The sequence below is a fragment of the Phycisphaeraceae bacterium genome (genome assembly GCA_020851465.1).
Taxonomy (GTDB): domain Bacteria; phylum Planctomycetota; class Phycisphaerae; order Phycisphaerales; family Phycisphaeraceae; genus JADZCR01.
Genome location: JADZCR010000006.1, coordinates 1 through 115,343, shown reverse-complemented (window position 1 = coordinate 115,343; position 115,343 = coordinate 1). Strand labels below are relative to the sequence as shown.

General features: G+C 57.2%; 95 protein-coding genes and 4 tRNA genes (1 of these 99 running past the window's edge). 49 read left to right on the top strand and 50 right to left on the bottom strand.

All coding sequences use genetic code 11. The features are described 5' to 3' along the window. Positions 1 to 2,015 carry the 5' portion of a hypothetical protein gene (locus IT444_06965; GenBank protein MCC7192508.1) on the bottom strand. It extends 670 nt beyond the left edge of the window, so the window shows 2,015 of its 2,685 coding nt (coding positions 1–2,015); its start codon is at positions 2,013 to 2,015; its stop codon lies beyond the left edge, outside the window. Between the two features lie 469 nt (positions 2,016 to 2,484). Here IT444_06965 and IT444_06960 point away from each other — a divergent pair. From IT444_06960 to IT444_06950, 3 genes are all read left to right on the top strand, one after another. Continuing rightward, a tRNA-Cys gene (locus IT444_06960) sits at positions 2,485 to 2,565 on the top strand. Positions 2,566 to 2,711: 146 nt separating this feature from the next. Next, entirely contained in the window at positions 2,712 to 3,650 is a 939-nt protein-coding gene (locus tag IT444_06955; protein MCC7192507.1) for an MBL fold metallo-hydrolase, read from the top strand. Between the two features lie 38 nt (positions 3,651 to 3,688). Next, positions 3,689 to 4,573, top strand: coding sequence for a class I SAM-dependent methyltransferase (locus tag IT444_06950; GenBank protein ID MCC7192506.1), 885 nt, complete (start codon positions 3,689 to 3,691; stop codon positions 4,571 to 4,573). 92 nt (positions 4,574 to 4,665) lie between these two features. Here IT444_06950 and secD read toward each other — a convergent pair whose 3' ends face one another. The 11 genes from secD to IT444_06895 all read right to left on the bottom strand — a co-directional run bounded on the left by secD (position 4,666) and on the right by IT444_06895 (position 19,635). Further along, complete coding sequence (secD, locus tag IT444_06945; protein MCC7192505.1) at positions 4,666 to 8,217, bottom strand: protein translocase subunit SecD; 3,552 nt, start codon at positions 8,215 to 8,217, stop codon at positions 4,666 to 4,668. A 59-nt stretch (positions 8,218 to 8,276) separates the two neighbouring features. Continuing rightward, on the bottom strand, positions 8,277 to 8,738 hold the full coding sequence (gene yajC, locus IT444_06940) for a preprotein translocase subunit YajC (GenBank protein MCC7192504.1): 462 nt from the start codon (positions 8,736 to 8,738) through the stop codon (positions 8,277 to 8,279). 104 nt (positions 8,739 to 8,842) lie between these two features. After that, positions 8,843 to 10,003 carry a tRNA guanosine(34) transglycosylase Tgt gene (gene tgt, locus IT444_06935; GenBank protein ID MCC7192503.1) on the bottom strand — a complete coding sequence of 387 codons (1,161 nt, stop codon included), beginning with the start codon at positions 10,001 to 10,003 and terminating at the stop codon, positions 8,843 to 8,845. Between the two features lie 123 nt (positions 10,004 to 10,126). Further along, positions 10,127 to 11,050, bottom strand: coding sequence for a rhomboid family intramembrane serine protease (locus tag IT444_06930; protein MCC7192502.1), 924 nt, complete (start codon positions 11,048 to 11,050; stop codon positions 10,127 to 10,129). After that, a complete protein-coding gene (locus IT444_06925; protein ID MCC7192501.1) occupies positions 11,047 to 11,568 on the bottom strand; it encodes an NUDIX hydrolase in 522 nt (173 codons plus the stop codon). Before IT444_06925 ends, IT444_06930 begins: the two co-directional genes overlap by 4 nt. 132 nt (positions 11,569 to 11,700) lie before the next feature. Then, positions 11,701 to 14,631 (bottom strand): hypothetical protein, encoded by a 2,931-nt coding sequence (locus tag IT444_06920; GenBank protein ID MCC7192500.1) that lies wholly within the window; start codon positions 14,629 to 14,631, stop codon positions 11,701 to 11,703. Positions 14,632 to 14,691: 60 nt separating this feature from the next. After that, positions 14,692 to 15,255 (bottom strand): biopolymer transporter ExbD, encoded by a 564-nt coding sequence (locus IT444_06915; protein ID MCC7192499.1) that lies wholly within the window; start codon positions 15,253 to 15,255, stop codon positions 14,692 to 14,694. Positions 15,256 to 15,306: 51 nt separating this feature from the next. Continuing rightward, a complete protein-coding gene (locus tag IT444_06910) occupies positions 15,307 to 15,801 on the bottom strand; it encodes a biopolymer transporter ExbD (protein ID MCC7192498.1) in 495 nt (164 codons plus the stop codon). A gap of 104 nt (positions 15,802 to 15,905) precedes the next feature. Next, entirely contained in the window at positions 15,906 to 16,739 is an 834-nt protein-coding gene (locus IT444_06905) for a MotA/TolQ/ExbB proton channel family protein (protein MCC7192497.1), read from the bottom strand. Between the two features lie 155 nt (positions 16,740 to 16,894). Further along, positions 16,895 to 18,055: a hypothetical protein gene (locus IT444_06900; protein ID MCC7192496.1), complete on the bottom strand. Its 1,161-nt coding sequence runs from the start codon at positions 18,053 to 18,055 to the stop codon at positions 16,895 to 16,897. 419 nt (positions 18,056 to 18,474) lie between these two features. Further along, entirely contained in the window at positions 18,475 to 19,635 is a 1,161-nt protein-coding gene (locus IT444_06895) for a hypothetical protein (protein MCC7192495.1), read from the bottom strand. 332 nt (positions 19,636 to 19,967) lie between these two features. Between IT444_06895 and IT444_06890 the strand changes: the two genes are divergently transcribed. Then, complete coding sequence (locus tag IT444_06890; protein ID MCC7192494.1) at positions 19,968 to 21,032, top strand: Gfo/Idh/MocA family oxidoreductase; 1,065 nt, start codon at positions 19,968 to 19,970, stop codon at positions 21,030 to 21,032. A gap of 112 nt (positions 21,033 to 21,144) precedes the next feature. Next, on the top strand, positions 21,145 to 23,085 hold the full coding sequence (locus tag IT444_06885) for a hypothetical protein (GenBank protein MCC7192493.1): 1,941 nt from the start codon (positions 21,145 to 21,147) through the stop codon (positions 23,083 to 23,085). A gap of 72 nt (positions 23,086 to 23,157) precedes the next feature. Here the strand turns inward: IT444_06885 and IT444_06880 are convergent, their stop codons facing one another. Continuing rightward, the gene (locus tag IT444_06880; GenBank protein ID MCC7192492.1) at positions 23,158 to 27,240 is read right to left on the bottom strand and encodes a hypothetical protein; all 4,083 of its coding nucleotides are present in this window, start codon (positions 27,238 to 27,240) and stop codon (positions 23,158 to 23,160) included. A 253-nt stretch (positions 27,241 to 27,493) separates the two neighbouring features. Here IT444_06880 and IT444_06875 point away from each other — a divergent pair, with 253 nt between their 5' ends. Next, positions 27,494 to 28,786: a PD40 domain-containing protein gene (locus IT444_06875; protein MCC7192491.1), complete on the top strand. Its 1,293-nt coding sequence runs from the start codon at positions 27,494 to 27,496 to the stop codon at positions 28,784 to 28,786. Positions 28,787 to 28,843: 57 nt separating this feature from the next. Here IT444_06875 and modB read toward each other — a convergent pair whose 3' ends face one another. Genes modB through IT444_06860 form a run of 3 tightly spaced genes read right to left on the bottom strand, consistent with a single transcriptional unit; the run spans position 28,844 to position 31,450 of the window. Continuing rightward, positions 28,844 to 29,515 (bottom strand): molybdate ABC transporter permease subunit, encoded by a 672-nt coding sequence (modB, locus tag IT444_06870; protein MCC7192490.1) that lies wholly within the window; start codon positions 29,513 to 29,515, stop codon positions 28,844 to 28,846. Then, positions 29,512 to 30,408, bottom strand: a complete 897-nt coding sequence (gene modA / locus IT444_06865) for a molybdate ABC transporter substrate-binding protein (GenBank protein ID MCC7192489.1) — start codon at positions 30,406 to 30,408, stop codon at positions 29,512 to 29,514. The genes modB and modA overlap by 4 nt, the downstream gene beginning before the upstream one ends. A gap of 34 nt (positions 30,409 to 30,442) precedes the next feature. Further along, entirely contained in the window at positions 30,443 to 31,450 is a 1,008-nt protein-coding gene (locus tag IT444_06860; GenBank protein ID MCC7192488.1) for a zinc-binding alcohol dehydrogenase, read from the bottom strand. Between the two features lie 126 nt (positions 31,451 to 31,576). Here IT444_06860 and IT444_06855 point away from each other — a divergent pair, with 126 nt between their 5' ends. Together IT444_06855 and IT444_06850 are read left to right on the top strand one after the other, a co-directional pair. Next, entirely contained in the window at positions 31,577 to 33,475 is a 1,899-nt protein-coding gene (locus tag IT444_06855; GenBank protein MCC7192487.1) for a hypothetical protein, read from the top strand. 415 nt (positions 33,476 to 33,890) lie between these two features. After that, on the top strand, positions 33,891 to 34,028 hold the full coding sequence (locus IT444_06850) for a PEP-CTERM sorting domain-containing protein (GenBank protein ID MCC7192486.1): 138 nt from the start codon (positions 33,891 to 33,893) through the stop codon (positions 34,026 to 34,028). A gap of 358 nt (positions 34,029 to 34,386) precedes the next feature. Here the strand turns inward: IT444_06850 and IT444_06845 are convergent. The 3 genes from IT444_06845 to IT444_06835 form a co-directional block, all read right to left on the bottom strand. Beyond that, a tRNA-Val gene (locus tag IT444_06845) sits at positions 34,387 to 34,460 on the bottom strand. A 169-nt stretch (positions 34,461 to 34,629) separates the two neighbouring features. Continuing rightward, positions 34,630 to 35,910: a right-handed parallel beta-helix repeat-containing protein gene (locus IT444_06840; protein MCC7192485.1), complete on the bottom strand. Its 1,281-nt coding sequence runs from the start codon at positions 35,908 to 35,910 to the stop codon at positions 34,630 to 34,632. Further along, the gene (locus IT444_06835; GenBank protein ID MCC7192484.1) at positions 35,907 to 37,427 is read right to left on the bottom strand and encodes an MBL fold metallo-hydrolase; all 1,521 of its coding nucleotides are present in this window, start codon (positions 37,425 to 37,427) and stop codon (positions 35,907 to 35,909) included. The genes IT444_06840 and IT444_06835 overlap by 4 nt, the downstream gene beginning before the upstream one ends. Before the next feature lie 119 nt (positions 37,428 to 37,546). Here IT444_06835 and IT444_06830 point away from each other — a divergent pair, with 119 nt between their 5' ends. Beyond that, the gene (locus IT444_06830; protein ID MCC7192483.1) at positions 37,547 to 38,854 is read left to right on the top strand and encodes a hypothetical protein; all 1,308 of its coding nucleotides are present in this window, start codon (positions 37,547 to 37,549) and stop codon (positions 38,852 to 38,854) included. A 36-nt stretch (positions 38,855 to 38,890) separates the two neighbouring features. On the opposite strand, the gene IT444_06825 is transcribed toward IT444_06830, so the two are convergent. Next, the gene (locus tag IT444_06825; GenBank protein MCC7192482.1) at positions 38,891 to 40,231 is read right to left on the bottom strand and encodes an efflux RND transporter periplasmic adaptor subunit; all 1,341 of its coding nucleotides are present in this window, start codon (positions 40,229 to 40,231) and stop codon (positions 38,891 to 38,893) included. A 236-nt stretch (positions 40,232 to 40,467) separates the two neighbouring features. Here IT444_06825 and IT444_06820 point away from each other — a divergent pair, with 236 nt between their 5' ends. Beyond that, positions 40,468 to 41,835: a TolC family protein gene (locus IT444_06820; GenBank protein MCC7192481.1), complete on the top strand. Its 1,368-nt coding sequence runs from the start codon at positions 40,468 to 40,470 to the stop codon at positions 41,833 to 41,835. A gap of 51 nt (positions 41,836 to 41,886) precedes the next feature. Beyond that, positions 41,887 to 43,881, top strand: a complete 1,995-nt coding sequence (locus IT444_06815; protein MCC7192480.1) for a hypothetical protein — start codon at positions 41,887 to 41,889, stop codon at positions 43,879 to 43,881. A 51-nt stretch (positions 43,882 to 43,932) separates the two neighbouring features. Here the strand turns inward: IT444_06815 and IT444_06810 are convergent, their stop codons facing one another. Both IT444_06810 and IT444_06805 read right to left on the bottom strand, forming a co-directional pair. After that, positions 43,933 to 46,089, bottom strand: a complete 2,157-nt coding sequence (locus IT444_06810) for a hypothetical protein (protein ID MCC7192479.1) — start codon at positions 46,087 to 46,089, stop codon at positions 43,933 to 43,935. Positions 46,090 to 46,379: 290 nt separating this feature from the next. Continuing rightward, positions 46,380 to 46,772, bottom strand: a complete 393-nt coding sequence (locus IT444_06805) for a hypothetical protein (GenBank protein MCC7192478.1) — start codon at positions 46,770 to 46,772, stop codon at positions 46,380 to 46,382. A gap of 327 nt (positions 46,773 to 47,099) precedes the next feature. Here IT444_06805 and IT444_06800 point away from each other — a divergent pair, with 327 nt between their 5' ends. Further along, on the top strand, positions 47,100 to 47,924 hold the full coding sequence (locus IT444_06800; GenBank protein MCC7192477.1) for a hypothetical protein: 825 nt from the start codon (positions 47,100 to 47,102) through the stop codon (positions 47,922 to 47,924). 83 nt (positions 47,925 to 48,007) lie between these two features. On the opposite strand, the gene queC is transcribed toward IT444_06800, so the two are convergent. Then, positions 48,008 to 48,742, bottom strand: a complete 735-nt coding sequence (gene queC / locus IT444_06795; GenBank protein ID MCC7192476.1) for a 7-cyano-7-deazaguanine synthase QueC — start codon at positions 48,740 to 48,742, stop codon at positions 48,008 to 48,010. Between the two features lie 150 nt (positions 48,743 to 48,892). Further along, positions 48,893 to 48,964 (bottom strand) — tRNA-Gly (locus tag IT444_06790). Positions 48,965 to 49,336: 372 nt separating this feature from the next. On the opposite strand from IT444_06790, the gene IT444_06785 reads away from it, so the two are divergent. After that, positions 49,337 to 49,984, top strand: coding sequence for a response regulator transcription factor (locus tag IT444_06785; protein ID MCC7192475.1), 648 nt, complete (start codon positions 49,337 to 49,339; stop codon positions 49,982 to 49,984). A 32-nt stretch (positions 49,985 to 50,016) separates the two neighbouring features. Here the strand turns inward: IT444_06785 and IT444_06780 are convergent, their stop codons facing one another. Further along, entirely contained in the window at positions 50,017 to 51,234 is a 1,218-nt protein-coding gene (locus IT444_06780; protein ID MCC7192474.1) for a TlpA family protein disulfide reductase, read from the bottom strand. 181 nt (positions 51,235 to 51,415) lie between these two features. Between IT444_06780 and sat the strand changes: the two genes are divergently transcribed. The 3 genes from sat to IT444_06765 all read left to right on the top strand — a co-directional run bounded on the left by sat (position 51,416) and on the right by IT444_06765 (position 54,576). After that, a complete protein-coding gene (gene sat / locus IT444_06775; GenBank protein ID MCC7192473.1) occupies positions 51,416 to 52,624 on the top strand; it encodes a sulfate adenylyltransferase in 1,209 nt (402 codons plus the stop codon). 212 nt (positions 52,625 to 52,836) lie between these two features. Then, positions 52,837 to 53,643 (top strand): alpha/beta fold hydrolase, encoded by an 807-nt coding sequence (locus tag IT444_06770; GenBank protein MCC7192472.1) that lies wholly within the window; start codon positions 52,837 to 52,839, stop codon positions 53,641 to 53,643. Between the two features lie 108 nt (positions 53,644 to 53,751). Next, entirely contained in the window at positions 53,752 to 54,576 is an 825-nt protein-coding gene (locus IT444_06765) for a sulfotransferase (protein MCC7192471.1), read from the top strand. Positions 54,577 to 54,609: 33 nt separating this feature from the next. Here IT444_06765 and IT444_06760 read toward each other — a convergent pair whose 3' ends face one another. Together IT444_06760 and IT444_06755 are read right to left on the bottom strand one after the other, a co-directional pair. Then, positions 54,610 to 55,581, bottom strand: coding sequence for a class I SAM-dependent methyltransferase (locus IT444_06760; GenBank protein MCC7192470.1), 972 nt, complete (start codon positions 55,579 to 55,581; stop codon positions 54,610 to 54,612). Between the two features lie 217 nt (positions 55,582 to 55,798). Beyond that, positions 55,799 to 56,827, bottom strand: coding sequence for a PEP-CTERM sorting domain-containing protein (locus IT444_06755; GenBank protein ID MCC7192469.1), 1,029 nt, complete (start codon positions 56,825 to 56,827; stop codon positions 55,799 to 55,801). An 833-nt stretch (positions 56,828 to 57,660) separates the two neighbouring features. Between IT444_06755 and IT444_06750 the strand changes: the two genes are divergently transcribed. From IT444_06750 to galE, 11 genes are all read left to right on the top strand, one after another. Next, positions 57,661 to 58,500, top strand: a complete 840-nt coding sequence (locus tag IT444_06750) for a helix-turn-helix domain-containing protein (GenBank protein MCC7192468.1) — start codon at positions 57,661 to 57,663, stop codon at positions 58,498 to 58,500. 94 nt (positions 58,501 to 58,594) lie between these two features. Next, positions 58,595 to 58,969 carry a glycine cleavage system protein GcvH gene (gene gcvH / locus IT444_06745; protein ID MCC7192467.1) on the top strand — a complete coding sequence of 125 codons (375 nt, stop codon included), beginning with the start codon at positions 58,595 to 58,597 and terminating at the stop codon, positions 58,967 to 58,969. 32 nt (positions 58,970 to 59,001) lie between these two features. Continuing rightward, a complete protein-coding gene (locus tag IT444_06740) occupies positions 59,002 to 59,973 on the top strand; it encodes an amidohydrolase family protein (protein ID MCC7192466.1) in 972 nt (323 codons plus the stop codon). Further along, positions 59,970 to 60,587: a hypothetical protein gene (locus IT444_06735; protein ID MCC7192465.1), complete on the top strand. Its 618-nt coding sequence runs from the start codon at positions 59,970 to 59,972 to the stop codon at positions 60,585 to 60,587. The genes IT444_06740 and IT444_06735 overlap by 4 nt, the downstream gene beginning before the upstream one ends. Before the next feature lie 158 nt (positions 60,588 to 60,745). Next, positions 60,746 to 61,927 (top strand): ABC transporter substrate-binding protein, encoded by a 1,182-nt coding sequence (locus tag IT444_06730; protein MCC7192464.1) that lies wholly within the window; start codon positions 60,746 to 60,748, stop codon positions 61,925 to 61,927. 37 nt (positions 61,928 to 61,964) lie between these two features. Beyond that, positions 61,965 to 62,891: a branched-chain amino acid ABC transporter permease gene (locus IT444_06725; GenBank protein ID MCC7192463.1), complete on the top strand. Its 927-nt coding sequence runs from the start codon at positions 61,965 to 61,967 to the stop codon at positions 62,889 to 62,891. Continuing rightward, complete coding sequence (locus IT444_06720) at positions 62,892 to 64,085, top strand: branched-chain amino acid ABC transporter permease (GenBank protein MCC7192462.1); 1,194 nt, start codon at positions 62,892 to 62,894, stop codon at positions 64,083 to 64,085. 5 nt (positions 64,086 to 64,090) lie between these two features. Then, on the top strand, positions 64,091 to 64,873 hold the full coding sequence (locus tag IT444_06715) for an ABC transporter ATP-binding protein (protein ID MCC7192461.1): 783 nt from the start codon (positions 64,091 to 64,093) through the stop codon (positions 64,871 to 64,873). Positions 64,874 to 64,959: 86 nt separating this feature from the next. Beyond that, complete coding sequence (locus IT444_06710) at positions 64,960 to 65,685, top strand: ABC transporter ATP-binding protein (GenBank protein ID MCC7192460.1); 726 nt, start codon at positions 64,960 to 64,962, stop codon at positions 65,683 to 65,685. 84 nt (positions 65,686 to 65,769) lie between these two features. Beyond that, complete coding sequence (locus IT444_06705) at positions 65,770 to 66,444, top strand: DedA family protein (protein ID MCC7192459.1); 675 nt, start codon at positions 65,770 to 65,772, stop codon at positions 66,442 to 66,444. After that, positions 66,441 to 67,430, top strand: coding sequence for a UDP-glucose 4-epimerase GalE (gene galE / locus IT444_06700; GenBank protein MCC7192458.1), 990 nt, complete (start codon positions 66,441 to 66,443; stop codon positions 67,428 to 67,430). The genes IT444_06705 and galE overlap by 4 nt, the downstream gene beginning before the upstream one ends. A 58-nt stretch (positions 67,431 to 67,488) precedes the next feature. Here galE and IT444_06695 read toward each other — a convergent pair whose 3' ends face one another. The 7 genes from IT444_06695 to IT444_06665 form a co-directional block, all read right to left on the bottom strand. Further along, positions 67,489 to 68,067 (bottom strand): hypothetical protein, encoded by a 579-nt coding sequence (locus IT444_06695; protein MCC7192457.1) that lies wholly within the window; start codon positions 68,065 to 68,067, stop codon positions 67,489 to 67,491. Beyond that, positions 68,067 to 68,993: a hypothetical protein gene (locus IT444_06690; protein ID MCC7192456.1), complete on the bottom strand. Its 927-nt coding sequence runs from the start codon at positions 68,991 to 68,993 to the stop codon at positions 68,067 to 68,069. Before IT444_06690 ends, IT444_06695 begins: the two co-directional genes overlap by 1 nt. Positions 68,994 to 69,081: 88 nt before the next feature. Continuing rightward, entirely contained in the window at positions 69,082 to 70,143 is a 1,062-nt protein-coding gene (locus IT444_06685; protein ID MCC7192455.1) for a rod shape-determining protein, read from the bottom strand. Positions 70,144 to 70,372: 229 nt separating this feature from the next. After that, a complete protein-coding gene (locus tag IT444_06680; protein ID MCC7192454.1) occupies positions 70,373 to 70,570 on the bottom strand; it encodes a hypothetical protein in 198 nt (65 codons plus the stop codon). A 106-nt stretch (positions 70,571 to 70,676) separates the two neighbouring features. Further along, a complete protein-coding gene (locus IT444_06675; GenBank protein MCC7192453.1) occupies positions 70,677 to 71,549 on the bottom strand; it encodes a hypothetical protein in 873 nt (290 codons plus the stop codon). Positions 71,550 to 71,838: 289 nt separating this feature from the next. Further along, complete coding sequence (locus IT444_06670) at positions 71,839 to 73,161, bottom strand: SGNH/GDSL hydrolase family protein (protein MCC7192452.1); 1,323 nt, start codon at positions 73,159 to 73,161, stop codon at positions 71,839 to 71,841. 82 nt (positions 73,162 to 73,243) lie between these two features. Then, the gene (locus IT444_06665; protein MCC7192451.1) at positions 73,244 to 73,789 is read right to left on the bottom strand and encodes an NADH-quinone oxidoreductase subunit B; all 546 of its coding nucleotides are present in this window, start codon (positions 73,787 to 73,789) and stop codon (positions 73,244 to 73,246) included. A 155-nt stretch (positions 73,790 to 73,944) separates the two neighbouring features. Here IT444_06665 and IT444_06660 point away from each other — a divergent pair, with 155 nt between their 5' ends. The 11 genes from IT444_06660 to IT444_06610 all read left to right on the top strand — a co-directional run bounded on the left by IT444_06660 (position 73,945) and on the right by IT444_06610 (position 84,649). Beyond that, positions 73,945 to 75,252, top strand: a complete 1,308-nt coding sequence (locus IT444_06660) for a hypothetical protein (GenBank protein MCC7192450.1) — start codon at positions 73,945 to 73,947, stop codon at positions 75,250 to 75,252. An 87-nt stretch (positions 75,253 to 75,339) separates the two neighbouring features. After that, positions 75,340 to 76,443, top strand: a complete 1,104-nt coding sequence (locus IT444_06655) for an alanine racemase (GenBank protein MCC7192449.1) — start codon at positions 75,340 to 75,342, stop codon at positions 76,441 to 76,443. Between the two features lie 20 nt (positions 76,444 to 76,463). Then, on the top strand, positions 76,464 to 77,378 hold the full coding sequence (locus tag IT444_06650) for a dihydrodipicolinate synthase family protein (protein ID MCC7192448.1): 915 nt from the start codon (positions 76,464 to 76,466) through the stop codon (positions 77,376 to 77,378). 50 nt (positions 77,379 to 77,428) lie between these two features. Next, positions 77,429 to 78,280 carry an amidohydrolase family protein gene (locus tag IT444_06645; GenBank protein MCC7192447.1) on the top strand — a complete coding sequence of 284 codons (852 nt, stop codon included), beginning with the start codon at positions 77,429 to 77,431 and terminating at the stop codon, positions 78,278 to 78,280. Between the two features lie 21 nt (positions 78,281 to 78,301). Continuing rightward, positions 78,302 to 79,252 (top strand): dihydrodipicolinate synthase family protein, encoded by a 951-nt coding sequence (locus tag IT444_06640; protein ID MCC7192446.1) that lies wholly within the window; start codon positions 78,302 to 78,304, stop codon positions 79,250 to 79,252. 2 nt (positions 79,253 to 79,254) lie between these two features. Further along, positions 79,255 to 80,448 carry an amidohydrolase family protein gene (locus tag IT444_06635; GenBank protein ID MCC7192445.1) on the top strand — a complete coding sequence of 398 codons (1,194 nt, stop codon included), beginning with the start codon at positions 79,255 to 79,257 and terminating at the stop codon, positions 80,446 to 80,448. A 127-nt stretch (positions 80,449 to 80,575) separates the two neighbouring features. Continuing rightward, on the top strand, positions 80,576 to 81,442 hold the full coding sequence (locus tag IT444_06630; GenBank protein ID MCC7192444.1) for an SDR family oxidoreductase: 867 nt from the start codon (positions 80,576 to 80,578) through the stop codon (positions 81,440 to 81,442). Between the two features lie 23 nt (positions 81,443 to 81,465). Next, a complete protein-coding gene (locus IT444_06625; protein MCC7192443.1) occupies positions 81,466 to 81,933 on the top strand; it encodes a RidA family protein in 468 nt (155 codons plus the stop codon). Between the two features lie 48 nt (positions 81,934 to 81,981). Then, complete coding sequence (locus IT444_06620; protein ID MCC7192442.1) at positions 81,982 to 82,803, top strand: hypothetical protein; 822 nt, start codon at positions 81,982 to 81,984, stop codon at positions 82,801 to 82,803. Between the two features lies 1 nt (position 82,804). Continuing rightward, positions 82,805 to 83,797, top strand: coding sequence for a Gfo/Idh/MocA family oxidoreductase (locus IT444_06615; protein ID MCC7192441.1), 993 nt, complete (start codon positions 82,805 to 82,807; stop codon positions 83,795 to 83,797). A 57-nt stretch (positions 83,798 to 83,854) separates the two neighbouring features. Then, complete coding sequence (locus IT444_06610; GenBank protein ID MCC7192440.1) at positions 83,855 to 84,649, top strand: SDR family oxidoreductase; 795 nt, start codon at positions 83,855 to 83,857, stop codon at positions 84,647 to 84,649. Between the two features lie 62 nt (positions 84,650 to 84,711). On the opposite strand, the gene mutT is transcribed toward IT444_06610, so the two are convergent. Then, positions 84,712 to 85,146 carry an 8-oxo-dGTP diphosphatase MutT gene (mutT, locus tag IT444_06605; protein ID MCC7192439.1) on the bottom strand — a complete coding sequence of 145 codons (435 nt, stop codon included), beginning with the start codon at positions 85,144 to 85,146 and terminating at the stop codon, positions 84,712 to 84,714. Between the two features lie 498 nt (positions 85,147 to 85,644). Between mutT and IT444_06600 the strand changes: the two genes are divergently transcribed. Beyond that, the gene (locus IT444_06600; GenBank protein ID MCC7192438.1) at positions 85,645 to 86,283 is read left to right on the top strand and encodes a hypothetical protein; all 639 of its coding nucleotides are present in this window, start codon (positions 85,645 to 85,647) and stop codon (positions 86,281 to 86,283) included. Positions 86,284 to 86,428: 145 nt separating this feature from the next. After that, complete coding sequence (locus IT444_06595; GenBank protein ID MCC7192437.1) at positions 86,429 to 87,553, top strand: lipid A deacylase LpxR family protein; 1,125 nt, start codon at positions 86,429 to 86,431, stop codon at positions 87,551 to 87,553. On the opposite strand, the gene IT444_06590 is transcribed toward IT444_06595, so the two are convergent. Both IT444_06590 and IT444_06585 read right to left on the bottom strand, forming a co-directional pair. After that, the gene (locus IT444_06590) at positions 87,554 to 88,144 is read right to left on the bottom strand and encodes an SGNH/GDSL hydrolase family protein (GenBank protein ID MCC7192436.1); all 591 of its coding nucleotides are present in this window, start codon (positions 88,142 to 88,144) and stop codon (positions 87,554 to 87,556) included. A 33-nt stretch (positions 88,145 to 88,177) separates the two neighbouring features. Then, on the bottom strand, positions 88,178 to 89,263 hold the full coding sequence (locus IT444_06585; GenBank protein MCC7192435.1) for a sugar kinase: 1,086 nt from the start codon (positions 89,261 to 89,263) through the stop codon (positions 88,178 to 88,180). A 167-nt stretch (positions 89,264 to 89,430) separates the two neighbouring features. On the opposite strand from IT444_06585, the gene IT444_06580 reads away from it, so the two are divergent. The 3 genes from IT444_06580 to IT444_06570 all read left to right on the top strand — a co-directional run bounded on the left by IT444_06580 (position 89,431) and on the right by IT444_06570 (position 91,630). Further along, entirely contained in the window at positions 89,431 to 90,201 is a 771-nt protein-coding gene (locus IT444_06580) for a phytanoyl-CoA dioxygenase family protein (GenBank protein ID MCC7192434.1), read from the top strand. An 86-nt stretch (positions 90,202 to 90,287) separates the two neighbouring features. After that, entirely contained in the window at positions 90,288 to 91,016 is a 729-nt protein-coding gene (locus IT444_06575) for a phytanoyl-CoA dioxygenase family protein (GenBank protein MCC7192433.1), read from the top strand. Between the two features lie 83 nt (positions 91,017 to 91,099). Beyond that, a complete protein-coding gene (locus IT444_06570; GenBank protein ID MCC7192432.1) occupies positions 91,100 to 91,630 on the top strand; it encodes a hypothetical protein in 531 nt (176 codons plus the stop codon). 25 nt (positions 91,631 to 91,655) lie between these two features. On the opposite strand, the gene ubiE is transcribed toward IT444_06570, so the two are convergent. Together ubiE and IT444_06560 are read right to left on the bottom strand one after the other, a co-directional pair. Continuing rightward, a complete protein-coding gene (gene ubiE / locus IT444_06565; GenBank protein MCC7192431.1) occupies positions 91,656 to 92,456 on the bottom strand; it encodes a bifunctional demethylmenaquinone methyltransferase/2-methoxy-6-polyprenyl-1,4-benzoquinol methylase UbiE in 801 nt (266 codons plus the stop codon). A gap of 145 nt (positions 92,457 to 92,601) precedes the next feature. After that, positions 92,602 to 93,456 (bottom strand): M48 family metalloprotease, encoded by an 855-nt coding sequence (locus IT444_06560; protein ID MCC7192430.1) that lies wholly within the window; start codon positions 93,454 to 93,456, stop codon positions 92,602 to 92,604. Between the two features lie 587 nt (positions 93,457 to 94,043). Here IT444_06560 and IT444_06555 point away from each other — a divergent pair. After that, positions 94,044 to 94,757: a cobalamin-dependent protein gene (locus tag IT444_06555; GenBank protein MCC7192429.1), complete on the top strand. Its 714-nt coding sequence runs from the start codon at positions 94,044 to 94,046 to the stop codon at positions 94,755 to 94,757. Between the two features lie 174 nt (positions 94,758 to 94,931). Here IT444_06555 and IT444_06550 read toward each other — a convergent pair whose 3' ends face one another. Further along, positions 94,932 to 95,810, bottom strand: coding sequence for a sugar phosphate isomerase/epimerase (locus IT444_06550; GenBank protein MCC7192428.1), 879 nt, complete (start codon positions 95,808 to 95,810; stop codon positions 94,932 to 94,934). A gap of 476 nt (positions 95,811 to 96,286) precedes the next feature. Here IT444_06550 and IT444_06545 point away from each other — a divergent pair, with 476 nt between their 5' ends. Continuing rightward, positions 96,287 to 97,660, top strand: coding sequence for a PEP-CTERM sorting domain-containing protein (locus IT444_06545; GenBank protein ID MCC7192427.1), 1,374 nt, complete (start codon positions 96,287 to 96,289; stop codon positions 97,658 to 97,660). A gap of 128 nt (positions 97,661 to 97,788) precedes the next feature. Here IT444_06545 and hpnH read toward each other — a convergent pair whose 3' ends face one another. Next, positions 97,789 to 98,907, bottom strand: coding sequence for an adenosyl-hopene transferase HpnH (gene hpnH, locus IT444_06540; protein MCC7192426.1), 1,119 nt, complete (start codon positions 98,905 to 98,907; stop codon positions 97,789 to 97,791). A gap of 289 nt (positions 98,908 to 99,196) precedes the next feature. Further along, positions 99,197 to 100,777: a DUF11 domain-containing protein gene (locus IT444_06535; protein MCC7192425.1), complete on the bottom strand. Its 1,581-nt coding sequence runs from the start codon at positions 100,775 to 100,777 to the stop codon at positions 99,197 to 99,199. Positions 100,778 to 100,922: 145 nt separating this feature from the next. On the opposite strand from IT444_06535, the gene IT444_06530 reads away from it, so the two are divergent. Genes IT444_06530 through IT444_06520 form a run of 3 tightly spaced genes read left to right on the top strand, consistent with a single transcriptional unit; the run spans position 100,923 to position 103,761 of the window. Then, on the top strand, positions 100,923 to 101,837 hold the full coding sequence (locus IT444_06530; GenBank protein ID MCC7192424.1) for a succinylglutamate desuccinylase/aspartoacylase family protein: 915 nt from the start codon (positions 100,923 to 100,925) through the stop codon (positions 101,835 to 101,837). Continuing rightward, positions 101,834 to 102,679, top strand: a complete 846-nt coding sequence (locus tag IT444_06525) for an SDR family oxidoreductase (GenBank protein ID MCC7192423.1) — start codon at positions 101,834 to 101,836, stop codon at positions 102,677 to 102,679. Before IT444_06530 ends, IT444_06525 begins: the two co-directional genes overlap by 4 nt. Next, entirely contained in the window at positions 102,679 to 103,761 is a 1,083-nt protein-coding gene (locus tag IT444_06520; GenBank protein ID MCC7192422.1) for a pyridoxal-phosphate dependent enzyme, read from the top strand. Before IT444_06525 ends, IT444_06520 begins: the two co-directional genes overlap by 1 nt. Positions 103,762 to 103,827: 66 nt before the next feature. Here IT444_06520 and IT444_06515 read toward each other — a convergent pair whose 3' ends face one another. From IT444_06515 to groL (IT444_06480), 8 genes are all read right to left on the bottom strand, one after another. Next, positions 103,828 to 107,058: an efflux RND transporter permease subunit gene (locus IT444_06515; GenBank protein MCC7192421.1), complete on the bottom strand. Its 3,231-nt coding sequence runs from the start codon at positions 107,056 to 107,058 to the stop codon at positions 103,828 to 103,830. After that, positions 107,055 to 108,260, bottom strand: coding sequence for an efflux RND transporter periplasmic adaptor subunit (locus IT444_06510; protein MCC7192420.1), 1,206 nt, complete (start codon positions 108,258 to 108,260; stop codon positions 107,055 to 107,057). The genes IT444_06515 and IT444_06510 overlap by 4 nt, the downstream gene beginning before the upstream one ends. Positions 108,261 to 108,665: 405 nt before the next feature. Beyond that, entirely contained in the window at positions 108,666 to 109,037 is a 372-nt protein-coding gene (locus IT444_06505; GenBank protein MCC7192419.1) for a hypothetical protein, read from the bottom strand. A 24-nt stretch (positions 109,038 to 109,061) separates the two neighbouring features. Then, complete coding sequence (locus IT444_06500; GenBank protein MCC7192418.1) at positions 109,062 to 109,628, bottom strand: nucleotide exchange factor GrpE; 567 nt, start codon at positions 109,626 to 109,628, stop codon at positions 109,062 to 109,064. Positions 109,629 to 109,686: 58 nt separating this feature from the next. Then, the gene (dnaJ, locus tag IT444_06495; protein MCC7192417.1) at positions 109,687 to 110,832 is read right to left on the bottom strand and encodes a molecular chaperone DnaJ; all 1,146 of its coding nucleotides are present in this window, start codon (positions 110,830 to 110,832) and stop codon (positions 109,687 to 109,689) included. A gap of 65 nt (positions 110,833 to 110,897) precedes the next feature. Next, positions 110,898 to 112,511: a chaperonin GroEL gene (gene groL, locus IT444_06490; protein ID MCC7192416.1), complete on the bottom strand. Its 1,614-nt coding sequence runs from the start codon at positions 112,509 to 112,511 to the stop codon at positions 110,898 to 110,900. A gap of 30 nt (positions 112,512 to 112,541) precedes the next feature. Further along, entirely contained in the window at positions 112,542 to 112,832 is a 291-nt protein-coding gene (locus IT444_06485) for a co-chaperone GroES (protein MCC7192415.1), read from the bottom strand. Between the two features lie 136 nt (positions 112,833 to 112,968). Beyond that, complete coding sequence (groL, locus tag IT444_06480; GenBank protein ID MCC7192414.1) at positions 112,969 to 114,666, bottom strand: chaperonin GroEL; 1,698 nt, start codon at positions 114,664 to 114,666, stop codon at positions 112,969 to 112,971. 598 nt (positions 114,667 to 115,264) lie between these two features. On the opposite strand from groL (IT444_06480), the gene IT444_06475 reads away from it, so the two are divergent. Further along, a tRNA-Met gene (locus IT444_06475) sits at positions 115,265 to 115,338 on the top strand. The last annotated feature ends 5 nt before the right edge of the window (positions 115,339 to 115,343 follow it).

Here is a 115,343-nt window from a genome sequence, read left to right as displayed (position 1 = left end):
CAACCCATCTGACCGCGAAAGCTGTCACCCTCCCACTTAGGCGTGATACGCCCGTGATATGAAACGATGTAGTAGTTTTTGCGACGGGCGGCAAAAAACTCGTTGGCGTTATTCACCGATGCCGTCAGATCAGGCCCACCGAGACACTTAAGCGTGTAGGGGCCTTCCGTCGGCGCAGGGTAATCAGGATTATGTGACGTGCGGGCACTCCACGGACACGCCGCGACTTCATTGTTCCGAACATAGCTGTAAAAATTGAGCAAATTATCGCGCATCTCGATGAACTTAGGATCTTGAAAATCCCTTGCTACAGCATCGAGTGTTTTCGTCGGATATGAACCGTAGTGATTGTCATATGCGAACTCTTCCTGGATCGCGCCTGATGCGCCCAATCCCACCCGCTGACCAAAACCGCCATGCGTGAACCGATCGTAGAACGTGTTAAACAACTGTTCGTTAAGTTTGTCCCCCGTTCCCGCGTACACATACCGCAGACCGCAGAGAACGGTAACGAATGCGTTGCCGTTGACACGTTCCCAGTTATCGCAAAACGCAAGTCGATCACCAGCGTTGAGTACCGCATCACGAAGGATTTCTTTCACTTCTTCAGGAGTATCTTTTTCGTGAAGCAGCTTTGATGCTGGTCTCCACCAGTGAAAACGATAGGTGCCGAATTCATAGGCGAGATTCGCCATGCCGCGCCATGTTGTGTCCATGACGTGATCACCCGGACCAATAAGGCGCAATCCTGCTGCTACATCGCGGATCGCCACATTGAGTGCCTGGCGTTGATGATGCAGGTCGTAGCTGAACATGATCGTATCCGAGAGTGGCGGCTGCTCATGCACGCCATTGAGCGGATAAAACTCAGCGTTGCGATTGGGCTTGATGTCATAGGTGAAGAAAGTTCGCCTCTCGTTGGTGTGTGAAACCGGCTGGATTGCCTTGCCATCCTCACCTTTGACCTCAAAATCAGCAGGCGTAAGTTTTTTTAGCCAGTCGTGAAGACGAACCTGTGACGGCTGCCAGAATGTTTGACCATCGTGATATATCGCCCCTCCCTGCAATGCTCTGGCTGTCGCGACATCCGATGCGAAATAAGCCTGAGCCGCAATGTTCGGCCAGGGTCTGGAGATGCCCTCGTGCTTGGGTACAGCAAAGGCCATCTGCACCATGCATTGATTGGAGGCATCGGGAATTTCCAGGCTGAATACCTTGTCATCCCATTCGCCGGGCTTGTCCGGTTTGATCTCAACGTAAGTCACCGTCGTTGCCGAGGTGTTACCGTCAATTAAAACCTTATTCTCCTGATCGCGGAGAATGAACCTCGTAGTACGTGGTCGATCATGTTCGACCACCGACATCATGAGGCTGGTGGCCCCGCGCGGAACGTAAACAAAACGATGGCGAAGAAAGTCCCCCACTGGATGAATAAAAAACGGATTTCCCCCTGCTGCCCACGGAAGCTTTTGGTCAATCTTCACCGTCACCACGTGGTCGCGCACACCAACTAGCACCACCCGGTACATTCCTTTACCCGAAGCTGGGATCTTCGTTTCAAAAGTGCGTACCGGTGTTGCCGCCAGACGATCCAGCGAAGTCATCGCTGACCAACGCAGCATCGGAGTGCCGCCGCGGTTGTAGTCATGTATGTAATACCAGGCCTCGTGATCCCAACCGCCTGTCGGCGAAAGGCTCGCTGGCGAGGTCACGCCATCGTCCGGGATCACTTCACGTACGACCGCTTTGCCTTGTGGGTCATACACCTTGAAAAGAATTTCGCGTGGTCCTGTTTCAAATAAATTCAAATCACGGACATCAAGATTCAGGTTGAACGCCTTGTTGTCCTGATTATTAATCAATAAGGTCAGCCCTTCATAAAGCTGAAAGGTTGTACCCTCTGGATCAAGTAGCGCAAGACGCTGCTTGGGTTGCGGCTGGCGAACGCCCTCCGCTAACGCCGCACACGCAGGCCCGATCACTGTCATAGCCGCGATCACGAGAATTAAAAACAAGGACGAATTCACCCGGTTAGTCCAATGCATACAACTCTTTCTCTATTGGGGGGATAATGACTTTATCAATACCGTTCAATGGTCTATTTTAGACCTAAGCATCATAACCGATCGATTTGCCTCGCGTTAAGGAGCGGAAAAACGTACATCGACCCCGCAAATATCGCCGCGAAAGCGACTATCTTCCACGTTTATCGAACCCATGCAGGCTCGTTTACCGTATCACAACCTGTGATTGAGTAACCGGGCTGTATGCACACGTCACGGCTGCACTCTAGCCAAGGGATCAACTGAGCTGAGTGTTAGTCATTCTGGTAAATGTGAAGTCGTTCATCATCTAAACTCTCTCTGATAGGTTTTGGCAAGCTCTCTAATTCTAAATTGGGTGTGCCAAATGCTGCCTCTCACGCGGTCTAGGATGTCGTAACTTGACTGTCTCGCTGCGTCTTACAACAATCTCAATTCTCGCGGCCGCGTGCCAGAGTGGACTAATGGGGCGGATTGCAAATCCGTTGCGAAAGCTTCGTGGGTTCGAATCCCACCGCGGCCTGTTGGAAGTTCAGGGTGCAATGTTCAACATGCAAAGTCACGACCTAAGAGTCAATACTTCACCTGTTCTTCCACGCCTGGCCTGCTGACCGGATGCACGCGCATCCACGCACTTTGCCTGTTGAACCTTGCACTTTGATCTAACTCATGATCCCTCGCGAACCCTCCCGACGACCACAACTGGGATTCCTCTATGTCCCCCCCTTCCGTGTGCAGGGCTTGTCGATTGCCGGGGAGGAATCAGTCGTACAAATCCCCGAACTCGATATATGTTTTGACATCGGCCGATGCCCGCGAGCCGCACTATCCAGCAATCACGTTGCGCTGACGCATGGTCACATGGACCACTCCGCAGGTCTGGCGTATTACTTTTCGCAGCGCGTCTTTCAAGGCATGGGGGCAGGTAAGGTCATCGTCCATCCCGCACTGGAACAGCCGATTCACAACCTTATGCGTGCATGGGTGGACATCGAAGCGCAGCGCACGCCATACCATGTGATCGCACTTGCCCCCGAAGGTGAAATCGAAATCAAAAACAATATCTTCCTACGCGCCTTCGCCACTAATCACGGGGTGCCCTCGCTGGGTTTCGTGATCGTAGAGCGCCGCAGCAAGCTCAAGCCTGAGCTGGCGAGCCTTTCACAGGAACAGCTCATCGGCCTCAAAAAGAAAGGTCACGAAATCACGCATGCTCTGGAAATTCCGCTGGTTTGCTACACCGGCGACACGATGTGGGGGCCTCATTTCGAGCGATCTGACGTGCTTGAGGCAAAAATTCTGATTACCGAATGTACTTTCACCGAGCCCGATCACGTCAGCCGCGCCACGGTGGGCAGGCATCTGCATCTCAATGATGTGGTCGAATTGCTTAAGCGTTCGAAAGCAGAAGCCGTCATCCTAACGCACCTGTCACGGCGGACACATATGGGGCATGCTCGTAAACAGATCGAAACAGCGCTGGGGGTATCGGATCGTGGACGATTACACATGCTGATGGACGGCAGAACCAACCGCCTGCGTTATGAGCAGCAAGTCGCGGCTGGAGGCGGCGTGGAACCGGCAACCTCAGAGGAAAGCGACGGGTAAAACCGCGTCCTTTTCCCTGGCTGGCTTATCATGTACGTATGACCGATTCACGACGTATCGAGACCGATACCCCGCCGCTCATCGGTGTGTGTGCCGATCCGCCAAAAGACATCAATCTCCTCAAGGCTGCGGCTCGATTGGCTGTCGATCTGAGTCTGCCCTTCCTGGAAAAACCGACCCGGACTCATTTTGAAATGTTGCTGGTGGTCAGTTCGGATCGACTTGCGCTGCGAGTCCTCAAGGGTGATCCAACGATCAAAGGCGGCAACCCGGTATCTGTGGATCTCCTGAAGGTGGACACCACCTCCGGTGCCGGCCGTAGTCTCTCGCAACCCATTGCCAAAGCTGTCGGCTTGAAGAAGCGATCCGACTTGCCACTGACTGTGATCGATACCACTGCGGGTTGGGGTGAAGACGCCTGGTTGCTTGCATCACTCGGATGCAGCGTATTGACCTGCGAACGAAATAAAATCATGGCGACCCTCTTGCGTGATGGTCTTTTCCGAGCCGGCGCAGAACATCCCGATGTTCTTTCACGGTTACATCTGGTGCAGACGGACGCCCGACACATGCTCCGTCGAATCGCTCGCGGCGGCGCTGACCCGGAGACTCCAGGAAGTGATCTGCCCCCTGCTATGCAGGATTTCCTTCAGCCGGATGTTGTGTTTCTGGACCCGATGTTTCCCGACTCTGCCACGCGAAAAACTGCTGAGCGAAAACCGATGAAGGTTGCGCGTCGGCTGGTGGGTGATGATCTTGACGCCGGGGAGCTTTTTGACTGGGCAATCCTCGTCGCCCGAAAGCGTGTCGTGGTAAAGCGACCCCTCAAGGCTGGTCCTCTGCGAGACAAACCCACAACCAGCCACAAAGGCAAAAGCCTTCGCTACGACATCTATGTACCCAAGATCATGTCCACCCGATGATGCTGGCGAACGGGGTAGCCCTCATCAAAGCAATCGCACACGACAGCCATCAACAACCTAAACGTCGGTACTGTGAACGGAGGTTGCTTAAGTCAGGTCGTTGGGCTTGGCAGGTTTGTCTCGGCTGCCTTGGTGGAATGAGGTTTTTCTTTCCTGCGGACGAATAGCAGGATCGGAGATGCCACCGCGATCGAGGAGTAACACCCGACCAGCGCGCCCACGAGCATCACGAATGAAAATCCGTGGATGCCTGGCCCGCCCACGACATACATGGCAAGCACCGCGATCAACACCGTCGCCACCGTCAGAACACTGCGGCTGATGGTCTGATTGATCGAGTCATTGATGACCTTGGGTGAGGCATAAGCAAGGCGACCGCGATTTTCCCTGATGCGATCAAAAACCACGATTGTGTCATTGACCGAATATCCGATGAGCGTCAACGCCGCAGCCACCATCGCCAGATCCACGCGCAAAGGCGTAATCAGCAGTGCGCGTCCCACTGCGGTATCCCAGAAATAGACGGTCAAGGCTGCTAGACCGATAGCGGTAATCACGTCGTGGATCAGAGCCAGAACTGCACCGGCACCATACGCAAGGCTGCCGAAGCGGAACCAAATGTAGGCCATAATCATGAGCCAGCTCAGGATGACCGCGACGATGGCCTGATTTTTCATCGTGGTCGAAATCTGCGAGTCAAACTTGGTGACACCAGCAAGACTCGTATCCTGCTGAGTCGCATCATGCACGAGTTTCCACTCCGTTGCCGCCAAACCTTGCGGGTTCGTAAAGTCGGTCGTGATTGATCCGCTGCCGGTTTCATCCGCATAATTGGTGCGCTCGTCCCGAGCAACCACAGCCACGGAGCGATAGAGCGGCTTTTCCGGCGAGCCGCCGGGAGCCAGATCCAAGCCAATCACAGTAAAGGGTCGATATCCGCCCGACTCATAGCCCGGCTGTGACTGCATTCGACCGATGCGGTCAGATATCTGCTGTGTTGTTGTTGCCGGCTCAAGCTGGTCAAGCACAATCACCACACCGCCCAGGAACGCCGAGACATCCGTCTCGATTTCTGGCCGTCCGATGTTCACTCCGAGCGATGTTACCTTGATCGGGCGGACAATTCCTTCGGGTAGTACCTCTTTTGACTCACTACCCACGAACTTCAACGGGCGCGTCTCCTCCAACAGATCCGAAAAGGCGGTCTTGACCGCACGACTCACCGCCCGCTCATCGGTCAAGAGTGTTTGGATCGTGAAGGTACTGGCTTTGCCGTCTTCAACGGCTCCAACCGTCACCGGGGTGGCGTCGGCGAGAGGCTTAAGTTTGGGATCGGTCGCGGCAACCTCCTCAAGTCTTTTACGAACCTCATGCGCGGTGAGAGTTCGGGGTTTACCTGTCGCCGGATCATTAGCAAACTCGAAAGTCACCTGCGTACCGCTGCGGAATTCGATATCCAGGAAATCCGCGCCACGCACCCAGATGCCAACGAGCCCGCCGAGCGTCAGAACCGCACTGATACCGACGTAAAAATAACGCTTCCCAACCCAGTCGATATTAGGCTCGAAAATCCGGTGAATCGCGGGAAATTCTGTCGTGAGCGTTTTGATGCTGTGCGGTTTGAAAATCTGGATATAGAGATCAACGATGACACGGCTGCAAAAGACCGAAGTGAACAGGTTGGCAACCAGGCCGATACCGAGCGCCACCGCAAAACCCTTAACATCGGCGGTCGCTGTGTAGAAAAGAATCACACAGGTAATCAGCGTAGTAATGTGGGAGTCGATGATGGTTGCAAATGCTTTCTCAAACCCCAGCTTGACCGCACGTTGGACCGAGGCTTTGCGTAACTGCTCCTCACGGATGCGCTCGTAAATCAGCACGTTGGAATCGACCGCCAAACCGATGGTCAGAATGATTCCCGCGATACCTGAAAGCGTGAAGGTCGCGTGGGTCATCGCCATCACCGCCAAAGTCAGCACGATATTGACGACAAGCGCAAATACCGCCACGAAACCCAGCATCCAGTAGTAAATCAGCATGAAGGCGCAGATCAGGCCCGTAGCCCACCAGGCCGCGCGTAGACCCGCATCGAGGTTTTCCTTGCCGAATGTCGGCCCGGTCGTTTCAATGCTGATGGGATCGTCACTGAGCCTCGCTTTGAGCGAACCAGCCTTGAGCGTGCGGACCAGATAGGAAATTTCTTTATCGTCAAAACGCCCGGTGATGATCCCGCTGCCGTGGATCGGTTCATTGATATTCGGCGCGGAAATCACGCGACCGTCGAGCACGATCGCCATCGGCTTATTGGTATGGTCCGTGGTAAGCTGCCCCATGAGCCGTCCACCCACGGCGTTGAGACGGAAAGAGACCGCGGGGTATCCGCGCTGATCCTGATCCTTGAATGCGTCAGTCAATGCCCACGCTTCTCGCCCGTGCATCATTGCGGCATCAGGCGTGTTATGCAGAAGCATGTAAATCGTCTCGCCGTCACGATCGCGCTGGGCAATGAGGCCGCGGCTGGCGAAGTAGCCCTCCGGATTGGCCATCATTGCTTCCTGAAATTTCTTCCCGTCGGCAAATGTCAGCGGATCATCAATGGCGAGCCAGCGGTAGGCTGTCCCCGTAACGCCACGAATCCCTTTTTCCCGAAGCTGATCCCGATAGGTTTGCAGGTCGGCCACCTCACCCGGCGCCGGGGCAATGCGGAACTCTAAAACACCTGAACCTTTGAGGAGCTGCTGGAGGTCACTGGGATCTTCGAGTGCTCCCTTGACCGCTTCGTAGGCTTCGTAGTTCGTCGCCAGATGACGGAGCGCAGCCTCACGGGTCGGATGCTTGGCAATCAGTTCATGCAATCCTTTTTCGCGGAATGTCTCCGCATTAGGGTCACTTGAGACTGGTTTTTTCGGCATCGCGAACAAGCGATCCAGCTCGCTCGAATCCACGTTACCCACCAAGGCCGCTTCAATCGCTGCGTTATAGCGATCACGAGCAGCAATGAATGCCCTCGTCCGCCGTGTCAATTCGTGCTGGGAAGAGATCAACTCCGGGTTGGTGATCTTGCTGTCAAATGGGGAGGTTGTCGGTTGCGTCGAAACCGATGCTTCCAGTGCTTTATGTCGCCGCTGTGCTTCGTTGTAAGGGACGCGAGCGGCTTCGAGATCGGCGTAGGCTTTGCTTACATCCTCAAATACCTTCAGATGATCCGGATGACCGCCAGCCCATGTACGAAAGAGCGCTGACCGCTCCGCCTCAGGAGAACGGAGTGCCGCTTCCAACTGTGTCCGGGAGAGGTTGCCGCTCAGCAGTGCATCACGAGCCTCGGTGTAGTGACGACGCAGGTCTCGCGTCTCAGTCGAAGCATGAGGCATGAGGATTTCGATTCGCGAGCCGGCGGTCGGACGCCAAATCAGATTGCGCTGACCAAGCGGATCCACGCGGTTTCGCAAAACGGCGATCGTATCTTCGATGTCCTGTTTGGCATCGCCGCCTGAAGCGGTATCGACTTGATAGACCAGTGTCGTGCCGCCAGCCAGGTCGGGGCCAGGCTTGAGTGTGCGCTCAATCGGATGAAGAACATACGCGCAAAACGCGATGATCGCGATGATCAGCAGCGGCTTCCAGAGGGGTACTTTTTCCATATTTTTTCAGGATGATTGCGCCGCCCCGGCAGGCCGCAGGCGGATCGTGATGAAGTTGGTTATTGCGCTTTATCGGGAACTTCGGTCTTTTCACCGTTGGCACGTGGTTCGATGACTTGCTGAACCGCCATGCGTGTGAAGCGGCCGCGGGCATTGGTGTTATCATCCAATCGGAGGATCACTTCATTCTCATTGAGTTCAATGATGGTGCCGATCATCCCGCCAACGGTTAAAACCTTATCTCCCTTCTTGAGTGCGGACAGGAGTGCCTCGCGACGTTTCTTTTCCTTCTGCGGGCCTCGGAACATCAGGAAATACATCAGCACCAGCATGATGATCAGGAAGATGGGCATCCCGAACGGACTGCCGCTGCTTTGTGTCTGACCGCTGCCCTGTGTAGTTGGATGCAACTGCTGCTGCGAAGTATTGGTGTTCTGAACCGAAGCGGGATTGGACGGAGCGGTAGGCTGCGGGTCGGCGGTTCCGGTTAGCACCAAAGTCAGTGACGAATAGTCAAACATAGTGGCTCCAGAGATAATTGCGATTACCGTAAGTACCCCAGCGATATTTGCCGGGAGCTTAATGCGTCTGTTTCCAACCGGAAAAACGCTCACAAAAAGACGTTTTACAGTGATCCGGCAACCGGCCAGTGCCGGTTGATTAAAGACCAGTTATTGTCGGTGATAGCTCGCCGGATGTCCAGAAGGTACCGCTGGAAATGCCGGAGATTATGGGCACTGACCAGGATTGGTCCGAGCATTTCGCCGGCCATAAACAGGTGGCGCAAATAAGACCGCGAAAATCCTCCCCCACAAGCTGGACAATCGCACGACGGATCGATGGGCAACGGATCGTGTGCATACGCTGCGTTGCGCAGCCGCATCCGCCCGGTCGGGGTAAAGGCGTTGGCATTTCGTCCATTGCGTGTCGGCAACACGCAATCAAACATATCCACGCCTGCGCGAACCGCGGCCAGAATATCACGTTCGTAGCCAACCCCCATGAGATAACGCGGCCGGTCGGCTGGTAACAACGATACAGTGTGTTCAACAACGATTTTGAGATCTTCAAACGTCTCCCCCACCGCCACACCGCCGATCGCATAGCCGGGAAGGTCGTGTTCGAGCGTCAGCTCAACAGATCGCGTACGCAAGGCCAGGTCTGTTCCACCCTGCACAATCCCAAAGAGCGCCTGATCCGTCTTCCGACCATGCGCAGCCACACATTGACTGAGCCACCGAGCCGATCTCTCAACGGCAGCGGCGATACGGAGTGATGTCTGTTTTTCTTCGTCAGCCTTTTCCTGGTTCGCAGCATCCACCCTGCTTGGCGGGCAGTCATCAAAAGCCATGATGATGTCGGCACCGAGTTGATTCTGCACCGCGATGCTGCGAGCAGGAGTCAGCTCGATCGTCGCACCGTCGAGATGACTTTTGAAGGTAACGCCTGCCTCTCCGATGCGATTGATATCTGCCAGACTGAATACCTGAAATCCACCGGAGTCCGTGAGAATCGGCCGATCCCATTTCATCCACGAGTGTAAGCCGCCCATCCCTGCGATCAGTTCTGATCCAGGCCGCAGCAACAGATGGTACGTATTGGACAAAATGATCTGAGCCCCGATATCTCGCACCATTGCGGGCAGGATCCCTTTGACGGTCGCCTGTGTGCCGACGGGCATAAATGCCGGAGTATCAAACGAACCGTGCGGCGTCGTGACCCGTCCCAACCGAGCGCGGCAGTCGGAGGCAGCAGCGAGTTTTTCATAACGTAGCGGTGCGGACATGCGCAGATCATAAGACATCGGCGAGGATACTTTTGGAGTAACGATCCGCGGGACCTGATGTCAGCAGCAGAATCACCTCTACCACGGAAAGAGATACGCGATCAATCCCAATCCATCGATCAGTCATCCGGTCTGGCGCTGTCGCTGAGTCGCCCGCTGGAGGGCCTTTTTTTCACTGCGTGACAAGCTGTGCAAGCCGTGCTGGCGGACCTTATCGAGAATCCGATCCACCTCAGCTTGCTCACTCTCCTCGCTTGTTCGCATTGCTTTGAGCTTACGTTGCCAGCGACTCTGCTTTCTGCGTTGCGGGAGAAACCGTTTGGGATACTCAGCGAAAGCAAGCCACCCTGGCCGTCGAATCAGTAACGCACCGACTAACGCACCGCCTAGATGCGCCGCTTCACCGCCTTGGTTGTCCACCATCACGAAAAAAGCTGCCAGCGCAACAAGGATGTAAACCAATGTGCGAAGGCGCAGAGTAATGGGCGGGATAATCAGTGAAACCGTCTGGTGCGGAGCGAGCGCAGCCGCAGCCAGCATGACACCAAAAATACCAGCAGACGCCCCCACGAGCGGTGTGTTTGGATTTCCAAAAAGGAGAAACGGCACATGCGTCGCCTGAGTCGCATCACCCAACGCCAAGAGTCCCATGTAAAGTGCAGCTCCGCCTATTCCACAGAGCAGATAAAACGCAAGGTAGCGAAGCGGGGTCAGCGCGCTTTCTACGATTCGACCGAAGAAATACAAAAAGTACATATTGAACGCGATGTGCAGAATATCGGCGTGCAGAAATTGAAAGGTGATGATCCGCCAGAGCTGAAACCGCTGAAGTGTACCTGCGGAAAAGTATCCCCATTCCGTGAGCAGGCCGTTACCGATGGCATGCGACCGTCCAGCCATGCGCCCCGTCAATGCGTCGATCACAAACACTGCGATACATATTGCTATCAGCCATGTCGTGACGGAACGTCCACCCAAACCGCTCATCGAGAACGATCGATCACCTTCGCGATCTTCGCGGTTGTAGGCCCGGTCCTGCCAACTCATCGTTCACCCTCGAGGTACGAGCGATAAAAGAGCAACGTCGCGATACTTTTGCCGTCACGGATTTTTCCTCGCCTTACCATGTCGTACGTTTTCGACAGGCCCATCGGTTCAACTGTGATCTTTTCCCCTTCATCCAGATGTTGACCGACCTGAACCAATCCCTCAGCCACGAATGCGAACATCTTTTCCGTGCAAATTCCAGGGCTGGTGAAGAACATCGTCAGCTGACGGACGCGCTTGGCGCGATAGCCGGTCTCCTCGATCAACTCACGCCTGGCGCAGGATAGAGGCGGCTCACCCGGTTCGAGTGTACCGGCAGGCAATTCCCACAATTTTTCGCCGACAGCCACGCGCTCGTTACGTATCAATGCCACGGTCTCGCGGTCCAGAAACGGCAGGATCACCACGGCACCAGGATGCACGATGATTTCTCGCGGATGTCTGCCCTTCGTACGGGCAATGTCAAAACGCTTGCCTTTGAAAACGATCTTCGCTGACCGGAGATATTTTGGAAGCATGCGGGGAATTGTAGGTAACCCAGCGTGGATGGGAGCAGCGAGTCGTATTTTCCACCAACGAGTCGGGAACGGCATACCTTTCCCAACACACTTTATTGCGTGGATGAGAGCAGCTTCAGATAGTGACGATTCTCACTTCTTCCCGGGATGAGCTGAGATCCAACGCTTTGCATTGGCGTCGAGTGTTTCGTAGTCGTTCTTAAAGAGGTCACCGCCCAGATTCGGGTCCCGAAGACGCAGTGCCTGGATGCGCACCGGAACATCCTCGACGTTTTCCTCCAGTTTCAGATTGATCTGGAGGCGGCGAAGCATCGCTCCCCACCAGATCGGCGGATAGACGCCACCTTTGTCGGGCTTGATGTCCTTGACAATCATCGAGTAGCCACGGGCAGCCTCAACCAGCCGCGACTTGTCACCCGAATCGAAAATGGCGTCGGACTTGTAAAGAATCGCTCGTGCTTCTTTGGGAAATTGTTTTTCCAACGGTGTGACGATCGTCAGGGCTTCTCCAGGGCGACCAGCCATCAGAAGAGACTTCACATAAGTCAACTGGGCCGGCAGGATTTGCTCAGGCGTCAAACCCTTCTTGGGATCCTTCGCCCAAGTCAGGAGCAATTCCGACATCTTCACCGCTGCATCAGCGCGGGCCTTGCGTTGAGCGGTCTTTTCTTCACGGATGCGGTCCACATTAGTCGCAGCGGCTTCGCGGCGGAGCGTATCCATCTGCGTATCGAGCTTGGCGACAACCTGCTCGACGACAGGCGCAGCGGCATCAGGAAAGTTATCAAACATATATGACGCTTCCGATACCGCGTCATCAATACGATCGATGTTCAGGTAAGCGGTGATCCGCCGCTGAAGCATCTGACTGATCAATTCCTTGTCCGTGGCGAAAATACGATCGAAATCCCGGAAGTATTCGAGTCCCTTCGGAATGTCCTTGTCCGCTTCGACGGAGACATCAAAAAGAACCAGCCGTGACCAACCGGCAGCCTGGAGGATGCGCTTGCGAGTTTCCTGATCCTGTGCTCCGGCAAGTGCTGCGTCGGCTTCCTGCATGAGCTGCAATGCGGCTTCCGTCGTTGCCTTGGCAAGCTCCTCCGGCTTGGGCGGAGCAACGGCTGTCTGCCCTTCGACAGGCGCAGGCGGCTGGGTGCTCTCCGGCTGAGGTTTGACCGCTTCGCGCCAAACCTGGAGCATCGAGAAAACACGCAGCCGTTGCGAGGGGAAATAATCCGGATGCGTACGAGGCACTCCCTTGAGTACATCCGCAACTTCTACATAGCGTCCCTGCGGCAGGAGGATCAATTCCGCATAGGGCAGGCGTTGATCATCCGCGGCCTTGCTGACTCCGTAATTCTTGAGCAGAACTTTCATCGCCTTGTCATAGACTTCACCTGTGGCGGAAGGATGATTTTCCTGCTCGAACATGTAACGCGCCAACGGAACAGCATCACTTCCGATCGCCGATTCCGACAACGGCTGTCGCGGAAATCGCTCAGCCATGTCGGTGATGATGCCGATGACTTCCAGCTTTTTGAGATCGTTGCTCTGATTAAGAACATAGGTCGCGTAGGCTTTGCTGTAGAGCGCGTTAGCTTCGACGGCTGGATCGAGCTGCTTTCGCTCTAGAAGTTTATTGGCGACCTCAACGCTGCGCTCAAATTTCTTCTGCGCTTCTTCCGGCTTACCTTCGGCAAGCAGGTCCGCGCCGGCTAGTCTCGCCATTTCCGCCACTGAACCGACGACCACGGGAGGAAGACTCGTCAGGTCTGCACCGGCGGGAATGTTCGCCTCCCAACGGCGATAGATGTACATCCGCAGCGGCTCTTTGTTTTCACCAATCGCGGGATCGTCGAGAAATCTCAAATAGACACGATATGCCCTGTCCATCTCGGCCATTCGCTTATCGGGCGGGGCGGCCTCGGCGGCACGACGAAGTATGCGGTGCTCCGCATCAACGAGCAGCAAACGAAACAGCAATCCTGTCGGCGAATTACCCGCTGGCGGACGCAACGCCCGGTCGTGCAACAACTGGATCGCAGCATCGGATTGCTTTGTCGCATCGAGAAGCTGCGACTTCTTTGCTGTCAACACCAGATTGATCAGATCATTCTGTTCGGTTGACGGGGCAAGCAATTCATCAAGCATGGCGGTGGCTTCGGCGGTTTTTCCCGCCTGCACCAATGCCCGTGCGACAATCGACATCGACTCACGACGAATCTCGAACTTATCACTCTTATCGTCAATGAAGGGCTGACTGCGTTCGACAACCAGTGCCAGCAGACGCGCCCGCTCCTCCGCGGGTGTCTTTTTCTGCACAGCGCCGATCAGCGGATCCTTGCCCAGATTCTGGTAGTACGGATGGCTGTCGGGAAGCAAAGCTGTGTAATAGGCCGCCTGCGCCAGGAAAAGCTGAGTGCGCAGTTTGTAGTAATCGTTAATCATCCGATCCCACAAACCGGTGTTGACCCGCTTATCGACGTGATCTTTTTCTTTTGGCAGTTGCCCCTGAAGGTAAAAAAATCGAAGGTCTGCATCCGTGAGGGAGACCAGAGCTTCCGCCACCAGTTTTTCAAATCGATCACGCTGGGCCTGCGTGGGGACACCTACGTCATAAAACTCCGCGGCAAATTGTTCGTTTTGCAGACCGTCGAACAGAATCTGCTCAGCAAGCTGGGTCTGGAAAATCGGCCGCTGATCGTTATCCCTGAAATCCGCGATGAGTTTACGTCGCGCATCAAGAGCCTGGGTAAATGCATCGAGTGCTTCCTGACGCAGTTCGGCGGCCTTGACCGGGTCGGGTTCCTGTCCTGCAGCTGTTCCCTTGATCGTGTAATCGAGCATGAGCTGCGCGATCAACACGTTGCTTGCGAACATCTTGTCGGTCTTAAACTGCGGATCCGTCTCGGCCAGATGCTTTAACAACTCGCCCATCTTTTCCCGGCGAAGTCCATCGACCAGTGTGTTTTTATCGAGACGGGAGAGTTGTGCGAAAGCAGGCTGCACCATCAAAGCGGTGAACAAAGTAACGGCGACGACTAAGCGGGCAATATGCTTCATGGATGGCTCGAACAGCTATTCGGATCCTTCCGGTTTCCCTCGCGGAGTGACAGGTGCGCGTTACGACGCTGGCAACAGGCCGACACTCGTGTATTTAGCGCGAATGGCGGCATTGAATGCGTTCACCACGTCATTCCACGAACAGTTTCGGTCAGGTTGAATGTTGATCGGCTGGTCCGGCTCATACGCGCCGTTGGGGTTGCTCGGATCCCGTCGCCATTGCTTGAGCATCTGGTAAAACTGCTCATAATCCTGACCCGGACTCGTGGGTACGCCTTCGATGCGGATGAATGCGGACTGACCGGCACCGGGCACCGCCTGGAGGAAAATGCGAACGGGCGGACGATCATCAGGCGGGGTCTCGTCAGGGGTATCGAGTATCGCTTCGCCGCCGCCCCCGCTGCCTTTGGGTAGCGTGGCCAACAGCACACCTTCGGCAGAGGCGAAATTGGCGGTGAGCACGAAGAACAGCAGCAGGTTAAACGTCAAATCCATGAAGGACGTAATGTTGAGTGCTGCCACACGAATATTGGGATTATGTTTTTTGACTCGCTTGGGCGCCTCCTCGTGTGCGGCGGCCTGCGACTCATGCGGCTGATTCGACTTGGGAGGAGTGACTGACATCGTTTCTCCAGGACTACCGGTTACTGTGCGGCAACGGCGCGAATACCGGGTTCAGTTTTTCACTGCGGCCACCAGATTGATCTGTCGTATACCCGCCCGCTGGATCGCAGCCATCACCGGCTGCACCTGATCGTAACGGAGAGCTTGATCAGCACGGAGATCCACGGTGACACCGCGTGCGGCGGAACGATCTTTTTCTTTTACATCACGCAGTGATTTTTCGCGTTCGTAAGCAAGCAGTTGCGTCAGTCGGGCGGTTTCCTGTGGAGCCAGCTCCTGATTGGAGCCAAACTTGATCGCCCGTGCCGCCCCGGTTGGTTGGCCGCTTGCGTCAAGCTCCGGGATGATGTTTACAGTGACCTTGTCAGGTTCAACGCTGGGGCGCGCTTCTGACGAAAGTGGATTGGGCGGAGTCATCGGCGGAAGCTCCGCCATCGAAAAATTCGCCAGCAGCACGAAAAACATTAGCAGATTCAACACCAGATCCATCATGGACGTGATGTTGAGTTCCGCCTTGGGCAGCTCGGTTTTCTTGCGCTTCGCCATGGTGAAAATCAGGGTGAAACCAAGGAATCAAGTCAAGGAAACTTATTAATTAAGACGACGCCAGCGTGAGGCAAGTTCACGCCGTGGTGGTTGCCAAACCTGACTCAGGTCGCAGTGACGGGCTTAGGTGTCGCCGGCGCAGCACTGGGAGCGGGAGTCGAGGGCTTCGACGACTTACCCGCACCGGGCCGGAACGGCGCGATGAGCTGCTTGGCAGCCGCGATCGCCTCAGCGGTACGGCCTTCGGTCATGACGCGGAAGAGTGACGCGGTGATAACGCCCGGAATACCGACGATCAGCCCCCAGAAGGTACACACCAGCGCGGTCGCGATACCGCCCGCCAGAGCCGAAGCCTTGGGCGTACCGCCTGCTTCGACCAGCTTATTAAACGAAACGATCATGCCGTACACCGTTCCGAAGAGACCGATCATCGGGCCGGCGGCACCGGCAAGCTCAAGCCACACAAAACTGCGGACGCGACGGTTGTTGATGTTGTCAGCAGTCTCCTCGATCGCCGCCTCCATCGCCGGATATCCGCGAGGAGCTTCGGCGAGTGCATGTCGCATGATGTGACCGAACGGGCTTGGATCGCTGTTGGCAACTTCGATCGCTTCCTTGAAGTTCTTCTCCGCAATCAGGCGGTCGAGCGTATCGACCAGCGTGCCCGGTGTGTACACCGCTTTTCGAGTTTTTAAGGCTGCCTGGATAATCAACGAGATAATGACGATCGAGATCAGAAAGCAGGCCCAGATAACCGCGGTACCGATGAACTCAATCCCTTGCTCGTCGGCGACCATCATGAACTTCTGGAAGAAGCCTTTGGGCTTGTGCTCCGCCGCTTCTTCCTGCGCAAGGACCGGCGCGACCTGCATCAGGCAAAAGGCAATCGCCAACGCCGCCGCCCAGAGTGAGAGAACGAAGTTCTTACGTTTCGACATGCGTGCTCCTTTTTTGATCAGACAATCACGACTGTATCGTCGATCGTGATTCATCGAGAACCGAGATTCTACAAACGCTTACGAACAGGGTCCAACGGCGGGAGACGTACAAGCGGTTAATGGGGACGACCACCCAACCTTCTCCAGCAACGCTACTACTCCGTCGGCGGGGTCGCGGGCGGTTCCTCATGCGCATCGCCAGCAATCAACTTTTCTAACCGTGCCATTAATGCCGGATCATCATCGGGATTAATCATGTTTCGCGCCCGATCCCATAGCCCCATCGCGATATCGCGGCGGCCAATCTTATCGTGGACCGCCCCCGCCTCAATCAATGCGGGGCCAACCCAAGTCGTATTACGCGGAAAATGAATGACAACCCGCATGAAGCTCAAGCCGGCATCCAGATAGAGATTTTCCTGCGCGGAGCCGCTTGCTTTTTCCGCCAGATTGAATTGCGCGATCCCTCGCTCATAAAGCTGCCGCGAGGTCTGCGGTGCCTGTCCAACGGGTACAGGCTCATCGAGTTTCTTATTAACCTCAGCCAAGGCTTCCTCAAACTTTCCCGCACGGAGCAGTTCCGCGACGGGATCATTTTCAGGCAGTGCTTTGGGCAGAGGAATAACCGAGGCTGGTGCGGGTCCGGATGCCCCTGGTGGGGTCTCATTACTACTGGTGCTATTCGTTGGTGAAGGCGTGGAAGCCGATGCCGCCTGTGCCCCTACCGCTTCGATCATTTTCGCCAAACCGTCTGATGCTTCTTTGCCTGTGACGGCCTCTTTCGCCTCGGTGAGCCGTTTGCGAATTTCCGCCTTTTGTTCCGCACTTGCAGCGGCCAACGATTTCACGGGCGGCTTGGCAAAGAAAAATGATTCGGCCTTCTCATCCTTCGCCAGAGCAAGGTACGCATCCACAGCCTCCACCGGCTGGTGGTTTGCTTCGTTGAATGCCATCAACTGGCTAGAAATCCAACGCTTGAGCCACGGATGCCGCGCAACCGTCAGAGCTTTCTGATACGACGAGTTGGCGCCCTTCACATCACCGACATCGGCGGCTTTTTGTGCGGCTTCAAGATCAGCTTGTCCCGTTAACTTGATTCCTTCTATTTCGGCGAGCGATTTCTCGACTTCCGCACCGGTAGGCGAGACATAAATGAGTTGGCCGTCCTTAACGCTCTGGATCGTCACATCATTCAACCAGCTGCCCGCGATTTTGAGGGAGTCTGCCTCAGCAGTGCATGTCAGACTGAAAGCGACCGCTAACGCGACCCAGATGGACGCAGCACGCCGATACCGTTGCTGAATAGTTTTGCTCATGATGGATTGCCCAGTGTTACCGTCGTTACCTCATGCAGCCTGTTGAACAGCCGGTAGATTACCCTTTCGCACCCTGCTCCTCTTTTAACGGCAGTTTATCAGGGTTCCAAGTTGCGTTGGAGCCAATCCGAACCAACCAATAATACGACGAAACCTTATCTGGAGATTCCACCAAATAAGGTGAGACACGCAAATCGCGGGCAGTCTGGTTGAATACTCTGGCGGATCATCAATCAATCGACGCGGAGACTACGCGGAGGTAATGCAAACGCGTGGTGAAAATACGCTCGTCGCTGAATACTTTTAGAGAGCTTTTTCTGCGATCCACTCTCGATCCGACGCTGCGATCACCTGCCGATGACGCGTCAGATCGTGAATCGTCCCCTCTGCACGGCACGTTCGGCTTCGTTAACCTTAAATTACTGAATACCCAGTTCCTTCGCATCGAGGAACTTATAGATTCCGCCACTCCGCTCGCTGATGAGTTCCAGCGTTCCCTTCATGCCGTAAGATGTAAGCCGGTCGGGATAGAGGAACTGGATGGTGTTGATCTTTGTGCCGCTACGGTTGGCTGCCTGGATGTCGGCAAGCAATCGCTTCTGATCTACTTCATAAACACCCTGTCCCGTGATGTTGTCAGAAAGAATAAACAGCAAGTCGGGCTTGTAGGAGAGGGCTCGCTTGAGAGCGTCGATCGGCTCCGCCAGACCCATTGGCACAATGTTGCCGGCTTTGGGGTCGATCCACTGAATAACCGCCTGTCGCTTGTCGGTGGTTGCTTTGCGCATTCCGGCAGGTGGAGGTTCGATGACCTGAGTCCCCTGGAAAAAGATCACAGTGAACGACTGCGCATCGCTGAGTTCGCCGATGGATCGCTTCAGTTCGGCGATAACAAACGGTAGTGTGTCGATGAGCGAGCCGGATGCGTCGATGAGATAAACGACCTTTCGCGCGTTACCGCCGGAACCGAAGAATTTCGCCTTAGGCCCGCCACCGCCGCCGCCAACGCCTGAACCAAAGGGGCTGCCCTTTCCACCGCCACCGCCGCCGCCACCTGAGCCGAGTGCCCCGCCACCCCAGCCCGCGCCGCCGACACCGGAGCCGGTACCGCCACCGCTACCCCCACCGCTGCCGCCGCCTGACCCTGGCCCTGTGCCCATACCCGCGCCACCGACTCCCGCCGACGAACGCGAAAAAATTGATGTCGAACTGGAAGATGAGGTGGACCGCGAGGGTGCTGCCGAGGTGCTCAGCCCTGAGCTGACTGAGTTCGCATCACTACCCATGGTTAACGACCCGCCGGGCGTGTCACCCAGCCTCGCGATGGGGATAATAACTTCTTCGTTATCGCCTTCCTGATTAATTTCAGTCACGGTGTAAACTGCGAAAACCGCAATGAGAATGATGCCTGCGTGCAGCAGAATCGAAATGCCCCACGGCAGGAGCGCAGTAATAACATCATTGACCTCTTCGCCGACGTTGACACGCTCTTCCGACCGTGTGGGCAATCCCGACTCCGCGGGCGCAGCATCGGGCTTTTCAGGCGTATTCGACGTATCAGCAAATCCAAACCAGAACATGCGCAGCTCCTGATTTCCGGTTACTTAAGTTTAGTACGTTACCTCATAATCGCCAAGGGCAATTCCGCCCATCCTCACTATCGGTCTCTACTCTGATTAGTCGGCCAGGTCCCCTGAAGGTTCTTTCTTAAGAAGGAAAAATTTGTATTGGAACCACCAAACCTTCTCTGATTGGGCTGTGGCCTCATGGCAATGGCTGGAGCCGCGTTGCGGGAAATCGTCCCCTTAATCCATTGCGCCAACACTTTTCACATGTGATTTGCTCCAAAGGGGGCTTGTCTCCATAATTCTCCGCTTCATTCCCACCCCCACCACTAACTCGGAGCATTCCCTTGGCCACTAAAAATTCCAAAAAACTTCGCATCGGAATCATCGGTGCCGGCGGTATCGCAGGCGCGCATATGACCTACCTTCAGCAGATGGACGATGTCGAAATCGTCGCGTTGGCGGATGTCAACGAAGCCGCCATGGCCCGTCACGCAAAAACCTACAACGTCTCGCAAACCTACACCGACTATCACGAGATGCTGGCCAAGGCCAATCTTGATGCCGTCAGTGTTTGCACGCCCAACGGTCTGCATGCCCCCTGCACCATTGCCGCACTCGCTGCCGGTGCGCATGTCCTGGTTGAAAAGCCGCTGGCCATGAACGCTCGCGAGGGTCAGCAGATGCTCGACGCCGCGGCCAAGCATAAAAAGAAACTCGTTATCGGTTTCCAGTGGCGTTTCGGAGCCAACACGGAATACCTCCGCAAGTCGGTAGAAGAAGGCACCTTCGGCAAAATCATGTACGCCCGCTGTCAGGCTCTGCGCCGCCGAGGTATTCCTAACTGGGGTGTCTTTGGTCGCAAAGAGCTTCAAGGCGGCGGACCGATGATCGACATCGGCGTGCATATCCTCGAAGTCACACATTTTGTCATGGGATCGCCTCGCCCAATCGCGGCTACCGGGCAGACATGGACCTATCTCGGAAATAAAAAATCAAACACCATCTCGATGTGGCCGAACTGGGACCACAAAACCTACAACGTCGAGGATCTCGCCGTCGGTCAAATTCGATTTGAAAATGGCGCAGTGCTCTCGCTGGAAAGCAGCTTTGTGTCACATATTGATAAAGACGTATTCGGCTTCTCGATTATGGGTGAAAAAGGCGGGGCGAACTGGGATCCGCCGGTGATTTTCAAGGACGAGGCCGGCTACATGGTGAATCAGACACCCAGCTATCTCTCCCCCAACGGCTACGGCGATCACTTCCAGCTCAAAATGCGCAACTTCGTTGATCATGTGCTGTACAACAAGCCGACCCTCGCACCGGCGGAACACGGCCAGATGGTCCAGAAAATGCTTGACGGGATCTATGAATCGGCGGCAAAGGGTAAAGAGGTCACCATCAACTAAGTCCGTACTGGCGTAAAAGCTCCTTTGCTCCAATAGCGTTCTGTGAAATCGCCTTCCGGCAGGAGGATGCGATCTGCACCGTTGCCGCGTATGACGATCTTATAATTCGGCTATGCGCCATCTCCTGTGCGTGATGATGAGCCTTGTGCTCTATCATGTGATCACCGCCGCTACCCGTGCGGAATCGCTCCCTGTAGTTCGTCAACGCATCGATCAGATCCTCGACGCGGCTGAGTCATCCAAAGATCTCGCTTTGGCTGCGCGCCAACTGGGCAGGCTGTTCGATCAGGTCATCGCGCATGTACCCATCACTGAAACCAATACGTTTGTTGAGGTCGCCAGCGCGAGACGATTAGCTGCACAACTGTCACAAGTCGGCTCCGGTCCTGACTTCGACCGCGTGGAGATGCTCCGCTATCTGCGAGCTAATCCCGACCTGGCGCGAGCCGTGGTATTTGCGGTACGCCCCGAAGATCACCTCGATGCTGTTTACCAGCTCCTGAATAAACTCCGCAAAACGCACGAAAAGCAGCTCGATCCGTTCCACACACTGACTGCCGCGATATGCGTCGTTCACGATCAGGAGCTTTCCCGGCAAATCAACGAAAATGAAGTCAAGGCTCCCGATCCCGTCGCCCTCTTTGACTTTTTTACCGATCACGAGGGGCAGATGCTTTTTGGCCTCAAGTATGTGCCGACTGAAATGCTTGTCTTTGTCGTGGACTCAACCGCGTCGATCCGTGAAATGCAGTGGGCACTCAATAAATACAAGGGTAATTCCGCAGTAGGTCAACTTTTCTACTCCATCAAATACGACTACAGCCATTACTTCCAAAACACACCTAAGGAAGTGACGAGACGCGGCTTCAATCTGCCCAACATTCTTCAATACGGCGGAGTCTGCGCCGATCAGGCCTATTTCGCCTCATCCGTCGGTAAAGCGATCGGTGTGCCGACTGCCTACACCGTCGGCCAAAGCTCGGAGATCGGTCATGCCTGGGTCGGATATCTTCAGGCAAAAGGCACCCGCGGTGCGTGGAATTTCAGAACCGGTCGCTACAGTAATTTCACGACGATCCGCGGCGTCGTCCTCGACCCGCAAACAGGCAAAATGATTCCCGATGCATTGGTGGGGTTGACCGCTGAACTCATCGGCACGAAGGAACCGCAACGACAAGCGGCAGTCGCATTCACCGACGCCGCTGCACGGCTTATGTCACTCGAAAATAATAAAGCGGAATTCTCTCCCCCGCCGCTGTTGGTATCAACCTCTCAACCGCAAACCTCCGCAAGTAAACCGACGGGGAATCAAGCAGCCAATAAAGCGACAAACGGCAAGGATGAAGTTCCCCCGCTTGCCGACACTCTGCCGCGCCGTCCTGGACTCGAAAGTGAGCTTACCTTGCTCGAAGCAGGCCTACGGCAATCACCCGGTTACGCATACGGCTGGTTCGGAATCCGTGAGCTTGCGAAATCCGGCCGAATGTCGCTCGAGCAAAAGCGACGCTGGGCGGACACGCTCAACAAACTCTGCGGCAAGGATTATCCCGATTTCACTCTTGAAATTCTCAAGCCGATGGTCGAGACCGTACCCGATATCGAGGAACAGAACGCTCTCTGGGAGACCGTCTTCAAGATGATGGGTAGCCGTGCGGACCTTTGCGCAGAAACCCGCATGGCGCAGGCGGCGATGTGGGAAAAAGCCGGCGATATCAAGAAAGCGGGAAAGTGTTACGAAGACATCATCAACCGTTACGTCAATGCCGGTCCGTTCATCCTCGTCGCGCTGGAAAAAACCGAGACTTTGTTACGCGACAGCAACCAGGAAAAGAAAATCCCGCTCCTTTACGATCAGACGTGGGCCAAGTGTGAAGAACCCGGTCCTATGTCGCCGGAATTCCGCAAGCAAAGCAACTGGTATCAAGTCGGCCGGCGATATCGAGACTTATTGAAGGATCTCGATATGGACAAGCAGGCCGGTATCGTCGCGGCGCGGATCAACAAGGTGATGAACAGCAGCAACGCGGAACGGGCCGCGGTGCAGGGACGTTGAATCTACGACCGTCGTTACTGAACATCCATTATCCGTGCCCGTGCGGAGCGGTGCCAACTAAAGCCTGCCTCATCATTTGTAACCAAACCGGTCTTTGAGTACGAAACGCAGCGGAGTTGATGGTTTCGATACTTTGCCCTGGGCATCCGTGTAGGTCACAAAGGCGAAGAACGTAATTTCCGGGCGCAGTCCCTGAATCAGCTTGCCCGGCTCAGTCCATGCAGCACCCAATTTCAGTGCGCCACGACCATCCTCATATGGGCTGACCCATACATCGTAGGTCTTCGCACCGGCAACTGGATCAAAATCCACATGGCAACGTGTGCCGTCGTAGAAGTGTTCCGGATCGCGCACTCCTTTGATCGTCGTTGGGGTACCTGTGCCGGTAGCTGCCAGCTCGGCGATCGGATTCGTCAAATCAGGCGCAGAGGCAGGTGGCGGCATCCGCAGACGGGAAAGACGGATGACTTCTTTGCCCTTATCGTCTTCACTGGCGTATTCCGCCCGGAGGTCACCCAGCAACACATCGTCTTTGCTGACTTCAACCAGATCGTTGCCATAGATCGCTTTGGGACGACGCTCAACGATCAACTTTTCAATCGACAACGGCAAATCCACGATGCCATCACCGCCATAATGTCCCCACCAACTTGAACCTCTTTCACGGTACGAGTCATAGGGCAAGTTGGAGGGTAACTGGAAGGTCAGATACCGCCAGCCGTCGAAACAGAAATTACTCCATCCGTGGATGTCATCGTTGTTCCAGTCGTCTTTTGTACCAACGCTGAGCCACTTCTCACCCTTGGCGTCACGCACAACATAAACAACTCGACCCCAATCGCTCGAAGCGTGGACCCACAATCCCAACTGGCTTGCTTTACCGAGAATCGCTATCGGCTTCGTCGGCTCAATCGTGGTGTAGAACGGCATCACGCCGCGATCTTTATCCTGCGGTTCCAGATGTACCGCCAGTGCGCGTCTTCCCTGGGCTTTGGGCGCTTCAACTGAAGTACCCGTCATGTCCGCGAGGAAACGCTCTACCTGAAGCGGCTTATTTCCGGTGTATTCCGCGTCACTTTTTTTCACAATCGTCCACGATCCATCACCGAGGTTGGCGAGTTTTTCGCTTTCCTTGCCGGGCTTCGAATCGGAATGATCGCTCTTACCCAGAGTGATCTTGGCGTCACCTGTCAAACCCTCCACATAGACGGGAAGCTGATCGATATTGAAAGTTACGACGCCATTCTTTTCCCTGAGCGTCGTGACATTGTCGTTGGGGTCATAAACGTCGATGGTCGTTCCGGATGGAACGTGGATGCTGACAGGCCGCGTACCACGGATGGTCCAGAGCACGTGAATAACCTTGCCGGTCTTGTAGTGGTCGTAGCGTTGGCAGTAGGTTGAAGTAGAACCGGTGGGAACATATTTGACGAAATTTGCCCGATTGAGATGGCGGGTCATCGTCGCATATTGGACGTATCCGGGTTTGGGCATCGCCAGCGGCAGCCGGGTGAGCCAGCCGGCCCCGTAGTGGTTCTCACCCCAGTAGTTGGCGCAATCGAAAGGCGCGTTACCGCTCTCCAGGTTGTTGATGCCGTAACCCATGAGCACCAGGAAGTCACGGATACCGATTTCCGCCTGACCGCGTTCACCAGTGTCAAAGTCCTTCGATGAGATGCAGGTTCCTTCAATAAGAGTGAAGTACGGTTCCTTCACGTATTGGCGGATGTCCTTGAGGATCGGATATAGGCGATTGAGCACTACTTGATTAATCTGCTGTTCGGGTAATCGCTCAAAGCCCGGCAGATCAAGTGCGCAGCCATCGATGTATTCACGTGTCTCCGGCGCGAGACGGAGGAAGACCGCAGCCACCATCGGATCGCCATAGGGCAGGAGCAGTTTCAGGTCGGGCCACTCCTTGCGGATAGCTTTGGCACCGGCCAAAAACTTGACCTTCATATCATCGAAAATCTTCTGCTCAGCCTCGGTGAGCGTGTATGGTTCGCCGTAGTACGACGGCCAGATTCCCGTGGTGATATTGCCAAAATGAGGTTCGGCGAAGAAGGGAACATAAGTCGGCCGGCTGATTTTGCTAGGCTGCGCCTTGCCTCCCTTTTTCATCGCCTCGACCAGAGCCTTACCCGAACCTTCAGGATCAGCGGGGTTGAACTTCGGCGCGCCGGAGTACCAATCGTAAAAGCCGTTGTAGTACATCACGCCACCAAAAAATGCCGCTTCGGAAACGAAGTTGTGTTTCTCCGCCATCGCCTGAACTTCGGGTGTGCCGAGTTCATAATTGGCTGTCGAGGTTTCCGCGCCGGCAGCAGCCATCACGGATATTTCCTTGTCAGCCTTGGGTGTGTCGTGTGCGCCTCCCCAACCCCAGTAACCCAGAATGGGACCGTGACCGTGCTGCCAAGGTTCCTTGTCCCGCGTGTCCTCGTGAAAGAACGCCAGGTTCCGTTCGTAGCTCGCGTTTTCATCACCAGCCTTAACCGTCACCGTCAGTTGGTGCAGACCGTAGCGGGTTGGATTGAGTGTGATGGGTGTCTTGACCAGTGTTCCATCCGCAGGCAGCGTGACATTTACTTCTTTCCGACTGGTGTCCTTTCCGTCTTCGCTTGTCGTGGCGATGACAAGTTTTGCCTTAGTCATCTTGCCCGTGTCATTGCGCAGGTCGATTGAGTACTTCGGCATTGAGGGCGCGGTCCACACATGCCCGAAATTTTCAGGCACGATGTCAATGTCCACGCCTGCCCGCTCAAGAGTCATGGCGTAGATCTGCACCGAGCTGGGCAGGCCGCCGCCGTGCCAACTGTATTCAAGCGGGTCGGGGTAACCACGGTAGTAATGAATCTGCTTGGTGATCTCCAGGCCGATGAGGTCCAGATCGCTCAGCCAGGAAAACGCATCGGGATCAAGTGGAATTGTGACATGATAGAGCTTGGCACTCTTGCCATTGGCGAGTTTGATCGGAACTGCTTTGCCCTCGCCTCCCTTGCCTTTATTGTTGGGCACCGTACCGGAAAAATTCATCGGATGGCCGGCATTGGGGCGGTAAAACTGGACACCCACAACCGGGACCCCGTCCTGGCGATCATCTGCAACCGCGATCAAATGCAGTGCCTTATAACGACCTTGTGGAACATAAAAACAAAGCCGCGACGGATCGATGCGGTCAGCCGATATCCAACGCCCGCCGAATGAACCAAAGTTGCCCGCGATGTACCCCGGAATCGAACCGAATCGCGTCCAACTCTGACCTACGTCAAGATGGTCGCCTCTCGAATTGGCCGGCGGGACAAACTGAAATGGCACGCCATCAACCTGATGATCACCGGTCAATGACGACAAATCAACCTTTGATCCGTTGAGCGTATCGCTATTGGTATGGCCTTCGATGGGAATCGGCTCAAACAACGTCGGCTGCGCTGCTAGCGGTCTGACCTGAACCGAAACCAGCTCACATCCTGACGCAGCCAGGATCCGTACTTTGCCCGTGGCGTTGTAGTCAGAGGCGAGTTTCGTTTCGCTCACAAAGCGGCCATTGACCCACGACCGCACTCGTCCGTTGGTGATGGACAGCTTAGCGGTGAGGAGCGACTCCTCGATCTTTGGTGAAGCGGCAATCTGGGCATCAATCGCCCGCCGCATTTCTTCCGTCCACCCCAGACTGCGCTCGCTCACAGCCGCAAAGTGCAGATATCCCGACGCTGCGGGACCAACCGTACCGCCCTTCACCGTTGTTGTGTATCGAAGATAGTTTGTTGCGTCTGTTGAGCTGACGGATAAGTCAATCGACTGTGGTTTCTTGTCCTGGTGCTCGCCGACCGCCAGTTGAAGCTGGACATAGGTTGATAAGCCTTTCGGCGCGATCAGGCGATACTTGACTTCCAACTCTACCGGGGCTGCGACGACGTCCGAGCTTTCAACCGTCAGAACCGTCGAAGCCGGCCCCGTCAAGGTAGGGACACCGGCTTTCGTTCCCAAGACGTATCCTGTTGCCGGAGTCAGCTTCCACTTGTCGGACGCCCCAAGTATCTGCGTGAGCTTCGCGGCGCCATCCGTGGGCATATCAGCGGCACGACTTGGCGTAAGCTGCAACAGTGACAGAACAATCAACAGAAGCAACGCTGAGGAGATTCGATGACGCATAAGGATGCTCCGATATGAGGCCCGTGTTCTCATTGCTTGAAGCGGATGATATTGATTTTTCGTACCTCGATCCGCAGCAAGTTGATGCACAACATAATCGAAACGCTCACAAGTGAGTGAGGGAATTCTTATGAATAATCCGCAGATATAAAAGATAATGAATGATCCGTTCCCTATCGACGCGGGACATCAAGCAGGCGTTTGTAGTAATAGTCGCTAACTTTATTGGTTCCCAAATCCAGGTGAATAACCCATGATCTCACGCCCTGACCTGCTGGACCGTCGCTCCCCTGCCGGCCTTGAAGTTTTCCAACTGACTCACGAGGCGATTCCCTCGTGCCATATTTACATGGAAGCGCAGATTTTCACGCCTGATTCAAAGCGGTTTGTCATGCACCGATCTGCGCATCCGCATGGATCGAACAGGCATGACCCCGCTCATCGCTACCTGCTTTACAATGCTGAATCGCCAGGAGATCAACCCGTACCGTTGACTGATGAGCTGGGGCCGACCGCGCCGTCGATTTCCCCTGACGGCAAGTGGTTTTATTACTTTCAGGATCAAACCGAGCTTAACGCCGGACGACTTTCACTGAAACGAGTCCGTCTTGACGGCACCGACCGAGAAACCATTCTTGTACTCGACACGCCGCTTCCCGGCGCCAAAGCAAAAATCAGCATGATATATCCGCTCTCGACCATTTCGTCGGATAGCAAGCGGATTGCCACGTCGGGGTTTTTTGGAGATGGAAAAACCAACCTCGCCCCTTGGGGCATGATCGTGTGTGATATTGAAAAGGCGACAGCAGACCTCGTACTTGCGGGGCCGTCCTGGTGCAATGTGCACCCGCAATATTGCCGCTCGCTTGATCCGATCGCTTCTCACGACATCATGGTGCAGCAGAATCATGACAACGTCTGTGATCCCGACGGCAATATCCGCATCCTCTGCGGCGGAAGGAGTAAAGGAGCTGCCGGCGCGGACATCCATGTGATCCGCGATGACGGCAGCAACTTCCGAAACTTACCGTGGGGACGTGATGGATTGGAGTATTGCCAGGGACATCAGTGCTGGCGTGGGCGCGGTACCAGTGCAATCAGCACCTGCGGCCTGCCCGATCAGATCGTGACCACAACCGCAGCAGATGGCTCGACAGAAAAAACTTCCACGGAGCAAATCGTCGAAGGAGTAGCGGCACCGTTCGATGGACATGTCGGCCTGCGCACAACCGGCGCGAGACGAAACGTGCTGTCACGAACATTTGAGCAACCTCGCTTTTTTCACTTTGCCACTGATATTGCCGGCAAACGATTCGTCACCGATTGTCACCCGCACAGAGATCGCGGCTGCTCACTCTATATCGCTGAGTTTGGACGGGAGATGCAGGATCCGCTGGATCACTGGGTCTATCTTCTCGACACGCGCACCGCTTTCTGGAAAAGCATGCATTCGCATCCGTTTCTTTCTCCGGACGGAAAATGTGCATTCTTCAACTCTGATGAATCGGGCGTGCTTCAGGGTTACATGATTCGCGGGCTGGCGTAAGGAAATTCTGCTTCATTCAACCGATGGCGGGTTCCCGCACAGCCGGGCGATGTGTTCTCATGTCGTTCGCGTCTGCATCCCCAGCCCCGAACGGTTGTACACGCTGACAAACACCAGCGAAGCTGCTGACAGTGCTATCACCGCGAGAGTCGCTTTCTGCATCTGCCCCTGCTCGTAGTCGAGATAGATCACGATGGGCAGCGTAGTGCGGTCTGCCTGAAGCCCAAACACCATCATTGTCGCACCGAATTCTCCCAACGCCCGCGCGAACGCCAGCACAACACCGCTACCGATGCCACGACCAGCCAGCGGGAGACTGACGCGCCAGAACAGTTGCCAACGAGTCGAACCAAGCAGGCGTGCGATGTCTTCGAGGTCGCGGTTAACACCTGCGAAACCAGCCTTGGCGGGCAGATAGAGCATCGGCAGCGCCACCAGTGCCGCCGCCAGCACCGCCCCCTCGAACCGGAACAAAATCGAATATCCCAGCGCATCGTGCAGCCATCTGCCGATCCAGCCACGCGATCCAAGCGTCATGATGATCAGGTAGCCGACGACCGTTGGCGGCAGTACCAGCGGCACCGTCACAATCGCTTCCACCACGCTGCGCCCCGGAAAACGACGACGACTCAGCACATACGCCAGCGGTACTGCGAAGATCGCTGCCAGCACTGTCGCCGAAAGCGCGATCTCCAGTGAGAGAAAGAGTGGGTGGAGCAGTTCAGTCATGAATACAAGGATTCGACCCGGGTAACCAGACCCGACGCATCACACAGGACGCCCGCTCCCGACTGATGGCTTACATTCGGCAACCGACTCTCTCTTTCACTCGGTCGAGTCTCTGGTTGTTTGTCTGGTTGAGTGGCAGCTGGTTTCTCCGTCGGTGCAGAAAACCCGAATCTCTTCAACACTTCCTGCGAAGACGGTCCAGCCAGATAATCGAGAAACCGTCCGGATGCGACGCCCTGTGAACTGCCCTTGATCAGCGCTGCTGGATAGTGAATCGGCTCGTGAGCACCAGCCGGTGCAATCGCGATGACCTTCACTTTGTCGCCCGCTTCCCTGGCGTCGGTGGCGTACACCAGTCCAGCTGATACCTCTCCACGGATCACATAGTCGAGTACTTGTCTTACGTTTGTGCCATACACGATCCGCTTTTGGAGCGTATCTTCGAGCTTGAAATATCTGAGCGTCTGTTCTGCGTACATGCCGGCCGGAACCGTGCGCGGTTCACCCATAGCCAGTCGAGTCACTTTGTCCGTTACCAATTCTGTGAAGTCCCTGGGAGGGTCTTTCGCGTCTGCGGAAACGATCAACACCAGTTCGTTTCCCGCAACCACACGAACACTTTGGGCATCAACCTGCCCCGCTTCCACTAACTCGTTCACCTGACGATCAGCGGCGGAGATGAATACATCCACCGGCGCACCGCCTTTGATCTGCGTCATGATCTGGCCGGATGAACCGAAGCGCAACTCGATGCGCTCGCCCGTTTCCTTTTCATAATTTTTTGCGATGGTTTCGAGCACGCCGCGCAGACTGATCGCAGCCGACACCCGGATCGTCTCAGCCGAGGCGACGACCGATATCAACAGGCTCAAGATGACTGCTCGCAACATCACGCGAACCCTCCATCCGAACATCACTCCTCGCCCTTCACCACTGGATCACCGCGCCCAGGATTTCGCTGGTATCACCGCCTGCGTTGATCCGAGTGTAAAGCGCGGGGGCCTCCGCAGCTTTGACCCGATGGGTGATGACCTCGTGCCACTTGAGCGTTCCTGTCGCCAGATGCGCCATTACAGCCTGACGGCAAGGCTGGTAACCGTCATCACACGGGAAGTATGCTGTCACCCGTTTGGAGTGTGGGACCAGAAAGTTAAACGACAGTGGTTTGGCTCCGTAATTACCCTGAAAAACGAATTTTCCGGTTGTCTTGCACAGTCCCATCGCCATGTCCACGCACATGGGCACGCCGGTGGACTCGAATACCACGTCTGCGCCGCCGGGAGCGATTTTGCTCACTTCCACGGATGCATTTTCCTTTGAGGAGTCAATCAGGTGTCTCGCGCCGAGCTTACCGGCAATCTCAAGCTTTCTCGCGTCTAGATCAATGACGGTCACGACCGCGCCTCTCAGCGCAGCAGCCGCCACGACTCCCAGACCAATCAACCCGGAGCCGAATACAACGACACGGTCGCCCGTTTGCACTTGAGCCATATTCACGCCGTTGTAGCCGACTGCTGCGACGACGAACAACGACGCCACGGCCTCATCCACACCCGGCGGCAGAATCGCGGCCGTATGCGTACCTTCCGTCGAATCAACCACGGAATGTGAAGCATGTCCGCCCGAGGCGCACGAGACGTTTTGATTACCCATCTTGAGTGGACCGCGGCCTCCGCGATGGTAAACCTTGTCCCCCACCTTGAATCGTGTCACACCCTCACCGATGCGCTCGACGGTACTCACCGACTGATAGCCCGTGCAGAGCGGAAACGCTCCCCAGTTAAGCTTTCCTCGGATCACTGCGAATTCGGTGCCGATACTGACACCCGACCAGTGATTGCGAACCAGAATGTCCTGTGGTCGCAACTGAGGCAGTTCGACCGGTGCGATCTGAAACTTTTGATCCTGTGAGCAGACGAGAGCGGTTGCGTTCATTGGAAATCAATACTCCTGAGTATGAGTCGAACATGATATCGAGACAGGGGATATAAGTTACCGTGTCTTCACTACGGTACGGGCCATAATGCTTGCTGGCCAACTGACGACATACATAATGCATTGATGAATCAAACTCTAACTAATCCCGTACTCGTTCTCCCCGACTGGTCCGGCCAGCCAGCTCATCAAATGCTTGCCCCTCGGTTCACCGGGCATACCTTGCCATCCGTATCCGCCAGCGCAGAACTAATCGTCGGTGATGCGATAATCGCCCTGTCCGCCGACGATGCCCTGTCACGCGAACTGGCACAGCGTCTGACGGTGTCGCTGGACGGACTGGGCGATGGGGCGTTTGCGATCGTTCCGCAAGATCGGCGGCTTTACGTGCTCGGCGGCAACAAGCGTGGACTCCTGCACGGACTGGCGGAGCTTCTCAACCGCGCGCAGGTTCATAAGGGTGTGCTTACCTGGTCCGCTGGTGAGATGCGCGAGACACCCGCCCTGCCCTTGAACTATTACTGGACATGGGATCACTCAACCAACTGGTGGCTCATGGCCGACGGTCAGCAGGAAACCGGCTGCAACAACCACTACACCAAAACAGCCGACGATTTTATCCGTGATTACAAGTTGCTGATCGATCATTGTGTCCGTACGCGGGTCGGCGGAATCGTGATCTGGGGCTTCATCCGGGATGCACACGGCGGCATCGCGGCCAGCCAGGAGATCTGCCGGTACGCTGCTGATCGCGGCATCAGAATTCTTCCGGGCGTCGGCACCAGCGTTTACGGCGGCGTGTACTACGGCTCTGATGATTCAACCGACACCACCGCCCACCCGCTGAATGCCAAATGCTTTGTGCGCACGCACCCGAAAGCTGGTTTGGTTGAAGAGAGCGGATCGCTATCGACGCTCTATCCATGCCCGACACATCCGTCCACGATTAACTGGCTCAAGCAATGCGCCGACTGGCTTTTCAGTACCTTTGAAATCGGGGGAGTTAACGTAGAACACGGGGACTTCATCGTCTGCTACTGCGACCGTTGCACTGCGGCGCGCAAGGACCAGCGACAGGCCGGCTACTTCTCCACGATGCAACTCGCCAACACGCCGTTTATCGACCAGGCATTGCGGATTAAACCCGATGCGTGGATCACCTACGCCACTTATACCGGCTTTGCACCCGATCCAAGCCCGGAGCGCGGCTACCTGCCCCCAAGGACTTGGCACACAGCGGAACCATGGCGGATTCACGGAGCGGACCCGGAGTTCGCACACGATCTCGACCCGCGCAGCATCTGCCAATGGACACTTACGCGCATGGTCAACCAGCAGCAACGACCGCTGGCTGAATGGCTCGATAATGGGCAGCCCGCGTCGATGCTGCATAACGATCACTGGCCTGCTGACCATCAGCCGCCCACCCGGCGCAATGTCGGATTTATTCACCAGGGCAGCCAGTGGTCCAGCCAGGGCGTGTATCTGAAGGGCTTGCCCTGCGACCGTTACAGCCTGCAGATCTCATGCATCAAAGAGGCGTGCCTGCGCGCGTCACGCGCCAACATCACGGGAGTGTCGATCCACGGCGAGGTGTCCAACCGCTGCATCCCCTACTCCTTGAACTACCTGGCACACACCTACTTCAGTTACCACCCGGAGGCATCACTGCGACAGTTTGGTCGCGATGTGCTGAGCCCGATTCTCACCGATGGCCTTTCGGACAATGCTCACGGGAGTGCCTCCGAGGGTAATGCCAGGAGTGATGCCAAAGACAATTCAGGAAAAAATGTTGAAGACGGCAAATCCGTCGGCGAGCAATTTGTCGAATGGCTTGCCCGTGCCGAACCCGGCAACTGCACTGCGGATGAGTTGAAGAAAATTGAAGAGTTCTTCCTAGCCGCCATCCGCCGAACGGCAACACGTAGCGCATCGGTGACACCCGCACGCTATTGGCGTTGGCTCCGCTTCGCCGCTGAGCCTGGCCAGTGGGTAGCAGCACAGGTGTTCCAAATCTCCGCGTGAGCGCGGGGTGAGTATCCCAACAATAATAGGTAGTGCAAACGCTTCGGCCTGCGTCTTTGTCAATCAACCGCTGTCACAATTACCGCCCAAAAGTTTCGTGTTCCATTCCCTGATCCGCTGGGAATCAGGGGTATGTTCAGTATTTAAACTATTAAAATACACTAGGTTATCACTCTCCCTCGTCACTTCTTTAACGATCCTCACCACTGACCCAGCCTCTGGGACCTCACCGAACGGTTACTTTCAATATCAAGCCCTCGGATCACCAGTCACCCTGACGGGGGGAACTACATACCGCATCGCCGCGGTCACATTCGGTTTTGATCCCTGGCCATACAACGGATTCTCCAGCCTGTCGAGCGACCCGCTTATTACCTTGGGTAATGGCTACTACGTAACCGGTAGTTCCTTGGTTATGCCAACGAACAGTGCCCCGCCGGAGTTTTACGCGACCTCCAACTTTCTCTTCACTGAAGTGCCCGAGCCTGCTTCGCTTGTTCTCCTGATCGCGGGCGGCACGATGATGCTCCAGAGGCAGAGAAAGTCCGCGTAAACAGTGCTTTCTCTATAACGCGGCAAGCATGGTCCAAAATATTTCCACATAAGCAGCGGCACAGCCATTTCGTAAGCAACTTGCACAGGTATGTTGTAACTCCGTGCACATCCGCCGCGAGACTTCGCGTGGAACTGCAATCGCGTCTCTAAATGGTTTCATGTGCAAACCAAGATCGTCTATCGCCGTCTTTTTCAGATACGCAACGAGTTGATTCTAAAATAGCACTGCCAGATCTGCGGCAGCAATGGTCGGCTTTGACCAGAGATGAGAAACAAGCCACCAACGAACGATTATCAAAACGGGCTATATTTTCCGAAAATTACAACAAATTTCCGTTTACTTCCGGCAAAGTAAGTGGGCCATACTGGACTCGAACCAGTGACCTCTTCCATGTCAAGGAAGCGCGCTAGCCAACTGCGCTAATGGCCCGGTGATGGCAGCAGTATAGCGGCGTACCGTTGTGTCGCCAACCGTAGATCCCATCCGTATCAATCGCATCAGTTGTCGCCGAAAATGCTGCGATCTCTGTTTCTACGTCCGACGCCCTTATTCAAAGCAAAAAACATTTTTCATCACGCAAGATTTTCGCGACGTTCAATCATCGCTCCCATGGCTGCAAAGCATCGACACGTAAATGACGCGCTCCGTCGAGAGCGAGTGCTGCGGGACCGACACTGGGTAATCGAGTCGGTGCTGATGTCTCCACCAGACCCGCCGGGAAATCGCGGGATTGCTGCGGATGTCCCGCGATCTGATTATTCACCGCGCTGATCTCGCGTACGCCGGACTCAACTGAAACGGCACTGGCGACGCCGCCGGCTGGCTCAATGATGTTCTCCGCCAGATGAATATTGGCAAGACCTCGCGGTATGACGATCTCCGCCGCTCCGAAACGAGTGCAATTGTTTCGCAGCGTGTTGTTGAGTACCAAGGTTCGGTCGCCACTCTGTCGATTCGGCACGCGAAAGTCGATACCGGGTCCTGCGTTGTTGCTGATCGAGTTGGAACGAATGAGGTGATCTGTGTCACGCTCACCGATGCTGATACCCGCGAGGTGGTTGTGATGGATCAGATTTTCCTCGCAAATCGAATGGGTCGTGCGCAGACAGTAAAAGACGCCGTACCCACCGTTGTTATGCAGGTGATTTTTGCGCATCACGTAGCGTACGCTGCCGCTGCCGGGGTGCAAGCCTGACGCCGTGTTGTGATGGATTTCGCACGACTCGACTCTGATGTCGCTGCACTGCTGGAAACTGAGTGCATCCCCCCGATAGTGATGAATCTCGACATTCCGGATGCTCACACGGTGGGACATAATCAAGAAGATTCCACCGCCCCGGCAGCCATTGAGTTGGAAAGGCTCCTTCTCGTTGTTGCCGTCAAGCGATAATCCCGTCACTGACACATCCTGAACTCCGTCACCTTCGATGAGGGAGTAAACGGAAACGGCTCTGCCGTTGAATAGAAACCCATAGTCATGTGAGAACGGACGGTTGATGAAAAACGTATCGCCGATCTTGTCGGTGATCGTTGCCACCGTCGTGTAAAACCCGCCTGCATTGTCATCGAGCAGGTGAACACCCATCCCGACACGAAACCTATCCGGCTCAGCGACACGAAATTCATAATGTCCAAAGCCGAGGCAATCGATCAGGCTGGAGCTCACGCTTGGCACTTTTTTCAGCACTGCGCCAGGCTCGCCGACCAGGTGCACCCCGCTGCGCAGGTGCAGTGCATCGTGCATGTGATAGATGCCTGCTCGGATTTTGACCGTTCCTCCGCCGCGTCGGGCTGCCGCATCAACCAGATTCTGAATGGTCAGGTTCGTCAGTTTTGCAGATGATTTTTGTGTGCGATGCCCGGATTTCCGACGCGTCATGGTCGCTTCCTTATCCGTGTTGGTGAATGCAGATAATAATCACGATTCAGGTCGCCCCTGGGACACAACATCCGCGTTGCCCGCTCCGCTTGGTATGACCATGCGACGATTTTCTCAAACTGACTTCGGTGATACGTCACATAGGTATCGTGGCCATTGGCAATGAGATCCGGTTTCCAAGACATGACAAGCCGTGCACTTTGACGGAAGCCCGCGAATGATGAACCGTTCAGGGCGCAGAACCCGCCCGTGCCGTTCCATCGTGAAGCGGGCTGAAAGCTGTCTCCGCCAAAGAACACCCGCTGTCCGTCAATGTCAGCCATCAGGCACGCGTGCCAGCGAGTCTGACCGGGGTACGGTGCGACTCGAAACGTGAACTCATTCCAGCGAAAGGGGCCGTTCTCCGGCAGCAGACGGTCGGCGATGATCGGCTTAGCAGGAAGAAACGGCACGTCGTGCTGACTCGGCTGCCGCAACGGCGCAGCGACCCAGGGATGAAGGACGATCTGCGTTCCGTATCTGTGTTGAAGATACGGCAGACCGTCCGCATGATCGAAATGACAGTGCGTAGCCGTTGCTGCGGTGATGCTCGCACCACTCAAATCTGCAAGTAGTCTTTCAATCGTTGGCCCGTCGCTGTGCATCGCGTCGATTGCCATCGCTTCGCCTGTGGACGAAAGGATGAGATAACCATTAACTGAAAATTGATAGAGCGAAGGCAATAATTTTTTGGCTCCGCCAGGCTGTGGTTCGGCTGTGATGTAGTGATCCGGTTCACCCGCAACGATCGAACCCTTGGCGTGATAGAAATCCAGCAATCGCTTTGCGAGCTTTCTGAGCATCGTTCGAGGATGACGTTTGATCACTGGCCCATGAGCCGGGCAGAGCAGATCGATCGCCAGGCTGGAGATTCGCACGATACCTTCCCATGCGGCCAGTGCCCCGCTGCCTGTCCAATGGTCCCACTCCAGTTGAAAAGGTTCATGGATCGTTGCGTTGGCGTGGGCTGCATCACCGCAGAAGACGATCTGCTTTCCGTGATGATCGAGAAGGATGGAAATCGCGTTTTGACTATGGCCGGGAGTTGAGATGAAACGCACCCGCTTATCGTTCCATAGCGTGTCGGTGAAACCCTCCATGCTGAACCTGACCATGCCGTTCGGCAAGCCGCGAGGTAACACTGCATAGCTCGAGGGCACACCATTCGCGTAGCGGTGTTTCCAATACTTCGTAACTCCCTGTCGAGTAAGAAATACCTGATCGTTGGCAGGTGCGTCAATGATGAACGGCCACTTCCTGCGTCGGAGCAGGCCCGCACACTGATCGGGGTGGTGATGGGTGAGCATGACCCGCTCAATGGGCAGCAGTCCGAGAGCCTTTGCTGCGCTGAGCCATCTTCCTGAACCAAAGTCGATGGCCAGACTCCCCTGCTTACCGCGCACGACATAGACGTTGCAGGTGTCATGAAAACGGTACAACCCTTCGTCGAGACGCTCAGCTTTAATCGGTGCGGGCATGAAACCTCTCGACTAGACTGCGGTACAAAGACGATACTTCATTCTAATTTGATGGTGTCCGGCCATCTCTATCTCAGGCAGTACCGTAGAAATGTGTCCCCCCAGAAGGATTTTGCAGAATGTCTCCACTCACCGCAAGGACTTTTCTTGTCGATGTCACGCCTCCCGTGGGAGGGTATCTCTGCGGCGGTCTGCACACATTACCGTCACTTGGTATCGAGCAGACACTGTCATTACGCGGCATGATTCTGGACACCGGCGGATCGCGGGTCGTTATCGCGGCTGTCGAGTTTTGTTATCTCTGCGGGCGATCACACCAGCGTCTGATCGAGACACTCGCTGAAGCAGCGGATGTACCGACGAGCCACGTGACCGTCCATAGCGTTCACACTCATGATGCGCCGCTGATCTATGAGGAAGTCCACCATCTCTACCAGCCGGCCGTCCATGATGAAGAATACTTTTGGTCGATCCTTGGAAAAGCTCGTCTGGCTGTTCGCGCTGCGATGGCGTCGCCTGGTACGACGGTTGGGAGTATTTCTTTCGCCAGCGAAAGCGTGATTCAGTTTGCCAGCAGCCGTAGAATTATTGACGAGAACAATCGCTGCCATATCCGCTTCAGCAAATGTCAGGATCCGAAGATCAAGACTGCGCCTGAAGGCAGGATCGATCCGATGCTGGATCAGATTGCCTTTCATAACCCGGCGGGCAAGGCCTTCGCGTGTTGGAGTTTTTACGCGAGTCACCCGCAAGTCTCAGACGGGCGCAGGCTGGTATCAGGTGATACGGTGGGTGTGTGTCTTGAGCTATTCGAAAAATCCAATCCCGGAGTGTTCCCGATCTATTTCACCGGTTGTGCGGGCGACGTCACCGCGGGGAAATATACGACGACACATCCAAGCCGTGACCGACTCGCCTTTGGCGTGCGTTTGTTCGACGCGATGCAGGCTGCTTTTCAAAGACAGGTTTCACATTCCGTACCCATCAAGATGGCGTGGCGTGACGCAACATTCCCCATGCCGCTGCGCAGCGAGTCAAACGATCTCACCCACTATGAACGTGTGCTGAACGATCCCGCAGCTCTTACGAATTTCAAGTACCTCGCGGGACTCAAAGCGCACAAGCTCCGCAATCGAATCACCAGCTATCCCTTCCGCCTGTCACGGCTCACACTCGGCCCGTACGACGTGCTTTTTCTCCCCTCGGAGTTGGTCATCGACTATCAGTTTTTCGCCAAATCCCTTACTCCCGATCCCGGAGTCAGAAAGATTGCAGTGAGTGCTTACGGTGACAGCTTCCTCAACTATGTCGGGACCGACAAAATGTTTGACCAAGGCGGCTACGAGGTTGACCCCGCATGGACAGAAGTCGATCGCGGTTGCGAGGGTCTGATTAAAGATGCGATCCGCAAAATACTCACCAATTAAAACAACACGCATGACGCTGCGTTTGCCGTCCGTTTCTCATGTGCCGTTTTTCCGGGTGACTGCGCGTGCGCTGCCCTCACTGGCAGCATCCGGCAAGGAGGGAGCCACGGGACGCTGAGTAGCTTCCATCTTCACTTCAACCGGCACACCCGTAGCCAGCTTGTTTGTGCCTTCTACGACCACGGACTCCCCCGCTTTCAACCCCTTGACGATCTCGACCCAATCGCCCTCAATACCACCCAAATCCACACGGACTTCCCTGGCTTTGCCGTCGGCGACAAGGAAAACTTTACTCACACCCGCAAAGCTGAGGACCGCCTCTCTGGGTACAAAGACCACGTCTTTGTCGATGTGGGTCTGGATAAACGCTCGTACAAACGCGCCGGGCTTAAAGACACGATCCGAATTGGGCACAACAACTTCGATCTCGAAAGTCCGACTAGCAGGATCAATCTGCGAATTGATGCGGGCAATCTGACCAACGCCTTGCCTGGAGGCTGACTCAACCTGGATTGTTACCTTCTGGCTGACTTTGATCTGATCTGCGAAGCGTTCGGGGACGGCGGCGCGGAGTTTGACGATACTGTCATCCACCAGACGATAGAGACGGTCCCCTTCCTTGACATACTCGCCGACCGAAAACATACGGGCAGCAACGGTGTAGGATCGCTGCGTTTCGTTGCTGACGGATGAAGGCGCGGTAATGGACGCATCACGGAGACGTTGCTGCGCGACAAGCAGATCACCCTGCCGCGCCCGAGCCTCTTCCACCACGGCCCTGGCGGTAAGTACCGCCACGTCATAATCACGTTGGGCGACTTCCAGCGCGGTGCGCAGATCGTCGAACTCCTGTTGGCTGATGCGTGGCGACGACTGCTCGAACAGCATCTTGCCACGGTTGAACTTCGCCTCCGCGTTTTCTGCCTGTACCTTGGCGCGCAGAACAGTCGGGACAGAGGCTGGATCGAATGAATCCGCAGGCAGTTGGGTTAAACCAACCTTGGCCAGCGATTCGCGCACTGCGAGTTGTCGCTGCGTGACCGCCAGCTCGTAATCGGTCGTTTCAATCTGCGCCAGCTTTTCCCCTGACTTGACGCGATCACCCATATCGCAGGTCAACTCGACAATCTTACCGGGAACTTTGGCGGATACGGTGGTGTCCTCATCGCCATAGAGAGTGCCTACCACCTCGATTTGACGTTGCACTCCCTGCACACGCACCTGTCGCAGCACGACGGGCACCGGGGCACGGGAATCGATACCCGGCCGGCTGGCGCTGTCCTTCTTCTCACATCCTCCCGTCACGATGGACAGCAAAGCCGCCGCGATAAACCACAGCGCACAGGTCAATACGGATAATTTCATATCGGGGAGCATGGGTTGCTGATCTTAGCTTCGTCTCACGATACAAACACAGTAGAGGCCCTAGAATAACGGGTTCAACCATAGGACATTGCAGCAATGCAAAACCAATGGCTCCGTTGAACTTAAATTCAGTACCCTACCCCGGACGAATCATCCATTTACTACGATACTCCACCCTCCCATGGGGTAGGCCAATCGCGATGAACCTTCTCCATCTGTTGAAAGTTTCTGTGTTCGTGATTGGCTTCATGTTCGTGACAAGCGTGATGCACGGCTGCAAGGTGGATCAAGAGAAAGAAATCGCAACCTATCGCCGTGTGCTTGAAGCCGATGTCAAGGGAAACGTGATTCGTCTCGCACAGGGCGAACCTGTTTCGCTTACACGTGTGATGCTGCTGGCTAATCAGGACAACGAGCGGCTGAACATCGAAGGTGAAAATTATCTTCAAGCGATCATCGCCAAGAAACGTCTGCTCGCAGACTTCATGCCGACGGTGAGTTTCGGCCCGACGACCGTGATGCGTGATCCCGTCTCCGGCGGGACAAGCAGTTCAAAACGCACAACGACGGATGCGGTAGTCGGGAGCGGCTATGTGAACTTCAATCCTGTGCAGAATCTTCAGGACGTTCGCGCCGCAGATTTTACGATTGAGCAACGTCGTGCCATTCTGCTCGATGCCAAGGCAACTCTTTTGATCGACGTAGCGCAGGCGTTTTATCAGGTTCTTCGTTCAGAACGACAGGTTGAGGTTCTGGCAAACTCGCTGGCTGTGCAGGAAGAACGAGTAGCCGATGTTCGGGCACTGCTCGAAGTGGGTACTGGCCGGCCGCTCGAACTCTCTCAAGCTCAGGCTCAAGCTGCCGACACGCGCGTACAGGTTGCCCAGGCGCGAGGCGACGTCACCAACGCCAGATCGGTACTCGCGTTTCTCGTTGGAACGCCTCAGGTGACTGGCCCGCTCGTAGATGACTTCGACGTTTCTGCTGATCTGCCGACGGAGGCGGAGTTCCTGCAAGCCGCCTACCGCTTGCGGCAGGACCTTGCCGCGGTTAACGCTAAAGTGAGGGCGCAGCGATATGGGGTCGACTCCGCCATGGCGCAGCATTACCCGTCCGTTTCTCTGAATCTCGACTACTTTGTTTATCGCGAGAGCGTGCCATCTGCGAGCCTCTATACCGCACTCATCGAAGCCAACGTTCCCGTCTTCACCGCAGGACGGATTCATCAGGAAGTTCGTGCTGCGTGGTCCGCTTTTCGACAAGCGAAATTCGAAGAATCACTGACCCGGCGGCAGGTGAAGCAGGACATCGAAATCGCCTACCAAAACCTGATCACCAGTGAGCATCGCTTAAAAGAGCTGCGCGTCCAGGTGGATACCGCGCAGGAGGCTTTTGACCAGGCTGCGGATCTGGTTCGAGTCGGTCGTGCGACAAACCTCGAACGACTCGTTGCACAGGATCAGTTGCTCAATGCCCAACTTCTATTGACCAGTGAGTTATTCACACGCAAGGTTGATTTCCTTGAGCTTCAACGTGCGGCTGGATTGCTGGGTGTCGATCCCATCACACCCGCGACTCAGCCGACAACAACCCCCGCGACCGCTCCATCACCCTAGTCATAAATAATTTCCACTCTGCTAGCCACGAAATTCCTTCAGGAGTACGCCATGTCAACCCGTAACGCGCCGCGTTCCCGTACCATCCGCTCCAAAGTCCTCCGGGCATCGATCCCAGCTTCTCCTGACCCTTTCATCAACACCCCATTGATCTCGCTGGGGCCTGATGAAAAAGGCAAAGATCGCTTCTGGATCTCTACGTGGAACGCCAACGTCGGCCCACTTGCTGTGCTGGTCAATGAAGACGGCGACACGAGGGTGTACCGGTTTCCTTCCAATGGAAACTGGACGCGAGGTGGTTTCTACAGTGCGGCTCAGGAAGATGCTGACACTCTCTGGCTGTGCGGTAACCTTTCTCGCGTCGAACGACTTTCACTCAAGAGCGGCAAAACGGAGATTTACGAAACCGGTGCGCCGGCTGCGCTCAACTTTCAAGGCATGATTATTGACCGCGATCACGGCAAGCTCTTTGCGGTCGCCTTCCCGCCGCCTCATACGGTCGGCTTCTCCTTCGACATACGCAAACGTAAACCGATCAAGGTCCATCAGCTCGATACGCTCGACCACTACGCCCGAACCAGCTTTCCCAATGGAGACGGGACGTGGACGCTGCTGCTCGCCTGTCCCGGCGAGACCATGGCGCGGTGGGATCCGGTCAGCGAAAAAGTGACGCTTCGGAAATACGCCGAATCGATCGATGTCCACGACTTGTCCGGCGGAACCATCTATCGTGTCATCACCGACGAGCAGGGACGAGCTTACATCCCCAGAGATGGCTGCGGTTGGTACGACGGCCGTACCGATACGTTCGACCAGACAGGCCCAAAGCCCATGCGTGAGATGTCCTGGTTCGCACGTCAGGGAAAAATCGCATGGGGTGTGGTGATTGAATCGGGAGAAACATCCGTTGGTCGCTGGGATATGACCACCGGTGAGGTGAAAAATCTTTGCCGTCCCGGCGCCGCACAGGCTTTCAATATCAACCTGACGCGGTCAGGGAAGATCGTTTTTGTCGGCTTATACGGTGAGTTCAAGAGATTCGATGCTCACACCGGCGCACTCGAACTATGCAAGCAGCTCCCCACCTGTTCCTGGGGTACCACGGACTGCATTCAACGCATCGACCGCGACCGCGTACTGGGAACGCCTTTCATCACGCAGCGATTCTGGGAAGTCAATCTCAAAACGAAAAAAGGAGTGGATTGCGGCCGGGCTGCGCCCGGATTCGGCGAGATCTTGCAGACGTGGAAAATAGGCAAGAAGGTTTACATGAGTGCCTACACCGGCGGCGAGCTGATGGAATATGACCCCGCCAAGCCGGCCCGCTTCCCGGAAAATCCTCGCGTGGTCGCTGATCCCCCCGAAGGTATGCGACCCGTCGGCAAGACGGACGACGGCCGACGAATCTTTTACTCGTGCAGCGTCACCTACGGCTCTCTCGGCTCCGTGCTTACTCGGTATGACACCCGCACAGGCATCGCCACCTATTCACAAAATCCTCTACCCGATCAGCAGATCGTGTCGCTGTTCTACGACCGTTCATCGAAATCGATCATTGCCGGCACTACGCGCCACGCGGATTGCCAGAGCTGCCCGCCCACCATGGAACGATGCATGATCGCGCAGATCGATCCGGAGACATTGAAGGTCATGCGCCATGTCGAAGCGCCGGCCGGAACCGAATATGTCCATGTGCGCGGTCCCATGGGAAGCGGAAAGTTCCTTTGCCAGCTGAATGGGTCTTTCGGAGGTGGGCAAAGATGGTTTGTCCTGGATCTCAAGACGTGGGAAGTACCCAAGCCTTCGGAGCTGCGACAAGTGCCGGAGGGGTTCGGTTACATGCACTGGGCAGGTGTGCCGGGTTATTTCGTCCTCAACCGTACAAAAGCCATCGAGCTTTGGGATATGCGAAAACCGGAAGTGGTGGCCTTGCTTCTTCAGAGTCACGATCACCTCATCGCGGTGGAAGATGAAACCGTCTATGCCGTGTCACCAAAAGAAGTCATCGTCCTCGAAGGCTGTCTGAAGGGCTTGATGAAAAAATGACGCTGCATCCCTTCGGATGCGAGCAATCATCCAGCAGCAGTACCCCTGCTTCTATTTGAGGAGATATCCATCCTTCCCACCGATCGCGACATCAATCAGCCGGCCGGTGCGCCGTGACTTTCGTACCACGATCCATTGTCCGCGAGCTTTGACATCGCCGGCTTCCAGCAGGCCGTGTTCATACGCCCAGATCAGGGTGTCCTGAACATCGTTGAAGGTGATGCGTACCGCCAGCGCGTTGTCTAATGTCGGAAGTTGCTCCACTTTTGCAGGCTTTTCTCTCTTCCGTCGTGGAATCATGATCGAGAGGAAACGGCCGTTGTAACCGTGAACCTTACCGATGAGTCGCGGCCGTGCGAACACGGGGCCATATTGCAGGTTACCGATGGTCTTCGAATATTTCCGGGCAAGATCGAGCGCATCAGGTCCGAGATAATTCTGAGAACCGGCGAGCTTGACATCCTGCTCCAATGAAAGCTTGTGAGGTGTCGGGTAATTACCGCTACACGGCAGCGAGAAGTGGACATCGAGCATGTTGCCATGGTCATTACCCACGACCGTGGCAGAATCGCCGTTGATCTTGATTTTGTGGTTCGGGTTGACGTTCATCGTCCACCAGAACTCACGAGGCCCCTTCATGCAGTGGTCCGCATTGACGTCGTCCGCGATCCAGACGTAAGGATGCGTGCCCTTGACCAGCCCCAGCGTGCGATAGGACCAGTAGCAGTTGCTCTGGTGCGAGTTGTCCACCGAGGCGGTGTCCACAAACTTGCCGGGGTGATATCCGGTGAGCACCGCGTGGTAGTAGCTCATCCGCCAATCCCCGCCGGTGGATTGGCCGCTCTTGCCCTCCATGAGCACCAGATTGTGTTGATCCTGTTCGATGTTGTACCGACCGGTGTCGATCGCAAAATACTCACCGAGTGCGGAGATGCTGAAATGTCCGCCGCTGTCGTGTTCGTGTCCTGCTGAGGATGGGCTGCGCTGTGAGCCGTCGAACACGACGAAGGTTGCATCATTCTTCCAACTGCTGCGGAAAGTAACGATCCCTCGCTGCGGGTCCATGAACTGCGTCGGAATCGACTTGCGAGCTTTCGATGGATGGACCGGCTTTTTGAGGTCATCAAGCGTCAGTAGTGCATACGTATCTACACACGCGCGATTACCCGGAGACAACTCCACTTCAGGAAAAGTTCCGCGATATCGCTTCATGTTGCCGGCCCACGCGCTGGCAATGGGATACGTCAATGTGCTCGACAGCCATAAAATCGTCGGGTCATTCGTCTCCGTCGCCAGTCGTGGCAGCACCATGCTGCGCGGGCCAAAGTCCGCACCGTAATCGCCAGTGTTCGATGTATAAGTACCCCACGGCTGGATGAAGTGCAGCAAAGCCTGGCCAAAGCGCGTGTAGCGAGGACACTGCGTGTAAACATCAAAAAGCCCCGCGCGACGCACTGCCTCGGCGACGCGAGCCATGTAACAGACCATCGCAGTGCCATAGCCGATGTCCTCATTGGGATACCCGCCCGGCCCAAGCGATGCGTAAACCGACGCCTCGAAATACTGAAGCAACGCAGCCTTTTCCGTACTGAGATCGGGAACTCCCGGATCACCTTCGATCGCCAGCAGTGTCGGCAGTGAACTGAAAAGACCGACCATGCATTGGTTGTGCGCAGAGGAACGGAGAAAGTTATTTTTTGTGATTCTTTCGAGACTGCCTCTGACCGACTGATCCACCGCCCAACGACAGAAAATCGCCCGCTCGTCGGGAGTCATCGCGTTGTACGCCAGATCGTAAGCCGGGGCGATCGTGCCGAAGTTAGCAAAGGACAGGCTATAGCTGTCGTTTGGTCCCTCCGCATCCGCATCAGGAATACCTACGAGTACCCGTCGGATAGCTCGCATCGCGCGTTGATCGTTTTCAAGAATGCCAACCAGTGCTATATCTGGAAGTGATCCCACGACCTGAACGCCACGGGGATCTTTACGGATCTGCAGATGACCGATCAGCGGTGCCAACTTATCGGGATGATCTTCAATCGCTTCGACCATCACCCGAACTTTGCGGCGAAACTCTGAATAAATCTTCTTGCCCTGACCGGTGCGGACCTGTTTTTTGATCCGTTCAAGGTCAGCTTCATCGCAGAGCAACCGTGGATGACGATGTGCCTTATAGAGACTTCTGGCGATTCCGAATTGAAATGTCATGAATGAGCTTCCAATGCGCAGTAACAATAATCATGTCGTAGCGGACATGATACGACCGATTATACCACTTGTCGTGACATAATTGAACGACGAGACTTTGTGGCTGGGTCGTTCACCAGACTTTGAGAGCATCCATTGAATCGAGTTACTCGTCGCTGCGCCAACGGATGCCGCCATCACCACCCACCGTTGATTCACGCCATTCTGACGTAACAACGTGTGCAGCGAAAAAGCGTCGTATCACGACATCCAGACATAAGTCAGAGTCAACGCGCAGAGAGGCATCAACCTCAGAGTTGAGCCTGGGCGGAACGAATGCGCAGGATCAATGCTCCGCGCGCCCAGGGATAGGCAGCCTTGGCTCGTTTGGCAAACTCGCCCTCAAGCTCAACGTCTCCCTCGCCTTCGAGCAGGTAACCTTGGCCGGGGGTGCCGCGGCTGCCGTTGACTTGCCGCGATGCGAGGATCACCTGCACGCGCTTGTCACGTCGTAGATTGGACTCCGTCTGATGGTATCGGCCGGCAGGCATCACCAGCGTGTCGGAGCCGGCATCGCTCAGTTTTCGGACGTAGTCTCCCCAGTTGGCGACGGTGTGTGCCTGCTGGCCATCCCATGTCACGATTGCAACCCATTCGGTCTTTTCCAAAACCTCATGCCAATTTCCTGTAGCTGCTGTTGTCATGACGAACTGACTCCTGTAGTGGTTAACTGATACTTCTGAATCCACTTACTTCACTGCGGCGGAAAACGTGACCATTCTCGATTAGTCTTTCCTTTCGCCCCCCGGTGTCGCGGTTCGCGCGGCGAGCTACTCGCGTTCCTGATTCGGTCCCAAGGGGTCTATCCATATTACATATTTTTTGATCCAGATATTCTTTTATTGAGAACCATTGACTATCCGCATCAACCGTTACGATTCCGCTTCACACGCTGCATAACCAGCAATTTTGACCATTCACACAGATTTCGTGGTTTCGATACCATTGCGCGATTTAATAGGCTGATGACCATGGATAAAAATCACCTTCGCATACGGGCTGGTTACTACCAGCAATTCGACGCGGACCTGACACTCGACGTGTCCGGAGAAGGCTACGGCGGATGGAAGGAAGCGGAATTGACCTTTGATCGCCGCCGCACCGCGATGGTGGTTATGCACGCGTGGGACTGTGGCACGCCGGAGCAGTTCCCCGGCTGGTATCGCTGTGTCGAATACATCCCCCGCGCAACGAAAATCGCCAGGACCGTTTTCCCGCCGCTCCTTCGTGCTGTCCGCGAGTCGGGGATGACCCTCTACCACGTGGTCGGCGGTGGAAATACCTATCAGAATTTACCCGGCTACCAGCGTGCCACCTCTCTGGCAAATCATCAACCTAAACCACAGCGAATTCGTTTTGATGATCCACTGATGGCTGCGGTACAACAGTTCCGCAACGAACATTCGTTCGTCGGTGCTCACAACGTCAACGACGTGAACCGTGGATTCAAGGATATTGATTTCATGGAAGAGGCCCGGCCTCAGGGTAGCGAAGGCATCGCGGAAAACGCAGACCAACTCGCAGGCCTCTGTGCCGCCGACGGCATCAATCACCTGGTTTATATCGGCTTTGCCATCAACTGGTGCCTGCTGCTCTCGCCCGGCGGCATGGCAGACATGTCTTCTCGCTCCATCATGTGCTCAACAATCCGCCAAGCGGTCACCGCTGTCGAAAACAAAGAGACCGCTCGACGTGAAGTTTGCAAAGAGATCGCCCTGTGGCGCGTAGCACTGGCATTCGGCTTTGTTTTCGATGATCACGAGTTCATCCGTGCGGTGAAAGCCAACGGCAACTAATTCCCATCAACCGTGGATTGGTAAGCCCGCGAAATCGGCAACACAACCCCGCCTTCAAGTATTATCGCTCGTGAGATGAGAGATCATGCGCGAACCTTTCCCGTAATCGTCCGACTCCAATCCACATCACCGCGAGGTGACATCGCAGGCGCATTTTCGCTGTAGTCCGTCGGATCGGGCACACCTGCCAGCAAAAATGCCTCACGCCGCTCGATACAAGTCCCGCACGCGCCGCAATGCAACGATTCGCCTTGATAACAGCTCCATGTCCTGGCGAACGGGACTCCGAGGCTGTGGCCAAGGGTGACGATTTGCGTTTTGCTCATGTTCACAAACGGCCGGATGAGTTCCACGCTGCGCCAATCGCAGAGGCTGATGGCAAGCGCAAGTGCGTCAGCAAACTGCGGTCGACAATCCGGGTATATGGCGTGATCGCCGGAATGCGCTCCGTAAGCGACTGCCGATGCCTGCTGCGTAATCGCCCAGCCTGCCGCAACCGCGAGCATGATCATGTTGCGGTTGGGAACGACGGTGGCCTTCATCGACTCATCGGTGTAGTGTCCCAGCGGAACCTGAACCGCAGGATCGGTCTGACTTGATCCCGCGAGCAGACGGGTGATCGCGCGGAGGTCGGCGGTCTCAAGCGGGATCGACCATGCCTCAGCGATCCGAGCAGCTCGTGACAGCTCCGTGCGATGACGTTGGCCGTAGTCCACACACAAGGCAAGCACTTCGTGGCCGGCCTGTCGCAGGTGAAAGAGCATCGTGGTCGAGTCGATGCCGCCGGAAAACAGCACCACGGTTTTAGGTTGATGCAAAACGGTTCTCCACAGCCGTCATGAGGCGGTTTGCGAAATCTCGATGCGCCGCCCGCCGGTGAAATGCGAAGGACGCAACCTGTGATCCAGAACTGCTTCAAAGTACCAAAATAAAAGACCCGGCACCGTCAGGCACCGGGTCTTTATCAAAGCGGGTGAAGGGACTTGAACCCTCGACATTCACGTTGGCAACGTGACGCTCTACCACTGAGCTACACCCGCACAAGCGTACTTTCTCAACGCTGTACGTCGGCAATTATACGGGTAGGGTTGAGCCCGGCAAGTCACCAGCCCGCTGATGATAAATGACAATCGCACCCGCTCACGGTTTGCATATCGCGTTTTCCGAGATTGCCCTCCTACAATAGTGGTGAGGTCGTTACGTCGATCCCCGCATGTCGGGCGGTCTCAAACCGGAACGAGCGGGCAAGTTCGACCTCAGGAAGTTCCATTCGTAAGCATGAGCGGCTCAGCAGTTCGCAGCCTCACCGTGAGGCTGTGGATGGCGGAGCGATCACAGCCGCGGTTCGGCCGCGAGCAGTGCAGCGCCTAATCAGCGCATGAAAAGTCCGACGATCGGGGAATTGAAAACACATGAGCATCAAAGTCCTACTGGCAGACGATCATCGAATGATGCTTCAAGGCCTGCGGTCTCTTTTCGACAGAGAACCCGACATGCGGGTTGTCGGCGAGGCATCGGGCGGCAGGGCTGCGCTTGAAATGGTGCGTGAGCGATCGCCGGACGTTGTGGTGATGGAAATCGGGATGGCGGATCTGAACGGCATCGACGCTACGCGGCAGATCCGCAAGCAGTTTCCTGATGTGAAGGTGATCGCTCTTTCCGCATTTTCCGACAAGCGATTCATCATGGAAACCCTGGAAGCCGGCGCTTCGGGTTACGTGCTCAAAACCGCGACCAGCGATGAACTGCTCAGTGCCATCCGCGCAGCCAATGTCAACCAGCGCTACCTTAGTCCTGAAATCGCCAGCTCCGTAGTGGACAGTTACCTGTCGCGGCGTTTGCCGTTCGACACTTCGAGTAAATCCGTTCTGGGTGCCCGTGAACGCGAGGTGTTGCAACTGCTCGCCGAAGGGAAGACCTCCAAAGAAATGGCGGCGGTACTGCACATTTCCGCCAGCACTGTCGAAGCGCACCGGCGCAACATCATGAAGAAACTCAACATCCACAGCGTCGCGGGGCTGACCAAGTACGCCATTCGGCACGGATTGACGACGTTGTAGGCTGCCGAGACCGCTTCGCGGCGCGTCGATGCTTACTTGGCAAGTAAATCTGTGATTTCGCGTTTGAGTCGTTCCTCGGCATCGCGTCCCAACCCCGGAATGACGCGCACCACTGTGCCCTTGTGGATGACCACCGTCGCTGGCGCGCCGTCGATGTGAAACGCCCGTGCGACCTTGCCGCTCTTGTCGAGCAGCACCGGCAGCTTCAATTCCTTTTGCTCCCAAAATTCCTTCACGACGTCTGCTTCTTCCTCGCAATTGATTGCATAGATTGCGACGGATGATTTTTCCTGAGCTGCCCACGCGCTGACCTTCTGCAAAGCAGGGAGCAGGTAGGAATCCGCACGGCACCAGGTCGCCCAGAACTCCAGCACGACCACGTCTGCCTTCTCCTCCGCCAGCGACGCAGGACGCCCATCGAGAGTGACCGCATCGAGCGGCGGCGCAGGCTGTCCCTCCAGAGATGGCCCCATGTCCGCAGCCTCGTGCATCAATTCCGCCAACGAACCGACCGCTACCGATCCGCTCGTGTCTATCGTGAACACCTTCTCTTCAATCGGCTGGTCACGCACGACATGATCGAATCGGTAATACAGCGAAGCCTTCGTCTGCTCGTCGGCTGTATCCGCGGGCAGATCGATGGTGACCTCGGCGATCAGGTGCGTCGTCGAGTCAGCGACGATCCTCACGCGGCCGACTTTGGAATCAAAGGTAATCGTCGGCCGCTTGTCCGCGTCATCTTCCTTTGCTGGCGGTACGACGATATCGGGCGATTCACCGTCGTTGATGGATTCGAGCGGCTTGTCGCCGATCAAAAACAACAGATCCCACAACGGGGGCTTGGCGACGAAAGGCATTTTTTTTGCCAGTGCTTCATACTCCAGCAGAACTGAAGCGTTGGCGTCAGCGGTGCTCAGCGTCGTTTCAACGTGTCGGCCTTCAAACCCTTCCTCTGAACTTTTGATGAACAGCTTGCTGTGATTGATGGCGATGATGACGTCCGGTTTGTCGATCAGCAGCCGGCCGGCCTTGCGGTCAAACGCGACCTTGATCTCCGTCTCCTGCGTCGTGCGCCAGCGGCCCTGCGTCTGACGTAACTCGAAGTGGACCGTGGCGGAATACGTTTTTATCCCCGCGTAGGCCTGAGCGATGGTGTCTTTGATCGCTTCACCTGCTGCATCCGCGTTCGCTGGTGAAATAAACGTCATCAGGCTCAATGCAGCGATGAAAAATGAGGATGGGTATTTCATGGAGGCTCCGGGGCGGATCGCTGTGGGCGGCTGTGGAATCAGGCTGTCTGACGCGCATAAGCTGCCGACAGGCACTACCGATCATATCGCGGCTGATGGTCATAGTTGCGACGCAAAATACATCGCCCTACCATGCCCCCCTACTCAATTTTGATCTCATCACCCTTTGCAGGAGTTTGACATGGCTGGTTCCCTCATCGCGCCGCATGGCGGCACTCTCGTCAATCGCATCCTTCCCGCTGACCGTGCCGCAAAGGTCAGACAGGAGGCTGCTTCTCTCCCCGTCATCACGCTCTCCGCCAAGCAGGCCTGCGACCTGGAAATGATCGCCATCGGAGCGTTCAGCCCGCTTCAGGGCTTTGTCGGTCAGGCGGACTTCGAGTCGATTTGTAAAAACCTTCGGTTCAGCAATACCCGCAAGGCGCGTGGTCTTGACGGCGACAGCCTGCCGTGGTCGATCCCGATCACCCTCGCAGTCAACGATCAGGTCAAGGGCACGCTGAAGGTCGGCTCCAAGGCTGCACTCAAGCACGCAGACGGCACGTTGATGGGCACCATTGATGTCAAGGAAATTTACGCCCATGACAAAAAGCTCGAAATTCCCAATGTCTTCGGCACCGAAGACGCGGCTCACCCCGGTGCCAAAGCGGTCATGGAGGAAGGTAACTGGCTCGTCGCCGGCCCGATCGATGTCATCACCGTGACACCCGACAAGGACAAGGGCGAGCAGTTCACCGAGTACCGACTCACACCCGCGCAGACTCGTGCGGAGTTTGAGAAACGCGGCTGGAAAACAATCATCGCTTTCCAGACCCGTAATCCCATCCACCGCGCTCACGAGTACCTCACCAAGGTCGCGCAGGAAATCGTGGACGGCCTGCTCATTCACCCGCTCGTCGGCGAGACCAAGCCCGGCGATATTCCTGCGGACGTCCGCATGGAATGCTACAAGGCTCTGGTGAGCAAGTACTACGTCCCTGCGCGAACGATGCTGACGGTCATGCCCTCGGCGATGCGCTACGCCGGCCCGCGCGAAGCCATCCAGCACGCGCTGGTACGCAAGAACTACGGCTGCTCACACTTCATCGTCGGCCGCGACCACGCGGGCGTCGGGAACTACTACGGCACCTATGACGCACAAAAGATTTTCGATCGCTTCGACCCCAAAGACATCGGCATCGAAATCTACAAGTTTGAGCACACCGCCTGGTGCAAGGCGTGCGAAGCGGTCGTCAGCAGCAAGACCTGCCCGCATGGGCCGGAGCTGAAAGTAAGCGTCGCGGGCACGAAGGTGCGCGAGATGCTCAAGGCTGGTCAGCGACCTCCGCAGGAGTTCAGCCGTCCAGAAGTGGCGGACATCCTCATGCACTCGGCGTGGGCTAAAGCCTGAGACTCTCTCCGCGAGTCTGACGACAAAATCGCTCTGAACCGCAGGAGTTATTGTGCGCCCGGCAAGCTCGCCTTGCGCGCTTTTTGCGGCTTGTGCGGTGAACCGCTCACTTGCGGAGATGAAGCCGAAATTGAAGATAACGGCAGCGGCTGCACGTTTTCCGCTCTGCATAGTGTGCCCGGGAAGACGTGTTGGACAGCCCAAGCTCAATCATGCGTGAAGGGCAAAACGCCATCGAAGTCTCCCACCACGGCCAAACCATCCGTGGCATGGTCTATCTGCCCGAATCAACCCGGCGCGTGCCGACTGTGCTGTTACTCCACGGCTTCACCGGCAGCCGTACCGAGGCGGGGTTTGTGTGGATTCGGCTCGCCCGTGAGCTGACAAAGCACGGGATCGCGGCTGTCACGTTCGACTTCCTCAACTCCGGCGAATCCGACGGCTCTTTTGACCGGGCACTGGTCTCAGGTGAGGTTGCCGACGCTGTTCACATGACCCAGTGGACGAGCGGCCAACCATTCGCGGACCGCTCGCGCATCGGGGTGATCGGGTTTTCGCTGGGCGGACTGGTTGCTGCATGTGCCGATGCGAGGATGGCCGGCTTTGCCGCGATGGCGTTGATCGCGCCGACCACTGTGAAAAATCTCTGCCGCTACGAAACTCCGCCAGCCGCAGGCAGTCGTTCTGAGCCATTGACGGTCGGCACCCAGGTGCTCCACTCCCGCTTCTTCGATGATTTGCGACAGCTTGATCCGATCGCGGACATCACCCGCCACTCCGCCCGCCCGACTCTGCTTGTGCAGGGCACGGCTGACAGCGCGGTGGCACCGAATATCTCCGATGAATATGTGCAGGCCATGCGCCGAGTCGGCGTGCCGTTGACAGTGAAGATGGTCCCCGGAGCCGATCACAGCTTCACCAAACCAACCCTGCGTCAGCAGATGATCGACCACGTTTCCGGTTGGCTGGCTCAGACGCTGAGGCCTGATGGCGTCGGTCAGCCGTCTTCGCTGCGATAGAGCCAGAATCGTTGCAGTCAATATCGGATGACATAGCCGACGCGCTGTGCCATAATTGTCATGACCGGTGGCGTATGCGCTGCCCTCACATCTCAATCTGGAGGCCACATGACTGAAAAGTTCGTGTTCAACAGCTCGATGCCGCGTTCCGGCTCGACCTTGATGCAAAATATTCTTTTTCAGAATCCGAGATTTTATTGCAGCCCTACCAGCGGCTTGTTTGAGTTACTCCTGCTGGCGCGAACCGGTTACTCAACCGTCCCGGAGTTCAAGGCCCAGGACCCGCAACTCATGCGCAAAGCCTTCATGGGGCTGTGTCGTGAATCCGTTTATGGCTGGTATCGACCGATCACGGACAAACCGGTGGTCTGCGACAAGTGTCGAGGATGGTTCCACTATTACGAGTGGGTCGAGCAATTCATGCCCAACCCCAAAATCATCGTCTGCATCCGCGATCTGCGCGCAGTGCTCTCGTCGATGGAGAAACTCTGGCGCAAGAATCGCCATCAACAGGACGGGTTCGACCAGCAGGCGAAGATGAACATGATCACCATCGACAACCGCGTCCGGCAATGGCTCAACACCCCGCCGGTCGGTCTCCAGATGATGAGGCTCCGCGATGCTTTCCAAACCGGCCTGAACAAGCACCTGCATTTTGTCCGCTATGAAGACCTGACCACCAAGCCCAAAGAAACCATGGATAAGGTCTATGACTTCCTGGAAGAAGAACACTTTGGACATGACTTCGATAACGTAGAACAAAAGACACAGGAAGATGACGCGGTATTCGCCTTTTACGGCGACCATCAGATCCGACAGCAGGTCAAGCCCTTAAAGGCCGACTGGAACGAAGTGCTGGGCCGCGATATCAGCAACCACATTCGTGAAGCCAACGCCTGGTTTTATCAGGTGTTTTACCCCGAGGTGAAGTGAATCAAAGTCAATGCGCGTACAAGTGTTGGAAGGTTATTTAGATCGCTGATCTGTTTTCCGCAAAATCACTTTCCAGCCGAGCAGACCCTCACCGGAAGTGAGGTGTTCGCAGGTTTCCATTTTGAACCCCTGCGATTCAAACTCCGCCCGCATCGCCTGTTGTTGCTCGTCACCCCAGCGGGAGGCTTCTTGAGCCAGCAGGGACCATTGCCGCAACGGGATCGGCAACCGTCCGCACTGGGCGTCATAAAACGCCAATACCTCCTGCAAATCCTGTTGGGGCGCCATCTCCAGAGTTTTCTGGAGCAAGGCATGGGCCCCACTGAAGGCGATGCTGATGGCTTTCCGCGCACCACAGCGTGTGTATTCCGCCACAAACCCGGCATACACCGCTTTCCACGCCTCATCCGTCGCCGGCTCCGGAGAAACCAGTAAGGCTCGGAAGGTTTCAAGCAACCGATGCTCGCGCATCCAGCGGGCCTGTTCGATGCAACTGCGGGCGTGCTCAGCCAGTATCGAGTCGGGGTGGTGCATCAATAATCCAAAAACTCCCTTCGGCCTGACGATGCGAGCCGCCTCTCGAACAGCACGGGAAAAGTCCTCCGCATATTCCACCGCGTACATTGATGTCACCACATCAAAGAACCCGTCCGGGAAGCCGGTATCGTCAAATGAAGCGCGACGGAACCGTACTCCTTCCGCGCCGGGGATTGTTGCGGGGTTGATCTGTGCGTAGTCAACGGCGTGAATTTCCGCTGCTGCGCCGAGTTTCCGCGCCATGGACGACGCCAGGACTGGCACGAACAATCGGCCGGTGCCCAGATCAACCATCCGCACGCTGACGCCAGCGGCAAAATGACCGGCGAACAACGCCTCCCAGAACTTCACTGCGGGACCACGCAAATGATCCGAAAGCGTGGTTGAAAATCCTTCCGTCCAATAGGCGGTCCAGACCTCCTGCGAGCTGTGCGGCGATGAGGCGGCGTCGGATGAAGTGGTGTTCACTGATGCGGTCCTAAATCACGCCGCGAAATGGCTGACCTGTATCCTGATTGAGCAGCCTGCATTTTCGGTGAATCGGCCCGACGTCATGCCTGCTCAAAACCATCAACCAACACTGACTCCCGGCGAAACATCACATCAAAATGCGAGCTTCACAAATAAAGACTCCCCAGCCGGTTTCCCGGCTGAGGAGTGTAGGGTACAAGCAGACAGACGAAACTCAGGCCTTCTTATTCTTACGGCGGAGCATCAACGCACTGCCTGCGGCAAAGAGTGCAGCCGAGGCAGGCTCCGGGATGAACAACGGGGTCACGCCGCTGACAAGGTTGTCAATGGCGATACCGGTCGGGTTGGTCATCGCTTCATTGTTGCTGTAGTTGCCGTTAAAGAACCAGCCCGCGGTGCGCGGCCCACCAATCGTGGTGCCGTACGCACCGTTAGCGTAATCCGGGGCGGTGAAGCTGGCGAGCAGATTGTTGCTCACCCCGTCGATGACGTTGTAGTGGATCCAGACCTTGCTGGCGTCCATCGTCGAGTCGAACACCATCTCCAGGATGTACCACTGGTCAACGTTCGCCGTGTCGTAGATACCGGGGCCGGTGGCGCCGGCAACGTGGAAGCGATAGCCCTTGGCCACGCCGTTGTAGTTGCCGCCACCATCGACGGAATAGAGCGGTTCGAATTCCCAGCGGCCTTCGGTCATGTATCCGCCACCCAGAGCGTTGACGGATGAGTCCCACTGGCCGTTGTAGATTCCGTCGTTGGTGAATTTCTGATTGCTGTCAGCGTAGATCGCCACACGAGCAGCGAGCATCCCGCCTGACACACCGCCGCCGGTGTTATTACGACCTGCCCGTGAGAGAGGGCCACCGTAGTAACCGTTGACGTTCGGATACTCCCAGTAAATGATGCCGTGGTTGCTGCCTGCATAAGAGGTGACGCCGTTGAATCCGCTGGGAACTTCTTCGATCAGGCCGGCACCGGTGCCAAAAGTACCGCCGCGGATGTCCGTCCAGTCATCAGCTCCCGGAGTCAAGTCCCCGGGACGCACGCCCGGATAGCCGTTCGTACCGCCTGTACCAAAGGTGGTGTCGACAAACGAGGGGTCATCAGGAGTGAAACCATCAGCATCGCTCTCAAACCCTTCAGTGACGCCGGGAGCCGTATATGCGTGGGCCTGGCTCCCCATCACCAGCGCTGCGCCGGCGGCAAAACTCGCGATCGTCTTTAAGTGCTTCTTTTTCTGCATGAGTGCATCTCCCTTTGATTGGGGGTCCGGCCCCATTACCGTTCACGAGAATGTGAATTATCGAAGATGATGAAACAGGATCGCCATCCCATTTCCGTGAAAACAACGCTTTATTGATTGGCCACTTCACTCAAGAATCAATGTGCCGTACCTCATTTCGGTGTCTCGGCTCCACCTCCTCCCGTTTCGAGAAATCTGCTCTCGCTCCTCTGGCCATTGATGTTTGCTAACTACCCGGACTGTGTCAAAATAACCCCGTCCTGTCCCGGATGCAATAAAAATATTCTAAAAAAAATTAGTTTTTTTACATGACCAACTTCGAGAGACGAAACGAGTTAAACCATTTATCTCAAGCAAAGTTACCGTATTGATCCATCCTACCCCCGATAAAATATCCAAATACATTTTCAATTCTATTAAATTCAGGGATCAAAAATTAGTGCTAAAACGATGCTATTTTCTATTTTTCAGGTACTTACCTCGATATTCTCGTCGTTTCCCAGTTACCGTTCGATCGGCCCATTTCCCGTGCATCACGCCGCGGCTGCCGGATTACTCGACTGCGTTGGCATCACCCGGATGGACAGGCATCACCGTTTAGAGTTGGCTCAGAATCAGTCTCACAGACGAATGCAGTTTGCACCTTCGACATCCGACAACAACACCGGCTACACCACGTCTGACACTTCTCGAAATTTTGCACGACTTGTGACGGTCCATTAAAAGTATTTGACCGATACGACAACAATCCGTGGACCTGCGCGGGATGCTTACGACCCGTTATCGTTAGAGCATTGTCACGGAGTTGTATGATGATTTAGCCGGATTTTTCTATGACCACCGCCGAATCACCGCATCGAGCAGTCGAACTTAGTCCGGTCATGGCTGCGGTCGGCATCGCGCACAATGGCTTCAAGGTCATCCTGAAAAACGGCTCCGATCAGTGGCTCCTGGCGCTGATGCTCAACGGATACCTTCGCTTTCATCACCCGCAGGGATTTCTGCTCGCGGCTCCGGGTGATGTCGTCGCCATCGAACCCGGTACGCCGCATCGCTACGGCGTCGAGGACGGCGGGCCGACGCTTGCGATGTTCGCATCCTTCCACGCTCGACCGCACTGGCTTGAATGGCTGAACTGGCCGGAGGTTTCTCCCGGTCTGCTCCATTTGCGCATCGAGGATGCTGCAATTCTGCGCCGCGTCAGAAGCAGCTTTCGTCGTGCGACGAAACTTATTGATATCCAGAATCCTCTGCGCGAGGACTTGACGCTCAACGCTCTCGAACAAGTTCTGATGTGGTGTTACATGGCCCACCCGAAAAACCCGGGGACGCGGCTCGACCCACGCATCCGGCTGGCGGTCGAATATCTCTCGACGAACCTTGAAAAACCTATCTCGGTCTCTGATCTTGCCGAGGTATGTCAGGTCTCATCGTCCCATCTTTATCCGATGTTCCGCAGTCAGTTGGGCATGACGCCGCAGAAGTTTCTTGAGCAGCAGCGCATGAACCGGGCGATGAAGCTGCTGCGCATGACGAATGATTCGATCCAGGCGGTTTCCGTCGCCGTCGGCTTTGTTGATCCCTTCCACTTTTCGACACGCTTCAAAAAGTACGTCGGCCAGAGTCCGCGTGAATATCGACGCGGCGCGGATCGAGAGCCGACCGAATCGTGATAATCCTGTACCTCTCATGCGGCGGCAGGACGGCCCTTTTGTAGGCGTCGCCCTGTGCCTTTATCATGGGCTGTGATTCACACGGAGTATCCGCATGGCATCGCCTTCCGACCGACGTTTTCTCGACACGCACGAATGGCATCTGAATCAGGCTGGCATCGTCACGCTCGGCATCAGCCAGTTTGCTGTCGAGGAGCTGACTGACATTACCTACCTGGATATCAAGAAAAAATCCGGGCCGATCAAAGCCGGCGAGTCGTTTGGCGAGATCGAGTCGGTCAAAGCCACCAGCGAACTTTACAGCGGGATCGACGGAACCATCGTCGAAGTCAATCAGGCGGCGATCTCCAACCCGGCCATCATCAATCAGGATGCGTACGGCCAGGGCTGGCTGATCAAAATCAAGGCAAGCAATCCGTCGCAGCTCGACGCTCTTCTCAGCGCGGCGGATTACGACAAGAAACACTGATCCACCCGGCGGAAAACGAGCCGGCCATCGTCATGGTTTCGGCTTCCGCCTTTCATCCGGCTGCTTCCATGATGATTGATGCGCACACTCACGTCTGGGAGTCGCCTGAGCAACTCGGCCGCGGCGCGGCGGCGGGCATACGGCGACTGGTCGATCAGCCATGGGACCAAATCGACGGCTCGATCGCAGCGTTTGAACGCGCCATGCAGCCCGTGCGCTGTGCCTTCGTACTCGGTTCCGTCAGCTCTTCGCGCGGCGCGTCGATCACCTCCGAGCAGGTCGCACGGATCGTGACACATCGGCCGGGGAAGTATGTCGGATTTGCCTCCATCGATCCGACACAGAAAGACGCCCTCGCCCAGCTCGACCGGGCGCAAGAGTTGGGACTCGTCGGCGTGACAGTCAGCCCGTCAGGGCAGACCTTCCACCCGATGCAGGATGAGGCGATGCGGATTTTCGAGACCTGCCGGGATCGCGGCCTGCCGGTCATCGTGCAAAATGACGCGCTCCTCGATGGGGCTGCTTCCCTGACCCTGGCGCAGCCGCACCTGTTTGATGAATTGGCGCAGAAGCTGCCCGATCTGCGTCTGGTCATCAGTCACCTGGGTGATCCGTGGATTTCCCAGACGCTGGTGATGCTCAGCCGTCATACTCATGTATTCGCGGATATTTCCGGGCTGGTCAACCATCCGCAGCGACTTTATGTCGCATTGCTCGAAGCGAGCCAGCGTCGTGTGATGGACAAGATTCTCTTTGCCAGCGGATTTCCCTTTTTGTCGCCGTCTGAGGCAGTCATGAATGTTTATTCTTGTCATACGATGGGACGGGGCAGCGGAATGCCTGCCGTGCCTCGTGAGGCATTGAGGGGAATTGTCGAGCGTGACACGATGAGCATGCTTGGCCTTGCGCTGCCAAGACTCGAAGATAATGCGCGGCTCACCGAGGAGCAGCCGACCCATGAACCACCGGCTCCACCAACGAAGATTCACGGAGGCATCGGTTGAAGCGACTTGATTCAGGAAAAATCGGCTGGCTCACGGCACTGGCTCTGGCGGCCCTCCTCTCAGGCGGATGCGGCATCCAGAACATCGTGAGAAATTCCCAGGCTGGCGGATCGCTGGCGATCCGCAGTCAGGCGGAGGTTAACACCGTTCTCAAGGGCGGATTCAAAACCGGCCTGTACAGTTACGACGATAAAAATAATCTCACCATCGTGCTGCTCGACGGTTCCATCGACAACCCGACGCAGGCGGTGACGATCCGGCTGTTCTGGGCACCGCGTGCCGGCCGGACACCCATCGATTCCTCGGCGACCAACGCCACCGTGCATTACATCGTCTTCACCGGCGATACCAAACAGGCAGGGGTTTACAGCGGTGCTGGATTTATGTTTCCCGATACGGAGATCGGCGGCAGTCGAATCCAGGCGGGAGTCTGGGACGCCAACCTCGTGCTCTCCGATCGCAGCGAAAGGTTTAACGATCTGCTCGGCCAGGCAAAGCTCGAAGGAAGCTTCAGCGCCCGTCGCAATGATGCGGAGACGCTTCATCTGGTGCGGCAGCTGAATATTCTGGTCCGCGAGCGGCTTGGATATCCCCGGCTGGTGATGGCGCGGTAGCGTGGGGTCACCTGTTAAAGTCGCCACCCTCTGCTGGAGGGATTGATGGAGATGCCATGCGGACGACGCACGATCATTCAGCGGTCGAAATCTTGATGCAAATCGTTTCCGTCTCTGACCGCTCTGCCGATAATCAAGTCAACTACTGGAGAGTCTTCATGTCAAAGTTTCGCGGGATCATCGGGATGATGCTGGCGCTAGCTGCGTCAGTGATGACAGGTTGCGGAGACAACCAGAACGGCGGCACGCAGTCCGGTTCGTCGCCAGCGACAGGCCCCATTCTGATCGGCCAATACGCCTCCATGACCGGCTCTGAGGCAACCTTCGGCCAAACAACAAACGAAGGCATCATGATCGCTCTCGAGGAGCAGAACGCCAAAGGCGGTATCCACGGCAGAAAAATCGAGATCATCACCTACGACGATCAAAGCAAGGCACAGGAAGCAGGATCGGCTGTCACCCGGCTCATCACGCAGGACAAAGTCGTCGCGGTGCTTGGTGAGGTCGCTTCAACGCGATCGCTCGTCGGCGGAAAAATCGCCCAGCAATTCGGTGTCCCGATGATCAGTCCCTCTTCCACCAATCCGGCGGTGACGGAAATCGGCGACATGGTTTTCCGTGTCTGCTTCATCGACCCGTTTCAGGGAACGGTGATGGCAAAATTCGCCCATGAAAATCTGAAGCTCTCCAAGGTCGCCATCCTCTACGACAAGGGGCAGGCTTACTCCACCGGCCTGCGCGACTTCTTTGAGGAGTCTTTCAAAGCGATGGGCGGAACGATCACCACCGTCCAGACGTACAAGGGCGGCGATCCCGACTTCAACGCTCAACTGACATCCATCCGCGAAAGCGGCGCGGAAGCGATCTACATTCCCGGCTACTACAACGAAGTGGCGAGCATCGCACTGCAGGCACGCAAGCTGGGGATCACCGTCCCGTTGATGGGTGGTGACGGCTGGGAGTCTCCCAAGCTGGCGGAGATCGCCGGCGATGCGGTGGAGGGTTGCTACTTCTCCAACCATTACGCCCCGGAAGCGGACACGCCGGAAGTCAAGGAGTTCGTGAAGAAGTACGAGGCGAAATACAAGAGCGTGCCCGGTGCCCTGGCTGCGTGCGGCTACGATGCGGCGATGATCCTGTTTTCCGCGATGGAAAAAGCCAAATCACTTGACGGTAAAGACCTCGCCGCCGCCATCGCGCAGACCAAAGACTACAAAGGCGTCACCGGCGTCATCACGCTCGATAAGCATCGCAATGCAAATAAGTCGGCCGTCGTGCTCAAAATGAAGGGCGGCGTGCCGGTCTATGAAACCACCGTCGCGCCGGACAGCACGCCATGATCTTTCGCGGTCGTCATACCGCGATTTGCGCTCAGCAATGACTCGATTACTTCAAACGCTCATGGATGGGCTTTCCGTCGGCAGCCTCTACGCGCTGATCGCGCTGGGCTACACGATGGTGTATGGCGTGCTTCAGTTCATCAATTTCTCGCATGGTGATGTGTTCATGCTCGGCGCGTGGTTTTCCTTCTGGCTCGCCACCCGTGCGGGATGGGCCGGTCAAAACGCGCACCCCTCACTCTTTCGCGCTGCGGTCGTGCTTTCGACGGCGATGCTCCTCTGCGGCATCCTCGGCTTTCTCATCGAGCGGCTTGCCTATCGTCCGCTGCGCAATGCGCCGCGACTCAATGTGCTGATCACTGCGATCGGCGTCTCGCTGTTTCTGGAAAATGCCGGCCAGCTCAAATTTATTTTCGGCACCCAGAATCAGCTCATGCCCGCCCTGCTGCCCTCGACGACGCTCGCCACTGTCGCCGATGTTCACATCACGCTCATCAACGTCATCATCATCGTTTTTTCGCTTGCCTTGATGGCAGCTCTGGATTGGGTCGTGCATCGCACACGGGCGGGGATGGCGATGCGGGCGGTCGCGTTCGACACGCGCACCGCTTCGCTCATGGGAGTCAATGTCAACCGCGTGGTCAGCACGACGTTTGTCGTCGGATCGATGCTCGCCGCCGCCGCCGGCTTTCTCTATGCGATCAAATACGAAAACATCAACCAGCCCGCTTTTCCCACATGGATCCTGCTGGGGCTTAAGGCCTTCGTTGCGGCAGTCGTCGGCGGGATCGGCAACATCCGCGGGGCCATGCTCGGCGGCCTGCTCATCGGGCTGATCGAAATGTTCGGAGCAGCCTACATCAGCAGCGAGTACCGCGATGTCTATGTCTTCTCCCTGCTGATTCTCGTCCTGCTCGTCCGACCCACCGGCCTGCTCGGTCGCTCAACCGTGGAGAAAGTCTGAATGGGTGACGGCTCCGCTAAACTCGCACCGCCCTCGCTGGCATCCAACCTGTCGAAGCGGGCACGCGAGCTTGCGCCGTCTCGTGTCGAAGCCTTCATCCGCAGCGTCCTGCCGCTGGTGATTGGCCTGACAGTGGCTCTCGTTCTCCATTGCTACGCCGAGCGATGGTTCGGTGCGTACCCTCAGAAAATCCTCATCGATATCGGCATCAACATCGTCCTGGCGGTGTCGCTCAACATCGTCAACGGGTACACAGGACAGTTCTCCATCGGTCACGCGGGCTTCATGGCACTGGGCGGTTATGCCGCTGGTTACGTCATGTATTACGGCTCGTTTTATTTCTGGGGCGATCCCAATACCTTTCACGGCGGATTTCTCAGTCTGACGCTCGATCCGAGCCGATATGTCGGTCCCTACTTCGGCTGGGGTGATCTACTCTTTGTCGGCGCAATGATTGCAGGCGGTCTGGTCGCAGCCTTTTTCGGGCTGCTCGTGGGGTTGCCGTCATTGCGGCTGCGCGGCGATTATCTTGCTATCGTCACGCTCGGCTTCGGCGAAATCGTGCGAGTGATCATCGAATCGACCCGTCCCGTCATTGACCGGCCGCAAAAGTTAACCGCACTTCGCTGGTACGAATTATTCAACCATGTCGGCGGGCCGCTGGGGTTCACGCTCCCGTTTTATTCCAGCCTGTTCTGGGTGGGAACGGCCGTGACCGTCATGCTCCTGGTCGCCTATCGGATCAAAAACTCAACCTTTGGCCGCGCTTTCCTGGCGATCCGTGAAAACGAGATCGCCGCCGCCGCAATCGGCGTACCGACGACACGGTACAAGGTCCGCGCCTTCGTCATCGCGGCATTCTTCGCGGGAGTGGCGGGTGCTCTGTTTGCCCATCAGGTCGGCAACCTGCTCAACCCCGGCGAGCTTGGATTCCAGAAATCATTCGACATCGTCATCATGGTCGTCCTCGGCGGGATGGGTTCGATTTCCGGCGCAGTCCTTGCCGCCGCAGTGCTGACGATCCTGCCCGAAGCTCTGCGGCAATTCGCCGACTACCGCATGGTGATTTATGCGGCCATGCTCATCGTCATCATGATCGTTCGACCGCAGGGACTCTTTGGCGTGCGTGAAATCTGGGATCTGCCGATCTGGTCTCGCTGGCGGGCACGTCGTCATCCGGGGGGACAGCCGTGACCCCAATCCTGCGACTGAATCAGGTATCGCTTTCCTTCGGCGGCCTCAAAGCTGTTCAGGATGTCTGTCTCGATCTCTTTCCGGGTGATTTGCACGGCCTCATCGGACCCAACGGTGCGGGAAAAACGACGATCTTCAACCTCGTGACCGGCGTCTATCACCCACAGGCGGGCCGGATCGAGCTTCACGGTCGGACGATTAACGGATTAAGGCCGCATCGTGTCGCACATGCCGGAATCGCCCGGACATTTCAGAACATCCGGCTGTTTCCCGATCTATCGGTCCTCGATAACGTCCGGGTCGCCTGTCATCTCCGCGCCCGACATGGCATCGCGGCTGCGCTGCTCCGCACGGCAAGACATCGCGGAGAGGAACGCGCGGTCACCGATCATTCCCTCGACCTGCTGCATAAGTTCAACCTCGACTCGCGCCGACATGAGACCGCGAGAAACCTGCCCTATGGCGACCAGCGCCGCCTGGAAATCGCGCGGGCATTGGCGACTGGTCCTGCGGTCCTGCTGCTGGACGAACCGGCAGCGGGCATGAATACCGGTGAAAAACGCGCGCTGGCGGAGCTTATCCGCCAGATCCGTCAGGAGTTCAACCTGACAATCCTGCTGATCGATCACGACATGGGGTTGATTATGAATATCTGCGATCGCATCACCGTGCTCGACCATGGAGAAGTGATCTGCTGCGGCACCGCCAGTCAGGTGCAGAGCGACCCGCAAGTAATCGAGGCGTACCTCGGAGAAAGCAGCAAGACAACCGATCACCCAAACCCCTGACCGCGTGAGGAACTCCGCAAGCGGAAACTTCCACCGCAAGCAGTATTGACGATCCATGAACCTCTGACTCCGAATGCTGGCACACGATGGCACTCCTTGAGCTAAATCAACTCGATGTCCACTACGGCGCAATCCGCGGATTGCACGATGTGACGCTGCAGGTGGAGGCAGGCCAGGTCGTCGCACTGTTGGGGGCTAACGGAGCAGGTAAATCCACGACGCTCCGCGCGATCTCCGGCCTCATCAGGCCGACACGCGGGCGGATCACCTTTGATGGCCGATCCATCGTCGGCCTGCAGCCCCACCGTATCGTTGAGATGGGAATCGCCCACGTCCCTGAGGGGCGGGGTATTTTTGCCAACTTCACCGTTGCGGAAAATCTGCGGATCGGCGGCCATGCGCACCGACTCACAGCCAGGCAATATGCCGACCGGCTTGAAGAGGCTCTGCATCTGTTCCCTCGTTTGCGCGAACGACTCACTCAAAATGCCGGCACGCTTTCAGGCGGGGAGCAGCAGATGCTCGCCATCGCACGGGCGCTGATCGGCAAGCCTCGCCTGCTTCTGCTCGACGAACCTTCGCTGGGTCTGGCGCCGCAGATCGTCCAGTTAATTTTCAAAATCATTCGTCAGATCAACGCCCATGAGGGCGGAGGTACGACGGTGCTGCTGGTGGAGCAGAATGTTCACATGGCCTTGCAAGCGGCGAATTACGCCTATGTCCTCGAAGTCGGCTCAATCGCCATGGCGGATACAGCCGATCGACTAGCAGCCAGCGATCAGATCAGGAAGGCCTATCTGGGTGCCACATGATCGGGGATTCATCGGAAGCCGTACGGACACGGCTTCCGTGGCTTTGGCCGCGGCTTACAATGCCGCCCCACGACCGGAGCATTCATGGACACCATCCGCCATTTCATCGACCTGTTCCTCCACCTCGACAAACATCTGGCGGAACTCGTGCAGAACTACGGTGTCTGGACGTACGGGATTCTCTTTCTGATCATCTTTGCGGAAACCGGCCTTGTCGTGACGCCGTTCCTCCCCGGCGATTCGCTGCTCTTTGCCGCAGGCGCTATCGCAGCCAACCCGGAAATGGGTCTCAACGTGTTTTATCTGGGCGGCCTGCTGCTGGCGGCTGCGATCATCGGCGACACGGTGAACTACCACATCGGAAAGTTTGTCGGCCCGCGCGCGATGGCTAAAGACCGCTGGTTTCTCAAACGCTCGCACCTCGAACGTACACACCGTTTTTTCGAAAAGCATGGCGGTAAGACGATCATCATCGCCCGCTTCGTGCCCATCGTGCGTACCTTTGCCCCGTTCGTGGCTGGTATCGGCGCGATGAGTTACGGAAAGTTCATCGCGTTCAACGTCATCGGTGCTGTCGCGTGGGTCGTCGGGTTCATGGCGGCGGGTTACTGGTTCGGCAACCTCGAATACGTCAAACGTAATTTCACGCTGGTGATCCTCGCTATCATCGTGATCTCGATTCTCCCCGGCCTGATCGAAGTGCTCCGGGCCAGGAGAGCGAAATCCGAAGAAAGTCCGCAGAGGAGTGATTCGCAATGAATGTTCTGGTCACCGGCGGTGCCGGTTACATCGGCTCACACGCGGTTAAGCGGCTGCTGGCGGGCGGTCACTTTGTGGTCGTCATCGACAACCTGTTCCGCGGTCACTCCCTGGCGGTGCTCCAGCCGGCGATATTCGAGAAAATCGATCTCCGCGACACGCCGGCCATCGAGCGGATTCTCAAGGAACACCGCATCGAGTGTGTCATGCACTTTGCTGCGCTGGCGTATGTCGGCGAATCGGTCCATGAGCCGCTGCGCTACTACGACAACAACACCGCCGGCACGCTCAGCCTGCTGCGCGCCATGAATGCTGCGGGGGTTCAGCGGCTGGTCTTCAGTTCCACCTGTGCGACCTACGGCGAACCGGAGCGCATGCCGATCACCGAAGACATGCCGCAGCGACCGATCAATCCCTACGGCTGGTCAAAGCTCTTCGTTGAGCGGATCCTGATGGATTACGCAACCGCCAATAAGTCGTTCGGATTCGTCGCGCCGCGCTATTTCAATGTCGCCGGTGCTGCGAGCGATGGCGCGATCGGCGAGGATCACGAACCCGAAACGCACATCATTCCCGTACTCATTCACACCGCATTGGGCAAGCGGCCCAGCGCGACGATTTTCGGCGTCGATTACCCCACGGCTGACGGTACGTGCATCCGCGATTACATCCATGTCGAAGACCTCGTTGACGCGCACGCGGTGGCGATGGAAGCGATCAAGCCGGGAGATCAGCGGTTCTACAACCTCGGCATCGGTCGGGGTTACAGTGTCAAGGAAGTGGTCGCCGCGGTGAAACAGGTCACGGGAATCGACTTCAAGGTGGAGATCGGCCCGCGCCGACCGGGTGACCCGCCGCAACTTTACGCCAATGCCGACAAAATCAAACGCGAGCTAGGCTGGTCCGCCAAACAAACGGATATCCGTCAGATTGTCGAGACGGCGTGGCGATGGTTCAAGGCTCACCCGAACGGCTATCCGAAATGATCCCGCAGGAGAGCGGCACATCTCTCCGCAAAGGCAAGCGCGTTTCGTTACCCGGAACTCAACTGCGCCAGGGAGTGCGGGTTCCTTCAAATCCCCAGACCGGCAAGCTCCGCGTCAGCAGCCACCCCAGCGGGATCGCCGCGACAGCGGTGTAAAGCATCTCGAAAAAGCGGCGATAAAGCTGATCGCCGATGCTCCAGCCGTCGATCCGTCCGGGAAATCCCGGCAATGGCAGGCCGCGCATCGTCAGGGCCGCGACGATCACCAGATGCACAAACACTCCGGCAACGACCACGCTGATGGCGACCGCCAACGGTGACTGACGAAACAGGAACGTGCGCACCTGGAGCACCGCGTAGCCTCCCAGCATGTAACCCAGTGTCGCCGGGCCGATCATGGAAGGCACACTCACCGGATCGACCACGGGGATCGGCTGGAGGTCTGTCACCAACCCGATGGTCAGCATCACCCAGGGCACGATACGGGACGGTGCCCACAACGCGACGAAGGTCGCAAGCACCAGCAAAAAGCTCGGACAAATTTCACCGGCTGAAGTATTGATGCGCAGCAGCGAACGCAACCCGGTCTCCAGCACCAGCAGCACAAAGGTGAAAATAAAAAACACGTACCAGCGCATCAGCCGCGTTTCTCCATGAGACGATGCGGGGTCGATGATTCGGATGAGGCATCGAACCAACCCACCGGTCCCGGTGCCGCGCCGGGGGTCGTCCTGGTCAGCAGTACCTGCACATGGTCGAGCGTATCCAGTTCACGGATCGGCTCGACAATCACACGCTCGCGCAGGAATGGGTCGTTGGGCAGCTTTTCGCGGCGCGTCACCTTGCCGACGATGAATCCGCGCGATTCGCTCGGCCAAGCCTGCTCCGCCATGCGGACCACATCGCCGATCTGTGTCGCGTTGACGGCCGTTTCGATCCAGAACTCCTTGCCGTCAGGTGAAGCGGTCGCCGCGCCGTTTTGCCGTACGACGCCGTTTGGATCAATGATGCGAACCTCGAAAGGCATCGATCGAGGCATCGGCGCGCTGAGCAACCGGACCACCGAGGTAAACTCGCCGACCTCGGCAACGCGACCGACGAGGAACTCGCCGGAGACGACCACCGCCCCTTCGACGATGCCGGACCTCGCGCCGTGATTGATGGTGAGCAGCCCCCGCGCAGACCCGCCGGGAGCGGCGACGACATCCACGGGCAGCGGCGTTCCGACGATCGGCTTGAAAATGCGGCGTAACGCACTGATGTCAACAAGCTGGGCCCGTGACGCCTCCAGATCGTGAAGCAGTTGCTCATTGAGCCTTTCGAGTGCCCAGACCCGCTGCTGGAGATCGTTGGCTGTGGTGATCGGCGCGGGCAGGTCGGCGCGGCCGCGCACGGCGTTACTCATCGTCGTCAGCTTGTGGGTAAACGGCGAGAGTGCGAATCGCAGAATCTCCGCCGGCCCGCGCGCAATAGCGGTTGCTACCGACGCTTTAAGGAAGCAGCCGACGAGCAGCAGGAACACGATCCCAGCCAGAACCCGGTGATAAGTGAAAAAGCGGAGCATGGCACAAACGCCTTGCGCTAGACCCCTCTTGCCTGAGAGAGAGGAAATCGGAATCTGTCTCCGCGCATCATCGCGGAAGGCGGGTGGTTTATCCCTCGTCCGAATCGCTCGGCAGGTATCGCTTCCACTCCTCAAGGTGTTCGAGATAGAAAGCGGTGCCGCGAGCCACGCAGGTAAGCGGGTCATCGGCCTGACGAGCGTCGAGGCCGGTCGCATCCGCGATGACCTTGCAGATGCCGCGGAGCAGCGCTCCGCCGCCCGCGAGGGTGATGCCGTTGTCCACGAGGTCCGCCGCCAGTTCGGGGTCAGCGCGTTCCAGTGTGCGGATGACCGTTTCGCTGATGGCCGAGATCGGCTCAAGCAGACACTGCCTCACTTCCTCGCTGGTGATGACGGTTTTTCGCGGCAAGCCGGAGATCATGTCACGGCCGCGGACATCCATGGTCATTTCTTCACCAAACGGCGCCGCCGAGCCGATTTCGATCTTGACACGTTCAGCGGTCTGCTCACCGATGTTCAGGTTGTAGGCCTTCTTCATGTGATTGATGATGGCTTCGTCGAAGTCATCTCCCGCCACACGCACGCTCTCGCACTGGGCGATGTCCGCCAGTGAGAGGATGGCCACTTCGGTCGTACCGCCGCCGATGTCCACGATCATCGATGCGGTCGCCTCACGCACGGGCAATCCGGCACCGACGGCCGCGGCCATCGGCTCCTCGATCAGATGCACGCTTCGGGCACCGGCGCGTCGAGCTGACTCGATCACCGCGCGCTTTTCGACAGCGGTGATCCCGCTGGGCACTGCAATGACGACTCTGGGGCCGATCACCGTGCTGCGACCCTGAACTTTCTGGATGAAGTATTTGAGGAGCACCTCGGTGATGTCGAAGTCGCTGATCACGCCGTCTTTCATGGGGCGGATAGCGGAGATCGATCCGGGTGTCTTGCCGAGCATCTCCTTGGCGGCCCAGCCTACGGCCAGCGTGCCGTCGGGATTGCGCAGGACGTGGTTGGTTCCCTTGTGAACGGCGACGACGCTTGGCTCATTAAGCACGATACCCTCGCCGCGCACACACACGAGTGTGTTACACGTACCAAGGTCGATACCCATATCGACGCTGAACCAGCTTAGGAGATTGTCAAAAATCAAAGAGGCGAACCCTCCATGGCGACGGCACGAAGCGCGGCGCAAACAAGGCTGGAGAACCCCAGGCGGCGCGTCAGGCGTGATCCTCTGGAGGAACGTCGCACTGAGAAACGATCGCCTACCTCAAGTGGTCGGCATGTTAACCGATTCCGCACGCCCATGCTGTCCATCATCGGTGTCGCAGGCTATCGGACTTGTGTTTTAGGAGACACGGAAAACCACCGGCGAGGGATCACCGCAGGCCGGGAGTGGTCGTCTTGATTTCGGGAGCGACGAAGGGGTTATCGCCGTAGAGTTGGGAGCTGCGGTACCAGATGAATCCAACGCCGCACACGAGGATCAGCAGCGATACGAGCATGAGCACGGTGTAGATGTTGCTGGAGGCACCGCTGCGAGTGGGAGTAACCACGGGTCCGGGGGCTTGTGTCATCGCCAGAATCTCCGCAGGGCAACGGCTTTTGCCGTCAACCGATTATCAATCGAGAAATTACACGCGGGTTAAGCCGTCCCATCGACGGGCGGCCGTGGGAAACCCATCATTGACCGCCTGACAGAACCTTGTCACCCGCCTGGATGTCGCCGGTGGACAGCGTCATGCGGCCCGAAGCGGCATTGGTATCCACCGCGGTGATCACGAGCGTTCCGAGGTACACATCACCCCGGTGAACGAGGAATCTCATGTTCTCCTCGACGCCGCCAGCCGAGCCGACGTTGATCTGGGCGAAGCTGTCGCCTTCGACTTTATCGACTTTGGTGACCGAGCCGTTGATCGTCACGGAAGACTCAAAGGTAGCCGGAGCGGTCGGACCTGCTGTGTTCGCCGCGACGGCGCTGCCGCCCTGAGCGAGACGCTTGGTGGTTTCCGCCAACTGTGTTTCGAGATCGACGAGGCGTTCCGCGTCACGCTTGCGCTGACGCTCCGCTGCCTGGAGCTGGCTGGTGATCTCCTCGATGCGGTCCTGCAGCTCGATCATGCGTGTCTGCTGACTGACCATCGCGGTCCGACGGTCACGCAGCTCAGCCTCCATCGCTTCTTGAAGCTGGGTGCTGAGTTTCGCCGCAGCGGAAAGCTGTGTAAGGTCAGCCTCACGCTTTACGAGATCAGCCTTGGCCTCAAGCCCTTCCTTCTCAGACTGGGCAAGGCGATCGTTCAGAGCCAGAACCTGCTGGTCAACCAGAGCCTTGGCACTCTGAAGTTGCACATAGGCTTCGGTCTGCTTGTTCTGCATCGTGTTGATTTCGGTCTGCCGCTGCGCTGCGGTCTGGCGTGCGCCTTCGGCTTCCGTCTTGGCCAGCCGGACCTGTTCTTTATAGTTCTCGGTCTTGGCGACGAACGGCACGAACAGCGCGACCAGCAGGATCGAGAGCACCGTCACGAGCACAACGAAGACTTTGGTCAGTACGCTCAAGGTGACCTCCACTTAACGGTGGCATGAAAGCCGGTTGAGGATTCGCGGCTGCGGGCCCCGGCAACCAACCCAGCCGATCTGAATGATAAGTTAACCGGGGCAAAGGTCTTGTCAACCTCCCCCTATTTTGCACAAGGGCCGGCGGGGAGTTTTTACACCATCCATTCAAAACTGCTCCCGCCAGCAAGCCAACCCCAGATTCAGCGGATACCTCATAAACCTAAGCGTTATCCCCGTCTGCTCACTGACCCGCCTCCGAGGGCTGCCGCCGATCATCGCCGCCGGCGCGTTATTTCCCGCCGCCTGGAAACTTTTCCAACAACACCCCCGCCACCACTGGAGCGATCAACCGCGACACCTCACGGGCACCCGCCTCATTGAAGTGGCAGTCATCAATAAAAAGCTCGCTCCTGCCGTTCATCGAAGCCAGGTCAGCCAGCGCGATGCTGCGACGAGCAGCGATTTCGCGCAGCACCTTGTTGTAACGGTCCATTGTCGCCCGTAATACTGTGATGGAAAGGTATCGTCCGTCATCCAGCCAGCCGAACCACAACAGATTTCGCTCCTTTTCACCCAGCGACTCATCCCAGAGCACGGGTTGCGTGACAAGTATGAGCTTGACGTTTTTTCGCGCACAGACATCCGCGATCTTTTCAATCCGATGGCGATAGCTCTCGATGGCAGCATCGAAGTTCGGCACGTCGTCCGTCTTTGCCGCAGTGCGTCTGCGCTCACGACGCGAGATGTAGCTGGCACCGCCCTCATCTTCGACGTTGAGTTGATCGCCTTTGAGTTTTTTGAGGAGTTGTTTGACCAGCACACCGCCGCGAATCAGCAAAACCGACCGCCGCCAGATCGGGCGGCCGACGAGTTCCGGCCGGGCAAGTTCGCCGACAGCATCCGGGGTTGGCGACACCAGTGCCTTGGATAAATCGTTGATCCCCACGAGCAGGACGATCGCACTGACACGGCTCATGAGGTCGCTGTTTTCCACAAACAGCAGATGCGCATCGGACGCTAACCCGCTCGCACCCGCACTTCCGGTCCAGACCGGCCGCCCCAGGCTCGTCTCCAAATCCGACGTGAGGAGATGGGTCCACGTTTCGTCATCATCCAGATAAAGACATTCCGTTGTGCTCCCGCCGAGGCAGAGCACTCGGAGCGAATCTTTATCCAAAGGCATCTTCGGGCCGCGCACGCCGTCAGCGTTGGTGGTGTATCGAGAGTCGCCGGTAATTCCCGGCATGACCTGAGGCGTGGGACGAAAAATCCACTGATGATCGGGTGTGCGGAGATGAAACGGCGCGTCACCGGTTGGCAGAGAGCGAACGACGCTTTCGGCGACAGCTAACGCCAGCACCGAAAAAAACACCAGCACCACGAGTCGCGTCCAGTGTTTGAGGTAAAACGCCCTGCCTCGCGCAACGCAGACGAGCAGCACCGCCGCCATCATCCAAACAGCGACCCCAGCCACGATCGCCTGTTCCTGGCGATAAACCATGCGCCAACCGCGGGCGAACCCAACGAGCGTATCGAGCAGGATCAAGGCGGGGACGATCGCTGCGGCCACATAGCCGATCAGCACTTTCTTCCGCACGAGGGGATCGGACATAGCTGCGATTTTACTACAAGACACACCCCTGCCGCCGTCTCACGCGACCGGCGCGATGTGGAGTCGCCCTGTCATGAAATGCTTACATCGTCGCCGGGGCAGGCGTGGGCAGCCCGTAAACTCGCGCAGCGCGCTTGGACCCGCTGGGCAGGCCGATCGTCTGCTTGGAGATTTTGTCCTGTAACCGCATCAGCCCTTCGATCAGAGCTTCGGGGCGAGGCGGGCAGCCGGGTACATACACATCGACAGGCACCACGAGGTCCACACCTTTGACGACGCTGTAACCGTACTTGAAGTAAGGTCCGCCGCCGACGGTACACGCGCCCATCGCTATGACGTACTTCGGATCGGGCATCTGGTTATAGAGCCTGCGGAGTCGTGAAGCCATTTTGTAGTTGACGGTACCCGCGACAATCATCAGGTCCGCCTGTCGCGGCGTGGCGCGAAACGCACCGGCTCCGAACCGGTCGAGATCAAATCGCGACGCGCCGACAGCCATCATCTCGATTGCGCAGCACGCCAGACCGAAAGTCATCGGCCAGAGGCTGCTCTTACGCGCCCAGTTAATCGCCCAATCGACGCTCGTGATGATCAGGCCTTCTTCAAAACGATTTTCAATCCAGCTCATAGCGGTCCTTTGGCGGGTGACATGATGAGTATAAGCGGTGATCGACCGCGGAGCCAAGGGTCAGCAGACCGAACCGTGCAAAATCAACAACCTCTTTGTACGCGTTACCTGCCCTCTCATCCGCCGTCATGCTCGTTTCCCGTTAACATCGCAGCGTGAGTCGTCGGGATTCCCAACCATCACCCTTGCAGTCCGCTACACCGCTGCCAACGCTGATCCAGACGGTTTGCAGCAGTTTGGTGATACTCGCTCTGTTTGCCGCAGCTCTGCTGCGACAACCGATGTGTCATCAGCCGGGGCCGCCTCTTTCCGTTGTCGAAGCCCTCTTTCTGGCCCTGAGCGCGCTCACCGCCAACGGTCTGTCGATTGCGGAGCCTGCATCGACCCTGACGCCGCTGGGCTGTCAGGTCGTGCTGGTGCTAACGATGATCGGCGGAACGTCCATGATGGTCATGGCTGCGTGGATCATCGAAGAACTCCTCAACGACGAAGCGGACGTGACGGCTGATCATGTGCAACGCATCAGCCGCAGCCGGATCGCCTGGCGCACCACCCTGCTGTTGTTCATCCTCCATCTGGTCGGAGCTGCGCTGATAGTTCCCATGTGGCGTGACGTGGAAGGCGTCGAGCGGATTCTGTTGAGTCAGACTCTCGCGGTGGATGCCGTCTATCACGCGGGGTTCTGGTTTTCCTATCACTCGCTCGATGCGTATCGCTACGGCTGGGCAATGCACGCTGTCGTGTCTCCGCTCATTCTCATCAGCGTGTTGGGTTATCCGATTCTTCGCCGTATCGCTTGCGCGTTGCGGCATCGTAAACGACTCGACGGCTACGCTCGTGCAGCGATTGGTGTGACAGCGTTGATTTACGTGGCGGGAACGCTGGCGATCGTCAGCGCCCGGATTGCTCCTTATTTTTATCAATCACTCAAACTCGGCATCGCATCGAACATGCCCCACGCAGGACCGCTGACTTTTTCAGCCGTCTCCGCCACGGTTGCCGACGCCAGCCTGCTGACCATTTCCGCCCAGAACGTCGGCCTGGCCGCGATCCCTCTGGAGCAACTCGAACCCGCAGCATGGCTGGCGTTGATCCTGCTCATGATCCTGGCGGGAGTGACTCCGCTGGCGTTCGCGGCTGTCGTCTCCCACACCTGCCGCACCACACGCGGCAAGGCCTCCTTGATTTCGGAAACAGCAATCCGTTGCGCGACGGCTGTCATCCTGTGGTTTGCGCTGCTCGTTGCCGCCGGCCTGTTCATGCTCTGTCTTTTCGAGCCTTATCCGTTCCGATCATTGCTCACTGAAGCCGTGGCTGCCTGTACCTCGACGAGTCTGACGCTGGGCGTCACGGCTGAGGTGACGACGTTCAGCAAAGTAATCCTCATGTTGCTGATGCTCGGCGGTGCATACGGCCCCCTGCTGCTGGCATCGACGATCATCGATCGCCGCAACAGCCGGTGAAATTACCCGATCAGCTTCAATCTCCCGCAAATCTGGCACGGCCTATCCGCAACCGCTATGCTCATCGTGCTTAACCACGGGCAGCTTATGTCAGCCACCATTCCCTACGACATTCCGACTCCTGCTTTGGTCATTGACGAAGTTGCCGTCAAACGCAACATCGCGAGGCTCGCTGATTACGGCCGCAAACATCTGATCGGCATCCGCCCGCATACCAAGACGCATAAATCAATCCGCATGGCCAAGGCGCAACTGGACGCCGGAGCGGTCGGCCTGACGGTGGCGAAAGTCGGCGAGGCTGAAGTCATGGCCGTGACCGGCGGCGATCTGTTGCTGGCCTATCCCGCGCTCGACCCCTTCCGCACGGGCCGTATCGCTGAACTGGCAAAGGCGCACTCAGTCCGCGTGAGTCTCGACTCGACCCTGGCGGCGGACAACATCGCATCCGCAGCCGACAAAATCGGTGTCACTGTCGGCATGCTCGCGGACATCGACGTGGGCATGCACCGGACGGGTGTGCAGACCATCGAGCAGTCGCTCGCGCTGGCGCAGCATATTTCCCGACTCAAGGGAGCGCGACTCGACGGCATCATGTTTTACGTCGGACACATCTGGGGACCGCCGGCGGACATGGTGACTAAGCTCGGCGAGGTGAACCGGTTCATCCAGTCCGCGATAGACCTCTGGAAAAAGCACGGACTCGAAGCGCGTATCGTCACCGGCGGATCGACGCCCACCGCCTTTGAATCGCATCACGTACCGGCCCAGACAGAAATACGGCCCGGCACCTACATCTATTACGACCGGAATTGTCTGGCGGGGAACTGGTGTACGCTCGATGACTGTGCCGCTCGCATCATTGCGACCGTGATGAGCGACGCGGTGCCTGACAAAGTCATCGTGGATGCGGGCAACAAGACCTTGACGATGGACCCGCTCGCGACAGACGCAAAGACCGGCGGTCACGGTCTGGTCGTCGAGTACCCCCTCGCCAAGCTCACCCGTCTGAGCGAGGAGCACGGCGAGATGGACCTCTCCGCTTACACCCGGAGACCGAAGCTCGGCGACCGTGTTCAGATCGTGCCCAACCACGTCTGCCCCTGCGTCAATCTTCACAACTCCGCGTGGCTTCGCCGTGAGGACGGCAAGCTCGAAAAACTACCCATCGACGCACGCGGATTGCTTTCCTGATTTTGCGGTGAAACTCAACCATGGCTAAGAAACGTGAGCTTCAGGGCGTTCTGCCTGTTTTTCAGACGCCATACAAAAAAGATGAGTCGATCGACGCGACCACGCTCGAAAAGGAAATCGAGTGGATCTATGACCTCGGTGCTGACGGCATCGTCATGGCGATGGTGTCGGAAATCCTGCGGCTCTCCAGCGAGGAGCGTGAACAGCTCGCCGAACTGGCGTGCCGATTCGGACGCAAGCGCGGCGTCGTGGTCATCAGCGTCGGAGCGGAGAGCAGCAAGCTGGCGGAACGCTATGCAAAACAAGCGCAGGCTGTCGGCGCCGATGCGGTCATGGCGATCCCGCCTGTGTCGATCGGCATCGGTGAAAGCGAGCTGCTGGCGTATTACCGACGAATCATTGAAGCCATCCGCATACCGGTCATCGTGCAGGACGCCAGCGGCTACGTCGGCAAACCCATGTCCATCGGCCTTCAGGCGAAACTCCTCGCGGAGTACGGCCCGACCCGTGTGCAATACAAGCCGGAAGCGACACCGATCGGCCCGAAGCTTTCCGAGTTGCGTGACGCCACCAAGGGTAAGGCCCGCGTATTCGAGGGCACCGGCGGCATCGCACTGGTGGACAGCTACCGTCGCGGAATTGTCGGCACCATGCCCGGCGCGGATCTGCTCCGAGCCATCGTCCCGCTCTGGCATGCACTGGAAATCGGCAAGTGGGATCGCGCCTACGCGATCTGGCAACCGCTGGCGTGCCTGGTGGACCAGCAGAAAAGCCTCGACGCTTTCCTGGCTGTCGAAAAGTACCTGCTGGTGAAGCAAGGCGTGTTCAAGAACACCATCGTGCGCGGGCCGGTCGGCTATCACATGGATGCGGAGACCCGTGCTGAGGTCGATCGCCTGTTTGATCTGATGATCGAAGCTGTGGAAAACGTGTAGGTCCGTGCCATCGAGTTGATCTTTTCCGTAAGGGATCGCAGGAAACTTCAATGCCCGTCATTCTTGATGTTCATTCCCACGCCTGGCAATTTCCCGATGACATGTCGGACGATTTTCGTCAACAGGCGGTGCGAGGCAGAGCGGATGTGAAACTTGACCTTCGCATCTCACTGGGCGACTACCGCGCCAAGTCGAGGCCGGGTGTCAAGACCGTGGTTTTCGGGGGCAAGGCTCGTTTAAGCGGCTTGTGGGTCGATGACCGCTTCGTTGCCAGATATTGCACGCAGGACTCAAAGAACCTCATACCGTTTCTCTCGGTGGATCCGACGCAGGACGGCTGGCTGGCGGAAATGCGTCACGGTCACGAAGAGCTGGGAATGCGCGGCATCAAGCTGCTGCCGATGTACGCAGGTTTCTATCCGCATGACGCACGGCTCGATCCGCTCTGGCGTTACGCCGCTCGAAACAATCTGCCCGTGCTGCTCCACACCGGAACGACATTCATCGCGCAGGCTCCGCTCGACTGCACGCTCCCGCGACACCTCGATGCGGTCGCATCACGTTTTCCCGATGTGAAAATCATCCTCGCTCACCTGGGCCATCCTTACGAGGGCGAGTGCATCGTCACGATCCGCAAACACGACAATGTTTACGCTGACATCAGCGCGCTGCACTACCGGCCATTCCAGCTCTACCAATCTCTGATGCTGGTGCAGGAATACGGCGTGTGGCACAAGGTACTCTTCGGCACTGACTACCCGTTCACCACGGTCAACTCGACCATTGACGGTCTGCACAACCTCAACAAGATGCTCGAAGGAACCGCTCTGCCGCGACTCGACACCCGACAGATCGACGCGATGATATACCGCGACTCAATGAGTCTCCTGAATCTCAAATAGACCCGTCCGGGAAACCCCAACATGCCCAAACCGATCAAAAAACTCACTCGTCAAAACCTCCGCGGCGTCTGGTGCGCGCTGATCGTCCCCTGGACGCAGAATGACCAGCTCGATGCGCGGCGATACATCAAAGAAGTCCGTTCCTACGGCGGCACGGGAGTCAGCGGGATTTACACCGGCGGCACCACCGGCGAGTGGTACGCGCAGGACGACGACACCTTCACCCGCATCACTGAAATCACCTGCGAACACGGCCACGATGTCGGCTTGCCGGTGCAGATTGGCGCCACTGCGATGAGTACCCGCGTCGCAAGGCAGCGCATCCGCATCGCGTTGCGCAACGGTGCTGATGCGATTCAGATCGCGCTGCCCTTCTGGCTGGAATTGAAGGACGATGAGGTCAAGAGCTTTATCCGTGGGATCGCCGACGAAGCGGGTAAGACGCCGATTATTCTGTACTTGACCAGCCGGTCAAAAAGAAAGATGTCCCCTGAGCTGCTCGGTGAAGTCACCGCAGAGCAGAAAACGGTGATCGGCACCAAGGACACAGGATGCGATCTGCCGACGCTCAAGAAAATTCTCAAACTTTCGCCTGATCTGGCGGTCTTTGGCGGTGAGGACTTTTTCCAGCGTATCCCGGCGGGCGGTACGGGCGGCTACTGCTCCGTCACCGGTTTCAACGTGGCAAAGGTTGTCGAGCTTTACCAGCTCTGTGCAGCAGGTCGCCTCAAAGAGGCCAAACCTCTGGCCGATGCGATGCACCGTTTCCTCTATGAAGCATTGGTCCCGATGGTGAGCAAGGACGGACTCTGGGACTCGGCGATTGACCGCATCCAGCGCGTCGCCGGCGGCGGAGATGTCGGCCTGCGCTGCCAGTCACCCTATCGCAGCGGCACCGAAAAGCACGTCCGTCAGGTCATCGCCTGGTGTCGAAAAAACACACCCATGCTCCTGCCCGCACACCTGGCGTAACCATGACGACCTCAGTCCTGGACAATGCGTTGCTCTGGACCGGCGACGGTTCCTCCTTTGCCGGTCATGTCGTGATCGACGGTGAAGAAATCGCGTCGGTCGGCCGAGGACGATATACCGGTCCGGCAGCGAAAATTGATCTGAACGGTTCCGCTGTCTCGCCGGGCTTGATCGACCTGATGGTGCTCGGCGGATTTGACAAGAGCATCTTGCGCGATGATCCGCTCGACATCGCGCGAGCGTACCTGCGGCTGGGTGTGACGAGTTGTCAGTTCTGTTCGGGGACTCTTCCTTGGTCGGGCATGGTGCGCATCACGGAAAACATCACCCGCGCGATGACCTACGCGGGACACGACGCCGCCACCACGCTGGGCTATTACCTCGAAGGGCCGTTTCAGGATCCCGATCTCACCGGAGCGAGTCTGCGTGAGAATGCGTTACCGCCGACACCCGACCATGTTCGCCGTGTGATCGAGGAACTCGGTGGGCCACTGACGATGATCAACGTCTCACCGGGCGTGGAAGGTGACGCAGCAGCGGTGAAGATGCTCAGGCAGGCCGGGAAAACGGTATCAATGGCGCACTCGGAAGCGTCGGCTGACCGCGTCCTCGCGTGCATCGAGGCGGGCACCACGGTCTGCGGGCATTCCTTCAACAACAACTACGGCGGAGGCCAGATCGAGCCGGGCGTGCAGCGTCCGACGATCGAACACGTCGCGATGACGGATGACCGCGTGCGCTTCATGCACCTGATCTGCGACGGCTCGCACGTACACCCGGTGTACGTGCGGTTACTGCTCCGCGCCAAAGGGGTGAGCGGCATCTGTCTGGTCACCGATTGCGTACCTCGCGCGGGAATGCCCGATGGTCCCTACACGTGGGACGACGGCAGGCCGTTCTACAAAAAAGGCGGTGTCGGCCGAACCGACAAACACCACCTGACCGGCAGTGCCCTGCTGCTGCCGGACCACTTCCGTAATTTTGTGAAGTTCACGGGACTTCCGCCTGCCGAGGCGATCCGTACCGTCACGCTGAATCCTGCTGCATCAATCGGCGTCGAGAATCGAATCGGCCAAATCGCGGTCGGTCGGGACGCGGACCTGGTGATGTGGGATGCCAACCTCACGATCAAGCGAGTCTGGCGTCGCGGCCGCGAGGTCACGGATGTTTCCGCATATGCGGAGATCGTGCTTTAACCGCCAGCCAGAGGAATCTCGCCCGGATATCCCGCACGTTATACGTACTTGGTTTTAGTTCCTCGGCTTGCCGCGACTATCCTCCTCCTTACGAATCCCCGTTAAATCCACTACGCTATTACTTCTCATGAGCACCAACCGATTTGATCTATCCGGCAAGACGGCACTGGTTACCGGCGGCAGTCGCGGCATCGGTCGCGGCATCGCACTGGGTCTGGCGGAGCACGGCGCGGATGTGGCGATCGTGTATCACTCCGCCCAGACGCAGGCGGAAGAAATCGCCGCACAAATCCGACAGTTGAGTCGCAAGGCCTGGATTTTTCAGCAGGACCTCGGAAAGATCGACGAGCTTCACGCTCTGGCTGACCGCGTCTGGAAGGCGTGCGACAAGATCGACATCCTCGTCAACAACGCGGGCATGGCTTACCTCGAACGGGTCAATGAAATCAGCATCGAACACTTCCGCCGAGTGATGAGCGTCAATCTCGAAGCTCCCTTTTTTCTCACACAGAGAATCAGCGAACAGATGATCGCGGCGGGGATCAAAGGCCGAGTCATCAACGTCTCTTCCAAAAATGGTCTGGTCGCCGAAGCCGGCCTTTCGCATTACAACGCATCAAAGGGCGCGCTCGAACTGCTCACGCAGAGTCTGGCCATCGAGCTGGGCGAGCATGGCATCACAGTTAACACGATCGCGCCGGGCATCATCGAGACGGAGATCGGCGGTGACTTCGAGATCGATGTGCAAAGTTTCGTGAAGTACTACTACGAGCACATCCCGCTGGAGCGACGCTTCGGCAAGGTCGAAGAGTGCGTCGGCGCGGTGGTATATCTGGCTTCCGGGGCCGGGTCATACACCACCGGCCAGCATATCGTGATGGATGGCGGCGTCCTCGCGGAACAGGTACCCCGCATGCAGTTCATGAAGCGATACCGAAATACGATCAACGGTAAACCCGGCCCGATCGAGACAAGCTATCAACCCAAGCCATAACATTTAACCTTGAGGAATCAACGATGAGTCATCGCGATGCGAAACTGGAATCACTCGGATATCCGCTCGACAAAGTGAAATACACCCCCGGCGGCATCATCGAGCCTCTGTCGGTGGATGGTGACACGATGTATCTCTCCGGTCAGGTGCCCTTTGATGGTGAGGATCTCAAGTACGTCGGCAAGGTGCCGTCCAAAGTGAGCGTCGAAGATGCGAGCAAGGCCGCAGCCCTTTGTGCCGCCAACCTGCTGCGGGTGGCGCGTAAATACCTCGGCACGCTCGACCGGGTGGACCGCGTGCTGCGCATCACCGGGTATGTGAACGCGGATCCCTCTTTCACCGATTGCCATGTCGTCATCAACGGGGCGACCAATCTCATTCGTGAAGTGCTCGGTCAACCGGGCCGCCACGCCCGAACCGCGCTGGGGATGGGCCAGCTTCCGCTGGGGGTGAGCGTTGAAGTGGAAATGATTCTGAAGATTAAAAACTAAACACGAATATCCGGGGCACACCACCCTCTTAACCTTAAGGATTTTCTCATGCGTCATTCCGTCGTCCGTGCCAAAATAAAGAAAAATGAACCGGTGCTCATCACCTGTCTGCACCTGCTGGATCCGTCGGTATTTGAGCTGGCGGGGCTGATGGGATTCGACGGCATCTGGATGGATCTGGAACATCACGCCTACACCGTCGAGACCGCGAACAACCTGATGCGTGCGTCCCGTGTCGGTCGGACTGACATCATGGTTCGTCCCGCCAAGGGCGAGTTCATGCGGATGGGCAGGATGCTTGAATCCGGCGCACACGGCGTGATGTATCCGCGTTGCAGCGGGCCTGAAGAGGCGGCTGAGGTTGTCCGGTGGGCGAAGTTCGCCCCGATGGGTGAGCGCGGCTTTGACGGCGCGAATCCTGATGCCCCTTACCTCGCCATGACCATGCCCGAGTACGTCAAGATGGCTAACGAGGAAAACTGGATCGTCATTCAGATCGAGGACAACAAGGCCTTGGAACGGGTGGAGGAGATCGCAGCCGTTCCCGGCGTTGACGTGCTGCTGCTGGGGCAGGCGGACTTCTCGGTTCTGGGCGGCTTCCCCGGCGATTTTGGAAATATCAAAATCCAAAAAGCACTGGAAAAGATCGGTGCGGCGGCGGCAAAGCACAAAAAATACTGGGGCACTCCGTGCGGCACCCCGGAGCGGTCCCGGCAGCTCATGGATATGGGAGCCAAGTTCATCTGTCATGGCGGCGACATCGTCTGGGTCCTCAACAGCATGAAGCAGATTCAGGCTGACTTCTCCAAGCTTGGCTTTACCTTCAACAACCAGTTCGATACACACGCCAAGAGCTATCTGGAGAAGTGAGATGGCTGGACATCGTGTCGTGATCGTAGGCGTCGGGTCGATCGGCGAGAGGCACACGCGGTGCTTCCTGGCGACACGGCGCTGCGAGGTTGGCATCGTTGAGCCGAACGCCGACCTGTGTCGGACTGTCTCCGATCGTTATCAGCTTCGACACGCCTTTGCCAGTTTCGATGAAGCGTTGACGACAGGCTTCACAGCCGCGTTGATCGCCACACCGGCGCAACTGCATATTCCGATGACCGCCAAAGCCGTCGAATGCGGACTGCACGTGTTGATCGAGAAACCCTTGAGCACGAGTCTGGAGGGCATCGCGGAGCTTAAATCGCTGGTGGCCAAAATGGGTGTGAAGGTCGGGGTGGCCTACACCTACCGTGCATTCAAGGCCCTGCGTGCGATGCGCAATGCCATCCTTTCGGGGAAGTTTGGCAAGCCGTTGGACATCGTGGTCGTCGCCGGCCAGCACTTTCCGTTTTTCCGGCCGGCCTACCGGGAGATTTACTACAAGGACCACCGAACGGGTGGCGGCGGGATACAGGACGGGCTGACGCATCTGATCAACGCCTGCGAGTGGATCGTCGGGCCGATCGATCGACTCGCCTGCGACGCAGAGCATCAGGCACTCGACGGCGTCACCGTCGAGGACAACGTGCACCTGATTGCCCGCCACGGTCGAGTGATGGCGAGCTACACCTTCAACCAGTACCAGTATCACAACGAAGTGTCGATTACGGTGAATTGCGAACGCGGCTCCGCACGATTTGAAGCGCACAGCAACCGCTGGAAATGGACGACACAGATCAACGAGCCGTGGACAGTCGAGGAGTTCGGCCAACTCGAACGTGACACGCTCTACGTGGATCAAGCCCATGCCTTCCTTGATGCCATCGAAGGCAAGGGTGATGTTTCGTGTACGCTCGACGAGGGTGAACAGACGCTCCGGGTCAACCTTGCTGCGCTGAGGTCCAGCGACGAAGGCGCGTTACGGACGATTTAATTTTTCCTCCTCCCGTGCTGATGACGCAGCGCATCCGCATATCGAATTGAGCCACTCATGCCCCCCACCATCCAGCAACTCTTCGATCTAACCGGCAAGACCGCGCTGCTCACCGGAGCCACGGGTTATCTGGGCAGCGCGTTCGGCGCGGCACTGGCGGAGGCGGGAGCGTCCGTGATCACCAGCAGTCGTGATCTTGAGAAATCGCGCGGAGTTGCGGCCGGCCTGCCGACACCCAAAGGCCAGAAACATCATTCCGTGTCGTTGGATCACATGGACGAAACGAGTGCCGCCAGCGGTTTCGCCGATGCGCTGGCAGCCACAGGCAAGATCGACATTCTGGTTAACAACGGCCACGAGGCACTCGGCAAGGATTTGACCAACGTCACACCCGCCGAGTTTTCCCGTCAACTCGTCAACGCCACCGGATATTTTCAACTCGCTCGACTGCTGCACGACCATGCGGTCGCGCGGAAAGTACCGGCGAGCATCATCATGATCGGGTCGATGTACGGCGTCGTCGGTTCATACCCCGATGCTTACGCGGGAGTCTGTGCCGCCAGTCCCGTCGCTTACCACACACTCAAAGGCGGCATCGTTCACATGACCCGGCATCTGGGTGTCTATTGGGCAAAAGATCAGGTCCGCGTGAACTGCCTCAGCCCCGGCCCATTTCCCAACCGTCCGAAATGTTCGCCGGAGATGGTCCGCCGACTCGAAGGCAAAAGTCCCATGGGCCGAATGGGTGAGCCGCACGAGCTTAAGGGGGCATTGCTCTTTTTCGCCAGCGACGCCAGCAGCTACGTCACGGGACAAAATCTGCTGGTCGATGGCGGCTGGACCTCGTGGTGATCGATTCCGGCTTTGCGCAAACATCGCGGAACAAAGCCGCGCGTGCGGTGCGATCGCCCAGCTCACCTGACTCGCTGGTCGCTCTGAGGTGACGCCAGCGCGGCGCGTACCTCGGCCATGAGAGTCATGTTCGCTTCGGGGAACTGATAATTTTCCAACTCCGCCAACCGCACCCAGCGATGCTCTGTCACCTGAAGATTGCGCGGCTGGCCGTCAACGCAACGACAGAAAAACGGATGCAGTCGAACATGAGCGTGCGGATAGTGATGCTCGATCACGGACAGCTCAGCGCCCACCTCGATATCCAGATCGACTTCTTCACGAAACTCTCGCCGCAGACAATCACGGGGCGACTCTCCGGGTTCGATTTTTCCTCCGGGCAGCTCCCAATAGCCCGCATAGACGACGTGGTCCGGTCGGCGAGTGATAAAAACGCGCCAGCCGTCATCGCCTCGCTCGACCAATACTCCCACTGCTACATCTACCCGCTTGGCCATTGATTGCTTTTCCGTCAAAGGCGACAGCCTCATCTCCGTGAAGTCACGCTGTTGCTGGATGTGACAGCCAGCCGTCTCGGCATCGAGTCAAAATCTGTAGAAAATTTTTTGGCAACTCCTGCCTGGTTATCCATTCAACTTCATAAAATACAAGAGTTTGCACGAATCAACAAATGTTTTGTTGTCAGCGTTGAACCGGACAAGGAAGACCGATACGATGGTGTCTCGCAATGCCATTCTCGGTTGATCTTGGCTAACTTTGTTAGCCGTGGCGCGCCTCCGCCCACAGGATCGGAGCCCTGTGGCGGAGGCCTTTTTCTACCTGCACCTCCCAATCAACCAAACACGCCGCCCACGCTTGCCTCGGATACCAAACAAAATCTGAACAATTTTGTTGACTCTGATCCGATGTTAGGTTATAATTAGGTATGTGAGCCTAATCCCGGTCAAGGGACTGATCTTCCAGCCCGATGCGGGCTGATTTCAAGGAGCTTTTCCATGCTCAGCATCAACCTGATCCAGCGTCACTTTCAAGCCAATCACCTCGACTCCCTTCTCGATGCATTGTCCGCCAACGGCTTGGAATTGCCTCTGCCCTTGCGGATTCGACTCGGACAGGCCAATGCCTCCGCGGTTGCGATGGCGTTACGCCGGGTCATCGAGTTGACCTATGGCCCGACCGGTCTTAGCCGCGAGTTAACCGCACACCTGCTCAAGGATCAGCAGCCCGATGGCTCGTACAGCCAGGATCCACTCGCCACCGCGGCGGTCGTTAGTGCGTTCGGACGACTTCGGGCGGAGCAGCCCGGCGCGGCTGGTGAACCCGTCCACGCGGCCTATGACCACGCGCTGGCTGCTCTGGCGTCAATGCAGGGCGAGGATGGTCTCTTTCGTTCTCCGGCTCTGGGAGTGGACCGTACCCGGCAGGAGCGAGCACTGTGTTCAGCCTTCATCATCTTCCTTCTTGCGGAAGATCAGGATTTCCGTCATGCAGTGCGGTTTGCTGATCTGCTCAACTGGTTCGAGCAAAATCAGGACGATCTCGAAGCTGACACCAATCGGCTATGGCTCATGGCTCGGACGGATACCAGCAGCAGGCCGCGGCCAAGCTCCAGCCTCGCCGCTATCGCCGCCTGATCGCTTCGTCGATTGTCTGCCCTCTGCTGTGCCATCTCTTTCCGTCTGAGTCGGCAGCTTTCAACATTTCTTCGCATCCGTTGCCTTTTGCCGTCGGCTGCAAACCTCCTATCTGTTACATTTCCTCCTTCTCAAAGGGACTTCCATGAAAACGCACTGGTGGATCATCGTCCTGTTAATGGCGACCTGTCTGGCCCGCGCGGAAAATTCAAACCAGCCGCAATCCGAAACTACGCTGACGTGCGATGAGAAATTCGCTGATTGCAACCTCGACTCGCCGCGGATCGACGTGCCGGTGATTCAGATTTTCTGGGAGAACGACGGCACTTTTTTCAAACCTAATCACAAAACCGATCGCCACTACACCAACGGCGTTGCGATCGGTGCGGCTGGGAAACCCGCTTTCGCGTCAGACCTCGCCGACTGGATGCCGTTTCATGAACAGTTTGCGGCGCAGGCTGCCCAGCGCGGCGGAGCGGAGTACGGAGTCGGCGGAATCATCGGGCAGCTTATGTTTACCCCTACCGATATTCAGGCGGTCAATCTCATCGCGGATGACTGGCCCTACGGCGGCTATCTCTTTGGCTCCGTGTACTTCCAGCGGGCAGACAGTTTCACCCTCGATCATTTTCGAGCGGAAATCGGGCTGACCGGCCGCGCATCGCTGGCGGAGGATGCGCAGGAAGCCGTGCATGAATTGCGAAACATCGACGAAGCACGCGGCTGGCAAAATCAGAGTGCCAATGAATTCGAGGTCCAGTTCTACCTCCGAAAAAAATGGAAGCTCATTGACACTCTCCAGGCGCCTGACGGCACAATCCGCCACAGCCCGCAGGGGCTTAATTTCCAGGCAATTCCAGCGGTCGGCGTCGCGCTGGGAACCACCTATCGCAATCTCGAAGGCGGTGTGCTCGTACGTCTGGGATTCAACCTGCCCGACGACTTTGGCCCGGCGCGACTGGCGGACCTGGCGACCATGACGGGCAAGCGAAAAGTGTGCGGGCTGGGCGCGTATGCATTCGCCCGTGTCAGCGGCAAATACGTCGAGCACGACATTTTTCTCGAAGGTGCCAACTGGACCCACAGTCACGGCGTGGATCTGATCAACGCGACCGGCGAGGTTCAAGGCGGCATCGCGGTGCAATATCACTGGAATCAGGCGGTCATCGAGGCCACCTATTCCCAGACATACATGTCTAAGCAGTTCCACGGTCAGCACGGCACCGACTCCATCGGCGCAGCAATGCTGACCATGTCCTGGCCGTTTTAATCACGCCCCGCCGAGTGCGGCACGCACAGCCTGGGCGACAGCTCGCCCCAGAATCGCGGAGCCTTCCGGCTGGAAGTGGACGCCGTCCTCCGTCAGCAGACGGTCGCGTCCGGCACGCATCACCACGTTGTAGAGATCGTTGACCTCCACCTTGGCTGCACGAGCCGCACGAAGACCCGACTCGTTATAGGCGTCCAAATCCCGCTCGAACCGTTCAAACCCCTTTCGCAGGCTGTGCCGCTGTTCATTCACCGGCGTGATGGTCGCCCAGATCACTTTCGCACCTGTCTGCTGGCGAATGGAGTTCAAAATCTGGAGGACGTTTAGCTCATACTCCTCCTGAGGCACGTTGAGAATTCCACCCGCGGAGCGTGAGCGCATGATGTCATGCAGACCGCAGTTGACGTGGACCAGATCAGGCTTGGGCTGACGAGACAATACGCAGGAGTCGAGCGTCAGCAGCACATTTCGGCTCGTACCGCCGTTGGCGGTCGGCGAAAACACCTCGGCAAAATCACCCAGCTCCGCACGGACGTTCTCGGTATATCCCATGCGGATCGAATCACCCAGGAGTGTTACTTGATGCGGCATCTGAAAAATCCTTTATGGAGTCTGGTTGTTTTCTTAGCGTTGAATTCTTGCCGACCCGCCCGCAGCGACGTGTTTCAACTCGCTCAAGGTGATCTGGCTCGTGTCGCCGCGTGTGGTCATGAGCAGCGCGCCGTGGGCGACGCCGGTGTTGACGCAATCCTGCGGCGTCATACCGGTGAGGAATCCGTAAGTGAATCCGCTGGCGAATCCGTCACCGCCGCCTACACGGTCTTCGATCTCCAGTCCGTCGAACTGGATACCGTCATAGAACGTGCCCTCATGCCACATGATGGCCGACCAGTCGTTGATGAGTCCCGACTTGACGCCGCGGATCGTCGTGCCGACGACTTTGATATTGGGATAATCCTTGACGACACGTTCAACCATTTTTTTGAACGCCCTGGTGTCAAGCTCATTCTTTTCGACATTGACGCCCTGGGCTTCGTAGCCGAGCACCTTGTGAAAATCCTCCTCGTTACCGATGAGGCAGTCCACGTAGGGAATCAGCGGCTTGGTAGTCGCGATGGCATCCTTGCTCGACCAGAGTTTGGATCGGAAATTGAGATCGTAGGAGACGATGGTGCCCGCCTCGTGGGCAGCCTTGACCGCCTCGGCCACGACCTGCCGCGTCGAAGCCGAGAGCGAAGCCATAATTCCGCCGGTGTGAAACCAGCGAACGCCCCGCTTGTTGAACAGATTGTTCCAATCGACCTGTCCGGGCTGCATCTTGCTGGTGGCCGAGTGGCCCCGGTCATACATCGTGACCGATGCGCGCACGCCCGTTCCGACTTCGGTGAAGTTGAGGCCGATCCGCGCTTCGCGGCCGACGCCATCGTATTTCATGTTGACGACGTGGCCGACATCCACTCCCGCGGAACGAGCGTGATTGAGAACGATCGAACCCACGGGATTATCCACCAGACCGCCGACCCATCCGGTGCGCAGACCGAGCCGGGAAAGAGCATAAGCGACGTTGTATTCGCCGCCGCCAACCCAGACTTCGAGCATGTTGGCGAACTCGATGCGTCCATGGCCGGGCGGACTGAGGCGAATCATGCACTCGCCGAGGGCAACCAGATCGAGCTGAGTATCGGAGACGGAACGAATCTTCAACGGCATGCGGACTCCTCCTGAGTTACAGGGCTTTAGGGCCAGCCATTCTGTTGGGCGTTTGCTGCGCTGTCAAAGCCGTGCAAGACCTCAGCCAGATGCAAGACAAACAAACCAGACGGGTATAACATCACACAAGTCTGAATCGATCATTTTGCTCGCATGAGAGGAAGACCTTGACCGCCAACACAACCATCATGGAACCGCCTGTGCTTTCCGCTGCGGAGGTATCGCACTTTTTCCATCAGGGATTTATCGCGGTCGAGCGGCTGGCGACCCTCGACGATCTGGCACAGGTACAGGAGCTGCTCGACGGACTCTTTGCGCGATTCCGTGATCTGCCGCCTGACCTGGCGTTTGATCTGGGTGGCCAAAAGAACCACGACGGGACGCAGGTGACGCCGCAGATCAACGTCGCAACGCGCTTCGAGCCGCGTCTGCTGGAGACGCAGGTATTTCGCAACGCTCGCGCCATTGCCCGGCAGATTCTGGGGCCGGAAGCGGTTTTCAGCTTCGATCATGCGATTTACAAACCACCCCGCATGGGTAAAGCCGTGCCTTGGCATCAGGACCTGGCGTACGGTCGCAACCCGAATCACATCGCCTATAACGCCAATTTCTGGATCCCGCTACAGGAAGCGACTCCGGAAAACGGCTGCATGCAGTTCATCCCGTTCAGCCACTGGGGAAATCTCCTGCCGCATCGACCGGTCGGCGGCGATCCAAAGGTCCACACACTGGAAGTCTGGCCGCCGATCGACCCGCGCGCCGTCGTGGTGTGTCCGCTCAAGCCGGGCGGAGCGACCATCCAGCACGGCAAGACGCTCCACTACACCGCTCCGAACAACACCGACAAACCTCGCCGGGCCTGGATACTCAACTTTTCCATGCCCGTGGAAAATACCTGGACGACCTCAGAGCAAAAGTCAGTCGCCGGCGGTTGGTAAGACCCGCACGGATGTTCCCGCGAGTCTGGAAGTTCCATCCGCCAATTTTTTTACGCCGGCAAATCCGGCCAAATGGATCGAAAAATATGATGACGCAGACAAAGCCGACCGTTCACCTGACACCACAGCAGATCGTGAAGTATCACCGCGAAGGATTTCTCGTCCTCGAATCGATCACCACACCCGAAGATGTCGAGTTGATCCGCGAACTGCTCGATGGCTTGTTCGACCGCTACGAACAGTTACCCAAAGACCTCACCGTCGATCTGGGTGAAGAGATTGGTCACAAGGGAAAGCTGCGCAGCCCGCAGATCAATAATCCGATCCAGCTTGAGCCGCGTCTTGCGGAGACGCTCTATTACCGCAACGCGATGCACGTCGCTGAGCAGTTGCTGGGCGAAGGGGTTCGCAACACGTGGAATCACGCGATTCTCAAACCGCCGCACAATGGCCGAGCGACGCCTTGGCATCAAGACCTGGCTTATCCGATGAGAACGTCCAAAGACCCGAATATCCTGCGGTTTGGCTGCAACTTCTGGATGCCGCTGCAAAAGGCGACCGTGGAGAGCGGCTGCATGCAGTTCATTCCGTACAGCCACCTGAGCAACCTCAGGCCGCACTTCCCCGCCGGTCACAATCCCAACAACTACACACTCGAAACAGACGAAGTGGACCCGCGTCTGGCGGTAGCCGGTCCGATTCCGGCGGGCGGCTGCACCATTCACTCACCCAAGACGCTGCACTACACCGCGCCTAACGACACGGATGTACCTCGCCGCACCTTCATTCTCAATATCGCCCACCCGCTGGAATAGCGCAGGGCTTACCACGTTACGTGCCGTGAATTGTCACGGGATATCGAACTGCATGATTCATCACCCAGGGATCCAAAACCGCCATGAACGTACTACTCTGCTCACTCAGCGACTCCCTGAACAACCCCTCACGACTGCACGCAGCGATCGTCCACATGCCCATTGCCATCGCACTGCTGGGATTTGTGCTGGTGGTCGCGTTGGCGTTGACACGCGGCCGATCCAGCACGTTACGCACCATCGCACTGGTGCTTTATCTGTTGGGTGCCGTGAGCGGATTCATGGCCGGCAGATCGGGAGAAGCCGCTGAGGATTTTTCCACGCAGCGCACCACGCTGAGCGCGGAGGCCGATGCGACTCTTGAAAAACATGAGGACATGGGCAAGAAAGCGTGGTTGTTTCTCGCAGGTTCGATGCTGGCGGTCGGCCTGACTGCCATCAACCGGCCAGTGTGGCGCGGGACATTTGTGGTCATCGCCCTCGTGGTGAGTCTATCCGCCGCAGGCTGGGTAACCCTCACAGGACACCTGGGCGGTGAGCTGGTGTATGAGCACGGTATCGGTGTGCCGGCAAGTACCAACAACATCCCCGCCACGACACAGCCAGCCTCGTAACCGTCAACGGAGAACTGCGGCAGATTTACGGCTTAGTTCCGCGATAGATAACCGCAATCCCCATTGTCAGAGGCTTGACCACTGGATCGGTGAAGCCGGCTTGGGTCATCAGCGTCACCATCGTCTCACGACCGATGAAGGTGTTCACGCTCTGCGGCAGGTAGCGGTAGGCGCCGCTCTTGTCCCGTGCGATCCATGTCGCAGTTCGCGGCATGATGTGCTTGAAATAAAAGTTGTACACGCCGCGCGTCAGGGGATTCGTCGGCAAACTGAACTCAAGAACGATCACCCGGCCACCCGGACGCAGCACCCGATAAAACTCCCGCATCGCCCGCGCGGGGTCAGCGACGTTACGAATACCAAAGGCGATCGACACCACATCACAACACGCATCGGACAACGGAAGCGACATCGCATCACCACAGCCGAAGAGCGCCGCAGCGGCCGGCCCCCTGCCGGTGGAATCCGTCTGGCTTGCTTTCCGCACCGCGATGGGAAGCATGGCAAAGGTGAAGTCAATGCCGAGCACTGGCGCAGGGGTCGGATTCTCCTGCCGCAGCCGCGATGCAAAAGCGAGCGACAAATCTCCCGTACCGCAGGCGACATCCACAACACGATCGGTCTTTTGGAGTTCCGCGAGTTTCACCGCAGCTCGGCGCCAAGCCTGATCCCGCCCCAGTGAATGCACTCGATTGTTCAGGTCATAGCTGGGGGCGATCGCAGCAAACATCGCCTCGACACGACGCGCCTTGTCCGCCACGAGATGCGGATTGGATAGATTTTGATCGTCCCACGCGGCGCGCGGACTGGAGGGTGAAGCGGGCATCGGGGCATCGTAGCACAGGGCTGGCCAGCGATGATCGAAGCATGCCGATTTCACCGGCTGCGAGCAGCCAGGCCACCTCGACATACGATTGATTTTCCTCGCCGACCATCAGCGGAAGATGTCGGCAATCATGGTCGTCCTGCGTTTACTTGCCGGTGTGTTTCGGAGGAGGCAGCTTGGAGAGGGCTGCGCGAATCGGCTGGAAGCTCGCTTCGCCATAAGTGTACTTTCCGGGGGCGTCGGCATCGGGATACGTCCGCTTGATCAACGCATTAAGCCTGTCGATGCGCGTCGATGGCAGCGGGTGCGTCGAGAGCATTTCCGGCGTGCTGCCGCCTTTCCCGGATGCAGCTTTGAGAATCTGCATGACTTCGACCTGAGCCTTGGGATTAAATCCCAACTTGGACATGTAACGCACGCCGAGTTCATCAGCCTGTGATTCCTGATCGCGTCCGAATTTCAGCAGGTATAGCGAACCTCCCGCCTGTGCGCCGACACCCAGCGCCTGCATGTACGCGCTTTGCCCGCCGGCTGCGCCAAGTACAGCCAGGCCAACCTGAAGTGCTGTCTGTTGTGACATTTGCTGGCCGATGTGCTGCGCGGTCACGTGTCCGACTTCGTGTCCAAGGACACCGGCCAGTTGTGCTTCGTTGGTCATTTTTTCCATCAGGGCACGTGACATAAACACCTTGCCGCCCGGCAAAGCGAACGCGTTGATCACTGAGGAGTCCACAACGTGAAACTCCCAAGGCAGGTCAGGCCGCTCACTCACCGCAGCCAGCCGCTGTCCCAGGCTGCTCACATAGTTTCGTATTTCAGGCGAAGGGATTTCGCCGCCATAGCTGGCGAGAAACTCCGGCTGGATCTTATTACCCATCTGGATTTCTTCTGCCTGACCGAGCATGTTGAAGTTTTTCTCGCCCGTCGCTGGATTCGTCGTGCAGGCGGATACCAGCAGTGTCAGCGCAAGACCCAATGAAAGAAGAATGCGGCGTGTCATGGATGTAACCCCCAACTGTTGCGTACCAAAGACCTCAATGTCTCCGAGATTCTAGTTTGAAGCAGCGACCTGAGCACGATTGTCACAACCTTAAGAGAGTAACGCGAGCAACGCACTCATGATGCTCGTGACTCACCCACGTCATCGACGCGATCAACGCGAACCTGAGTCGAGACATTTCCCGCTGCATACGGGACAAAACCATGAGTGCATAAAGTCACCCAGCCGCATGCGTTCGAGAGTGCGTCGAGAGCAGTAAAGCCCTCCATATCTCAAAATCCATCACGATTTTTGGTTAACGAGAATGTTTTTCTTAAATAATGCAAGAGTATATTTTATAGTTGTTTACAACGATTTGTATTTGATTCCCAAATGTTAATCTAGATAATTTGCGTTATTTAGTGAAGATTTTTTAGCCTGATATTCGATGACTTGGGTGTTCAGTACGAGTCGGCGAAAGTCGTCGGCCGGATCGGGAAGCGGATTTGCCCGGTCGAACAACTAAAAATTAGCGGGGCCTAGCAAGGAAGCCGGAACCCGCGTCGCCCCTGACTCCAAAATCGGAGCGGGGACTCTTGGAGCCACCTATGCGACGCGACGTGCTCATCGAACGTTTCTTCACCGCCCTCATCGCTGGTAACCGTCCTGCCGCCCGCGCTATTGTCGATGAACTTCTCCAGGCAGACTGCGCAGCCGATCAGATTCTCATCAAACTCTTCTGGCCGACACTCGAACATATCCAGTCTCTCTACAAGCACGATCAGCTCAGCGACTTGGCGCACCACTATGCGACGCGGCTGCTCCGCTCGCTGGCGGACCAGATGCAGATCCGCCTCGAACAGAAAGATCGCCGCAACAAGAAAGTCATGGTGGTCTGCGGACCGGAGGAGAGCGAGGAGATCGGCGCACAGATCACCTGCGATCTGCTCGAAGCTGACGGCTACGAAGTGCTCTTCGTCGGAGGAGCGGTAGCCAACGATGAAATCGTCGCACAGCTCGGCGAAACACAGACTGATGCATTGGTCATCTTCGGCGTGATTCCCAGCACCGTGCCCTTCACGCGGCTGCTCATCGATCGTCTGCATGAAATCGGCGTGTGCCCCAAACTCCAGATCGCGGTGGGAGGCGGCGTGTTCAACCGAGCCGACGGACTGGCGGAAGAAATCGGCGCGGACCTCTGGGCCACCGACCCCGAAGAATTGGTTCAATCGCTGGGTGAAAATCCCACTCAACGGATGGGACAGGATCAGCGCACGGTTGGCCGTAAACGCCGAACGATGAAGCAGACTGAAGCAGCGTGAGATTTCTCCGCTGCGCCGCCATCCGTCGCACGTAACCATCCGATTCTGAAAATTTCAGCATCAGTCGCGGTTCGCAGGGGCGGACACCCAACGAGTCGCAAAGAGACGCCGGTCAAGGACGACCGGCGTTTTTTATTTGAGATGCAATCCTGCTGCCGCGCCCATACTCAGCCGTTACCGCGCTTTGGCTACCGTCGGGCCATTGGGCTTGGGTTGAAGCGTGTCCTTCGCGTTGGAAAACTGCTTGATCATGTCATCAAGCCGCTTCTTGGCGTCAGGCAGATATTCCTCCGCCGGTGCCAGGCTGGGCAGCCAAAGGCGATCCCATTCAACAGTGATATAGCCATCGTAGCCGATGCCGATGAGCCGACGGACGAAGTGTTGCACGCCGACGGTGCCTTCACCAAGCGGGACGAAGCCGCTGCCTTCGCCGACGAGCGTGTCTTTTACTTTCGCAAGTCGAATGCGCTGATTGAGCGTCGGGACTGAGACGCTCGGCGGCTCACCACCCGCAGCGGCGTTGGCGACGTTCCAGCAGAGTCCGAGCATCGGATTATCCACGATGTTGAACAGCCACCACCATTCCTTGGCTTTGTTGAAACTCCCGCCGTTTTCGAGAAGCACCTGCACACCCAGGCGGCCGGCTTGATCGAGCAGGGTGCCGACGTAATGGGCGATCGTCTGCATCGCACTTTGACGGCTATCGCCTGGCTTGACTTCGTAGCCGAACAATCGCACGAATGAGCAGCCAATCGCAGCGGCGAGTTGAATCGCTTCCTGCGCTTCCCATGCTGCGGCACGGGCGTCGGACTCACTCTTATGATTGAGTGCGATCGAGGTGCTGAGGCAGACAGGTTCAATGCCTGTCGCTTTGAAGATACCCGCTGCTTTGGCTGGATTGGTCAGAGCCGGATCGGACGCCAACGCAGTTGAGCCAGCACCGAGCGTGCGGAGTTCAACGCCTGCGTAACCCATCTCCTGCGCTTTGCGGGCGACTTCTTCGAGTGTCCATTCGGGGCAGGCAACAGTACTGAATGCGAGCTTGATGGCCATAGGCTGGCAAATCTCCAAAGCGAATCAGAGTCGGTAGGTTACTGGAAAATGCGCGTGTGAGCGAGACGAACTCTGCCGCGATTTGTTACGGCATGGTCGCCCTACTGTTGATGTCCGAATGAGAACTATCCGAATGGCGGGGCATTGCGATTTTTCCCCGCCCATTCACCACACAGAACTCCGTCGGAATCGAGCTTCACTCCACGCAAGAAGCTGATAAACAAAACATATTATTTGCATTTCACAGAATCCGGGTTATACCTTATCCTGAGTTACCCTACCCTTGAAGGAGAGAAAGAACTCGTAATCGTCATTTCATGTCGAGGATTCCTCGACAACGCTGCACATAGCAAACGGTTTTGCTACGTAATCATTTGCAGCGATTTTTAACGGATTGTTTGGTATCTACCCTCATCAGGAGAACCGACATGCATTTTGGTATGACCAATTCAAAAAGTATCAAAACAACACTAATCTTGACCATCATCGTCTTATTACCAACGACGAAGGCATCGGCCTTTACGGACTTGTACTGGGGTGCCGGTTCCGGATCGCCGGGGGTAGGCGATCAGTATTGGGATGTCGCGGGGAACTGGACTTCGGACAACATTCCTAATTCAGGTTCAGAGCAGGCATTCATCGGTGATACGACTTCAGATCGCAATATCATCACGCCATCGACACCCACCACCATCGGCGACCTGGACTTCACTCAGACATCAAACGCAGTCAACAAGATCACGCTGGGTAATGATCTGACTCTTACCGGCTATCAGCCGGGACATTACCACAACTCCAGCTCTTCGATCTCCAACATGGTCATCGACCTCAACGGTTACACCCTCAACGAACCGTCATCTGTGAACGGGAATATCGGCCAAGTCTCCTACCAGACCAGTGCCCCCGGCGGGACTCTCAAACTCTACAGCCTCTATTACGGAGGCAGCATCATCGGCCCTGGCGTCACAGTGGAACTCTCGACAGGCTCATCCTTCTACCCCAATGCGACCTTCGATCCGACATCCCGGCTCGTTCTCGCTCCCGGCAGTGGAACATCTTCCTTTTTCTATGGAGGCACACTCGGTCATCTCGACATCGGGAAGGATGGTGCCGCGACAGAGGCCAAGCTCGCCTTCCAATACGGCTACGCCTTGACCACCCTGGGAGATGTGAACATCTACGCGCCTACCGGATCGAACAACGCCAACCTGCAACTGCATGTTAATGCTGACGGCTACTTCTATGCGCGCGGTAACTTCCTCGACCACGGAGCAGCAACCGCAGCCGGCTACGGCACGGGCTACATTTATTTCACCGGCGCGCCGGTGACGCCGCGTACCATCTCGATCGCCCGTACAACTCTGACCAATCATTTCTACGTCGGAAATCCCAGTGTTCCCAGTGATACCGGCAATATCAAACTGGATCAGGATCTGGCTACCACCGGCGCTTTTACCGTCACGGCCAATTCGCGGCTCGATCTGGATGTCAACACGCTGAATGTAGGATCGTTCACCGGTTCGCCAAACATGAAGCTGGCGTTGAGCTTCGGTGCGGATGACGGCGTCGTCAATGTCACCAATACTCTTACGCTCAATGCGTTTACCCTCGACCTCAACTTCATCGAAGGCGGCGGCTATGTCGATGGACAAGACCTGGTGCTTTTCACCTACGGCTCGCTCAGCGGGACACCTTCGGTCACGCTTGGTAACGTGCCGGCCACCTTCCACTACGACCAACTCCTCACCAACGGCGGAAGCGTAAGGCTGACCAATATCTTTGTGCCTGAGCCGGCAAGTCTCGCGTTACTGGCGGTTGGAGGACTGCTGCTTATGCGCGGACGCCGTTGAGAATGAGAAATGAATCCGAGGTGAACGCCGAGGCGGGGATGCTCCAGTTCGCGCAAGACATCGCGTACCTGCGGCATGTTGTCTTGATGAAATCTCGTTTGGGTAACTCACCGAGTCGTGAGGCTGCTTCATGCAGCACCGGCACGAACCGTCAGTTGGACCACCGCCTGACCGTGCTTATGCGTCGGCTTGTGATCCTTGAGTTTTTTGCCTGCTGACGGATTGGCGTAGGTGTTGAAGATCATGGCTTTGATCGTCGCCCACATCCCGCCGAAGCTGGAAAACGTGTGATTCACCGCGCTGGCTTCATAGCCTGAGTGGACCATGCAGTCCTGGCACTTGGGGTTACCGCTCTTGTGGCCGTAATTATCCCACTGCGTTTCACGCATCAACTCGTCAAAGGTCTCCGCGTACCCTTCCTGAAGCAGGTAGCAGGGTTTCTGCCAGCCAAAGAGGTTGTAGGTCGGCATGCCCCAGGGGGTGCATTCGTAATTTCGCCGACCCATGAGGAACTCCAGAAACAGCGGGCTCTGGTTGAAGTTCCATCCCTTCTTGCGGTTCGACAGGATCATCTCAAAGAGATTGTTCGTTTCTTCGCGGTGCAGAAAGCTGCCCTGATCGGGGGCCTTGGAGTAGCTGTAGCCCGGGCTGACCATCATGCCCTCAACACCCAGCGCGGTCATCTCATCGAAGAACTGTCGCACCTCATTGGGGTCCGCACCCTGAAAGAGCGTGCAGTTGGTCGTGACACGAAAACCCATCGAGACAGCTAAGCGAATCGCTTCGGTGGCGGTTTTGTATGTTCCTTCTCGGCAGACGGCAAAATCATGGTTCTCCTCAATGCCGTCCATGTGTACGCTGAAGGTGAGATACTTGGAAGGCTTGAAAAGACCAGCTTCGAGCTTTTCCTTCAGCAGCAGCGCGTTGGTGCAGAGGTAGATGTATTTTTTCCGCGCGATGAGTCCCTCGACGATCTGACCGATCTGCGGGTGCATGAGCGGTTCACCGCCGGGGATGGAAACCATCGGAGCGCCGCATTCCTCGACTGCCTTGAAGCAGTCGTCGGGGCTGAGGTTCTTTTTGAGAATGTGGGCGGGGTACTGAATTTTTCCGCAGCCCGCGCAGGCGAGATTGCAACGGAATAGCGGCTCGAGCATCAGTACCAGCGGATATCGCTTGCGGCCTTTGAGCTTCTGACCCAGCACGTAGGTCGCCACCGTGTACATCTGCGAAATCGGAACGGCCATGAAGCTGGTCCTTACAACAACCCCGGCGGGAAAGACTGACCAAACAAGCTCTGAAAACTAAACACCCAAAAACCTAAGCCACCCGGAATCACAAAACCCAGGAACCTCCCGAAACACCAGGAATGCCTCAATCTTCCGGGATGTCCCGAAGAGACTGAAAAGCCCATAGATACTGGGAAACGTCCTTAATAGTATCCGTCTGGAACCAATGTTCAAGAATCAGCGCTGGCGCATCGCGTAGCGATCGTGCATGGTGCTGATCCGTTGACAAATCGCCACGTGCCTTTCCTTACTGGTAGAAGTTGGATGCTTCGGTCTCGGTCACGGGACGTTCGAGCTGGTCGCTGTTCATCTCGACGCGGAAGCGCACGTCGCCGGTCTTAACCGCCTTAACGACGACTTTCCATTCAGCCGCAGCCTTGGGGGCTAGTGACTTGAGTGCTGCGAATGCAACATTCTGCCCGCTGGCGGAGCCGGGGGTCTGCCCTGTCGCGGAGACGAACTGCATGGTGTCTTCGAGGCCAGCCGTGATCTTGATGTTCGTTCCCGTAGCTGAGCCTTGGTTTGTAACGCGGATCGTGTAGGTCACTTCCCCACCCACCGGAATCGGATCAGGATCATCCACGACTTCGAGAAGGATTGCCGGCACACCACGCACCGCAGTGGTGATCGTCGAAGATACCTCTGCTGCGCACTGAGCGCGGGCGGTCGCGGTGTTGACGACAGACGTCGCCTGTTCAACACGAAGCGTAACCGTGACCTTGCGGGCGTCGCGGGGCTTGAGTGTGCCGAGGTTCCAGGAGATTTTCCCGTTAGCTGAAGTGCCGCCGCCGGTGGCGCTGACGAGTTGGGCGTTACCGGGCAGCGTATCTTCGACGACGGCGTCGCGGGCGTCTCCATCACCGATGTTGGTGACAACGATGTCATAAGAAAAATCGCGGCCGAGGAAGAGTGTCTGCGGTCCCGTCTTTTTGATGCTCAGTACCGGCTCACGAACAACGGTCGAAGCAGTCGCGTTGGCATTGAGTCCTCCGTCCGCAGCAGCCGCGATGCTCTGGGTGTATCTGCCGGTCTTGCTGGCGTTGACGTTGGCGACGAATGACCGCGACTCACCGGGAGCCAGCGATTCCACACGCGCTTCGAGTTGCTCAGCGGTGGAGCCGCGCGGTGCGACGCCGGTCGGCAGCGCATGCCGGATCACCACGTTACGCGCAGCACCCGTGCCGCGGTTGGTCACCGTGTATTTCACGGGAATCCTCTCGCAGAGCAGCACCTCCGCCGGCGCGGAAGCGACGAGTTCGAGCATGGGCTGCACAACCTGAACCGGCACGCACGCCCAGGGCACGTAAGTCACCGAGATGCACTCGCGAGCGGTCGCTGCTGCCTGATCTTCGGCACGAGCTGCGGCTGTCGCACGGATACGCACGCTCCGGGTTTCCCGCGGCCCAAGTGAACCCATGGCCCAGCGGAGTTCGCCATCGTTCCGCGAAGTGGCGTCCGGGGTTGAGCCGCTGATTTTCAGATTTGCCGGCGTGCGCTCCACCAGCACGACCTCGTTGAGAGCCACGGAAGTGAGATTCGTTACGTGGAGGTCGTAGTCATAGGCCTGCCCAGCGGTCCACTCAGTCGGCGCGACGCGATCGACTGCCACGACACTCGTCGCACGGTCGCCGGTTGGGAAAGCGAGCGATGTCCGTCCGTCGGAGGTGACAGACGCAGCAACGGGAGTCGGCTGCTGCGCAGTCGTGTAGCGAGGCTGGGGCGTATCGGTGCGCAGCGTCGCCGAATCACCGGAGCTTTCGTAGCTCGTGCAGCCAAACAGAAACGAAGTGAAGATCGCCCCCACCGCTGCCAGTCGTATCGTTTTCATAATGTCCCCTTTGAATTGAAATCGCTTCCCCTTGGTAAACCAGAATAACGATGCGAGCCTTTTCTGTCAGCAGCGATTCCGACCGAAGCGATGAGATGTCCTTGATGTCCTGCGTTTGAGCGACTCTTCGATATACTCGCCCCACATGTCCTCGATCAATCTGCAATCCCGTGTCATCACCGGCGACCGATCCGGCCCGCATCTGCTGATCGTCGGAGGCGTACACGGTGACGAATTTGAGCCGATGGTCACAGTTCGCCGCCTGATCCGTGAGATCAAGCCGGCACAGCTTCGCGGTCGGCTCACGCTTATCCCGGTCGTCAATGAAAGTGCTTTTTGGCGCGGGCACCGCACGGCTGAGGACGGCCTCGATCTGGCGCGAACCTTCCCCGGCAGGCCGGACGGCTCCATCACACAGCGCACCGCGCACGCAGCCACGGCATTTATCCGCAGCGCGGACTACTTCATCGATCTTCACACCGGCGGGACGACGATGGCACTATGGCCCCTCGCTGGTTACGGATTGGTGTCCGACCCCAAAACGCTCGAAGCACAACGCCGCATGGCGAGGGCGTTCAACCTCCCGCTGGTCTGGGGGACGACGCTTCATCCGGGCCGCTCTCTCTCGGCTGCGAGTGACGCCAACATCCCCGCCATCTACTCCGAATGGGGCGGCGCCGCCACCTGTCTCGACGATGCCGTCACCGGATATATCGAAGGTTGTCTCAACGTGATGGCTGTGCTGGGAATGATCGACCGTACCCTGCCGCGTAATCGCGTGAAGCATGTCATCGAGGACAACCGCGACCAGGCGGGTCACCTGCAAGTCAACAATCCCTCGCCGATGTCGGGATGTTTTATCCCCAGAGTCAAACTCGGCGATGTCGTCAAGAAGGGGCAGATCTACGGAACCGTCAGCGACATCCTCGGCGATCAAGTGATCGACATGCCCTCACCTGTTGACGGGCTGGTCATTCTTCTTCGAACATTTCCCATGGTCAAGGAAAATGAAACGCTGGCTGTCATCATCGAACTCGATCAGGCGGAGGTTCTCTCGTGAGCGATAAACCAGTGGCCATCGTGACGGGAGCCTCACGCGGGATCGGGGCGGAAGCGGCTGTGGAATTCGCCCGGCGAGGTTATCGCGTCGCAATCGCGGCACGCGGAACCGATGCGCTAAAACACACTGCCGCACGAATACAGGAGAACGGCGGCGAATCACTGACCATCGCGGGTGATCTTTTCGATCTCGATTACGCTCAGCGGATCATCAGCCATACCGCGCAGAAATGGGGCCGCATCGACGTACTGGTCAACAACGCTGCGTGGCGTGACCTCGACACGATGCGTCGAATCACTCTCGAATCATGGGAAAAGACGCTGCGTATCTGCGTCACAGCACCGGCCTTCATGACACGATGGGCTGCGGAACACATGGAACCACGCCGTAAGGGCGTCGTCATTAACATCTCCAGCGTGCAGTCCGAGCGTGTATCAGGCATGGCACCGGCTTATATCGCTGCCAAGGGCGCACTCGACGCGCTGACCTACGATCTGGCAGCCACCTACGGTGCCCGCGGCATACGAGTCGTCGCGCTCAACCCCGGCGCGATCGACACGGAAATGAGCAACGACTATCCCTCGGATGAAAACGTCCGCAACGCAGCTACGGTTCGCGGCTATACCGAGGATTTGATTCCGCTCCGACGCTGGGGTACTGCCGCCGAGATCGCCAGAACGATCGTATGGCTGGCGAGTGACGATGCCTCCTACATCACCGGCACGACGATCCTGGCAGATGGTGGCCTCAAGACCACACTGATGCCCTACAGTCTGCGCGGTTTGAATCATCCGCGCGACTACCCGCCGGACATTCCTTCGAAAACTGCAAAGGACTCCTGATGAGCATCTGGCGTTGGGCTGATCTTTTTTCCAACACGCCGGAGCGATTCCGCATCACTCTGGGTGAAGGGAATACGCCGCTGGTGCGATCGAAGCGTATCGGCCCGGCGGCCGGCCTGCAGAATCTCCATTTCAAGTTGGAAACAGCCAACCCGACGGGTTCGTACAAAGATCGCTTTGCCGCCGCCGCCATCGCCGCCATGCTCGAACAGGGGCAGTCACACTGCGTCGCCACATCGAGCGGCAATACCGGGTCAGCACTGGCGGCATACTGCGCCGCAGCGGACATCAAGTGTGAAATCGCCATCGTCGAATCCGCGCCCATCGGCAAGCTGAGCCAGATGATGATCTACGGCGCGGACATTTATAAAATCCGCGGCTTCGGGCTTGATACCGCGATCACCCTGGAGTGTTTCACCTGCATCAAAGACCGAGCAGCAAGACCCGGTGCGGCATTGCAGATCAGCGCTTTTGCGTATAGCCCGGTCGGCATGGCGGGTGTGCAAACCATCAGCTATGAGTTGGCTCAGCAGGTCTCGGCGTCGCTGGATCATGTTTTTGTGCCGGCGGGTGGCGGCGGGCTTACACTCGCTATTGCACGTGGATTTGAAGGCCTAGTCGCAGACCGCCGACTTCCACGCAGCCCGTGCATCGAATGTGTCCAACCGGAAGGCAATGACACGATTGCCTCGCCTTTACGCCAAGGCGCAGCTACTGCACAAGAGGTGTCCTGCACAAGCGGTATCAGCGGGCTGCAGGTGCCCTCGGTGATCGACGGAAATCACGTCATCGCGGCATGTCGAGCAACCGGCGGCACCGGACACACCGTCAGCGATCACGAGGTATGGGCCGCGCAAAAACGACTTGCTCTGGAGGAAGGAATTTTCTGCGAGCCGGCAGGTGCCGCCGCGCTGGCTGGCGCGTTGCGTGCTGTCTCGGACGGTCGGATCAACCGCGACGCACAGATTGTCTGCCTCGTTACCGGTTCGGGCTTCAAGGATTCACCCTCTATCGAGCGGATGCTTGAAGGGAAATCATGCCCGACGTATTCACTCGCTGAACTCCGACAGCGCAATTCCTAGCAACGACGGCGGTAAAGCCGCCACGATTTCATCACAACAGTCGGACTGCATCACCTGAGGCAGAGTTCAGGTATGCGATGTCGTCGATGCTGCCTGCGCATCGGGCACCGGGAAGTGCGGCTTGCGCACATGCGTGGAGCGGAAGAAGGAGAAGCGATTGAGTACGTGTTCCTGGAAATCTTCGAGGTATAGATAAATCGCCGGCGTGATGAAGAGCGTGATGAACTGCGACACGATCAACCCGCCGATGATGACCAGCCCCAGCGGTCGGCGCGACGCACCGTCGGCACCGAGACCCAGCGCGATCGGAACCGCGCCCATCAGTGCGGCAAGCGTGGTCATGATGATCGGTCGGAAACGGTCAACGCTGGCTTCGTGGATGGCCACGTCGTCGGCCTGACCCTCCGCTACCCGCTGATTGGCGAAGTCCACGATCATGATGCCGTTTTTCTTGACGATGCCCATGAGCATGAAGACGCCGACCCAGCCGTAAAGTGACATTTCCTCGCCGAAAATCCAGAGCGTCAGCAGTCCGCCGACCAGCGCGACTGGCAGGGATGAGAGCACCGTGATCGGGTGCAGGTAGCTCTCGTAAAGAATGCCGAGGATGACATACATCACAAAGACAGCGACCAGCCCCAGAATCGCCAGATCGCGGACGGTGTTACGGAAAGTCAGAGCCTCACCCTGAAGATCGCCGCGGATGTAGGAAGGGACGACTTCCTTGGCCTGCGCTTCGATGAAACTGGTCGCGTTACCGATAGGCACGCCGGGGTTGAGATTGAAGGCAATCGAAACGCTCGTGAACTGGTTGATGTGGTTGACCGCTTGCGGTCCGACGCCCGGTTCCCAATCGGCGACGGCCTTGAGAGGCACGATCCGTTTCCCGTCGTCGCTCTTGATGTAGAGCAGCGAAAGATCCGCAGGATCCTTGCGCATATTGTCGGCGACTTCGAGGATTACCTGGTACTGGTCGTTGGGGCGCTTAATCAGATAAACGTAGTTCTGTGAGTAGGCGTTTCGCAACAGCGCGAGGATACGCGACTCGGACACGCCGTTCATCTTGGCCTGCTCACGGTTGAGGGTCACTTTGAGATTCGGCGTGTTGGTGTAAAGGTCTGAGAGCACCGTCTGGAACATCTTGCCAGGCCCCAGCTCCGCGTACATGCGATTCATCAGCTTATGCGCGGTGGCGTAAACCTCTGCGGGGTCGATACCCGAAACCGCATAGGAAAACTTTCCCTGTTGCGTGGATGATGCGCCGGTGCTGATCTGAAGTACGGGGTCTGGTTGCAGAGCAGGAAAAATACCGGGGACGTTCGAGGCGATCCGGCCCATGAGATCCGCTGCGACGAGCTGAATCGGCGGATGCTCAACCGTCGTGCCGTCGAAGGTCTTCAGCGGCGGGCGATCCTTGGGATCATCGAGGAACGCCAGCAGGAAACCCATGTTCGATCCGATGAACTGGCCGTTGCCGCTCATCGAAAACGTCATCTTGACTGACGGGTTTGCCTGCATCTGCTGCTCGGCCATGCCCTGATACGTGTGCATCTGCTCGGGCGATGCGCTTTCCTCTGCGATCATGACGCCACGGATAAACGAGCTGTCACCGGCGGGAAGAAAGGACTTGGGCACCTGGACGTAAAACCAGAACGTGCCGCCCAGACAGGCGATCCAGATCAGCATCGACACCCAACGATGGCGGAGAAAAAACCAGAGCGATCCGCCGTAGCCCCGGAGGATGAAGTGCTCGATGGGATCGATCACACGCTCCACCAGCGATTTCTTCATGCCGTGTCCGCGCTGGCTGAGCAGGCGGGCACACATCAGCGGTGTCAGCGTCAGCGACACCACGCCTGACGCCATGATCGCCACGATGATGGTGACGGCGAACTCTCGGAAGATGCGGCCAACGAGTCCCGTCATGAACACCAGCGGGATGAACACCGCCGCCAGCGAGATGGTCATGGACAAAATCGTGAAGCTGATTTCCCGCGCGCCGTTGACGGCGGCAACCAGCGGTGTTTCGTTGAACTTCTCCATGCGGCGCACCGCGTTTTCAAGAAATACGATCGCGTCGTCCACCAGGAAGCCGATCGCCAGCGTCAAGGCCATCAGCGATAAGTTGTCGAGGCTGTAGTCCAGCATGCGCATGACGATGAACGTCAGCAGCAGTGACAGAGGCAGTGCCACGGCGGGGATCACGGTGTCCGTCGCGCGTCCCAGAAAGATGAAGATCACCGCCACCACGAGGATGAACGCGATGACCAATGTTTCTTCCACATCCTTGATGCTGTTGACGATGGACCGCGACCGATCGTAAATCGGCACGATCGACACCGAGCTGGGAAGCTGCGCGGAAACGATCGGAACCAGTGCCCGGATCGAGTCGGCGACTTCTACCGCGTTGGCACCGGCCTGACGGAAAACCGCAATCACGACCGTGGCTTTGGGAACCGTCTTCCCGCGAACCCAGAAACGCATGTCGATGCGTTCGTCCTGTACGGTTTCCACCGCGGTGGCCACATCCTTGAGATAGACCGGCGAGCCGCCATGAGTGCCGACGATCAGATCGTTGTAGCTCTCCGCGGTGTCGAGCTGGCCCTGCGGTTGAATGAGGAAGCTCTTATGCGGGCCGTCGATCTGGCCGGCACCGGAGTAGCTCGTGCCGCGCTGAACCGCATTGTGCAGATCGTCAATCGTGATGCCGCGTGCCGCCATCGCAGACGGGTCAGCCTTGATCCTCATTGCGGATTGTGTGCCGTAAACCTGCACACGGCTCACACCCGGCAGGATGCTGATGCGCTGTCCAGCCTGCGTGCTCGCGTAGTCGTAGAGCTGTCCGCGCGTCACCGAGTCGCTGGTCAGACCGATGTACATGATCGGCTGATCGTTCGGATTGGTCTTGCTGAAGGTCGGCGGGCTGGGCAGGTCGGCGGGCAGCTTTCCAGTCGCCTGACTGATGGCGGTCTGTACGTCCGTCGCGGCAGCGTCGATGCTCTTGGACAATGCAAATTGAAGCGTGAAGCTGGTGAATCCCTGACGGCTAGTTGAAGTCACCAGCTCAAGGCCGGGAATCTGCATGAACTGACGTTCGAGCGGTGTGGCGACGGTGTTCGCCATGGTCTCAGGGGTCGCGCCGGGATAACCGACGCTCACCTGAATGACGGGGTAGTCCACCACGGGCAGGTCGTTAACGGGTAACTGCGTGTACGCCAGCACGCCGAACAGAATCGACGAGAGCGTCAGCAGCGCGGTCATGACCGGGCGTTGAATGAACGGCTGAGAAAGATTCATCGCGCCTCACCGGGCTGTGACGCCGGCTCTCCTGCTGTGGAGTGTTCCGACGGTGCGGAGGCCGTCGCGGCCTGCTGTACCCGGACGTGTCCGCCGGGCATGACTCCCATGTGTCCGCTGAGGACAACCACTTCACCCTCATGCAGTCCTTCTGTCACGGTAACCAGATCGCCCTGCCGCTGACCGGTTTTCACCAGTCTCAATTCCGCGGTGGTGTCGGGCTTAATGACGTAAACAAACGGTCCCTGCTGCCCGATCTGAACGGATTGACCGGGCACCAGTGTGGCACCCTTGATGATGTTGAGTACCAGACGGACACGAACAAACTGTCCCGGCCAGAAGTGGTAATCCGAATTGGGAATCGTGGCACGCAGCCGCACGGTTCCCGTAGCGTCCTGCACAGCATTGTCGAGAAACGTCAACTCACCATCACGCGGTTCGGTATCGCTGGGCAAGGCTACATGCGCAGTCAGCACCCCTTTAGTCATCATCTGACGGACCCGCGGAAGCTCGCCCTCGGTAACCGTGAAGTCGGCATAAATTGGATCAAGGTCCTGGATCACCAGCAGAGACGTGTTGCCGTCGGACTTGATGACGTTACCCACATCGACGAGACGTTGACCGGCGCGGCCATCCATCGGCGACTTGATGTAGCAGTAATTCAGGTTGAGCTTCGAGACCTCAACGGCCGCCAGCGCAGATTGAATGCGTGCCTCCGCCACCGCCATTTCGCTTTTGCTGACGTCATACTCCGCCTGCGAAGCGGCATGAACATTGAGCATCCCAGCGATGCGGGCGAACTCGGTCTTTTTCAGCTCCAGACCGGCTTTGGCTTCCTCAACCGCAGCTACCCGCTGAGCCAGTTCCGCCTCATAAGGCCGGGGGTCAATGGTGAAAAGCATCTCCCCTTTTTTAATCATTGCGCCGTCCTGGAAGTGGATCTGTGTGATCCGGCCTTCGACCTGCGGCTTGATCGACACGACCTCACGCGCGACACATCGACCGATTTCATCCAGATAGACCGGGATGTCCCGCGTCACCACCGCTGCGGCAGTCACCAGCGCGGGGGGACGCTCGTGGGAGACGGCTGGAGCGGGCTGCTTCTTTTCGCAGCCGGACAGCATCGCCCAGCACGACACCGTGAAAAGGATCGTCAACAGGTGGAACCGTCTTGATTGAGGGCACATCAGGTGGGAGGTCATGAATCGCTCGTTAGATCGCAGACAATAGATCGTTCTCTCATTAACGTCAACGGATCAAACTCATCATCCTCTCCGCTCGCCTTGACCAGCCATGCACACTCCGCGGACAACATCGATCTGGGTTTACACAGCATCAAGTCGATGCGAATCAGTGAGGCATCGATCAACAGCTTGAACAATTCAGAATAAAAAAATTAAACCAAAAACGGCGTCACGGCCGCACTTTGGTTTACCCCGGAATTCTGCTCCCCCTGAGCATCTTCCCGAAAGAGCTCGACGACGATCGGACAGAATAGGCAGAACAAAGACACCAGGTCAAGGAGTAAAGCGGCAAATTTCAATCGATTTTATCGGTTTATCGTGTCCTATACGAGGTCTCGCGTTTAGCCAAGTCCTCGACGAAATCTATTTAGCTTCTGCTTTTTTGGAACCCTTGGATTCCGATGCTTTGGTTGAGCTTGAAGCGGGTTCCGTCTTTGCTGGCTTGGCATCCGGTTTCGCTGCGGAGTCGCTCTTTGTGGTCGAGTCAGACTTGGTGTCCGATTTCGACTCGGACTTACCTTCGGCTTCTTTCGCTGCCTTTTTATAACCCTCGGAGCGATAGTCTGTCTCGTAGAAACCAGACCCCTTGAAAATGACACCCGCACCGGTTCCGATCAGTCGAACCAGCTTTGCCTTTCCGCACTTAGGGCACTTCTTCAGGGGTGCGGCTGTGATCGACTGGAACTCCTCGAATTCGTGACCGCAGCCGGAACATCGATAGTCATAAGTAGGCATAGTTATCCAAAGTCAGGGATGAACTTATTCCGCCACGCTCACCTTGACGGGGCGAAGCGTCTTATCACCAATGGCATAACCGGGTGAAAGCTGAGCCGCGATGTGCTGACTGGCGATACCCTGTACCGACTGTCGCATCATGGCCTCGTGCCGCCGCGGATCGAATTCCTCACCCGGTTTAACATCGATACGTTGAATATCAAACCTGTTGAGCACCTTCAGCAATTCGTCACGCACCATGCCGACACCCTTAAGCAGCGTCTCGGCTGAGGCTTTCGACGTGTCCACCGCCAACGCCAGATCAAACGTGTCGAGTACGGAAAGGAGTGCCCGCGCGACATCCATGAGCTGCTGCTCACGGGCGTCGTTGATGCTCTGCTGTGATCGACGGGCGAAGTTTTGATAGTCGGCTGCGGCGCGCAGAAGCTGAGCTTTCAAGTCCGTGATCTCATTCTGCAAAGCTGCATGGGCATCGGACGCCTTTGGCGCAGCCTCGGCCGATGAACCGGGCTTTGCGGATGGTCCGGGGGTGCCGGGCTGCGAAGCGTCATCCGAGCTGTCCGTTCCCATGTCCACTGGGTTGAATTTCATCGCGCACCTCCGTACATCATAGCGCGATTCCTGCTGGTCCGCGCCATCATGTTTTGTCTCATGATTTCAGAGAGTCTTTGATCTTGTCCCAGAATTTTTTACTGTGCGGCAATACCTCCGCGTTTTCCGTTTCCGCGAACTCGCGCAGCAGTTGTTCCTGTCGATCCGAAAGTTTCTTAGGTATCTCCACCAGCAGCACAACCGCCAGATCACCTTTCCGCCCGCTCCGCAGGTTGGGTAAGCCTTTGCCCTGAAGCCGGAAAAGCTCGCCGTGCTGAGTACCGGGCTTGATGGTCAGCTCCGTTTCATCGTTGAGGGTCGGCACCTTCACAGTTGCGCCGAGTGCTGCCTGCGTGAAACTCACCGGCATCTTGAGAACCAGATGGTCATCCTCGCGGGTGAAAAGCTTGTGCTCCTGCACGTGAATCACTACATGCAGATCGCCCTGCGGTCCGCCGCCGATTCCCGGCTCGCCCTCACCCGTGACACGAATCGCCTGCCCGTCGTGAATACCAGGCGGTACTTTCACGCTCAGCTTGCGCTTTTTCGGTTTTCGTCCTGATCCACGGCAGTCGGCACATTTATCTTTATAAACCTTACCAGCGCCTTGACAGGCCGGGCAGGTGGTGACCATGCGGAACATCCCGCCGAATCCCGCCTGCTGAACCTGCCCCACACCGCCGCAGGTCACACACGCGATCGGCTGGGTACCAGGTTTGGCTCCGTTACCGCCGCAGGTCGTACAGAGATCTTGCCGTGTGAACTCCACTTCGTGTTCAGCACCGCTATCGACCTCTTCAAGCGTGATCTCAACTTGCGTTTCGAGGTCGTAACCGGGCTGTCCGCGCTGCCGCCCGCCGCCGCGTCGTCCCCGTCCCCCGGAGCCTCCGAATCCGCCCATGTCACCAAAGATGTCCTCGAACATCGAGAAGATGTCGTTGGGATCCATGTGGCGGAAGTTGTGACCGCTGGTTCCCCGCAGTCCTTCGTGACCAAAGCGATCGTAACGGGATCGCTTGTCGGTATCCGACAGCACCTCGTATGCCTCGGCACATTCCTTGAACCGTGCTTCACATTCCGTATCGCCGGGGTTGCGATCAGGATGATATTTAAGCGCGAGCTTGCGATACGACCGCTTGATGGTTTCACCATCAGCGGTTCGTTCGACATTCAAAATCTCGTAGTAGTCGCGCTGAGTGGCCATTGTTTTCAAAAAAGGCCCGAAGACCTTCTGGTCTCCGGGCCCCGATTAGTTTGACAGAGAAAGTATTACGACACCGCGCCGACAACCGCGTCCTTGTCTTCCTTGAGTTCGCTGACAAGGACGTTGGTCGTCAGCATCAGGCCCGCAACCGAGGCCCCATTCAACAATGCGGTACGGGCAACCAGGGCTGGGTCAATGATGCCAGCCTTGACCATATCCACATATTGACCGGTCGCCGCGTCGTAGCCCGCACTGCCCTTCTTTTCGAGTACGTTTTCGACGACCAGATAGCCATCCTCACCTGAGTTGGTGACGATCTGGCGCAGCGGGGCCTCCAGTGCAGCGATAACGATGTCGAAGCCATTCTTCTCATCGCCCTTGGCCTTGCTCTTGGCGGCCTCGACAGCGGGAATCGCACGTAGGAAAGCGACGCCGCCACCGGGCACGTAGCCCTCCTGCGCTGCGGCCTTGGTCGCGTGAAGCGCATCGTCCACGCGATCCTTTCGCTCTTTCATCGCTGTCTCAGTCGCGCCGCCCACATGCAGGATCGCCACGCCGCCGGTGAGCTTAGCGAGTCGCTCCTGAAGTTTTTCACGGTCGTAGTCACTGGTGGTCTTTTCGATCTGTCCGCGAATCTGCTCGATACGGCCCTCGATGTCTTTCTTCTTGCCAGCACCCTGGATGATCGTGGTGTTGTCTTTGTCGATGACGATCTTCGCGGCCTTACCCAGAGCATCAAGCTCAAGATTTTCGAGCGTCTGCCCCAGGTCTTCGCTCAGGAAAGTGCCGCCGGTGAGTACGGCGATATCGCCGAGCATGGCCTTGCGGCGGTCGCCGAAGCCCGGTGCTTTGACCGCACAAACCTTCAACACGCCGCGGAGACGATTGACGACCAGTGCCGCCAGCGCTTCGTTTTCCACTTCCTCCGCAATAATCAGCAGCGGCTTCTGCGCCATCGCCACTTTGTTGAGCAGCGGGAGCAGGTCGGGAAGGTTGCTGATTTTCTTTTCGTTGATGAGGATCAACGCATCCTCGAGCACACATTCCTGAGTGCCTGGATCAGTCATGAAATAAGGCGACAGGTAACCCTTGTCGAACGACATACCCTCGACATATTCGAGTGACGTGTCAGCCGTTTTGCCTTCTTCGATCTCGACGACGCCATCCTTGCCGACCTTTTCAATCGCTTCTGCGATGAGCGCGCCGATCTGGCTGTCACCGTTGGCGGAAATGGTCGCAACCTTCTGGTAGTCATCCTTGCCTTTGGTCTTGATCGCCATTTCCTTGATGGCTTCACTGGCGGCATCGGCGGCGGCGAGAATGCCGCGCTGCAAGGACACGGGATTCAATCCCGACGTCACGTGCTTGATTCCTTCCAAATAAATCGCCTCGGCGAGCACGGTCGCAGTGGTGGTGCCGTCACCGGCTTTGTCAGAGGTCTTCTTGGCGACCTCGACAACCATTTTCGCGCCCATGTTCTGAAACGGTTCGGCGAGTTCGATCTCTTTGGCGACCGAGACGCCGTCCTTGGTGACAGCCGGACTGCCGTAGCTCTTCTGGAGCACGACGTTGCGACCGGCGGGACCGAGGGTGCTCTTGACCGCGGCTGCAAGTTGCTCAAGCCCCTTGCGAAGCTCGACTGCCGCCTCGTTACCGAATATGAGTTGTTTCTTGGCCATGTTTCAATCCTGAATAGGTTTCGTTTGAACTTACTTCTCGACCACGCCGAGCAATTCACTCTCGCGGACGATCATGCACTTGTCCCCATTTAGCTCGATCTCGGTGCCCGCATACTTGCCGTAAACGACCGTATCGCCCGGCTTAACCGACAGCGGTGTCCGACGACCCTCATCGTCGAGCTTGCCGGGACCGGCTGCGAGCACGCGCCCCATCATCGGCTTTTCTTTTGCGCCTTCGGGCAGATAGATGCCGGTCTTGGTTTTTTCTTCCGCCTCGTGCGGCTTAACGATCAGACGATCATCAAGAGGACGGACGTTGATCTTCGTTTTTGGTTCAGCAGTCGCGGTTGCCATGTTTCGTTGCTCCGTTTGATCCTTGTTGGGTGGAAATACCCACCGATTTATTTGTCAGAACCACGTTACGCATTGATGGCGGCATTCAGGGCCGTCAAATTTTTTACATCATGCCCGGCATGCCACCCATGCCGCCCATTCCTCCCATGCCACCCATACCGCCCATGCCTGGAGGGCCGCCGTGACTATGACCGTGGCCGGCGTGGTCGTCCTTATCCTTGGGGGCCTCGGTAACGACGCAATCGGTGGTCAACAGAAGCGTGGCGACGCTCGCTGCGTTCTGAAGCGCAGTGCGATCAACCTTGCTCGGCGTAATAATGCCTTTGGCGACCATGTCGCCGTATTCCAACGCCAGAGCGTCGAATCCAAAATTGCCCTTGCCATCCTGAACTTTTCGCACAACCACTGTGCCTCGCTCGCCCGCGTTGTCTGCGATGGTCTGGAGCGGCACGAGCAAAGCCCGGCGCACGACTTCCACACCCGCAGCTTCATCGCTGCAGCAGGTCTGCACATTCTTCAGGGAAGGTAACGCACGGATAAAGCTCACGCCGCCGCCGGGCACGATGCCCTCTTCAACGGCTGCACGGGTCGCGTGCAGAGCGTCCTCAACACGTGCTTTTTTCTCTTTAAGCTCAGCCTCACTGGCTGCGCCGACATTCACCTGCGCAACGCCGCCGGCGAGCTTCGCCAGACGCTCCTGGAGTTTCTCGCGGTCGTAGTCGCTCGTCGTGATCTCGATTTCACGGCGAATCTGTACGATGCGGCCCTGGATGTCCTTCGAGCTGCCCGCACCTTCGATAATCGTGGTGTTTTCCGAGTCGATCGTTACCTTCTTCGCCAGACCCAACTGGTCCAGTTCGACTTTGTCCAGCTCGATACTCAGGTCTTTCATGATGGCTGTCGCGCCGGTGAGAATCGCGATGTCTTCAAGCATCGCCTTGCGCCGATCGCCGTAGCCGGGGGCTTTGACAGCCGCCACGTTGAGTACGCCACGGAGTTTGTTCACCACCAGGGTCGCCAGTGCTTCACCCTCGACATCTTCCGCGATGATCAGCAGCGGCTTCTTGGCCTGTTGAACTTTTTCCAGCAGAGGAACGAGTTTCTGAATGCTGGAAATCTTGTCTTCAAACACGAGAACCAGACAGCGATCAAACTCGACGAGCAGATCATCTGTGTTGGTGACAAAATTCGGAGAGAGGAACCCGCGATCAAACTGCATGCCCTCGACGACATCGACATAGGTCTCAAGGCTCTTGCCTTCTTCGACCGTGATGACGCCATCCTTGCCGACCTTCATGAATGCGTCGGCCATAATGTTGCCGATCTCGCGATCGTTGTTTGCACTGATGGCCGCGACTGAGGCGATCTCATCTTTCTTGGAAACATCGATAGGCTTCGACTGCTTGTGGATGCTATCCACTACCGCATCGACCGCTTTGCGCATGCCGCGAACCAGAGCGTTCGCATCAACACCCGCGGTGATCTGACGAAGCCCTTCCTTGAAGAGGGCTTCGGCGAGAACGGTTGAAGTGGTGGTGCCGTCACCGGCCTTGTCGGAAGTCTTGCTTGCCGCTTCCTTCACGAGCTGTGCGCCCATGTTTTCAGCTTTGTCACCAAGCTCGATTTCCTCGGCGACCGACACGCCGTCTTTGGTCACCGTCGGACCACCCCAAGACTTGTCGAGTACCGCATTCCGGCCGCGAGGGCCAAGAGTGCTTTTCACCGCCGCTGCGAGTTTTTCGACACCCGCGAGCAGCCCCTTCCGTGCGTCAGCTTCAAATGCCAGTTCTTTCGCCGCCATGAAATCGTCTCCGCTGTTAGTTCGTCGTTGTTGCGACCCTGACCCACCCGACAGCACCCAACGTATGAGGAACGAGCCGGGCCGACATGATAGTGCAATGGGAGTACCTTATTTAAGGATAAGCCAAGATGGGAAATAATCATCTCTAACTCTTGTATTTAAATTAGGTTGACGCGCATTCATAGTGTGGAGCTTCACGTTGTGGGACTCATGCCAGCCTGACAGCCACGGAAGGAAACGCCAACCGCCCTGCCACCCTGACAGGACATTCGCAACGCTCCAACTGACGCGGCCTTCTGATATGGGTGCAACTCATCCGAATGATTTGGTGTCTGAGAACCAACCAGACCATCCATAAACAAGATGGGGCATCCACGACTAGGCGGGTGAAGAAGTGATAAGACAAAGACGCAGTTCAACAAACTGCACGCAGTAAGCAACTGCGCTCGATTGAGAATTGGGCTTTCACTAGAAAACTTTGTCGATTGAGTCTGCTGATGCGGATAAGTTTTCAATGTGATCTTGCGAGATGGATGTCAACATAGTGTGTGTATGTTTGACCTCTGAGAAAGTTTCGTTAAAGTTAGGAACTCCAGATTGCGGGGTAGAGCAGCCTGGTAGCTCGTCGGGCTCATAACCCGGAGGTCGTAGGTTCGAATCCTACCCCCGCTACTTTT

What these genes read in the sequence shown, in the direction of transcription:
- IT444_06955 (MCC7192507.1), top strand. Translation starts at nt 2,712, where the DNA reads ATGATCCCTCGCGAACCCTCCCGACGACCACAACTGGGATTCCTCTAT.
- IT444_06950 (MCC7192506.1), top strand. Translation starts at nt 3,689, where the DNA reads ATGACCGATTCACGACGTATCGAGACCGATACCCCGCCGCTCATCGGT.
- secD (MCC7192505.1), bottom strand. Translation starts at nt 8,217, where the DNA reads ATGGAAAAAGTACCCCTCTGGAAGCCGCTGCTGATCATCGCGATCATC.
- yajC (MCC7192504.1), bottom strand. Translation starts at nt 8,738, where the DNA reads ATGTTTGACTATTCGTCACTGACTTTGGTGCTAACCGGAACCGCCGAC.
- tgt (MCC7192503.1), bottom strand. Translation starts at nt 10,003, where the DNA reads ATGTCCGCACCGCTACGTTATGAAAAACTCGCTGCTGCCTCCGACTGC.
- IT444_06930 (MCC7192502.1), bottom strand. Translation starts at nt 11,050, where the DNA reads ATGAGTTGGCAGGACCGGGCCTACAACCGCGAAGATCGCGAAGGTGAT.
- IT444_06925 (MCC7192501.1), bottom strand. Translation starts at nt 11,568, where the DNA reads ATGCTTCCAAAATATCTCCGGTCAGCGAAGATCGTTTTCAAAGGCAAG.
- IT444_06920 (MCC7192500.1), bottom strand. Translation starts at nt 14,631, where the DNA reads ATGAAGCATATTGCCCGCTTAGTCGTCGCCGTTACTTTGTTCACCGCT.
- IT444_06915 (MCC7192499.1), bottom strand. Translation starts at nt 15,255, where the DNA reads ATGTCAGTCACTCCTCCCAAGTCGAATCAGCCGCATGAGTCGCAGGCC.
- IT444_06910 (MCC7192498.1), bottom strand. Translation starts at nt 15,801, where the DNA reads ATGGCGAAGCGCAAGAAAACCGAGCTGCCCAAGGCGGAACTCAACATC.
- IT444_06905 (MCC7192497.1), bottom strand. Translation starts at nt 16,739, where the DNA reads ATGTCGAAACGTAAGAACTTCGTTCTCTCACTCTGGGCGGCGGCGTTG.
- IT444_06900 (MCC7192496.1), bottom strand. Translation starts at nt 18,055, where the DNA reads ATGAGCAAAACTATTCAGCAACGGTATCGGCGTGCTGCGTCCATCTGG.
- IT444_06895 (MCC7192495.1), bottom strand. Translation starts at nt 19,635, where the DNA reads ATGTTCTGGTTTGGATTTGCTGATACGTCGAATACGCCTGAAAAGCCC.
- IT444_06885 (MCC7192493.1), top strand. Translation starts at nt 21,145, where the DNA reads ATGCGCCATCTCCTGTGCGTGATGATGAGCCTTGTGCTCTATCATGTG.
- IT444_06880 (MCC7192492.1), bottom strand. Translation starts at nt 27,240, where the DNA reads ATGCGTCATCGAATCTCCTCAGCGTTGCTTCTGTTGATTGTTCTGTCA.
- IT444_06875 (MCC7192491.1), top strand. Translation starts at nt 27,494, where the DNA reads ATGATCTCACGCCCTGACCTGCTGGACCGTCGCTCCCCTGCCGGCCTT.
- modB (MCC7192490.1), bottom strand. Translation starts at nt 29,515, where the DNA reads ATGACTGAACTGCTCCACCCACTCTTTCTCTCACTGGAGATCGCGCTT.
- IT444_06860 (MCC7192488.1), bottom strand. Translation starts at nt 31,450, where the DNA reads ATGAACGCAACCGCTCTCGTCTGCTCACAGGATCAAAAGTTTCAGATC.
- IT444_06855 (MCC7192487.1), top strand. Translation starts at nt 31,577, where the DNA reads ATGAATCAAACTCTAACTAATCCCGTACTCGTTCTCCCCGACTGGTCC.
- IT444_06850 (MCC7192486.1), top strand. Translation starts at nt 33,891, where the DNA reads ATGCCAACGAACAGTGCCCCGCCGGAGTTTTACGCGACCTCCAACTTT.
- IT444_06840 (MCC7192485.1), bottom strand. Translation starts at nt 35,910, where the DNA reads ATGACGCGTCGGAAATCCGGGCATCGCACACAAAAATCATCTGCAAAA.
- IT444_06835 (MCC7192484.1), bottom strand. Translation starts at nt 37,427, where the DNA reads ATGCCCGCACCGATTAAAGCTGAGCGTCTCGACGAAGGGTTGTACCGT.
- IT444_06830 (MCC7192483.1), top strand. Translation starts at nt 37,547, where the DNA reads ATGTCTCCACTCACCGCAAGGACTTTTCTTGTCGATGTCACGCCTCCC.
- IT444_06825 (MCC7192482.1), bottom strand. Translation starts at nt 40,231, where the DNA reads ATGCTCCCCGATATGAAATTATCCGTATTGACCTGTGCGCTGTGGTTT.
- IT444_06820 (MCC7192481.1), top strand. Translation starts at nt 40,468, where the DNA reads ATGTTCGTGACAAGCGTGATGCACGGCTGCAAGGTGGATCAAGAGAAA.
- IT444_06815 (MCC7192480.1), top strand. Translation starts at nt 41,887, where the DNA reads ATGTCAACCCGTAACGCGCCGCGTTCCCGTACCATCCGCTCCAAAGTC.
- IT444_06810 (MCC7192479.1), bottom strand. Translation starts at nt 46,089, where the DNA reads ATGACATTTCAATTCGGAATCGCCAGAAGTCTCTATAAGGCACATCGT.
- IT444_06805 (MCC7192478.1), bottom strand. Translation starts at nt 46,772, where the DNA reads ATGACAACAGCAGCTACAGGAAATTGGCATGAGGTTTTGGAAAAGACC.
- IT444_06800 (MCC7192477.1), top strand. Translation starts at nt 47,100, where the DNA reads ATGGATAAAAATCACCTTCGCATACGGGCTGGTTACTACCAGCAATTC.
- IT444_06785 (MCC7192475.1), top strand. Translation starts at nt 49,337, where the DNA reads ATGAGCATCAAAGTCCTACTGGCAGACGATCATCGAATGATGCTTCAA.
- IT444_06780 (MCC7192474.1), bottom strand. Translation starts at nt 51,234, where the DNA reads ATGAAATACCCATCCTCATTTTTCATCGCTGCATTGAGCCTGATGACG.
- sat (MCC7192473.1), top strand. Translation starts at nt 51,416, where the DNA reads ATGGCTGGTTCCCTCATCGCGCCGCATGGCGGCACTCTCGTCAATCGC.
- IT444_06770 (MCC7192472.1), top strand. Translation starts at nt 52,837, where the DNA reads ATGCGTGAAGGGCAAAACGCCATCGAAGTCTCCCACCACGGCCAAACC.
- IT444_06765 (MCC7192471.1), top strand. Translation starts at nt 53,752, where the DNA reads ATGACTGAAAAGTTCGTGTTCAACAGCTCGATGCCGCGTTCCGGCTCG.
- IT444_06755 (MCC7192469.1), bottom strand. Translation starts at nt 56,827, where the DNA reads ATGCAGAAAAAGAAGCACTTAAAGACGATCGCGAGTTTTGCCGCCGGC.
- IT444_06750 (MCC7192468.1), top strand. Translation starts at nt 57,661, where the DNA reads ATGACCACCGCCGAATCACCGCATCGAGCAGTCGAACTTAGTCCGGTC.
- gcvH (MCC7192467.1), top strand. Translation starts at nt 58,595, where the DNA reads ATGGCATCGCCTTCCGACCGACGTTTTCTCGACACGCACGAATGGCAT.
- IT444_06740 (MCC7192466.1), top strand. Translation starts at nt 59,002, where the DNA reads ATGGTTTCGGCTTCCGCCTTTCATCCGGCTGCTTCCATGATGATTGAT.
- IT444_06730 (MCC7192464.1), top strand. Translation starts at nt 60,746, where the DNA reads ATGTCAAAGTTTCGCGGGATCATCGGGATGATGCTGGCGCTAGCTGCG.
- IT444_06725 (MCC7192463.1), top strand. Translation starts at nt 61,965, where the DNA reads ATGACTCGATTACTTCAAACGCTCATGGATGGGCTTTCCGTCGGCAGC.
- IT444_06720 (MCC7192462.1), top strand. Translation starts at nt 62,892, where the DNA reads ATGGGTGACGGCTCCGCTAAACTCGCACCGCCCTCGCTGGCATCCAAC.
- IT444_06710 (MCC7192460.1), top strand. Translation starts at nt 64,960, where the DNA reads ATGGCACTCCTTGAGCTAAATCAACTCGATGTCCACTACGGCGCAATC.
- IT444_06705 (MCC7192459.1), top strand. Translation starts at nt 65,770, where the DNA reads ATGGACACCATCCGCCATTTCATCGACCTGTTCCTCCACCTCGACAAA.
- galE (MCC7192458.1), top strand. Translation starts at nt 66,441, where the DNA reads ATGAATGTTCTGGTCACCGGCGGTGCCGGTTACATCGGCTCACACGCG.
- IT444_06695 (MCC7192457.1), bottom strand. Translation starts at nt 68,067, where the DNA reads ATGCGCTGGTACGTGTTTTTTATTTTCACCTTTGTGCTGCTGGTGCTG.
- IT444_06690 (MCC7192456.1), bottom strand. Translation starts at nt 68,993, where the DNA reads ATGCTCCGCTTTTTCACTTATCACCGGGTTCTGGCTGGGATCGTGTTC.
- IT444_06680 (MCC7192454.1), bottom strand. Translation starts at nt 70,570, where the DNA reads ATGACACAAGCCCCCGGACCCGTGGTTACTCCCACTCGCAGCGGTGCC.
- IT444_06670 (MCC7192452.1), bottom strand. Translation starts at nt 73,161, where the DNA reads ATGTCCGATCCCCTCGTGCGGAAGAAAGTGCTGATCGGCTATGTGGCC.
- IT444_06665 (MCC7192451.1), bottom strand. Translation starts at nt 73,789, where the DNA reads ATGAGCTGGATTGAAAATCGTTTTGAAGAAGGCCTGATCATCACGAGC.
- IT444_06655 (MCC7192449.1), top strand. Translation starts at nt 75,340, where the DNA reads ATGTCAGCCACCATTCCCTACGACATTCCGACTCCTGCTTTGGTCATT.
- IT444_06650 (MCC7192448.1), top strand. Translation starts at nt 76,464, where the DNA reads ATGGCTAAGAAACGTGAGCTTCAGGGCGTTCTGCCTGTTTTTCAGACG.
- IT444_06645 (MCC7192447.1), top strand. Translation starts at nt 77,429, where the DNA reads ATGCCCGTCATTCTTGATGTTCATTCCCACGCCTGGCAATTTCCCGAT.
- IT444_06640 (MCC7192446.1), top strand. Translation starts at nt 78,302, where the DNA reads ATGCCCAAACCGATCAAAAAACTCACTCGTCAAAACCTCCGCGGCGTC.
- IT444_06635 (MCC7192445.1), top strand. Translation starts at nt 79,255, where the DNA reads ATGACGACCTCAGTCCTGGACAATGCGTTGCTCTGGACCGGCGACGGT.
- IT444_06630 (MCC7192444.1), top strand. Translation starts at nt 80,576, where the DNA reads ATGAGCACCAACCGATTTGATCTATCCGGCAAGACGGCACTGGTTACC.
- IT444_06625 (MCC7192443.1), top strand. Translation starts at nt 81,466, where the DNA reads ATGAGTCATCGCGATGCGAAACTGGAATCACTCGGATATCCGCTCGAC.
- IT444_06620 (MCC7192442.1), top strand. Translation starts at nt 81,982, where the DNA reads ATGCGTCATTCCGTCGTCCGTGCCAAAATAAAGAAAAATGAACCGGTG.
- IT444_06615 (MCC7192441.1), top strand. Translation starts at nt 82,805, where the DNA reads ATGGCTGGACATCGTGTCGTGATCGTAGGCGTCGGGTCGATCGGCGAG.
- IT444_06610 (MCC7192440.1), top strand. Translation starts at nt 83,855, where the DNA reads ATGCCCCCCACCATCCAGCAACTCTTCGATCTAACCGGCAAGACCGCG.
- mutT (MCC7192439.1), bottom strand. Translation starts at nt 85,146, where the DNA reads ATGGCCAAGCGGGTAGATGTAGCAGTGGGAGTATTGGTCGAGCGAGGC.
- IT444_06600 (MCC7192438.1), top strand. Translation starts at nt 85,645, where the DNA reads ATGCTCAGCATCAACCTGATCCAGCGTCACTTTCAAGCCAATCACCTC.
- IT444_06595 (MCC7192437.1), top strand. Translation starts at nt 86,429, where the DNA reads ATGAAAACGCACTGGTGGATCATCGTCCTGTTAATGGCGACCTGTCTG.
- IT444_06590 (MCC7192436.1), bottom strand. Translation starts at nt 88,144, where the DNA reads ATGCCGCATCAAGTAACACTCCTGGGTGATTCGATCCGCATGGGATAT.
- IT444_06585 (MCC7192435.1), bottom strand. Translation starts at nt 89,263, where the DNA reads ATGCCGTTGAAGATTCGTTCCGTCTCCGATACTCAGCTCGATCTGGTT.
- IT444_06575 (MCC7192433.1), top strand. Translation starts at nt 90,288, where the DNA reads ATGATGACGCAGACAAAGCCGACCGTTCACCTGACACCACAGCAGATC.
- IT444_06570 (MCC7192432.1), top strand. Translation starts at nt 91,100, where the DNA reads ATGAACGTACTACTCTGCTCACTCAGCGACTCCCTGAACAACCCCTCA.
- ubiE (MCC7192431.1), bottom strand. Translation starts at nt 92,456, where the DNA reads ATGCCCGCTTCACCCTCCAGTCCGCGCGCCGCGTGGGACGATCAAAAT.
- IT444_06560 (MCC7192430.1), bottom strand. Translation starts at nt 93,456, where the DNA reads ATGACACGCCGCATTCTTCTTTCATTGGGTCTTGCGCTGACACTGCTG.
- IT444_06555 (MCC7192429.1), top strand. Translation starts at nt 94,044, where the DNA reads ATGCGACGCGACGTGCTCATCGAACGTTTCTTCACCGCCCTCATCGCT.
- IT444_06550 (MCC7192428.1), bottom strand. Translation starts at nt 95,810, where the DNA reads ATGGCCATCAAGCTCGCATTCAGTACTGTTGCCTGCCCCGAATGGACA.
- hpnH (MCC7192426.1), bottom strand. Translation starts at nt 98,907, where the DNA reads ATGGCCGTTCCGATTTCGCAGATGTACACGGTGGCGACCTACGTGCTG.
- IT444_06535 (MCC7192425.1), bottom strand. Translation starts at nt 100,777, where the DNA reads ATGAAAACGATACGACTGGCAGCGGTGGGGGCGATCTTCACTTCGTTT.
- IT444_06530 (MCC7192424.1), top strand. Translation starts at nt 100,923, where the DNA reads ATGTCCTCGATCAATCTGCAATCCCGTGTCATCACCGGCGACCGATCC.
- IT444_06520 (MCC7192422.1), top strand. Translation starts at nt 102,679, where the DNA reads ATGAGCATCTGGCGTTGGGCTGATCTTTTTTCCAACACGCCGGAGCGA.
- IT444_06515 (MCC7192421.1), bottom strand. Translation starts at nt 107,058, where the DNA reads ATGAATCTTTCTCAGCCGTTCATTCAACGCCCGGTCATGACCGCGCTG.
- IT444_06510 (MCC7192420.1), bottom strand. Translation starts at nt 108,260, where the DNA reads ATGACCTCCCACCTGATGTGCCCTCAATCAAGACGGTTCCACCTGTTG.
- IT444_06505 (MCC7192419.1), bottom strand. Translation starts at nt 109,037, where the DNA reads ATGCCTACTTATGACTATCGATGTTCCGGCTGCGGTCACGAATTCGAG.
- IT444_06500 (MCC7192418.1), bottom strand. Translation starts at nt 109,628, where the DNA reads ATGAAATTCAACCCAGTGGACATGGGAACGGACAGCTCGGATGACGCT.
- dnaJ (MCC7192417.1), bottom strand. Translation starts at nt 110,832, where the DNA reads ATGGCCACTCAGCGCGACTACTACGAGATTTTGAATGTCGAACGAACC.
- groL (MCC7192416.1), bottom strand. Translation starts at nt 112,511, where the DNA reads ATGGCCAAGAAACAACTCATATTCGGTAACGAGGCGGCAGTCGAGCTT.
- groL (MCC7192414.1), bottom strand. Translation starts at nt 114,666, where the DNA reads ATGGCGGCGAAAGAACTGGCATTTGAAGCTGACGCACGGAAGGGGCTG.